96 protein-coding genes, 1 pseudogene and 1 riboswitch (2 of these 98 only partly in view) are annotated in these 115,343 nt (G+C 71.1%); of the genes and pseudogenes, 24 read left to right on the top strand and 73 right to left on the bottom strand.

Annotated elements, in window-relative coordinates; translation table 11 throughout:
• A protein-coding gene (locus DEI89_RS06065) for a pyridoxal phosphate-dependent aminotransferase (RefSeq protein WP_110903138.1) crosses the window boundary here: on the bottom strand, window positions 1-917 show its 5' portion. Its footprint begins 250 nt before the window's first position; 917 of the gene's 1,167 nt are visible here — the first part of the coding sequence; the start codon lies at window positions 915-917; the stop codon falls past the left edge of the window.
• A gap of 203 nt (window positions 918-1,120) precedes the next feature.
• Here DEI89_RS06065 and rpsT point away from each other — a divergent pair, with 203 nt between their 5' ends.
• Window positions 1,121-1,381 carry a 30S ribosomal protein S20 gene (rpsT, locus tag DEI89_RS06060; RefSeq protein WP_110903137.1) on the top strand — a complete coding sequence of 87 codons (261 nt, stop codon included), beginning with the start codon at window positions 1,121-1,123 and terminating at the stop codon, window positions 1,379-1,381.
• Between the two features lie 339 nt (window positions 1,382-1,720).
• Here the strand turns inward: rpsT and holA are convergent, their stop codons facing one another.
• The 13 genes and pseudogenes from holA to DEI89_RS17595 form a co-directional block, all read right to left on the bottom strand.
• A complete protein-coding gene (gene holA, locus DEI89_RS06055) occupies window positions 1,721-2,740 on the bottom strand; it encodes a DNA polymerase III subunit delta (protein WP_110903136.1) in 1,020 nt (339 codons plus the stop codon).
• Between the two features lie 716 nt (window positions 2,741-3,456).
• A pseudogene (locus DEI89_RS18305) lies at window positions 3,457-4,515 on the bottom strand (ComEC/Rec2 family competence protein); the annotation flags it as partial.
• Between the two features lie 764 nt (window positions 4,516-5,279).
• The gene (locus tag DEI89_RS06035) at window positions 5,280-5,999 is read right to left on the bottom strand and encodes a ComEA family DNA-binding protein (protein WP_110903134.1); all 720 of its coding nucleotides are present in this window, start codon (window positions 5,997-5,999) and stop codon (window positions 5,280-5,282) included.
• Between the two features lie 240 nt (window positions 6,000-6,239).
• Window positions 6,240-8,786, bottom strand: coding sequence for a leucine--tRNA ligase (gene leuS / locus DEI89_RS06025; RefSeq protein WP_110903208.1), 2,547 nt, complete (start codon window positions 8,784-8,786; stop codon window positions 6,240-6,242).
• Between the two features lie 50 nt (window positions 8,787-8,836).
• Complete coding sequence (gene cydC / locus DEI89_RS06020) at window positions 8,837-10,567, bottom strand: thiol reductant ABC exporter subunit CydC (RefSeq protein ID WP_110903133.1); 1,731 nt, start codon at window positions 10,565-10,567, stop codon at window positions 8,837-8,839.
• Window positions 10,564-12,243, bottom strand: coding sequence for a thiol reductant ABC exporter subunit CydD (gene cydD, locus DEI89_RS06015; RefSeq protein ID WP_110903132.1), 1,680 nt, complete (start codon window positions 12,241-12,243; stop codon window positions 10,564-10,566). Before cydD ends, cydC begins: the two co-directional genes overlap by 4 nt.
• A 13-nt stretch (window positions 12,244-12,256) precedes the next feature.
• Window positions 12,257-13,261 (bottom strand): cytochrome d ubiquinol oxidase subunit II, encoded by a 1,005-nt coding sequence (gene cydB, locus DEI89_RS06010; RefSeq protein ID WP_110903131.1) that lies wholly within the window; start codon window positions 13,259-13,261, stop codon window positions 12,257-12,259.
• A gap of 18 nt (window positions 13,262-13,279) precedes the next feature.
• On the bottom strand, window positions 13,280-14,692 hold the full coding sequence (locus DEI89_RS06005) for a cytochrome ubiquinol oxidase subunit I (RefSeq protein ID WP_110903130.1): 1,413 nt from the start codon (window positions 14,690-14,692) through the stop codon (window positions 13,280-13,282).
• A gap of 207 nt (window positions 14,693-14,899) precedes the next feature.
• Window positions 14,900-15,823: an ABC transporter substrate-binding protein gene (locus DEI89_RS06000; protein WP_110903129.1), complete on the bottom strand. Its 924-nt coding sequence runs from the start codon at window positions 15,821-15,823 to the stop codon at window positions 14,900-14,902.
• Window positions 15,820-16,548: an ABC transporter permease gene (locus tag DEI89_RS05995; RefSeq protein WP_110903128.1), complete on the bottom strand. Its 729-nt coding sequence runs from the start codon at window positions 16,546-16,548 to the stop codon at window positions 15,820-15,822. Before DEI89_RS05995 ends, DEI89_RS06000 begins: the two co-directional genes overlap by 4 nt.
• A complete protein-coding gene (locus tag DEI89_RS05990; protein WP_110903127.1) occupies window positions 16,545-17,261 on the bottom strand; it encodes an ABC transporter permease in 717 nt (238 codons plus the stop codon). The genes DEI89_RS05995 and DEI89_RS05990 overlap by 4 nt, the downstream gene beginning before the upstream one ends.
• A complete protein-coding gene (locus DEI89_RS05985) occupies window positions 17,258-18,163 on the bottom strand; it encodes an ABC transporter ATP-binding protein (RefSeq protein ID WP_110903126.1) in 906 nt (301 codons plus the stop codon). The genes DEI89_RS05990 and DEI89_RS05985 overlap by 4 nt, the downstream gene beginning before the upstream one ends.
• A 179-nt stretch (window positions 18,164-18,342) precedes the next feature.
• The gene (locus tag DEI89_RS17595) at window positions 18,343-18,990 is read right to left on the bottom strand and encodes a TetR/AcrR family transcriptional regulator (protein ID WP_181421522.1); all 648 of its coding nucleotides are present in this window, start codon (window positions 18,988-18,990) and stop codon (window positions 18,343-18,345) included.
• A 211-nt stretch (window positions 18,991-19,201) separates the two neighbouring features.
• Here DEI89_RS17595 and DEI89_RS05975 point away from each other — a divergent pair, with 211 nt between their 5' ends.
• Window positions 19,202-20,284 (top strand): App1 family protein, encoded by a 1,083-nt coding sequence (locus DEI89_RS05975; RefSeq protein ID WP_375334559.1) that lies wholly within the window; start codon window positions 19,202-19,204, stop codon window positions 20,282-20,284.
• Between the two features lie 70 nt (window positions 20,285-20,354).
• On the top strand, window positions 20,355-22,280 hold the full coding sequence (locus DEI89_RS05970) for a glycoside hydrolase family 15 protein (RefSeq protein WP_258366253.1): 1,926 nt from the start codon (window positions 20,355-20,357) through the stop codon (window positions 22,278-22,280).
• Between the two features lie 104 nt (window positions 22,281-22,384).
• On the opposite strand, the gene DEI89_RS05965 is transcribed toward DEI89_RS05970, so the two are convergent.
• The 6 genes from DEI89_RS05965 to DEI89_RS05940 form a co-directional block, all read right to left on the bottom strand.
• Complete coding sequence (locus tag DEI89_RS05965) at window positions 22,385-23,758, bottom strand: glucose-6-phosphate dehydrogenase (protein ID WP_110903123.1); 1,374 nt, start codon at window positions 23,756-23,758, stop codon at window positions 22,385-22,387.
• 226 nt (window positions 23,759-23,984) lie between these two features.
• On the bottom strand, window positions 23,985-24,401 hold the full coding sequence (locus DEI89_RS05960) for a cytochrome c oxidase subunit 4 (RefSeq protein ID WP_110903122.1): 417 nt from the start codon (window positions 24,399-24,401) through the stop codon (window positions 23,985-23,987).
• Between the two features lie 5 nt (window positions 24,402-24,406).
• Entirely contained in the window at window positions 24,407-26,146 is a 1,740-nt protein-coding gene (ctaD, locus tag DEI89_RS05955) for a cytochrome c oxidase subunit I (protein ID WP_181421521.1), read from the bottom strand.
• A gap of 12 nt (window positions 26,147-26,158) precedes the next feature.
• Complete coding sequence (coxB, locus tag DEI89_RS05950; protein WP_110903121.1) at window positions 26,159-27,061, bottom strand: cytochrome c oxidase subunit II; 903 nt, start codon at window positions 27,059-27,061, stop codon at window positions 26,159-26,161.
• 358 nt (window positions 27,062-27,419) lie between these two features.
• Window positions 27,420-27,788 (bottom strand): iron-sulfur cluster assembly accessory protein, encoded by a 369-nt coding sequence (locus DEI89_RS05945; RefSeq protein ID WP_110903120.1) that lies wholly within the window; start codon window positions 27,786-27,788, stop codon window positions 27,420-27,422.
• Window positions 27,789-27,892: 104 nt separating this feature from the next.
• On the bottom strand, window positions 27,893-29,371 hold the full coding sequence (locus DEI89_RS05940) for a dipeptidase (protein ID WP_110903119.1): 1,479 nt from the start codon (window positions 29,369-29,371) through the stop codon (window positions 27,893-27,895).
• A gap of 51 nt (window positions 29,372-29,422) precedes the next feature.
• On the opposite strand from DEI89_RS05940, the gene DEI89_RS05935 reads away from it, so the two are divergent.
• Window positions 29,423-29,998, top strand: a complete 576-nt coding sequence (locus DEI89_RS05935; protein WP_258366248.1) for a DUF3043 domain-containing protein — start codon at window positions 29,423-29,425, stop codon at window positions 29,996-29,998.
• 212 nt (window positions 29,999-30,210) lie between these two features.
• On the opposite strand, the gene DEI89_RS05930 is transcribed toward DEI89_RS05935, so the two are convergent.
• Genes DEI89_RS05930 through hisD form a run of 3 tightly spaced genes read right to left on the bottom strand, consistent with a single transcriptional unit; the run spans window position 30,211 to window position 33,086 of the window.
• On the bottom strand, window positions 30,211-31,278 hold the full coding sequence (locus tag DEI89_RS05930; protein ID WP_375334560.1) for a quinone-dependent dihydroorotate dehydrogenase: 1,068 nt from the start codon (window positions 31,276-31,278) through the stop codon (window positions 30,211-30,213).
• Window positions 31,275-31,766, bottom strand: coding sequence for a transcriptional regulator NrdR (nrdR, locus tag DEI89_RS05925; RefSeq protein ID WP_110903118.1), 492 nt, complete (start codon window positions 31,764-31,766; stop codon window positions 31,275-31,277). The genes DEI89_RS05930 and nrdR overlap by 4 nt, the downstream gene beginning before the upstream one ends.
• Before the next feature lie 12 nt (window positions 31,767-31,778).
• A complete protein-coding gene (gene hisD / locus DEI89_RS05920; protein WP_110903117.1) occupies window positions 31,779-33,086 on the bottom strand; it encodes a histidinol dehydrogenase in 1,308 nt (435 codons plus the stop codon).
• An 80-nt stretch (window positions 33,087-33,166) separates the two neighbouring features.
• Here hisD and DEI89_RS05915 point away from each other — a divergent pair, with 80 nt between their 5' ends.
• From DEI89_RS05915 to DEI89_RS05900, 5 genes are all read left to right on the top strand, one after another.
• Window positions 33,167-34,537, top strand: coding sequence for a hypothetical protein (locus tag DEI89_RS05915; protein WP_110903116.1), 1,371 nt, complete (start codon window positions 33,167-33,169; stop codon window positions 34,535-34,537).
• A complete protein-coding gene (locus tag DEI89_RS05910; protein WP_110903115.1) occupies window positions 34,534-35,973 on the top strand; it encodes a glycosyltransferase family 2 protein in 1,440 nt (479 codons plus the stop codon). The genes DEI89_RS05915 and DEI89_RS05910 overlap by 4 nt, the downstream gene beginning before the upstream one ends.
• Complete coding sequence (locus tag DEI89_RS05905) at window positions 35,973-38,546, top strand: glycosyltransferase (RefSeq protein WP_110903114.1); 2,574 nt, start codon at window positions 35,973-35,975, stop codon at window positions 38,544-38,546. The genes DEI89_RS05910 and DEI89_RS05905 overlap by 1 nt, the downstream gene beginning before the upstream one ends.
• A 78-nt stretch (window positions 38,547-38,624) precedes the next feature.
• Window positions 38,625-38,780: a hypothetical protein gene (locus DEI89_RS17590; protein ID WP_181421520.1), complete on the top strand. Its 156-nt coding sequence runs from the start codon at window positions 38,625-38,627 to the stop codon at window positions 38,778-38,780.
• A 22-nt stretch (window positions 38,781-38,802) separates the two neighbouring features.
• Window positions 38,803-39,873, top strand: coding sequence for a glycosyltransferase (locus tag DEI89_RS05900; RefSeq protein WP_110903113.1), 1,071 nt, complete (start codon window positions 38,803-38,805; stop codon window positions 39,871-39,873).
• On the opposite strand, the gene DEI89_RS05895 is transcribed toward DEI89_RS05900, so the two are convergent.
• Entirely contained in the window at window positions 39,859-40,398 is a 540-nt protein-coding gene (locus DEI89_RS05895; RefSeq protein WP_258366252.1) for an SGNH/GDSL hydrolase family protein, read from the bottom strand. The two genes, DEI89_RS05900 and DEI89_RS05895, sit on opposite strands and share 15 nt — an antisense overlap.
• A 186-nt stretch (window positions 40,399-40,584) precedes the next feature.
• Entirely contained in the window at window positions 40,585-42,246 is a 1,662-nt protein-coding gene (locus tag DEI89_RS05890) for a glycosyltransferase family 2 protein (RefSeq protein ID WP_181421518.1), read from the bottom strand.
• A 114-nt stretch (window positions 42,247-42,360) separates the two neighbouring features.
• Here DEI89_RS05890 and DEI89_RS05885 point away from each other — a divergent pair, with 114 nt between their 5' ends.
• Window positions 42,361-43,470 carry an acyltransferase gene (locus DEI89_RS05885; protein ID WP_110903110.1) on the top strand — a complete coding sequence of 370 codons (1,110 nt, stop codon included), beginning with the start codon at window positions 42,361-42,363 and terminating at the stop codon, window positions 43,468-43,470.
• 75 nt (window positions 43,471-43,545) lie between these two features.
• Here the strand turns inward: DEI89_RS05885 and DEI89_RS05880 are convergent, their stop codons facing one another.
• Genes DEI89_RS05880 through DEI89_RS05870 form a run of 3 tightly spaced genes read right to left on the bottom strand, consistent with a single transcriptional unit; the run spans window position 43,546 to window position 47,793 of the window.
• Window positions 43,546-46,191 carry a CDP-glycerol glycerophosphotransferase family protein gene (locus tag DEI89_RS05880; RefSeq protein ID WP_110903109.1) on the bottom strand — a complete coding sequence of 882 codons (2,646 nt, stop codon included), beginning with the start codon at window positions 46,189-46,191 and terminating at the stop codon, window positions 43,546-43,548.
• Window positions 46,192-46,246: 55 nt separating this feature from the next.
• Window positions 46,247-46,975 (bottom strand): ABC transporter ATP-binding protein, encoded by a 729-nt coding sequence (locus DEI89_RS05875; protein ID WP_110903108.1) that lies wholly within the window; start codon window positions 46,973-46,975, stop codon window positions 46,247-46,249.
• A complete protein-coding gene (locus DEI89_RS05870) occupies window positions 46,972-47,793 on the bottom strand; it encodes an ABC transporter permease (protein WP_110903107.1) in 822 nt (273 codons plus the stop codon). The genes DEI89_RS05875 and DEI89_RS05870 overlap by 4 nt, the downstream gene beginning before the upstream one ends.
• Before the next feature lie 176 nt (window positions 47,794-47,969).
• On the opposite strand from DEI89_RS05870, the gene DEI89_RS05865 reads away from it, so the two are divergent.
• Window positions 47,970-49,340, top strand: coding sequence for a glycosyltransferase family 4 protein (locus tag DEI89_RS05865; RefSeq protein WP_110903106.1), 1,371 nt, complete (start codon window positions 47,970-47,972; stop codon window positions 49,338-49,340).
• Window positions 49,337-50,794 carry a glycosyltransferase family 2 protein gene (locus tag DEI89_RS05860; protein ID WP_110903105.1) on the top strand — a complete coding sequence of 486 codons (1,458 nt, stop codon included), beginning with the start codon at window positions 49,337-49,339 and terminating at the stop codon, window positions 50,792-50,794. Before DEI89_RS05865 ends, DEI89_RS05860 begins: the two co-directional genes overlap by 4 nt.
• A 114-nt stretch (window positions 50,795-50,908) precedes the next feature.
• Here the strand turns inward: DEI89_RS05860 and dnaE are convergent, their stop codons facing one another.
• The 21 genes from dnaE to DEI89_RS05755 all read right to left on the bottom strand — a co-directional run bounded on the left by dnaE (window position 50,909) and on the right by DEI89_RS05755 (window position 75,856).
• The gene (gene dnaE, locus DEI89_RS05855; RefSeq protein WP_375334561.1) at window positions 50,909-54,391 is read right to left on the bottom strand and encodes a DNA polymerase III subunit alpha; all 3,483 of its coding nucleotides are present in this window, start codon (window positions 54,389-54,391) and stop codon (window positions 50,909-50,911) included.
• A 165-nt stretch (window positions 54,392-54,556) separates the two neighbouring features.
• Window positions 54,557-55,480: an RluA family pseudouridine synthase gene (locus DEI89_RS05850; protein ID WP_110903103.1), complete on the bottom strand. Its 924-nt coding sequence runs from the start codon at window positions 55,478-55,480 to the stop codon at window positions 54,557-54,559.
• Between the two features lie 24 nt (window positions 55,481-55,504).
• On the bottom strand, window positions 55,505-56,194 hold the full coding sequence (gene lspA, locus DEI89_RS05845; RefSeq protein ID WP_181421516.1) for a signal peptidase II: 690 nt from the start codon (window positions 56,192-56,194) through the stop codon (window positions 55,505-55,507).
• 2 nt (window positions 56,195-56,196) lie between these two features.
• Window positions 56,197-56,877, bottom strand: coding sequence for a DivIVA domain-containing protein (locus DEI89_RS05840; protein WP_110903101.1), 681 nt, complete (start codon window positions 56,875-56,877; stop codon window positions 56,197-56,199).
• A gap of 216 nt (window positions 56,878-57,093) precedes the next feature.
• A complete protein-coding gene (locus DEI89_RS05835) occupies window positions 57,094-57,390 on the bottom strand; it encodes a YggT family protein (RefSeq protein WP_258366247.1) in 297 nt (98 codons plus the stop codon).
• Between the two features lie 118 nt (window positions 57,391-57,508).
• Window positions 57,509-58,093, bottom strand: a complete 585-nt coding sequence (locus DEI89_RS05830; protein ID WP_110903100.1) for a cell division protein SepF — start codon at window positions 58,091-58,093, stop codon at window positions 57,509-57,511.
• Window positions 58,094-58,135: 42 nt separating this feature from the next.
• Window positions 58,136-58,837, bottom strand: coding sequence for a YggS family pyridoxal phosphate-dependent enzyme (locus DEI89_RS05825; protein ID WP_181421515.1), 702 nt, complete (start codon window positions 58,835-58,837; stop codon window positions 58,136-58,138).
• 115 nt (window positions 58,838-58,952) lie between these two features.
• Window positions 58,953-60,119 (bottom strand): cell division protein FtsZ, encoded by a 1,167-nt coding sequence (gene ftsZ / locus DEI89_RS05820; RefSeq protein ID WP_110903099.1) that lies wholly within the window; start codon window positions 60,117-60,119, stop codon window positions 58,953-58,955.
• A gap of 177 nt (window positions 60,120-60,296) precedes the next feature.
• A complete protein-coding gene (locus DEI89_RS05815) occupies window positions 60,297-61,577 on the bottom strand; it encodes an FtsQ-type POTRA domain-containing protein (protein WP_110903098.1) in 1,281 nt (426 codons plus the stop codon).
• Window positions 61,574-63,004, bottom strand: coding sequence for a UDP-N-acetylmuramate--L-alanine ligase (murC, locus tag DEI89_RS05810; protein ID WP_110903097.1), 1,431 nt, complete (start codon window positions 63,002-63,004; stop codon window positions 61,574-61,576). Before murC ends, DEI89_RS05815 begins: the two co-directional genes overlap by 4 nt.
• A complete protein-coding gene (gene murG, locus DEI89_RS05805; protein WP_110903096.1) occupies window positions 63,001-64,113 on the bottom strand; it encodes an undecaprenyldiphospho-muramoylpentapeptide beta-N-acetylglucosaminyltransferase in 1,113 nt (370 codons plus the stop codon). Before murG ends, murC begins: the two co-directional genes overlap by 4 nt.
• Entirely contained in the window at window positions 64,110-65,429 is a 1,320-nt protein-coding gene (gene ftsW / locus DEI89_RS05800; protein ID WP_110903095.1) for a putative lipid II flippase FtsW, read from the bottom strand. Before ftsW ends, murG begins: the two co-directional genes overlap by 4 nt.
• Window positions 65,392-66,921, bottom strand: coding sequence for a UDP-N-acetylmuramoyl-L-alanine--D-glutamate ligase (gene murD / locus DEI89_RS05795; protein WP_110903094.1), 1,530 nt, complete (start codon window positions 66,919-66,921; stop codon window positions 65,392-65,394). Before murD ends, ftsW begins: the two co-directional genes overlap by 38 nt.
• Window positions 66,918-68,021 carry a phospho-N-acetylmuramoyl-pentapeptide-transferase gene (gene mraY / locus DEI89_RS05790; RefSeq protein ID WP_110903093.1) on the bottom strand — a complete coding sequence of 368 codons (1,104 nt, stop codon included), beginning with the start codon at window positions 68,019-68,021 and terminating at the stop codon, window positions 66,918-66,920. Before mraY ends, murD begins: the two co-directional genes overlap by 4 nt.
• Entirely contained in the window at window positions 68,018-69,484 is a 1,467-nt protein-coding gene (gene murF, locus DEI89_RS05785; protein ID WP_110903092.1) for a UDP-N-acetylmuramoyl-tripeptide--D-alanyl-D-alanine ligase, read from the bottom strand. The genes mraY and murF overlap by 4 nt, the downstream gene beginning before the upstream one ends.
• On the bottom strand, window positions 69,481-71,103 hold the full coding sequence (locus tag DEI89_RS05780; RefSeq protein WP_110903201.1) for a Mur ligase family protein: 1,623 nt from the start codon (window positions 71,101-71,103) through the stop codon (window positions 69,481-69,483). Before DEI89_RS05780 ends, murF begins: the two co-directional genes overlap by 4 nt.
• A 35-nt stretch (window positions 71,104-71,138) precedes the next feature.
• Window positions 71,139-72,908: a penicillin-binding protein 2 gene (locus tag DEI89_RS05775; protein WP_110903091.1), complete on the bottom strand. Its 1,770-nt coding sequence runs from the start codon at window positions 72,906-72,908 to the stop codon at window positions 71,139-71,141.
• A 34-nt stretch (window positions 72,909-72,942) separates the two neighbouring features.
• A complete protein-coding gene (locus DEI89_RS05770; protein WP_110903090.1) occupies window positions 72,943-73,623 on the bottom strand; it encodes a hypothetical protein in 681 nt (226 codons plus the stop codon).
• Window position 73,624: 1 nt separating this feature from the next.
• Complete coding sequence (rsmH, locus tag DEI89_RS05765; protein ID WP_110903089.1) at window positions 73,625-74,578, bottom strand: 16S rRNA (cytosine(1402)-N(4))-methyltransferase RsmH; 954 nt, start codon at window positions 74,576-74,578, stop codon at window positions 73,625-73,627.
• A 104-nt stretch (window positions 74,579-74,682) separates the two neighbouring features.
• Window positions 74,683-75,114 carry a division/cell wall cluster transcriptional repressor MraZ gene (mraZ, locus tag DEI89_RS05760; RefSeq protein WP_110903088.1) on the bottom strand — a complete coding sequence of 144 codons (432 nt, stop codon included), beginning with the start codon at window positions 75,112-75,114 and terminating at the stop codon, window positions 74,683-74,685.
• 343 nt (window positions 75,115-75,457) lie between these two features.
• Window positions 75,458-75,856, bottom strand: coding sequence for a DUF3040 domain-containing protein (locus DEI89_RS05755; protein WP_110903087.1), 399 nt, complete (start codon window positions 75,854-75,856; stop codon window positions 75,458-75,460).
• A gap of 84 nt (window positions 75,857-75,940) precedes the next feature.
• On the opposite strand from DEI89_RS05755, the gene DEI89_RS05750 reads away from it, so the two are divergent.
• Complete coding sequence (locus DEI89_RS05750) at window positions 75,941-77,059, top strand: polyprenyl synthetase family protein (protein ID WP_110903086.1); 1,119 nt, start codon at window positions 75,941-75,943, stop codon at window positions 77,057-77,059.
• An 84-nt stretch (window positions 77,060-77,143) separates the two neighbouring features.
• On the opposite strand, the gene DEI89_RS05745 is transcribed toward DEI89_RS05750, so the two are convergent.
• Window positions 77,144-77,500, bottom strand: a complete 357-nt coding sequence (locus DEI89_RS05745; protein WP_258366246.1) for an Rv2175c family DNA-binding protein — start codon at window positions 77,498-77,500, stop codon at window positions 77,144-77,146.
• A 254-nt stretch (window positions 77,501-77,754) separates the two neighbouring features.
• Between DEI89_RS05745 and DEI89_RS05740 the strand changes: the two genes are divergently transcribed.
• Together DEI89_RS05740 and pknB are read left to right on the top strand one after the other, a co-directional pair.
• A complete protein-coding gene (locus DEI89_RS05740; RefSeq protein ID WP_258366492.1) occupies window positions 77,755-78,993 on the top strand; it encodes a LysM peptidoglycan-binding domain-containing protein in 1,239 nt (412 codons plus the stop codon).
• Window positions 78,994-79,097: 104 nt separating this feature from the next.
• Window positions 79,098-81,137, top strand: a complete 2,040-nt coding sequence (gene pknB, locus DEI89_RS05735; protein ID WP_110903199.1) for a Stk1 family PASTA domain-containing Ser/Thr kinase — start codon at window positions 79,098-79,100, stop codon at window positions 81,135-81,137.
• A gap of 88 nt (window positions 81,138-81,225) precedes the next feature.
• On the opposite strand, the gene DEI89_RS05730 is transcribed toward pknB, so the two are convergent.
• The 3 genes from DEI89_RS05730 to DEI89_RS05720 all read right to left on the bottom strand — a co-directional run bounded on the left by DEI89_RS05730 (window position 81,226) and on the right by DEI89_RS05720 (window position 84,397).
• Window positions 81,226-82,572, bottom strand: coding sequence for a class II 3-deoxy-7-phosphoheptulonate synthase (locus DEI89_RS05730; RefSeq protein ID WP_110903198.1), 1,347 nt, complete (start codon window positions 82,570-82,572; stop codon window positions 81,226-81,228).
• A 121-nt stretch (window positions 82,573-82,693) separates the two neighbouring features.
• Window positions 82,694-83,419, bottom strand: coding sequence for a 1-acyl-sn-glycerol-3-phosphate acyltransferase (locus tag DEI89_RS05725; RefSeq protein ID WP_110903197.1), 726 nt, complete (start codon window positions 83,417-83,419; stop codon window positions 82,694-82,696).
• 24 nt (window positions 83,420-83,443) lie between these two features.
• Window positions 83,444-84,397 (bottom strand): ROK family glucokinase, encoded by a 954-nt coding sequence (locus tag DEI89_RS05720; protein WP_110903196.1) that lies wholly within the window; start codon window positions 84,395-84,397, stop codon window positions 83,444-83,446.
• A gap of 122 nt (window positions 84,398-84,519) precedes the next feature.
• Here DEI89_RS05720 and DEI89_RS05715 point away from each other — a divergent pair, with 122 nt between their 5' ends.
• Window positions 84,520-86,424, top strand: a complete 1,905-nt coding sequence (locus DEI89_RS05715; protein ID WP_258368779.1) for a long-chain fatty acid--CoA ligase — start codon at window positions 84,520-84,522, stop codon at window positions 86,422-86,424.
• A 120-nt stretch (window positions 86,425-86,544) separates the two neighbouring features.
• Here DEI89_RS05715 and DEI89_RS18030 read toward each other — a convergent pair whose 3' ends face one another.
• The 4 genes from DEI89_RS18030 to DEI89_RS05700 form a co-directional block, all read right to left on the bottom strand.
• Window positions 86,545-86,676, bottom strand: a complete 132-nt coding sequence (locus tag DEI89_RS18030; protein WP_258366243.1) for a hypothetical protein — start codon at window positions 86,674-86,676, stop codon at window positions 86,545-86,547.
• Between the two features lie 155 nt (window positions 86,677-86,831).
• Window positions 86,832-88,751 carry a hypothetical protein gene (locus DEI89_RS05710; protein WP_110903083.1) on the bottom strand — a complete coding sequence of 640 codons (1,920 nt, stop codon included), beginning with the start codon at window positions 88,749-88,751 and terminating at the stop codon, window positions 86,832-86,834.
• A gap of 212 nt (window positions 88,752-88,963) precedes the next feature.
• Window positions 88,964-89,458 (bottom strand): peptide deformylase, encoded by a 495-nt coding sequence (def, locus tag DEI89_RS05705; protein ID WP_110903082.1) that lies wholly within the window; start codon window positions 89,456-89,458, stop codon window positions 88,964-88,966.
• Window position 89,459: 1 nt separating this feature from the next.
• Window positions 89,460-92,870: a pyruvate carboxylase gene (locus DEI89_RS05700; RefSeq protein ID WP_110903081.1), complete on the bottom strand. Its 3,411-nt coding sequence runs from the start codon at window positions 92,868-92,870 to the stop codon at window positions 89,460-89,462.
• Window positions 92,871-92,930: 60 nt separating this feature from the next.
• Between DEI89_RS05700 and DEI89_RS05695 the strand changes: the two genes are divergently transcribed.
• The gene (locus tag DEI89_RS05695) at window positions 92,931-93,749 is read left to right on the top strand and encodes a ParA family protein (RefSeq protein ID WP_110903195.1); all 819 of its coding nucleotides are present in this window, start codon (window positions 92,931-92,933) and stop codon (window positions 93,747-93,749) included.
• 323 nt (window positions 93,750-94,072) lie between these two features.
• Here DEI89_RS05695 and DEI89_RS05690 read toward each other — a convergent pair whose 3' ends face one another.
• From DEI89_RS05690 to DEI89_RS05660, 7 genes are all read right to left on the bottom strand, one after another.
• Window positions 94,073-94,633 carry a MerR family transcriptional regulator gene (locus tag DEI89_RS05690; RefSeq protein WP_110825505.1) on the bottom strand — a complete coding sequence of 187 codons (561 nt, stop codon included), beginning with the start codon at window positions 94,631-94,633 and terminating at the stop codon, window positions 94,073-94,075.
• Between the two features lie 184 nt (window positions 94,634-94,817).
• Window positions 94,818-95,522: a MerR family transcriptional regulator gene (locus DEI89_RS05685; RefSeq protein ID WP_110903080.1), complete on the bottom strand. Its 705-nt coding sequence runs from the start codon at window positions 95,520-95,522 to the stop codon at window positions 94,818-94,820.
• Window positions 95,522-95,992, bottom strand: coding sequence for an FHA domain-containing protein (locus DEI89_RS05680; RefSeq protein ID WP_110903079.1), 471 nt, complete (start codon window positions 95,990-95,992; stop codon window positions 95,522-95,524). The genes DEI89_RS05685 and DEI89_RS05680 overlap by 1 nt, the downstream gene beginning before the upstream one ends.
• A gap of 115 nt (window positions 95,993-96,107) precedes the next feature.
• The gene (locus DEI89_RS05675) at window positions 96,108-97,691 is read right to left on the bottom strand and encodes a chitinase (RefSeq protein ID WP_110903078.1); all 1,584 of its coding nucleotides are present in this window, start codon (window positions 97,689-97,691) and stop codon (window positions 96,108-96,110) included.
• 2 nt (window positions 97,692-97,693) lie between these two features.
• Window positions 97,694-100,093, bottom strand: coding sequence for a glycosyltransferase family 2 protein (locus DEI89_RS05670; protein ID WP_110903077.1), 2,400 nt, complete (start codon window positions 100,091-100,093; stop codon window positions 97,694-97,696).
• Window positions 100,094-100,365: 272 nt separating this feature from the next.
• Complete coding sequence (locus DEI89_RS05665) at window positions 100,366-101,373, bottom strand: iron chelate uptake ABC transporter family permease subunit (protein ID WP_258366494.1); 1,008 nt, start codon at window positions 101,371-101,373, stop codon at window positions 100,366-100,368.
• On the bottom strand, window positions 101,370-102,404 hold the full coding sequence (locus DEI89_RS05660) for an iron ABC transporter permease (RefSeq protein ID WP_110903076.1): 1,035 nt from the start codon (window positions 102,402-102,404) through the stop codon (window positions 101,370-101,372). The genes DEI89_RS05665 and DEI89_RS05660 overlap by 4 nt, the downstream gene beginning before the upstream one ends.
• Window positions 102,405-102,594: 190 nt before the next feature.
• Here DEI89_RS05660 and DEI89_RS05655 point away from each other — a divergent pair, with 190 nt between their 5' ends.
• On the top strand, window positions 102,595-104,187 hold the full coding sequence (locus DEI89_RS05655; RefSeq protein ID WP_110903075.1) for a S1C family serine protease: 1,593 nt from the start codon (window positions 102,595-102,597) through the stop codon (window positions 104,185-104,187).
• A gap of 91 nt (window positions 104,188-104,278) precedes the next feature.
• Here DEI89_RS05655 and DEI89_RS05650 read toward each other — a convergent pair whose 3' ends face one another.
• Window positions 104,279-105,451, bottom strand: a complete 1,173-nt coding sequence (locus tag DEI89_RS05650) for a hypothetical protein (RefSeq protein WP_110903074.1) — start codon at window positions 105,449-105,451, stop codon at window positions 104,279-104,281.
• Window positions 105,452-105,511: 60 nt separating this feature from the next.
• The gene (locus DEI89_RS05645) at window positions 105,512-105,811 is read right to left on the bottom strand and encodes a hypothetical protein (RefSeq protein WP_258366241.1); all 300 of its coding nucleotides are present in this window, start codon (window positions 105,809-105,811) and stop codon (window positions 105,512-105,514) included.
• 53 nt (window positions 105,812-105,864) lie between these two features.
• Between DEI89_RS05645 and DEI89_RS05640 the strand changes: the two genes are divergently transcribed.
• Entirely contained in the window at window positions 105,865-106,227 is a 363-nt protein-coding gene (locus DEI89_RS05640) for an RNA-binding S4 domain-containing protein (RefSeq protein ID WP_110903073.1), read from the top strand.
• Between the two features lie 46 nt (window positions 106,228-106,273).
• On the opposite strand, the gene DEI89_RS05635 is transcribed toward DEI89_RS05640, so the two are convergent.
• The 3 genes from DEI89_RS05635 to DEI89_RS05625 form a co-directional block, all read right to left on the bottom strand.
• Window positions 106,274-107,224, bottom strand: a complete 951-nt coding sequence (locus DEI89_RS05635; protein ID WP_110903072.1) for a DnaJ domain-containing protein — start codon at window positions 107,222-107,224, stop codon at window positions 106,274-106,276.
• 98 nt (window positions 107,225-107,322) lie between these two features.
• Window positions 107,323-108,069 carry a phosphotransferase enzyme family protein gene (locus DEI89_RS05630; protein ID WP_110903071.1) on the bottom strand — a complete coding sequence of 249 codons (747 nt, stop codon included), beginning with the start codon at window positions 108,067-108,069 and terminating at the stop codon, window positions 107,323-107,325.
• A 128-nt stretch (window positions 108,070-108,197) separates the two neighbouring features.
• On the bottom strand, window positions 108,198-109,145 hold the full coding sequence (locus DEI89_RS05625) for an NUDIX domain-containing protein (protein ID WP_110903070.1): 948 nt from the start codon (window positions 109,143-109,145) through the stop codon (window positions 108,198-108,200).
• 67 nt (window positions 109,146-109,212) lie between these two features.
• Window positions 109,213-109,309: riboswitch (TPP riboswitch) on the top strand.
• On the opposite strand from DEI89_RS05625, the gene thiM reads away from it, so the two are divergent.
• The 3 genes from thiM (at window position 109,298) to thiD (ending at window position 112,349) form a co-directional block, all read left to right on the top strand.
• Window positions 109,298-110,167 (top strand): hydroxyethylthiazole kinase, encoded by an 870-nt coding sequence (gene thiM / locus DEI89_RS05620; protein ID WP_110903069.1) that lies wholly within the window; start codon window positions 109,298-109,300, stop codon window positions 110,165-110,167. It overlaps the preceding riboswitch by 12 nt.
• Window positions 110,167-110,832 carry a thiamine phosphate synthase gene (gene thiE, locus DEI89_RS05615; protein ID WP_110903068.1) on the top strand — a complete coding sequence of 222 codons (666 nt, stop codon included), beginning with the start codon at window positions 110,167-110,169 and terminating at the stop codon, window positions 110,830-110,832. The genes thiM and thiE overlap by 1 nt, the downstream gene beginning before the upstream one ends.
• Window positions 110,829-112,349, top strand: coding sequence for a bifunctional hydroxymethylpyrimidine kinase/phosphomethylpyrimidine kinase (thiD, locus tag DEI89_RS05610; RefSeq protein WP_258366240.1), 1,521 nt, complete (start codon window positions 110,829-110,831; stop codon window positions 112,347-112,349). Before thiE ends, thiD begins: the two co-directional genes overlap by 4 nt.
• Before the next feature lie 44 nt (window positions 112,350-112,393).
• Here the strand turns inward: thiD and DEI89_RS05605 are convergent, their stop codons facing one another.
• The 4 genes from DEI89_RS05605 to DEI89_RS05590 all read right to left on the bottom strand — a co-directional run bounded on the left by DEI89_RS05605 (window position 112,394) and on the right by DEI89_RS05590 (window position 114,385).
• Window positions 112,394-112,933, bottom strand: a complete 540-nt coding sequence (locus DEI89_RS05605) for a metallophosphoesterase (protein WP_110903066.1) — start codon at window positions 112,931-112,933, stop codon at window positions 112,394-112,396.
• Window positions 112,934-112,943: 10 nt separating this feature from the next.
• Window positions 112,944-113,420: a MarR family winged helix-turn-helix transcriptional regulator gene (locus DEI89_RS05600; protein WP_110903065.1), complete on the bottom strand. Its 477-nt coding sequence runs from the start codon at window positions 113,418-113,420 to the stop codon at window positions 112,944-112,946.
• Window positions 113,421-113,607: 187 nt separating this feature from the next.
• Window positions 113,608-114,069: a VOC family protein gene (locus tag DEI89_RS05595; RefSeq protein WP_110903064.1), complete on the bottom strand. Its 462-nt coding sequence runs from the start codon at window positions 114,067-114,069 to the stop codon at window positions 113,608-113,610.
• A 19-nt stretch (window positions 114,070-114,088) separates the two neighbouring features.
• Entirely contained in the window at window positions 114,089-114,385 is a 297-nt protein-coding gene (locus tag DEI89_RS05590) for a GNAT family N-acetyltransferase (RefSeq protein WP_110903063.1), read from the bottom strand.
• Window positions 114,386-114,501: 116 nt separating this feature from the next.
• Here DEI89_RS05590 and DEI89_RS05585 point away from each other — a divergent pair, with 116 nt between their 5' ends.
• Window positions 114,502-115,149, top strand: a complete 648-nt coding sequence (locus DEI89_RS05585; RefSeq protein ID WP_110903062.1) for an NADPH-dependent F420 reductase — start codon at window positions 114,502-114,504, stop codon at window positions 115,147-115,149.
• A 104-nt stretch (window positions 115,150-115,253) separates the two neighbouring features.
• A protein-coding gene (locus DEI89_RS05580) for a hypothetical protein (RefSeq protein WP_146236688.1) crosses the window boundary here: on the top strand, window positions 115,254-115,343 show its 5' portion. 1,614 nt of this gene lie beyond the right edge of the window; the window shows 90 of its 1,704 coding nt (coding positions 1-90); the start codon lies at window positions 115,254-115,256; its stop codon lies beyond the right edge, outside the window.

Genomic DNA, 115,343 nt, shown 5'->3' with positions numbered 1-115,343 from the left:
ATGCCGGCGGCGTCCAGGACCCCCGTCGCGATCTCGAGGTTCTCGCGGTAGTGCTCGCGGGCGTCCTGCACCGACGAGTGGTCGCCGACGATCGCCGCGAGGGCCGCCCACTGGTCGGGCTCCGCGACACAGCTGATGATCGACTCCTGGACGGTCCGCATCGTCGGGCCGAGGCCCTTGGGCGTGACGAGGTAGCCGACCCGCACGCCGGTCATCGCGTACGTCTTGCTCAGCGAGAACGCCGAGAAGACGCGGTCGTCCTCGTCGAGGGACGCCAGGCTCAGGTGCCGTGTGCCGTAGGTGAAGTACTCGTAGACCTCGTCGCTGATCACCCAGAGGTCGTGGCGCTTCGCCAGCGCCAACAGGTCACGCAGCGTCTGCTCGCCGAAGACGGTGCCGAGCGGGTTGGACGGGGAGTTCACGATGATGGCGCGCGTGCGGTCGGTGATCCGCGCCTCCAATGCGGCGAGGTCGGGCTCGAACCCGTGCGCCGGCGACAGCTGGTACGGCACCGGGTCCGCGCCGATGATGTGGGCGTTCATCGTGAAGGTCGTGTAGCCGGGGTCCGGTACCAGGACCTCGTCACCGGGCGAGAGCACGAGCGTCATCGCCGTGAACAGCGCCTGCGTCGCACCGACGGTGACCCAGACCTGCTCGAGGTCGACGTCCATCCGGTTCTCGCGGCGGAGCTTGTCCTGGATCGCCTGCCGCAGCTGCGGGATGCCGCCGTTGGGCCCGTAGTCGGTGCGGTCCTCGGCCCACGCACGACGTGCGGCGTCACCGATGTGCTTGGCGACGGGGACGTCCGGCTCACCGATCACGAGCATCGTCACGTCGTCGAGGAGGGCCGCCTGCTCGAACACCCGGCGGATGCCCGACGGTGGGACGGTGTCGATGCGGGGTGCGACGGACGGCATGTCGACACCGTATCCGCTCGGGATCGCGCGCCCGTCTCGTCGCCACACGACCCGTGTCGGGCTTTGGTCCGGACGGGTCGACCTGGTAACGTCAGTCGCTGGCTTACGCGTTCCGTCGCCCACGGGTGGAACGCGATGCGACGAAGGGCCCCTCTACCCGGGATCGCAACCACCCGTCCGAGACGAAACCAGGAGCAACACGCATGGCGAACATCAAGTCGCAGCTCAAGCGCATCAAGACCAACCAGAAGGCCACCGACCGCAACAAGGCGTACAAGTCGGAGCTCAAGACGTACATCCGTCACACCAACGAGGCGATCGCCACGGGCGACAAGGACAAGGCCGTTGCCGCCCTGTCGCTCGCGTCGAAGAAGCTCGACAAGGCCGTGAGCAAGGGTGTCATCCACAAGAACCAGGCCGCGAACCGCAAGTCGGCCATCGCGAAGAAGGTCTCCGCGCTCTGATCTGAGCGTCTGACCGTCTCGAAGGCCCTGCACCGTTCGGTGCGGGGCCTTCGTCGTTCCCGGGTGCGGGGCCGGGGCAGGCCGCGTGCGGGGCCGCGGCCGGTGCCGCGGGTCGGCGCGGCGGGTCGGTGCCGTTCAGCTGCGCCCAACAGCAACCGTTCCGAACCGCGGGATGCTGCGGTTCGATCCGGACCCGGTTGGGCGGAGCCGATCGGAACCACGGGCGCGGCCGGACACTGGCCGGGCACCGGACGGGCACCGGACGGGCGTCATCGCGCACGCCGGCAGCGGAGCGTCCCCAGCAGCGGCTCCGCCGACGGCCGGGAGGCCCGGTGCCGGTCAGCGCTCCTCGCCGCGTCGTGCGATGGTGCGGACCATCACCTCGAGCGCGAAGTGGGCGTCGCGGGACCCGCCCTTCACCGCGGCGTCGGCGGCCGCGATGCTCGTGATCGCGTTCGCGAGGCCTGCTTCGCTCCAGCCGGCGACGTCCCGCTGGGCACGCTGGACCTGCCACGGCGCCATGCCGAGCGCCGAGGCCGCCTGCCCGCTCGACCCGCGGAAGGAGCTGACCTTCGCCATCGTGCGGATCTTGCTCGCGAACGCGGCGACGATCGGTACGGGCGCCTCTCCCGTTGCCAGCGCGTGCCGGAGTTCGACGATCGCCGGTGCGGACCGGCCGGCCAGGGCGATGTCGGCGACCTTGAACGCGTTCGTCTCGACCCGGCCGCCGTAGTACTTGTCGACGGTCCGGTCGGTGATCTCCGCGGCCTCGTCGGCCAGGAGCTGTCGGCAGGCGGCGGCGAGTTCGGCGAGGTCGTCCGCGAACGCGGCCACCAGGGTCCGGACGGCGGAGGGTGCGATCTTCCGCCGTGCAGCACGGAACTCGGCGTTGACGAAGTCGATCCGGTCGGTGTCGCGCTTGATCTCGTCGCACTGCACCTCGATGCCGCCGCCGACCCCGCTGCGGATCGTGTCGAGGAGCTTCTTGCCCCGGACTCCACCACCGTGCTGGAGCACCAGGGTGACGTCGTCGGCCGGGTTCTGCAGGTACGAGATCGTCTCGGTGATGAAGGCGTCGGTGCACTTCTCGACGTTCGTGACACGGACCAGTCGGGGTTCACCGAAGAGGGACGGGCTCGCCAGCGTCGACAGCAGCCCGGGGGCGTACTGGTCCGCCTCGAGGTCGTGCACCTCGAGCGCCGGGTCCTCGCCGACGAGCAGGTCGCGGAGCATGCCGATCGCCCGCTCCGCCAGGAACGTCTCGGCACCGGTGACCAGGACGACCGGGGCCGGGCGGATCGCCGACCACGGGATCTGGTCGATCTTCGCTGCGGCGCGCGCGGGCTTCTTGGCGGGCATGCGGGTCCTTCCGGTGGTGCTGGGCGACGACGACGTCCGGGCCCGTGCATCGGCGGCGCAGTGCCGGTCGGCGTCGCACCGATCCTACGGGCGGCAGCCGACGCCCCGGCGTCGCGCTCGGTCCACACCGCGACCGGTGCCCGGCTCTGGGCACCGGAGTCCCCACCCGCCTCCGCGCCCGCATCGTCGCTCTCACCGCGCACCACGACCGTCCCCGACCGGTCCGTGCGGTACGCCACCGTCCCGGCGGCGGCGAGCATCCGCAGGGCGCTCGGTGTCGGGTGCCCGTAGTCGTTGTCCGCGCCGACCCCGATGAGGCCGACCCGGGCTGCGAGCTGCCGGTAGAGCTCCGGGTCCTGGTCCGCGGACCCGTGGTGCGCGACCTTCACGACGTCCACGGGCGTCAGCGTCTCCGGCGGCGCGGTCCGCAGCAGCCGACGCTGCGCGTCCTCGCCCAGGTCGCCGAGGAGCACCGCGCTGACGCAACCCGGGCAGGGTCGCTCCCGTGCAGGATCGACCCGGAGGACGATGCTCGCGGCGTTGCCCGCACGCTCCTCGCCGTCCGGCGGCCACAGCACCCGCCAGCGGAGGTCCCCGAGCAGGCCGCTGGTCCGATCGGCTGCCCGCCGGACCGCCACCCCCGCGCTCCGGAGGTCCCGGACCACCCGGTCGTCCGCGGGCCGGCCGACCGGACCGACCAGGGCGGTCTCCACCCGTGTCGCGACCGAGGCCACGGCGCCGACGTGGTCGCGGTCGAAGTGGGTCAGGACGAGCAGGTCGATCCGGTCGACGCCGAGGAGGGCCAGACAGGAGACCAGACGCTCGGCATCGTCCCCGGTGTCGACGAGCGCCGTGCGTCCACCGCTCCGGAGCAGGGTGGCGTCGCCCTGCCCGACGTCGCACATCGCGACGGTCCATCCGGTCGGGACACTGCCCCGGACGAGGACCGCGGGCACCGCGACCGACCCGACTCCCCCGACGAGCACGAGCACGGCCACTCCGAGCGCCACCCGACGCAGGCGTCGGCGAACGAGCACCCCGACCGCGAGGGCTGCGCTCACGACCCCGGCGGCGATGACCCCGCCCGCCCCGGACGGCCACGGTGCCGAGGCGGTCGGCAGGCCGGCGGCCCCGTGTGCGATGAGTCCGATCCCGGCAGCGGGCACCCAACCGACGGTCGCGAGAAGCCCGGCGCCCACCGGCCACACCGGCGCGAGCAGGCACGCGGCGAGACCGACGACGGTGGCGACCGGTGCCAGGACCTCGGCGAGCAGGTTCGCCGGCACCGCGTACGTCGGCAGGGCGGCGGAGAGCGGGATCGTGACCGGCCAGCAGGCGACCTGCGCGGCGACCGGCACCGCGACCGCGGTCGCGACGGGCCTCCCGACCCGCCGCGCGAGCAGGTCGGTCACGGGCGCAGCGAGGACCACGATCCCGGTGGTCGCGAGCACCGACAGCGCGAAGGCGAACGAGCGGGCCGCCCACGGGTCGACGACGAGCATGCCGACGGCGGCGAGGGCGATCAGCGGTACGCCGCGCACCGGCCGTCCGGTCAGGTGCACGACGAGGACCACGATCGCCATCACGGTCGCGCGGGTGATCGACGGGTCCGGACGGACGAGGACGACGAACCCGAGCAGCACGACCACGGCCACGGCGGCACGCAGCGCCCGTGGGGCCCCGATCGCCCGTCCGAGCAGCACCACGAGGCCGACGAGGACCGCACAGTTCGACCCGGAGACCGCGGTCAGGTGGGTCAGCGCCGAGGTCTCCATCGCCTGCTCCGTCTCGGCGTCGAGCCCGGAGCGGTCCCCGATCGCCAGCCCGCGGAGGAGCGCCGCACCCGGCTCCGGCAGGTCGGCGGTGACGTCGACGAACGCCGCCCGTGCGACTGCACTGGCGCCGAGCAGCCCGGTCGGACCCGCCTGCGGCGTGACGGCTCCGCGGGCGAAGAGCACGACGCTGGTCGGCGATCCGGGGTCCTCGACCAGCAGCTGTCCGCGGACGACGACGACCGATCCGGCCGACAGCACGGTCCGCCGCGGTTCGTCGGGGGCCGGTACGAGCCGGACCGGCACGCGCAGGCCGTCCTGACGGGAGGCTCGCACCACGACCGCCTCGAGCGTCCCGATCACGGACCGGTCGGCGGGGGCGAGGTCGCGATCCAACCGGACACGGGCCTCCAGGCTGTGGCCGGCCGTCTGCCGCACGATCGACGGGGCCCGGTGCACCTGCCCGGCTGTGACCGCTGCGGCCGTCAGGGCGACCAGCAGGGCCGTCGTCAGCACCAGTGCCGCGATCGCCCGGACGAGGACGGACACCCCGCGCCAGAGGAGCACGCCGAGCGACGCCAGACCGAGGACGACCGCGCCGACGGCCACCCCGCCGGCGAGTCGGGGGACGCCGACGAGCACCGCGACGACGATCCACGTCACCGCGACCGGTCCAGCGAGCCGGAGGTCGACCAGCGACGCCCGCAGCGCGCTGCCGTGCGCCGCGCCGGACGCGCTCCGAGCGGGAGCCGACAGCACCGGGCCGCTCACACCCGCACCCGGTCCTGCAGCTCGGCGAAGCGGCCCTCGCCGATGCCGCTGACTTCGAGCAGGTCCTCGACCGAGCGGAACCCGCCGTGCTCGTCGCGCCAGGAGAGGATCCGCTCCGCCAGCGCCGGCCCGATGCCGGGGAGCGTCTCGAGCGCGGCGGCGTCTGCGGTGTTGAGGTCCACGACGTCCGGCACGGCCCCCGCACCGCTGCCCGCACCCGACGAGCCCGTGGTCCCGGAGGCCGAGCCACCGGGACCAGCACCCGCTCCCGCGGGCAGCTCGGCCGGGACGTCCGTCTCGCCGACGCGGGGCACGTACAGCCGCTCGCCGTCGACGACCGGCCGCGCCAGGTTCAGCCGCGACAGGTCGGCGTCCGCCACCGCTCCCCCGGCTGCGACCAGCGCATCCGCGACACGGGCGTCGGCGCCCACCGTGACGACCCCCGGGTGCTCGACCGCCCCGACGACGTAGAGCACTGCGGTCGCCGGCACCGCGGACGCAGTGGGAGCAGCGGTCGACGACGGGACGGGCACGGCCGCCGACGGCTCCGGGACACCGACCGTCGGCGCCCCCGACACGACCGCGACGCCGGACCCCGACTCCTCGCCCCCGCGACCGCCGCCCCACCACCCGGCGACGACGACCCCGAGCGCGAGCACCGCCACGACGCCCACCAGCAGGAGGGCGGCACGGGGTGACAGCGTGAACCGGGACATGTCCCGAGACGCTACGGAGCCCGGTCTGTCGACCGGGCCCCACGCAGACCACCTGTGGACGGAGCCCGCGCGCCGCCCCCTGTGGAGGGACCGGCCCCGGAGGGACCGGCCCCGGAGGGACCGGCCCCGGAGGGACCGGCCCCGGAGGGACCGGCCCCGGAGGGATCGGCCCCGGAGGGATCGGCCCCGGAGGGATCGGCCCCGGACGGACCAGGTCCGGAGGACCCGGCCCCGGAGCAACTAGCCCTTGATGGCGATGTTGACGAGCTTCGGTGCCCGGACGATGACCTTCACGATCTCGCGGTCGCCGATGTACCGCTGCACCGCCGCCGACGACCGGGCGAGCTGCTCGAGTTCGTCGGCCTCGATCGACTTCGACACCTCGAACGAGTCCCGCACCTTGCCGTTGACCTGCACGACCGCGGTCAGCGTCTCCTGCACGAGCAGCGTCGGGTCAGCCTTCCGCCAGCCGAACGTGGCGACCGACGAGTCGTAGCCGAGCGTCTGCCACATCTCCTCGCCGGTGTACGGCGCGAAGACGCTGAGCCCGAGGGCGATCGTCTCCGCGGCCTCACGCACGGCGGGGTCCGCGGCACCGGGTCCGCTGTCGATCGCCTTGCGGGTCACGTTCACCAGGTCCATGAGTCGTGCGATCACGACGTTGAACTTGAACGACTCCATCAGCCCCGGAGCGTCCGCCAGGAAGCGGTGCGTGGCCTGTCGGACGCCGCGGTCACCGGTGGACCAGACGGCGTCGGGCGTCGAGGTGACGTCGACGGCGATGCGGTACGCGCGTGCCAGGAAGCGTGCGGAGGCCGCGGGCGAGACGTCCTCCCAGTTGATGTCGTCCTCGGGCGGGCCGGCGAAGCCCATCACCAGGCGGATCGCGTCGACGCCGTGCGCGTCGAGCTCGTCACCGAGCGAGACGCCGCCCTTCGACTTCGACATCTTCGAGCCGCCGGAGAGCACCATGCCCTGGTTGAGCAGCGCCGAGAACGGTTCGGTGAAGTCGAGGTAGCCGAGGTCGAACAGCACCTTCGTGACGAAGCGCGCGTAGAGCAGGTGCAGGATCGCGTGCTCGACACCGCCGATGTACTGGTCGACCGGCGCCCACTTGTTGACGAGTGCCGGGTCGAACGCCTGCGTCTCGTCCTGCGGGGACAGGAAGCGCAGGAAGTACCAGGACGAGTCGACGAACGTGTCCATGGTGTCCGGGTCGCGGCGGGCCGGGCTGCCGTCGACCGGGTTCGGCACGTTCACCCACTCCGTCGCACCACCGAGGGGCGAGGTGCCCTTCGGCTTGAGGTCGAGGCCCTCGGTGTCGGGCAGGACCACGGGGAGCTGGTCCTCGGGCACCGGGTACTGGGTGCCGTCCTCGCCGTGGATGATCGGGATCGGGGTGCCCCAGAAACGCTGTCGCGAGATGAGCCAGTCGCGCAGGCGGTAGGTCTTGGCGGCACGACCGGTGCCGCGCTCCTCGAGCAGGCTGATCGCCGCGGTGATGGCGTGCTGCTTGCTCATCCCGTCGAGCGAACCGGAGTTGATCATCCGCCCCTGTCCGGTGAGGGCTTCGCCGGTGGTCGTCGGGTCGATCGAGGGCAGTTCGGTCTCGTCGGTGATCACGGGGATCGCACCGGTGACCGGCTGGTTCGTGTCGACGACGACCTTCACCGGCAGGTCGAAGGCCCGGGCGAAGTCCAGGTCGCGCTGGTCGTGCGCGGGCACGGCCATCACGGCGCCGTGCCCGTAGTCGGCGAGGACGTAGTCGGCAGCCCACAGCGGCAGGCGCTCCCCGGTCAGCGGGTGGATCGCCGAACGGCCGAGCGGGACGCCGGTCTTCGGGCGGTCGGCGTTCTGCCGGTCGATGTCCGAGGCCTTCTGCGTGGCGACCAGGTAGTCCTGGAACGCGGCGCGGGTGGCATCGTCGACGGACGGGTCGGCGACGAGCTCGGCGGCCAGGTCGGAGTCCGGTGCGACGACCAGGAAGGTCACGCCGTGGATGGTGTCCGGGCGCGTGGTGAACACGGTGACGGGCTCGTCACGGCCCTCGATGACGAAGTCGACGTCAGCACCGACCGAGCGGCCGATCCAGTTGCGCTGCATCGCGATGACCTTCGACGGCCATCGGCCCTCGAGCTGGTTGAGGTCGTCGAGCAGCCGGTCCGCGTAGTCCGTGATCTTGAAGTACCACTGCGTCAGCTTCTTCTTGACGACGACGGCGCCGGAGCGGTCCGAGGTGCCGTCGGGCAGGACCTGCTCGTTGGCCAGGACGGTCTGGTCCACCGGGTCCCAGTTGACCCAGCTGTCCTTCCGGTACGCCAGCCCCTTCTCGTACATCTTCAGGAACAGCCACTGGTTCCACTTGTAGTACTCGGGGTCGGAGGTGTGGATCTCGGTCGACCAGTCGAACGACGGCGCGTAGCGCTTGAAGGACGCCTTCTGCTGCGCGATGTTCGCGTAGGTCCAGTCCTTCGGGTCGACGCCGCGCTTGATGGCGGCGTTCTCGGCGGGCAGGCCGAACGAGTCCCAGCCGATCGGGTGCAGCACGTTGAAGCCCTGCTGGCGCCAGTAGCGCGCGACGAAGTCCCCGAGCGCCCAGTTCTCGGCGTGCCCCATGTGCAGGTCGCCGGAGGGGTAGGGGAACATCTCGAGGATGTACTTGCGCGGGCGCTTGTCGTCGGGGTCGGCGGTGAAGAGGCCGAGCTCTTCCCACCGCGCCTGCCACTTCTGCTGGATGCGCCGGAAGTCGTAGGCGTGCGGGTCCTCGACGTGCTGCTCGATGGTCACGGTCGTCAACGATACAAGCCGTCAGGACCGTCTCGCGTCCGTGCGCCGGGTCACCGCGTGAGCAGGCGTCCGTCCCGCATCCGCAGGGTCCGGTCGACGAGGTCGGCCGGCACCGGTACGTGCGACACGACGAGCAGGGAGCGTCCGGCCGCGCGGGCGGTCGTCACGAGGTCGCGCAGCACGTCGTCACCGAGGTCGGGGTCGATGTCGGCGGTCGGCTCGTCGAGCACCAGGACCGGGAACTCGTGCAGGAGGGCCCGCGCCAGGGCCAACCGGTGGGCCTGGCCCCCGGACACGAGCGAACCGCGCTCCCCCACGGCGGCGCCGAGTCCTCCACGACGCCGGATCCAGTCCCCCAGTCCGACCCGGACGAGCACGGCGAGCAGTTCGTCGTCGGTCGCGGTCTCCCGCGCGAAGAGCAGGTTCTGCCGGACCGACTGGTCGAAGACGAACGGGTCCTGCTCGATCAGACCGATGCGGGCGCGGACCGCGTCGGGGTGCATCGTCCGTACGTCCGTCCCGTCCAGGGTGACGCTGCCGGTGTGGTCGACGAACCGGACGAGGGCGTCCACCAGCGTCGACTTGCCGGCGCCGCTCGGCCCGCTGAGCACGACGACCTCGCCCGGGTGCAGGTCGAACGAGACCCCGTCGACCGCGGGGGTCTGCGCGCCCGGCCAGCGGACGGACAGGTCACGGACCCGGACGGTGACGGCGGCCGGCGCCACGAGGGCCTCCGGGCTGGCGGCGTCCTCGGGTTCGGGCACCAGTCCGACCGGCAGCTCCGCGGGGACGACCCGTTCGACGCGGTATGCGGCGGCCCGGACCCGACGGAGTGTGAGGACGGCGAGCGGGACACCACCGACGACCTCGAACAGCGCGAGCGGGACGAACACCGCCAGTGCCCAGAGCGGGCCGTCCAGGGCACCACGGACGACTGCCGGCGCGCCCACGGCCAGCGTCCCGATGACCGCAGCCCCGCCGACCAGGCCGACGAGCGCGCCGACGAGTGACTCGACGGCGCCGCGGCGGCGGACGGCCCGCGTGACGCGGTGGTCGAGCCGCGCGATGTGGGTGAGTCGTTCCTCCAGCGTGCCGTAGGCCACGAACACGTCGAGCGTCCGGACGGTGTCGAGCACCAGGTCCGCGACGCGTCCGCGGTCGGCGGCGGTCACCGCGTCGGAGCGGCGGGCGACCGCGGCGGTCACGACGGTCCCGACCAGGGCTGCCGTGCCGAGGGCCGACAGCAGCACGAGGGCGGCTGGCAGGGACACGAACGCGACGGCGACGACCGAGAGGAACGCGGTGACGCCGGCCGAGACGAGCGGCCCGACCACCCGGATCGGCAGGTCCTGCAGCCGGTCGGTGTCGGTGACGAGCCGCGTCATGAGGTCGCCGCGCCCGGTCGATCCGAGCCCGGCGGGAGCGACGGAGGCGAGCCGACGGTACATCTCGGTCCGGACGACGGCGAGCTGGCGGAACGACGCGTCGTGTCCGGCGAGCCGGTCCACGTAGCGGAACACCGCGCGCCCGAGGGCGAAGGCGCGGACGCCGACCATGACGAGCGTCAGGTAGAGGATCGGCGGGTGCTCGGCGGCTCGCGTGATCAGGTACCCGCTGGCGGCGAGCAGGGCCACTCCGCAGAGCGCGCTGAGCACGCCCGCGGCGACGGCCTTCGCCCAACCCCGCCCACGGGGCAGGGCGAGTCGGAGGACGGACCGGGTGCGGGCCTCCCGGCCGTCGGGGCGGCTCACGCGGGTGCTGCTCGCGCGGGTGCTGCTCATGCGGACACCTCCTGTGGCGACCGCTGCGACGAGACCGTGACGGATCCGGAGGCGCGGATCGCGACGACGACGTCGGCAGCGGCCACGACGGCGGGTCGGTGGCTCGCGACGACGACGACCGCCCCCGCGTCCGCCAGTCGGCGGAGGGCGGCGACGACCTGCGCCTCGGACTCCGCGTCGAGGGCCGACGTCGGCTCGTCGAGGAGCACCAGCGGCGTCTCGAGCCGCGCCGCACGGTACAGCCCGCGCGCGACGGCGACACGCTGCGCCTGCCCGCCGGACAGCCCGGACCCGCCACTGCCGACCGGGAGGCCCGGCTCGACTCCCAGCCCCACCGCACCGAGCGCGGTCCGCACGTCCGCCGTGTCCGGCTGGGCGCTGAGGGCGACGTTCTCGGCGACCGTGCCGCGCACCAGTCGCGGACGCTGGTCGACCCAGGTGGTGCGGTCGAGGACCGGCAGGTCGGCACGCCCGGGCACCGTGACCGTGCCGTCGGCGGGGAGGACCCCGCGGATCGCGGCGATCAGGCTGGACTTGCCGGAGCCGCTCGGGCCGGAGAGGGCGACGACGGTCCCGGTCGGGGCGGTGAGGTCGACCGGGCCGACGACCGTGTCGGAGCGGTGCACGGTGAGCCCGGCGAGCACCAGGGCCGGCGCCGGGACGTCCACCCCGGCGGCGGCGACGGTGTCCGGCGCAGCTGGTACCGGGACGTCGGGGTCGTCGAGCACGTCGAGGACGGCCTGGGACGCCTGCACCCCGTCCTGGGCCGCGTGGAAGTCGGCGCCGACCTGCCGGAGCGGGGCGAACGCCTCCGGGGCGAGGACCAGGACGAACATCGCCGCGCCGAGGCCGAGCGAGCCGTCGACCAGCCGGATCCCGATCGACACCGCGACGAGCGCGACGGACAGGCTCGCAGCCAGCTCGAGGGCGAAGCCGCTGACGAAGGACAGCCGCAGCACACCGATGGTGCCCTGGCGGTACTCGTCCGTGACCTGCCCGATGCGGCCGACCTGGCGGCGGGCACGACCGAACACCTTGAGGGTCGCGAGCCCCTCGACGGCCTCGGTGAACGCCCCACCGAGCCGGGCGAGCGCGTCGGCCTGCCGCTGCTGCAGCGACCGGGTGGCCAAACCGATGAGGGCCATGAACACCGGGATGACGGGCATCGCGCAGACGATGACGACAGCACTCGTCAGGTCGCCGAAGCCGATCGCGACGAGCAGCAGCGGGGTGGCGACGGCGGTGAGCGCGAGCTGCGGCAGGTACCGGCCGAAGTAAGCGTCCAGCGCGTCGAGCCCGGGGCCGAGCGTGGCGGCGAAACCGGCGCTCGACCGGCCGGCGAGCCACCCGGGGCCCCGGTCGGCCGCGCGCCGGAGCACGGAGGCGCGGAGTTCGCTCTTCACGCGGGCACCGGCGCGGGCGGCGAGGTCGTCGGTCGCCCAGGCCGCGACCGCGCGGAGCAGGAACGCGCCGCCGAGCAGGGCGAGCGTGCCGGCGAACGTCGCGGGGACGGCACCGGCGGGGACCGCGTCGACGACCTGGGTCACCGCGGCCGCGATCCCCCAGGCGATCGCGATGGTCGCGATGGTGCGTACCGCGCCGGTGCCGGCGGCGGCCACGACGAAGCCGCGCGCCGTCCGGGACAGACGGAGCAGGCGGGGATCGAGCGGCTTCACACGTGCCTCCTGCTCAGTGCGCGGCTTGCGCGACGGTGGCGCGCGAGACCCGCTTGCGGAAGACCCAGTACGTCCACGCCTGGTAGGCCAGCACGAGCGGGATGCAGACCAGGGCGACCCAGCTCATGACCGTCAGCGTGTACGTGCCGGACGAGGCGTTGGCGACGGTCAGGCTGTTCGCCGGGTCGTTCGTGGCGGGCATCACGTCCGGGAACACCGCGGTGAACATCGCCAGGACGACCGCCGCGATGGTGACGGCCATCAGGGTGAAGGCGCGACCCTCCCGACCGCGTGCGGCACAGAGGACCGCGACGACCAGGGCCACGGCACCGACGGCCGACAGCACGAGCGACGTCGGGGAGGACCGGACGAGCGCCATCGTGACCAGGAACACGGCGGCGACCACGATCGTGACCACTCCGGCCCGCTTCGCCAGGCGCATCGCCCGCTCGCGCATCTCACCCTCGGTCTTCAGTGCCACGAACACGACGCCGTGGGTGAAGAAGACCAGCAGGGTGGTGGCACCGGCGAGCAGTGCGAACGGGTTGAGCAGGTCGAACAGCGTGCCGGTGTAGTTGTGTCCGGAGTCCATCGGGATCCCCCGGACGACGTTGCCGAACGCGACGCCCCAGAGGAACGACGGCACCGCGCTGCCGACCACGATCATCAGGTCGAACCGGCGCTTCCATGCCCGGTGCTTGTCCTGGTGCCGGTACTCGAACGACACCCCGCGCAGGATCAGTGCGGCGAGGATGAGCAGCAGTGCCAGGTAGAAGCCGGAGAACATCGTCGCGTACCACTCGGGGAAGGCGGCGAACAGGCAGGCTCCCGCCACGATCACCCAGGTCTCGTTGAGGTCCCAGACCGGGCCGATGGTGTTGATGAGCACACGGCGGTCGGTGTCGTCCCTGCCGAGGAACGGCAGGGACATGCCGACGCCGAAGTCGAACCCGTCGAGCACGAAGTACCCGACGAAGAAGAGTCCGACGATCGCGAACCACAGAACGGGCAGGTCCATCTCAGGCAGCTTCCATCTCTAGTAGACCGTCACTTCGTGCTTGACCTCGCCGCTCTCCGCGTCGACCTCGGCCGGGGCGGCCGGGCCCTCCTGGGCGACCTTCTTGATCAGTCGGAACTCGACCACCGCGAGGGATCCGTAGATGAGGGTGAACACGACGAGCGAGACGAGGACTTCGAGGCCCGTCACGTTCGGGGAGACGCCGTCGGCCGTCTTGAGCAGGCCGAACACGAGCCAGGGCTGGCGGCCCATCTCGGTGAAGACCCAGCCGACGACCATCGCGGCCATCGGCAGCGGCACGGCCCAGATCGCGATGCGCCAGACCCACCGCTGCTGCGGGAAGCGGCCCTTGCGCGTCAGCCAGAGTCCGGCGAGCGAGACCATCACGGCGCCGACCCCGAGGGCGATCATCCAGCGGAAGGACCAGTAGGTCACCCAGATGATCGGCTTGTAGTCGCCCGGCCCGTAGACCTGCGTGTACTGCGCCTGCAGGTCGTTGATGCCCTCGACCGTGCCGGAGAAGGTGTGCGTCGACAGGAAGGACAGCAGGTACGGCACCCGGATCGAGAAGAGTTCGGTGACACCGTCGGGCGTGCCGAGCGTGAAGATCGAGAACGAGGCGTCCTTGCCGGTCGCGGTGTTGTACAGCGCCTCGGCCGCGGCCATCTTCATCGGCTGCGTGTCGACCATGGTGAGACCGAGCTGGTCACCGGTGAGGACCGTGAGGGCGCCGGCCGCGACCATCGTCCAGAGGCCGAACTTCAGCGCCGGCATCATCGTCTCGAGGTTCTGGTTGCGCGCCAGGTGGTACGCGGCGACCGAGATGATCACGCCGGCGGCGACCATGAAGCACGCGAAGACCGTGTGCGGGAAGGCGGCGAGGGCGACCTTGTTGCCGAGGACGGCCCAGATGTCGGTGAGTTCGGCGCGACCCTTCGCCTCGTTGATCGCGTAGCCCACGGGGTGCTGCATGAACGCGTTCGCGGCGATGATGAAGTACGCCGACATGATCGTGCCTGCGCTGACGCACCAGATGCTCGCCAGGTGCAGCTTCTGGGGAAGGCGGTCCCAGCCGAAGATCCAGACGCCGATGAACGCCGCCTCGAAGAAGAACGCCAGGATGCCCTCGAGCGCGAGCGGGGCGCCGAAGACGTCGCCGACGAAGCGCGAGTAGTCCGACCAGTTCATGCCGAACTGGAACTCCTGCACGATGCCGGTGACGACCCCCATCGCGAAGTTGATGAGGAAGATCCGTCCGAAGAACCGCGTCAGCTGCAGGTAGTGCGCACGACCGGTCCGGACCCAGGCGGTCTGGAACACCGCGACGACGACGGCCATGCCGATCGTCAGCGGGACGAAGAGGAAGTGGTAGATCGTCGTCAGACCGAACTGCCACCGCGACAGCAGGAGCGGGTCCAGGAGGTCGTTCATGCTTCGACGGTACTGTCGAGCGTCCCGGTTCGACAAGTTGTAGAGGGGCCTCCTGCACGAACGTGCACAGCCGGTGCACGGCACAACCGTGCGGAACATGTGTCACGCACGGCTGACCCCGGAACGCCGACAGGCGCCGGGCTCGATGCCCGACGCCTGTCGGCGAGATCCCCGCGCAACGACGCGGGGACCGGGTGTCCGTGGGACCTAGAGCAGCCCCTCGTCGGTCAGGAAGTCCTTCGCGATGGTCGAGGCCTTCTCCTTGTCGACGGTGCTCTTGGTGTTGAGCTCGATGAGCGCCTCGGTCGTCAGGACCTTGCTCACCTCGTCGATGTCGGCCGCCGCCTTGTCGTCGACCTTGCTCGAGACCACCGGGGTGACGTTCTGCGGAACGATCAGGTTCTTCGGGTCCTCGAGCGTCACGAAGTCGTTCGCCTTGATGCTCGGGTCGGCGGTGTAGATGTCCGCGAGCTGCACGGTGCCGTCCTTCAGCGCCTTGACCGTCAGGGCCCCGCCGGAGTCCTCGATCGCCTTGGACTGGACCGTCACGCCGTAGACCGACTTCAGACCCTTCGGACCGTACGGGCGGGTCTGGTTCTCCGAGTTCGCGCCGACGGTCAGGGTGCCCTTGACCTTCGACAGGTCGGCGAGGCTCGTCACGTCGTTCTCCTCGGAGAACTCCTTCGTGACGGTGTAGCTGTCCTGGTCGGTGGCCTCGGCGGCGTCCAGGGCACGGAGCCCCTTCGGCAGGGAGCTCTTCAGGCCGGCCGTGATCTCGGACTCGGACTTCGCGGTCGAGTCCTTGTCGAAGTACTGCAGCAGGTTGCCGCCGTACTCGGGCATGACGTCGATCGCGCCCTTCTCGAGCTGCGGGAGGTAGACCTCGCGCTGCCCGATGTTGAAGTTCCGCTTCACCTGGAAGCCGTCCTTCTCGAGGACCTGGGCGTAGAGCTCGGCGATGATCTCGTTCGAGTAGTACTGCTGCGACCCGACGACGATCGTCTTCGAGTCCGAGGACGAGCTGGAGCCGCTGTCGAGCGGGCTGCTGGAGGAGCAGCCGGCGAGGGCGGCGGCCACGCCGACGGCGACCGCGGCGGCGATGCCGGCGCGGAGCTTGGGTGCTGTGATCACGAGGGGGTTCCTTCCGGGATGGGGGTGTGGGGCCGCTCACGCGATCCCGAGCGTCGCCGCGTCGGGCGGTCGGCGATGCCCGCGGGCACCACCGCCCGCTGGAGCACGGAGAAGACGATCTCGAACGCGATCGCGAGTGCGATCACGAGGATGGAGGCGCCGAGCATCATGGCGTAGTCCTGGGTCTTGAGCCCGAGGAACACGTACCCGCCGAGCCCACCCGATCCGACGTAGGCGGCGAGGGTCGCGGTGGCGACGACCTGGAGCACGGCGGCGCGGACACCGCCGACCAACAGCGGCAGTCCGAGCGGGATCTCGACCTTGGTCAGGATCTGCCACCCGGTCATGCCCTGCGCGCGGGCAGCGTCGACGGTGACCGGTTCGACGGACTCGATGCCGGCGTACGCACCGGCGAGCACCGACGGGATCGCGAGCACGACGAGTGCGAACAGCGGCGCCTGCAGGTTCGCGCCGAGCAGGAGGCCCACCAGGGTGAGCACACCGAGCGTCGGCAGGGCGCGGATGCCGCCGGAGAGGGCGATCGCGAAGCCCCGTGCCTTGCCGGTGTGGCCGATCGCGTAGCCGATCGGGATCGCGATCACCGACGCGATGACGACGGCGAGCAGCGAGATCCAGACGTGTTCCCACAGTCGCTCGGAGACACCGTCGGGACCGGCGTAGTTCGCCGGGTCGAAGACCCAGCCGAAGGCCTGTCCGATGATCATGCCGTGAGCTCCGCAGACTGGAGCACACGGCGGGCCGCACGCTTCGAGGGCGCCGATGGACGCGTCCACGGCATCACGATCCGACCGAGCAGCACGAGCAACCCGTCGGTCGCGAACGCCAGGACGAGGACCATCACGACACCCGCGACGATCTCCTCCGGGATGTTCCGGCCGATGCCGTCGGTGAAGAGCGATCCGAGGCTCTGGACACCGAGCACCGCACCGACCGTGGTCAGCGAGATCGTGGACACCGAGACGACCCGGAGGCCCGCGAGCAGCACCGGACCGGAGAGCGGCAGGTCGACGCGGAAGAACCGCTGCGCTCCGGAGTACCCCATCGCGGTCGCCGCCGACGTGGTGGCCGGGTCGACCGAACCGAGGCCGTCCACGGTGGACCGGACCATGAGGGCGAGGCCGTAGAGCGTCAGGCCGATGACGATGTTCACGGGGTCCTGCAGCCCGGTGCCGATGAGGCCCGGCAGCGCGATGAACAGCGGCAGCGACGGGACGGCGTAGAGCAGCCCGGCGAACGTGACGATGCCTCCGCCTACCCCGCTGCTGAGCCGGCGTGCGCCGGGTCGCCGGAGTCGGACGACGAGCCACCCGATCGGGATCGACAGCAGGAAGGCGATGATGATCGGCGGGATCGCGATCGCCAGGTGCGCGACCGTGTCGTCCCCGATCGTGTCGAGGTTCGACAGCACCCACTTCACCGCGTGCTCCCACCCTGCGCCGCAGCACCCGGGACGCTGGGCGTCCCGGCCTCGGAGCGGACAGCGGCAGCGGCGTCGACGACGCCAACGGGGCTGGTGAGGACGCCGGCGGCACGGCCGTCACCGTCCACGACGACCGGACCGGTCGGGGTCTGCTCGACCCGGAGGGACCGGCGGCCCCGTCTGACGCCGATGAAGTTCGCGACGAAGTCGTCCGCCGGCGCGGACAGGATCTCCGCCGGCGTCCCCTGCTGGGCGATCTCGCCGCCCTTCTTCAGGATGACGACCTGGTCGCCGAGTTTGAAGGCCTCGTCGATGTCGTGCGTCACGAACACGACCGTCTTGCCCAGCTCACGCTGCAGCCGGATCAGTTCGTCCTGCAGGTCGTTGCGGACGAGCGGGTCGACGGCGCCGAACGGCTCGTCCATGAGCAGGATGTTCGGGTCGACCGCGAGACCGCGAGCGACGCCGACCCGCTGCTGTTGCCCGCCGGACAGCTGCGACGGGTAACGATCGGCGAGCGACCGGTCGAGGCCGACCGTGTCCATCAGCTCGAGCGCGCGCTTCCGCGCGTCGGCCTTCGAGACGCCGGTGAGCAACGGCACCGTCGCGATGTTGTCCGCGACCCTGCGGTGCGGCAGCAGACCGGCGTTCTGCATGACGTAGCCGATCCGACGGCGGAGCTGCACCGGGTCGACGCCCGCGATGTCCTCACCGTCGATCTCGACGGACCCCGAGGTCGGGTCGATCATCCTGTTGATCATCCGGAGGAGCGTGGTCTTGCCACAACCGCTCGAGCCGACGAACACCGTCGTGGTCCGCGAGGGGATCACGAGGTCGAACGACTCGACAGCGTTCGTGCCGTCCGGGTAGGTCTTGCGCACCGAGCGGAACTCGATCATGGGTGCCCTTCTTGGTGGAGGTAGCCCGACTCCGGACGACAGTACAGGGCGGAGCCCATAGCGGTTCGGTCGTGACGGCGCATGACGCCTGGCGGACATCGACCCCAGGTCCGCGCACTTCGGACACGAACGCCCGCCCCTCCGCGACGGAGGGACGGGCGTCCGAGGTGGGTCAGCGGTCAGGAGGCCCCGATCACCGACTCCAGGTACGGCCGGCTCATCGCGCGGTACGCCGCGATCAGCTCGGTGTCCGGGTTCTCGCGGTCCACGTGCGCACGGGCGAGGACCGCGTGCGCGGACTCGGCCAGCACGACCCAGGCCCGGTTGATCGCCTCGGACTGAGGCAGGTCGAAGCGCTCGCGCATCACGGTGCCGACGGCTCCGCCGAGTGCGGCGAGTCGGTCGGCGTCCTCGTCACCGGACGTGGTGTCGATGTCGGCGAAGCGGATCGCCCGGAAGCCGGGCTCGGTGCGGTACATCTCCGCGGTCATGTCGACGAGCGCGTCGCAGCCCTCCTGCCACGTCGTGGCGCCGGAGGCATCGAGCGTCTCGACGAACCGGGCGGCGAGGCGCTGCGTGCACCGGACGGCCAGGGCCTCGACCACGGCGATCCGGTCCGGGAAGTACCGGTAGACCGTGCCGATCGACGCACCGGCACGCTCGGCGACCATGGCCGTCGTGAGCCGCTCGAAGCCGATCTCGTCGATGACCGCGGCCGCCGCGTCGAGCAGACCTGCGAGGCGCGCCGAGCTGCGGGCCTGGACCGGCTCGTTCCTGAGCAGTGATGATCCCCCCGGCAGTGCGTTCGAAACCTCGGTGACGAGCACGTGAACTCCTTCTCGCGGTGACCGCGGGCTGACTGACTGAGACGGCAACTCTCGCAGACGCCGCCTTGGTCTTGGCTGCGATTCCCCGGGTGTCGGGTCCATGACCCCGTTGCGGGACCACCCCGCATGGGATGATGGTGCGATGCCCGAGTCGACGCCTCCGGACCCTGCCGCGCCCCGGGCAACCACCCCGCAGCGGGACGCACGGTCAGTGGAACGCGAGCACGACCGCCGCGAACAGTCGCCCTGGGGCATCCAGCAGTGGGAGACCGCGATCCCGGAGCCGATCCTGCACCGGGCCGCCCGCATCGAGGACGCCGTGCAGGAGTACCGCGAACAGCACGCCCGGAAGCGCGGCCAGGTCCCGACCGTCATCCCGTACACGGGCTACGGCGCCCCGGGGTGGGTTCGCGTGCTCTGCCGGGTGCTGCTGACCCGCCGCGGCCTGGCGTCCGACGTCTCGTACACGGGCGTCCGCGGGTGGCGCAGCTTCACGAGCGTGGCCGTCGACCACGCCGAGGTCACCATCTCGGCCGGCGGCAGCACGCACACCGTCCAGAGCGACCGCGGTGGTGTGGTCGACGCGATCGTCCCGATCGACCTCGAGCCGGGCTGGCAGACGATCCGACTGTCCGCCGGCGGCATGCGCGACGTGGACGCCGACGTCTTCGTGGTGCATCCGGACACCCGCTTCGGCCTGCTGTCGGACATCGACGACACCGTGATGGTGACGAGCCTCCCCCGCCCGATGCTCGCCGCCTGGAACTCGTTCGTGCTCACCGAACACGCCCGCCGTCCCGTGCCGGGGATGTCGGTCCTCTACGAACGGATCCTCGCGCAGCACCCGGGCGCGGCGACCGTGTACCTCTCCACCGGTGCGTGGAACGTGGCGCCGACCCTGCAGCGCTTCCTGACCCGGAACATGTACCCGTCCGGCACCCTGCTGCTCACGGACTGGGGCCCGACCCACGACCGCTTCTTCCGGAGCGGACAGCAGCACAAGCAGGACAACCTGCGGCGCCTCGCGCGGGACTTCCCGGACATCCAGTGGCTGCTCGTCGGTGACGACGGACAGCACGACGAGCACCTCTACGGCGAGTTCGCCCGCGAGCACCCCGAGAACGTCGCCGCGGTCGCGATCCGACAGCTGTCGACGAGCGAGGCCGTCCTCGCCGGTGGTCGATCGCGCGCCCAGGAGCGCACCCGGGACTCCACCGTGCCGTGGGTCTACGCCCCGGACGGCGCCGGCCTCTGGACCGAGCTCGGACGCGTCGGGATCGCCGACCTCGACTGACCCGGGCTCTCGACCGACCCGGGCTGCTGTCGGCTGTCGGCCGCGCCGCCGAAGTCATGCCGGGAGCGATCTGAACGCACCTTCAGCGCAGCCGCGTCCGGGGTGCGGGTGGTTCGATCAGGGCATGGCTCAGCGCATCGAGGACCACGCCCTCATCGGGGACTGTCACACGGCCGCACTCGTCACCCGGGACGGTGACGTCGACTGGGCGTGCCTGCCCCGCTTCGACAGTGCGTCGACGTTCGCGGCACTGCTCGGCGACGAGCACGACGGTCAGTGGTCGCTCCGCCCCGCCGACCCCGACGCGACCCCGGTCCGCCGACACGACGGCGACTCCCTCGTGCTCTCGACCGTGTGGACCACCACGACCGGCGTCGTCGAGGTCACCGACTTCATGCCGGTCGACGCGCACCGGGCCACCATCGTCCGGCGGGTCCGCGGGCTCACCGGGACGGTCGAGATGCGCCAGGTCCTGCGCATCCGCTTCGGCTACGGGGACGTCCTGCCCTGGATCCGTCAGGTGGGCAACGACGACGAACCGGTCCTCGTCGCGACCGCCGGTCCGGACGCCGTCGTCGTCCGGGGCCCGCGCTTCCGGGCGGACGACCACCGGCACACCGCCACCACGACCATCGCGGACGGCGACGTCCTCGACACCGTCCTCACCTGGTACCCCTCCCACCGTGAGCCCCCGGAGCCGTTCGACGTCGGCGCCGCCCTGCACCACACCCGCGACTGGTGGCACGACTGGACCTCCCGCACCCGTGCCGAGGGCAGGTACGCGTCCGCCGTCCGCAGCTCGCTGATGTACCTGCGCGCCATGACCCACGCCGAGACCGGGGGTGTCGTGGCGGCCGCGACCACGAGCCTCCCGGAGGACCCCGGCGGTGAACGCAACTGGGACTACCGCTTCGTGTGGCTGCGTGACGCGTCGATGGCGCTCGCGTCCCTGATCGCCCACGGGTACCGCGACGAGGCGTCACACTGGCGGGCGTGGCTGCTCCGCGCGATCGCGGGTGACCCCGACGACGTGCAGATCATGTACGGCATCGCCGGCGAACGGGACCTGCCGGAACGGACGCTCGACCACCTGGCCGGGTACGCGGACTCGAAGCCGGTGCGGGTCGGCAACGGCGCGTACACGCAGTACCAGGGCGACGTGTTCGGAGAGGTCCTGGCAGCGCTGCACGACGCCCGCGAGCTCGGCGTCGAGGAGAGCGGCGCCTCGTGGTCCCTGCAGCGTGCGCTCCTCAGCCACGTCGAGGAGCACTGGCAGGAGCCCGACAACGGCATCTGGGAGATGCGCGGACCGCGGCGACACTTCACCCACTCACGCGCGATGATCTGGGCCGCGTTCGACCGCGGGGTCGCCGCGTGCGAGGAATTCGGCCTCGAGGGGCCCGTCGAGCGCTGGCGGACCCTGCGCGACCAGGTGCGCGCGGAGATCGAGGAACACGGATGGAACGCCGAGCGCGGCGCCTACCGGCAGCACTACGACACCGACGAGGTCGACGCGAGCCTGCTCGTCCTGCCACAGATCGGCTACTGCAAGCCGGACGACCCGCGGATGCTCGGCACGGTCGCGGCCATCGAGCAGGACCTCCGCGTCGGCGACGACGGGCTCCTGCTCCGGTACCGGACGTCCTCCGGCTTCGACGGTCTCAGCGGCGCGGAACACCCGTTCCTGGCCTGCTCGTTCTGGCTCGTCGAGCAGTACGCCGGGTCCGGTCGGATCGCGGACGCCGAACGACTCATGGACGTCCTGGTCGGCTTCGCGAACGACGTCGGCATGCTGTCGGAGGAGATCGACGTCGCGACCGGACACCACATCGGCAACACCCCGCAGGCGCTCTCGCACCTGACCCTCGTGACCGCGGCCGATGCGATCGCACGTGCACGGGGAGCGGCCGCCGGCCACCGGACGCGGTCGGCGCAGCGCGACGGCGGGACGTGGAGCGTCACCGGCGCGGGCGAGCGGGCCGGACGGCCGGCCTGACACGACCGGGCCCACCGTTGGACTCTGCCGACGGTGCGCCCGCACGGACGGGAGGCCCGGTGCCAGCTGGCACCGGGCCTCCCGTCATGCGGTTCTCGCGTCGGTCAGGAGGAGCTGACCCACTCGGCAGGGCCGCGCGAACCGGCGCGGTACTCCTCGAGCGGGACTGCTCCGGACTTCCATGCGGAGACGACCGGCTCGACGATCTCCCAGCAGCGCTCCGCGACGTCGCCGCGGATGGACAGCAGCGGGTCGTCGTGGAAGATGCCGTTCAGCACCTCACCGTAGGGGGTGAGCTCGCCGTCGTCGAACGAGGACGACAGGGTGACCTGCCCCATCTCGAACGGGTTGCCGCCGCCGTTGGCCGAGACCGACAGCTCGATCTCGTCCGGGTTGAGGACGATGCGCAGCGTGTCGGCCTTCGGCCGCCCGGTCAGACCGGAGGGCAGGCGCGTCACGGGCTTGAAGGTGATGAGCACCTCTTTCCGGCTGGCGCCGAGCGCCTTGCCGGAGCGGAGGGTGAAGGGGACGCCGGCCCAGCGGGCGGTGTCGACCTCGACCTCGATCTCGGCCAGCGTCTCGGTCCCGCGCGACGGGTCGACCCCGTCCTCCTGCTGGTACGACGGCAGTTCCTTGCCGTCGATCGTGCCGGCTGTGTAGACCGCGCGGCGGGAGGCGATGGTCGCGTCGTCGCCCTTGAGGCGGGTCGAGCGGAGGACCCGGGCGAGCGAGGAGCGGAACTCGACGGAATCGATCGCCGCCGGGGCGTCCATCGTGACGAGCGCCAGGATCTGGAGCAGGTGCGACTGGATCATGTCGACCAGGGCGCCGGCCTCGTCGTAGTACTGCGCGCGGTTCTCGAGGCCCAGGGTCTCGTCGTAGAAGACGTCGACCTTCTCGATGTTGTCGGCGTTCCAGATCGGCTCGAACAGGCGGTTCGCGAAGCGCAGACCGATGATGTTGAGGACCGTCGTGCGGCCGAGGAAGTGGTCGGTGCGGTGCACGCGCTCCTCGGGGACGAGCTCGAGGACCGTCTTGTTGAGTGCCTCGGCACTGGCGACGTCGGTGCCGAAGGGCTTCTCGAACGCCAGCGTCGTGCCCTCGGGGAGCTCGACGTGCTGCAGCGCCTCGCAGATGTCGGAGGCGATCTGCGGCGGCAGCGCGAAGTACAGGATCGGCTCGGCCTCGGCCGCGTCGAGCAGGGCCTTCAGGTGTTCCGGGTCGGTGGGGTCGCCCTGGATGAACTTCGTCGACCCGATGGTCGCGTCGACCTCCGGGCCGGCCACGTCCTGCGACGCGAACGACTTCGTGACGACGTCCTTCCACTGCTCCTCGCTGCGGGCGCTGCGGCCCGTGCCGATGAGCTGGACCGGGACGGAACGGCCGCTCTGCAGGAAGGTGCCGAGACCCGGCAGGAGGAGGCGGGAGGCGAGGTCGCCGGTCGCGCCGAAGATGATGAGCGTGCGCTTGTCAGTCACCGGAGGTGACTCCTTTCGCTTGTGGACGGTCCGCAGGACCTGCGGCCGCGGTCATGCGGTCCTCAGGAGCCAAGGTCCATCGTGCCCGGGAGATTCCCGGGCCGTTCCAGATGGTGGTCGGACGTGTTCTTGTTCGGTGCGTGCATCCGGTGGCGGCGGTCCGCCTGCCCCGGACGCAGTTCGGGCGGCACCGAGATGGTGCCGCCCGAAGCGTGTGTGGCGTGGGTCAGTGCCCGAAGTTGCCGCGGTAGTACTCGTAGACCCAGCCGACGAGCGTGATCGCGACGAGCACGAGTCCGATCGGCACGATCCAGAGGCCGGCGGCGACCCCGAGGAACACGAGCGCGATCGCTGCCGCGAGGAACAGCGGCCACCACGACCACGGGCTGAAGTGCCCGAGCTCGGCGTCGCCGTCCTCGATGTTGGCGTCCTGGCGGTCCTCCGGCAGCACCCCGCCCTGGGCCGACATGACGCGACCCAGGTAGAAGGCGATGAAGGCGGACATGATGCCGGTCAGACCGATCGACAGGGTGCCGACCCACTCGACCGAGCCGTAGTAGATCATCGACCAGATCGTGTACGCGGCGTCCGCGAGCACGAAGAAGACGAACAGGATCCAGAACAGATTGGTGTTGGCGCGCATGGTGGCTACTTCACCTCGCCCTTCGCGGCGTCGTAGGTCGGAGCGTCAGGTGCGTCCTTCGCCGGGCCCACGCCGACCGGCACGCCGGCCTCGGGGTGGTTCAGGTCGAACGCCGGGGACTCGGAACGGATCCGCGGGATCGAGGTGAAGTTGTGACGCGGCGGCGGGCAGGAGGTCGCCCACTCGAGCGAGCGGCCGTAGCCCCACGGGTCGTTGACGGCCACCTTCGGAGCGTTCCGCGCGGTGACGTAGACGTTGAAGATGAACGGCAGGAACGAGATGCCGAGGATCATCGAGCCGATCGTCGACACCTGGTTCATCCAGGTGAAGCCGTCGTTCGGCAGGTAGGTCGCGTACCGACGGGGCATGCCCACGACGCCCAGCCAGTGCTGGATGAGGAACGTGGTGTGGAACCCGACGAACAGCAGCCAGAAGTGGATCTTGCCGAGGCGCTCGTTCAGCATCTTGCCGGTGAACTTCGGCCACCAGAAGTAGAAGCCGGAGAACATCGCGAACACGACGGTGCCGAAGACCACGTAGTGGAAGTGCGCCACGACGAAGTACGTGTCGGACACGTGGAAGTCGAGCGGCGGGGACGCCAGGATCACGCCGGTGAGACCACCGAAGGTGAACGTCACGAGGAACCCGATGGCCCAGAGGATCGGCGTCTCGAACGTCACCGAACCGCGCCACATGGTGCCGACCCAGTTGAAGATCTTCACGCCGGTCGGGACCGCGATGAGCATCGTCATCAGCGAGAACCACGGCAGGAGGACGCCACCGGTGACGTACATGTGGTGCGCCCACACCGTGACCGAGAGGGCCGCGATGGTGATGGTCGCGTAGACCAGGGTCTTGTAGCCGAAGATCGGCTTGCGGCTGAACACCGGGAAGACCTCGGACACGATGCCGAAGAACGGCAGCGCGATGATGTAGACCTCGGGGTGGCCGAAGAACCAGAACAGGTGCTGCCAGAGCAGGGCACCGCCGTTGGCCGGGTTGAAGATCTGGGCGTCGAAGACACGGTCGAGACCGAGGCCGAACAGCGCGGCGGCGAGGACCGGGAAGGCCATCAGCACGAGGAGGCTCGTGACGAGCACGTTCCACGTGAAGATCGACATGCGGAACATCGTCATGCCCGGGGCACGCATCGTGATGATCGTGGTGATGAAGTTGACCGCACCGAGGATCGTCGAGAAGCCCGTCATGCCGAGCCCGAAGACCCACAGAGTCCCGCCGAGCCCTGGTGTGAACGTCGTGTCACTCAGTGGCGCGTAGGCGAACCACCCGAACGAGGCTGCACCCTGCGGGGTGAGGAAGCCACCGACGGCGATCGCGCTGCCGAAGAAGTACATCCAGAAGGCCAGGCCGTTCAGACGCGGGAACGCGACGTCCGGTGCACCGATCTGGAGCGGCATGATCGCGTTCGCGAAGCCGGAGAACAGCGGCGTCGCGAACATCAGCAGCATGATCGTGCCGTGCATCGTGAAGAGCTGGTTGTACTGCTCCTTGGTCGCGACGACCTGGAGCCCCGGCTCGAACAGCTGCGCGCGGATGACGAGCGCCATGATGCCGGCCAGCAGGAAGTAGAGGAACGAGGTGATCAGGTACATGTACCCGATCGTCTTGTGGTCGGTGGACGTCGCCCACCGAACGATGATGTTGCCCTTGCGGCCGACCTTCGACGCCTGGAAGTCCGGCGTCGAAGGCCTGGTGGTCGCCTGGCCGACGAATGACGTTGTCATTGAGACGCGCCCTTACTTCTTCTCGCTGGACGCCTCGGCAGGCGCCTCGTTGTTCGGCTGGTTCGTGTTGGTGTCGTACTCGTTGCCGAGCAGACCGACCTTGCCCTGGTCCTTGAGGGACGAGAGGTAGTCGTCGTACTTCGCCTGCGACACGACCTTCACCTGGAAGAGCATGAGGGAGTGGTACTCACCGCAGAGCTCGGCGCACTTGCCCTGGTAGGTGCCTTCCTTCTCCGGGATGAAGTACTCGTAGTTCGTACGACCCGGCAGCATGTCCTTCTTGTAGAGGAAGTCGATGACCCAGAAGGAGTGGTTGACGTCGCGAGAGCTGAGCTCGATCTCGACCTTCTTGCCCACCGGCAGGTACAGCGTCGGGAGGAGCGACTCGTCGATGGCGCCGCCACCGTTCTCCTCTTCCTGGGCCTGGATGCCCTGGTAGTAGACGCTTTCCTTCGGGTTGTCCTTGTTGATGTAGTTAAAGTCCCAGCCCCAGCGCTTGCCGTACACGTGCACGGTGGCATCGGGCTGCGCGAACGGCTTCTCGATCGCTTCCTGGTCCTTCGCGGTGAAGGCGAAGAAGCCGAGGACGAGGATCAGCGGCACGATCGTGTAGAAGATCTCGAGCGGCATGTTGTACCGCATCTGCACCGGCAGGCCGGTCTGGCCCTTCCGGCGGCGGTACACGATCGCGGCCCAGATGATCAGGCCCCAGACGATCAGACCCACGGCCAACAGGACGATCCAGCTCGTCGTCCACAGGCCGACGATGCGGCTCGTGTGGTTGGTGACGTCCTTCGTCTGCTCCGTGCCCGGGAGCCATCCGTTCATCTGCTGCTGCGTGCAGCCAGCCAGTGCGATGACCAGACCGACGGCCACCGGCACGGCCGCCCAACGTATACGGCGATTCGAACGCACTGTTACCTCTCGGAAAGACGTGGCCCGGGAACCGGTCGTCGTGCGACCGGCGCCGACGGTGACCCCGTCGACGAGCACCGAGGTCAGCCGCAGGGCTGACGCGTGGGTGACTCCCAGCTTGGTTGGAACACTCCTAGCCTACTCGCAGCCATCGACACCGAGCGCACAACCGACACGCGTTGTGGACGGAAACGGCGCTGCGAGGGGCGGTTTCCCCTGGTCATCTGCGTCGGCGGTGATGTCCGTGACGATCGAGATGCGGGAACGCGAACGGGGAGCGGCCGTCTCGGCCGCTCCCCGTTCGCGTGTCGTCGCTCCCCCGCGTGTTCCGCGGCCCAGCGACCAGCCCGTCCGGTGATCAGTGGAAGCTGTCACCACACGCGCAGGAGCCCTGCGCGTTCGGGTTGTCGATCGTGAAGCCCTGCTTCTGGATCGTGTCTTCGAAGTCGATCGTGGCGCCGTCGAGGTACGGGACGCTCATCTTGTCGACGACCACTTCCACCCCGTCGAACTCGGCCGTGGCGTCACCGTCGAGGAGTCGCTCGTCGAAGTAGAGCTGGTAGATGAGACCCGAGCAGCCGCCGGGCTGGACGGCGAGGCGGAGGCGCAGGTCGTCGCGGCCTTCCTGCTCGAGCAGGCTGGCGACCTTCGCCGAGGCCGCGTCGCTCAGCAGCACACCGTGCGACTTGGCGTCGGTCGCTGCTTCGGTCGTGATGGTGTCGCTCATCGACGTCTCCCTTGCTGGCGGTGTCGTTCACCGGCCGTCGCGTCGATTCTAAGCACGTGCACCGACGAGCGGGGTCCCGATCCAGGACCTGTGGAGGACGGGGGTCACCCGCGACCCTGCAGCCGTGCCAGGAGGATCGCCTCCGAGACGATCGCGCGGTGCAGCACGCCGAGGTGCTGGGACTCGTTCGGGCTGTGCGCCCGCGTGTCGGGGTCCTCGACACCGGTGACCAGGATCTGGGCCTCGGGGAACTCCGCCGCCAGGTCCGACACGAACGGGATCGACCCACCGATGCCCTGCTCCACCGGGGCCGCGCCCCAGCCCTCGGACATGGCCGTGCGGGCCTCCTGGACGGCCCAGCCGGTCGCGTCGACCAGGAACCCGTCGCCGGCGTCGACCTCGGTGATCTCCATGCGGGCACCGAAGGGGACGTGCGCACGCAGGTGGGCCTCCACCGCGGCGAAGGCCTCCGTCGCGGCCTGGCCCGGGGCGACGCGGACCGACACACGCGCCGCGACCGTCGGGATCAGCGTGTTCGAGGCGTTCGCGACGCTCGGGACGTCGAGGCCCGTCACCGTGATCGACGGCTGGAACCACATCCGCGACAGCACCGGACCGCTGCCCACGGGCTGGGCACCGTCGACCAGGGCGGCCTCGGTCGCGAAGTCCGACTCGGACCGCTCGGGCACCGGGGCGTCGTGCGCCGTCAGACCGGACACGGCGACCGCGCCGTCGTCGTCGTGCAGCGAGGCCAGCAGGCGCACCATCGGCATCATCGCGTCCGGGGCGGCGCCGCCGTACATGCCGCTGTGGCTGGCGTGCTCGAGCGTCGTCACGGTGAGCTTGAACGTCGTGTTGCCACGGAGCGACACCGTGATCGCCGGCACCTCGGTCGACCAGTTGTCACTGTCGGCCACGACGATGACGTCCGCGGCCAGGTGCTCGCGCTGCTCGCGCAGGAAGGTGCGGAACGAGCGGGAGCCGAACTCCTCCTCCCCCTCGATGAACAGCACGATGCCGACGTCCAGGTCCTCGCCGAACTGGGCGTGCACGGCCCGGAGTGCGGCGACGTGGGTCATCACGCCGGCCTTGTCGTCCGAGGCACCGCGCCCGTAGAGCCGGTCGCCGCGCAGGGTCGGCTCGAACGGCGGCGTCTCCCACAGCGCGTCGTCGCCCTGGGGCTGCACGTCGTGGTGGGCGTAGAGCATCACCGTCGCCTTGCCGTTCCGGGCCGGCCGCACCGCCAGGACCGCCGGCTGCCCGAGCTCGACGGACTCGTCGCCCGGTGCCACCGTGTCCGCGTCGGCGGGCGTGTCGCCCCCGACCGCGGAGCGCACGATCCGGACCTCGTCGAACACCTGGGTCGAGCGCACCAGCTCGGCCACGGCCTCCGCGTTCCGGCGCACGTGCGCCGGGTCGAACGCCGACCACGACACCGACGGGATGCGCACGAGTGCGGACAGGTCGGCGATCGTGGCGGGCAGCGCGCCGTGCACGTGCTCGCGCAGCGCCGCCAGCAGAACGGGGTCGGTCGCGGGCGCCTGGGGCCCCGCTGCGGAGGTGTGCTTCTCGGTGTCGGTCATGGCCGGTAATCTAGAGGACGTCCAGCACGCAGAGCGCCGTTAGGAACGACCGTGGCGAAGGCAACCCCCAAGACCAACGTGACCGTGAACCCGGCCGACGACGAGCTCGTCGCGCACGGCAAGGGTCGCCCCACGCCCTCGCGCCGCGAACGTGAAGCCGCCAACAAGCGCCCGATCGTCGGCAACAGCCCGGCGGACAAGAAGGCCGCTCGCTCGCGTCTGAACGGTGATCGCGAACGTGCCCGCGTCGGCATGGCGAACGGCGAAGAGCGCTACCTGCCGGCCAAGGACCGCGGCGAGCAGCGCCGGTTCATCCGCAACTACATCGACGCCCGCTGGAACGTGGGCGAGGTCATGATGCCGGTGCTCATCCTGTTCCTGCTCGTCGGGTTCCTCGCGGCGCAGACCGCTGCTGCCTCGTACTCCCTGCTGTTCGTCTGGGCGTTCGTGCTGCTGTTCGTCCTCGACTGCGCCGTGCTGTGGTTCGCGCTGCGCCGGAAGTTCGCCGCGACCGGGCAGGAGTTCCAGCGTGGGAACTTCCTCTACATCCTGACCCGTGCGTGGCAGCTCCGGTTCCTCCGCCTGCCGAAGCCGCAGGTCAAGCGCGGGCAGTACCCGACGCTCTGACCTCGTTCCGTTCGAGCGCCGCAGCGCCGTCGACCTCCGGGTCGGCGGCGCTGCGTCGTGTGGGGCCGGCGGTGCGGCCCGGCCTCCCGGCCGAGACGCCGCCGAGTGCGTGAGACGCCGCCGAAATCCGCGGCGTCTCACGCGGAAGGCGGCGTCTCGCCGAGACGCCGGCGCCGCGACGCGCCGCACGAAGCCACTTGCCAGGCGCGGCCTCAGCGTCGCCGCAGGCGCTTCCGCCGCAACCGGTTGATGCGCATCGCCCAGGTCGGCCCCTCGTAGAGGAACGCCGTGTAGCCCTGCACCAGCGTGGCACCGGCGGCGATCCGGGCCTGGACGTCGGCCTCGGAGGTGACGCCACCGACCGCGATGACGCAGAACCCGGCGGGCACCGCAGCGCGCACGCGACGCAGGACCTCGAGGGAGCGGGCACCGAGCGGCGCTCCGGAGAGTCCCCCGGTACCCATCGCCTGCACGTCCGCATCGGGCGTGGTGAGGCCCGTGCGCTCGATCGTCGTGTTCGTCGCGATGACCCCGGACAGCCCGAGCTCGACCGCGAGTCCGGCGATGGCGTCGATCTGCTCGTCGGTCAGGTCCGGGGCGATCTTCACCAGGACCGGCGTCCGGCCGGCGGCGTCGTGCACCGCGGCGAGCAGCGGTCGGAGTTGGTCGAGTTCCTGCAGGCCGCGGAGGCCCGGGGTGTTCGGCGAGCTGACGTTGACGGCCAAGTAGTCGGCGAAGGGGGCGAGCAGCCGCGCGGACTCGAGGTAGTCCTCGACCGCGTCGTCGACGGAGACGACGCGGCTCTTGCCGATGTTGACGCCGATCACCGGTCGGCCCGGGTTGCGGCGCGCACGCTCGAGTCGGCCGGCGGCCTTGACGGCACCGTGGTTGTTGAACCCCATCCGGTTGATCAGCGCCCGGTCCGGGATGAGTCGGAACAGCCGGGGTCGTTCATTGCCCGGCTGGGGGCGCGCCGTGATGGTGCCGACCTCGACGTGCCCGAAGCCCAGGACGCCGAGTCCGGCGATACCACGGGCGTCCTTGTCGAACCCGGCGGCCAGACCGAAGCGGGACGGGAAGTGGATCCCCATCGTGGTGATGCCGTCCTCGGCGGAGGGCCTGGCGTACCGCTCCACGGCACCACCGATGACGGGCACGTGCGGGAGGAGCCGGATGACGCTGAACGCCAGGTGGTGCGCGCGCTCGGGGTCCATCTTTGCGAAGACGTTCCGGAAGACCATCCCGTACCCGGCGCGGACGAGGGACTCCAGGCCGCTCACGCGCTGGCGCCGTCCGCGGGACGATCCGCACCGGACGCGCTGTGGTGGTCGATGCGCAGCTGGCCGATGGCGTCCTCGAAGTCCTCGAGGGAGTCGAACGCCTGGTAGACGCTGGCGTACCGCAGGTAGGCGACCTCGTCGAGTTCGCGCAGCGGGCCGAGGATCGCCAGACCGATGTCGTTCGCCTCGATCTGGCTCGCGCCGGAGGACCGGACGATCTCCTCCACACGCTGCGCGAGCACCGCGAGGTCCGAGTCGGTGACGGGTCGACCCTGGCAGGCCTTCCGCACGCCCGAGATGATCTTCTCGCGGCTGAAGGGCTCGAGGACACCGTTGCGCTTCACCACGTTCAGTGAGGCGGTCTCGGTGGTCGAGAACCGTCGTCCGCAGTTCGGGCACTGGCGGCGTCGGCGGATGGAGGTTCCGTCGTCGCTCGTCCGGGAGTCGACGACGCGGGAGTCCGGGTGGCGGCAGAAGGGGCAGAACATGGCGCCCTCAGGTTAGCGGTTCGTGCGCTCGGACACGGCGGCACCGTGCGCCGGCAGCTGCTCTTCGCTCGAGAGCGCGACGATGTGCGGCGCGACCTCGGCCAGGGCGGCCGCCGTGTACCGGATCACCTGCTGCGGGCGCAGGAAGGTCGATGCGGACAGCCCGGCCCCGAAGCGCGCCTGGCCGCCGGTCGGCAGGACGTGGTTCGACCCGGCGAGGTAGTCGCCCAGGCTGACGGGGGTGTCCGGTCCGACGAACACCGCACCGGCGGCGTCGATGTCGGCGAGCACCGCGTCGTCGTCCGCTGTCTGGATCTCGAGGTGCTCCGGCCCGTAGGCGTTGCTCACGGTCGCGGCGTCGGTGAGCGAGTCGACCAGGACGATCGCCGACTGCGGTCCGTCCAGGGCGGTCTGGAGGCGCGCAGCCGTCCCGAGCACCGCCGTCCGTTCCGGGATCGCTGCCTCCACCGCGTCGGCGAACGCGGACGACGTCGTCACGAGGACGCTGCCGGCCTGCTCGTCGTGCTCGGCCTGGCTGATGAGGTCTGCTGCGACGTTCCCGGCGTCGGCGGTGTCGTCGGCGATGACGAGGATCTCCGAGGCGCCGGCTTCGGAGTCGATGCCGACGATGCCGCGCACGAGGCGCTTGGCGGCTGCGACGTAGTTGTTGCCCGGACCGGTCACCAGGTCGACGGGCTCGAGGCCGATCTCCGACACGCCGTGGGCCAGCGCCCCGATCGCGCCGGCGCCGCCCATCGCGTAGACCTCCTGCACGCCGAGGAGCCCCGCCGCAGCGAGGATCGTCGGGTGCACCGCGCCGCCGTGGTCGCGCTGCGGCGGGGACACGAGCGCGATCGACCCGACACCGGCGACCTGGGCGGGCACGACGTTCATGACGACGCTCGAGGGGTAGACCGCCTTGCCACCGGGCACGTAGAGCCCGACACGACGCATCGGCTGCCAGCGCTGGTGGACCTCCGCACCGTCCGCGAGGGTGGTCACCGACGGCGACGGCACCTGCGCGGCACTCGCGGCGCGGACGCGGCGGATCGCCTCGTCGAGCGCGGCGCGGAGCTCGGGGGTGAGTCCGGCGACGGCGGCGTCGATCTCGGCGGCCGGCACCCGGACGTGCTCGGGTGCTCCCCCGTCGAACCGTTCGGCCTGCTCCCGGAGCGCGTCGGCACCGCGGTCGCGGACGTCGTCGACGAGCACCCGTGCGGCGTCCACCGCATGCCCGACGTCGCCTGCGGCACGCGGCATGAGTCGGAGGAGTTCGGCACGGCCGGGGAGCCCGCCACGGAGGTCGATTCGCTGCATCATGAGGGCTCCGAGTCTAGTGATCCGGCCATGACCGGGCCGGATCCCCGGGCGGCGGGACCGTCCCGGTAACGTGAGCGTCGATGAACTTCGAGAAGGCCCGTCGGCTCGTCGCCGACCTGGTCCGTGTGAACGAGCGCTACGCCCGCGACGGGCACTACCGCAACGACGTCCGGGAACGGCTCGGGCGGACCGCCTCCCGGATCGACGTCGGCGTCGCCCGCCGCGAGCGCGACCGCGCTCCCCGCGCGGCTCGCCCGTACGAGGGGCTGGTCGAGACGAGCCTGGCCCTGGCCGGCATCCGCACCGCCGCCCGCGAGCCCGAGGTCGTGCTCGTCGTCGACGAGTTGCGCGACGGGGCTGCCTTCGCCGGCGTGCAGACCGCCCTCGCCGTCGCGATCGCGCTCGGGGACCGCCTGGGCCGGCGCGTCCGGGTCGTCATGGTCCGCTGGACGACGCCGGGCAACAGCGTCGCAGCGGCCGAGGCCCTCGTCGCCGACCGCTTCCCCGACACCCGGGTCGACGGACGCCCGGGTGTGCGCGTCGTCCGCCGCGAGGACGTGCTCGACACGGTGTTCGGGACGCAGGACATCTGGCTGGCCACGCACTGGAAGACGGCGCACCCGCTCGACGTCGCCGCGACGGCGGGTGTCGTCGCCCGCGAACGGGTCGTGTACCTCGTGCAGGACTACGAGCCGGGCTTCAGCGCGTGGTCCACCGACTACGCCGTCGCCGCGTCGACCTACCGTGCCGGCTTCCGGATGCTCGTGAACTCGGAGCCCCTGCGTCGGTACCTGGCGGACGTCGAGGGTATCGACATCGCCTCGGCCGCGACGTTCGCGCCGCACCTGGACGTCGAGCTGCTGGAACGGGTCGCCGCCGCCCGACGCCCGGTCGCCGAGGACGGCGGGGTCGTCCGCGTCCTCTTCTACGGGCGACCGAGCAAGCACCGCAACCTCTTCCGCCTCGGCGTGGCCGCGCTCCGGATCGCCGTGCAGGAGCTGGCTCCGGACGGCATCCGGGTCGAGTTCCACTCCGCCGGTGAACAGCACTCGGACGTCGAGCTCGACGGGGGCGCCGGTGACGTCAAGCTGGTCTCGCACGGCACGATGCCGTGGGATGACTACTTCCGGTTCATCGCCTCCACCGGGGTGGTGCTCTCGCTGCAGCACAGCCCGCACCCGAGCCACCCGCCGTTCGACGGCGCGATCTCCGGGGCACGGGTCGTGACCAACGAGTTCCGGGGCACGCGCGCCGGGCTGCACCCGAACCTCCAGGCCGTCCCCACCGACGCCCGCTCGCTCGGCCTCGCGGTGGCCGACGCCGTCCGGCGGGTCGCCGCGGACGGGCCGACCGGGTTCGTCCCGCTCGCCGACGGCGCCCTCGGCGGGCCGCTGGACGCCGCCGTCGACGCGCTCGGCGCCGCACTCGAGACCGAGGAGGAGAACCGATGACCCGCACCACCCTCGTCGTCGTCCCCGTGTACGGCGACCTCGAGTCGCTGCTGCGCTGCGTGGACGGGCTGCTCGAGCACCTCGACACCACGGTGCACCGGGTGCTCCTCGTGAACGACTGCGGCCCGGACGCGGACGCCATCGAGCGCGCCCTGCTGGACGGCATCGGCGAGCGCCCCGGGTTCCGGTACGAGCGCAACGACCGGAACCTGGGCTTCGTCGGGACGTGCAACCGTGCCGTCACCGAGCTCGACACCGGCGGTGACGCCGTCCTGTTGCTCAACAGCGACGCGGTGCCGACCGCCGGGTTCCTCGACGCCATGCTCGCGGTCCTCGACGAGGACCGCACCGGTGTCGTGACGGCCCGCAGTGACAACGCCACGATCGCGAGCATCCCGTACCGCCTGGCGAACCGTGGCGCGGCCCGGACCGAAGCCCGGACGCGTGCCGTCTGGGGTGCCCTCGCCCCGCTGCTGCCGGTGTCCCAGGTGATGCCCGTCGCGATGGGCTTCTGCTTCCTGACCCGTCGCGAGCTCGTCGCGGAGCACGGGCTCTTCGACGAGGCCTTCGCCCCCGGTTACGGGGAGGAGAACGACTACTGCCTGCGCATCGCGGAGCACGGCTGGCTCGCCAAGATCGCGAACCGGGCGCTCGTCCTGCACGCCGGCGGCAAGAGCTTCTCCGGCAACCGCAACGCCCTCCGTGCGGCACACCAGCGCGAGCTGGAACGGCGGTACCCCTTCCTGCCGGACGCGGTCGCCGCGTACCAGCGACACGGCATGACCGCGACGGAGCGGTTCGCCGACGCGCTCGTGCCGAGCGGTTCGACGCCACGCCTCGCGGTCGACCTGCGGCACGTCGCGGACGCCGGGGCACTGGTCCGCGACGTCGACGCGGCCTTCGGGGACGGTTTCGCCCTGGAGGCACGGCTCCCCGCCGGCACGACGGCTCCCGCCACGTGGACCGTCACCACGGACCCTCCGTCGGCCGACGACCTCGTCGCCGTCGCCGTGCTCGTGGACCCGACGCCGGCCGAGGTCGTCGCCGCGAACCGTCGCGCGCTGCACCTCGTCGTCGTCCGGTCCGCTCCCCCGGCGCTCCCGTGGTCCTCGCGGCGACACCGGACCGGTGCCGACACCGTCGCGGCCGTCGTCGACCGGTTCGCCGAGGTCGTCGCTCCCGGCGGGCTCGCCGGGGCGCGGGCGGGCCTCGACGCCCGGATCGCCGCTCCGCTCGCGGACCGTTCGGCGGTGCTCGAGGAACGGTGGTCGGCCCTGCTGCCCCTCGACGTCACCGCCGCCGACGTCGTCGCGGACAGCGCCTCCGACGAGGTCGGACGACTGCGCCGCGAGCTCGACGACCTGCGCGGCAGCCGGTCGTTCCGCACCGGCCAGGCGATCGCCAAGGTCGCCTCGCGTCTGCCGGGTCGCCGCTGATGGCCGACCGTGGGGGCATCGGCCGGGTCGCACGGCGGTTCGCCCGGCAGCTGCGGGGCCCCGAGAAGCCCCTGACCGTCGCCGACCGACTCGACCGCTGGGCACGACGCATCGCCGAGTTCGGCGTGCTCGACCGCGAGTACCTCGAGGCGCAGACGGGACGGACCTTCGCGACCGACGAGGAAGCGACCGCCTTCTACGTCCACAACGACGGGCAGCGGGGTCTGTCGCTCAGCCCGCTCATCGAGCACGAGTGGATGCGCGAGCACCAGCCGGCACCCGCGATGTCCTGGTACGACGCGCTGCACCAGGAGGGACCGGAGCTCTTCCAGACCGGACCGCTCTTCGACGCCGGCGTGTACGCCGCCTCGGTGCCGGCGCCGCACCGCCCGGCGTCCACCCTCGATGCACTGCGTCAGTTCCTGCGGAACGCGACGGACGCGACCGCGCTCCCCGTGCCTCCCGGCCGTCGTGGCCCGGCACCGACCTGGGGAGCCGCACGCGCCGCCGCGCTGCAGGGTGCCCGCGACTTCGCCGCCGCCCAGCACCGGACGCGCCGTCGCTACCGGTCGTCCTGGGACGGGCCCGAGACGCTCGACCTGTCGGCGCGCTACCCGCGCGGGAACGCCCGACGCGACGCCGAGCAGCCGCTCGTCTCCGTCGTGCTGCCGGTGTACCGACGGGCCGACGTCGTCGGCGCAGCGATCGCCTCGGTCCTCGCCCAGGAGCACACCGCCTGGGAGCTCCTGGTCGTCGACGACGGGTCGGGCGACGACACCGTCGACGTCGTCCGCGCCCGTGCCGCCGGCGATGCGCGCATCCGGCTGCTGGAGCGGGAGAACGGCGGAGCCGCCGCGGCACGGAACACCGGACTGGCCGCCGCGTCCGGCTCGTTCATCGCCTTCCTCGACGCCGACAACACCTGGCGACCGCAGCACCTCAGCGCCGCCCTCGCGGCCCTGCTCGAGGGCGACGCGCCCGGCGTGTACACGGGGCTCCGGATGACCGGGGCGAACAACGCCGATGACGCCACCGCCCCGGTCGAGACCTTCCGCGGCGAGGACGGCACCCGCGAAGACCTGCTCGCCGGCAACTTCATCGACCTCAACGCCCTGGTGGTGCGTCGTGACGTCGCCGACGCCGTCGGCCCCTTCGACGAGGACCTGCGCCGCTGGATCGACTGGGAGTGGCTGCTCCGCATCGCAGCACACGCCGCCGTCCCCGAGTACGTCCCGGTGATCGGGGTGGACTACGACAACGTCCGCGACCCCCGCCGTGTCTCGTCGGGCCAGCCAGCCTCGTGGCAGGAGGTCGCGCTCGCGCGGCACCGCATCGACTGGGACGCCCTCGCCACGGCCGCCCCCGACCGGGCGCGCGACCGGGTGTCGGTCGTGATGCCGGTCTTCCGCGACTGGACGATGACCCGGCGGGCCGTCGACACCGTGCTCGGCGCCGCCGACCACGACGGCGACGACGTCGAGGTGGTGGTCGTCGACAACGGCTCACCGCGCTCGGTCTCCGCCGTCCTCGACGCCTGGTTCCGCGGCGACCCGCGGGTGGTGCTCCAGCGGGAGGACCGGAACCGCAACTTCGCGCTCGGCAGCGACCTCGGACTCGCACGCACCACCGGCGCGACCGTCGTGATGCTCAACAACGACACCGAGGTGACACCCGGCTGGCTCCGACCCCTCGTCGCGGCGCTCGACGACCCGACGGTCCTCGGTGTCCAACCGCTCCTCGTCTACCCGGACGGTGTCGTGCAGGCCGCCGGCACCGTCTTCGGCGGCGACAAGGTCCTGCCGTGGCACTTCCTCGCCGACCACCCGCGGTACGACGCGGACCGTGCGTTCCGGACCCCGGCCTCCCGGCGGTTCACGGCGATCACCGCGGCGGCCGCGGCCTTCCGGGCCGACGACCTGATCCGCTGGCACGGCTTCGACCCCGTCTACGCGAACGGGCTGGAGGACGTGGACCTGTGTCTGCGCGCCCTCGCCACCGCCGAGCCGGGGGCCGCGTTCGTCGTCGAACCGGCCTCGGTCGTCGTCCACCACGAGAGCCGGACACCGGGACGGGACGACGCGCGGATCGAGAACCGCCGCGTGTTCGACGAGCGGTGGCGCGGGCGCTACCCGGACGCCGATGCGGCCGACCGGTACGAGGGCGCCGGGCTCCGGTACCTCGGAGTCGAGCCGGGCCTACCCAAGGGACACGCCGTGATGGTGCGGTCGTCGCGGCCGGTCGTCGTCCGCGAGGCGGGCGCCACGGGCCTCCGGGTCGCGCTGAAGCACGACGGGACCCGACCCGCGGACGTGACCGCGCTCGTCGGTGCGCTGGAGAGCGCGGGACATGCCGTGCAGGTCGACATGCCGACGTCCTGGTACCGGGAGGCCAGCGGACTCGACGACGTGACCGTGCTCGTCGCCGGGAGCGATTCGTCCTGGGTACCGCAGCCGGGGGCTCGCAACGCCGTGTGGCTCGCCGCGGGGCAGCGTGTGGCGGACGGGGACTTCGCGGTCGTCGTGGCGGGATCCAGCGCGGAGGCGGTCGTCACGGCACTGTCACCCGTCCCCTGAACGCGGGCTTGTCAGACGTTCACCGCGTTCCGAGGACTCTGATGTCTCCCGTTCACCTCGGGCGCGCATCATCGAAGCATGTCGCTCCTCTCCGATGTGATCCGGTCGAACTCCACGACCCAGTGCGTCGTCTGCGGTGCGGTCATCAGCAAGCGCGATGCACTCGGCCTCGACGGACTGGCGTTCTGCTCGGTCCTGCACGAAGCCGAACACATCGTCGCCACGCTCGACTGACCGTCGCCCGTAGGATCGGGCGGTGTCCGATCGCCAGCTCGCGGTGTTCCCCGCCTACCGCGACAACCCCTACCTGAACCTCATGCTGCTCGCGCCCCGCGCGCGGAGGTGGCACGTCCTCGAGAGCCTCCGGCTCGAGGTGCTCGAGCAGCACCTCGGCCGACTCGGCGCCGGCGACGTCTTCCACATGCACTGGACCGCGCCGATCGCGCAGCGTGCCGACGACGACCTCGACGCAGCACGGGTCCGGCTCGACCGCTTCCGCTCCGCAGTCGACGCGGCGCGCGAACGTGGCACCCGGCTCGTCTGGACCGTGCACAACATCCTGCCCCACGACGCCCGGCACCTCGACCTCGAAGTCGAGCTGGATCGGTACCTGGCCGAGGTCGCCGACGCCGTGCACGTGATGAACGTCGCGACCGCTGCGGCGGTGGCACCGCACTACTCGCTCGACCCGGCTCGAGTCGTGCACATCCCGCACCCGAGCTACCAGGGCGTCTACCCGAGTTCGATGACGCGGGACGACGCTCGCGCGTCGTTCGGCCTCGGCCCCGACGACCACGCCGTCCTGGCGTTCGGGCAGATGCGCCCCTACAAGGGCCTCGACGTGCTGGTCGACGCCGTCCGACGCCTGCCCGCCGACCAGCGCCCCGTGCTGCTGCTCGCAGGCCGGACGTCGGACGAGGATCGGGTCGAGATCGACCGGCTCCTCGGCGACGACCTCCGCGCCGTCCGCGAGCACGACCACGTCGACGACGTCGACGTCCAGCGATGGTTTCGCGCGGCGGACGTCGCCGTGCTCCCCTACCGGCGCGTGCTCAACTCCGGCAGCCTGCACCTGGCGGCGTCGTTCGGCGTCCCCGCGGTGCTGCCGGACGAGGCGCACCTGCGGGCGGAGTTCGGGGACGAGGGGTGGATCCGGTGGTTCGACACGGGTGATGCGGCGGGGTCGCTGGCTGCGTTGCTCCGTGAGCCCGGTGTCAGTTCCGAGGGAACTGCGGAGTTCAGCCAGCGGCTGGCGCCGTTCGCACGGTCAAGGCGGTACGCGGAGTTGCTCGACGACGTCTGCGCTGCTGCTTCAGCCTCGCGCTGACAACATCGGCCGGATCTGCAGGATGATCCGGCGGAAGGACTCCCCGAGGACAGCGTATTGTTCGGGGCCCGCGGGGTGCATGCCGTCCACACTGAATCCCTCGACCCAGTCATCACCATCGCGGGCACCACGCCACGGGTCAGCCCACATCCAACCGTGGTCCTCCGTGAAGGCCCGGAGGGCGGTGTTGTAAGCGAGAGCGGCGGGCTCATGCGTCCGGTACGGCGGGATCGCCGACACGAGCACCGCCCCCGGCCGGATCGTCGATGCAATCTGGTCGTAGTAGGTCGCTTCCTCGGCCATCGTCTTCCCTGTCCGCACGGCGTTCGTTCCCGCCAGGATCACGAGGACGTCGACACCGGCGATGGGTTGCACTGCCGACGCCATCTGGCCGGGAAGAGCACCCGAGCGAGCCCATCCGCCGACGAACTCGATCCCGTCGCCTTCGGCGTACGTCATCCAAGACTCGTCGTCCAGTCCGTTCCCGAGGAACAGCGATCGCCCAGCGCTGAGTGAATCGCCCACGACGGCGACTCGCAGCGGCTCAGCCCGGGCCCGGTCCGCGGCCCGCGGTTCGGCTTGCGGCGGGTCGAACACCGGAAGAACGTCACCGGCCAGGAGCAATGTCACGAGGACGACGAAGGCGGAGCCGAAAGTCAGGAAACGCCGCACGTGACCATTGTGGGACACGCAGCTGACCAGTGCGCCACGTCACCTGAGTTTGCGACCCGCCCGTGCGAGTAAGGATGCGAGACCTCGGCGACGAGGAATGCGTCGATCCACGAGGAATCGCCAGCCGTTCTTCCGGTCGGCGAGCGGTTGTATCGGGAATGCCTCCCCGATCGGCGGAAGCGGCATGCGTCCGGTCACGACCGGGAACTCGACCTCGATTCCGGCGGCCCCGACGCCGACGGTCCAGCGGCCGCTTCCCAGCCGCCCGGCCTCGATCGTCGCACGCCACGAACCGGATGTCGTCATCACGGGTACGGAGAGTTCCTCCGGACCGGCTTGGAGCACGAGTGAGAATTGTGGGACCGCTCGATCAGCCGGTAGGTCGCCGCCCACTTCCAACCCGGTCTCGGTGGGCGTGGCGTACCGCACGGTGAGTGGCACGAAGTGTCGGAGACCTGACACCGCTGCGACGGTCTCGACGTCTCCTCGGGCGACTGCGTCCGCCATGGCCGATAGGAGACCTGGTTCCGTGCGGGCGGACGGTAGTGTCCGAAGCTCTTGCACGGCTTGTTCGAGCCAATTTCGCGGTACTGCGTCGGCATCGTTCACGAGAGTCGACATCAGGCCCTGTTCCACCAACGAGCCGAGCGTCGTGTGTGGGGATGCATCGTTCCGGAGCGTCAACAGCGCGCTGCGCCAGGCATCAAGGCGACGGAGTCCGTCCCCGGACTGGACCGCGATGACGAACTCACTGGCCGCGCTCCATTGTCCGGAGAGGACGAGATCCCACAGCAGCCGCCGGGCGGGAGCTGCCTTCGCCAGGGCGGTGCCCGGCAGGGCCTGGACGAGTCCCGTCAAAGCGGCGTCCACCGCCGCGATGTCGACGTCAGACGGGCCAGATGCGACGAAGCGGGCGAGATGTGCCCAGCCGTCCGCGTCGAACACCATCTCGGCGTGTTGCTGCCTGACCGCCGGTCGATTCTCCACGAGTCGCGCACAGGCGAGTTCCTGCTCCAGGTAGAGAACCGTCGCGTGAGCGTCCGCGTTCTGGGAGATGGACGAACCGTCGCTTCGATCCCGGTACAAGTACACCTGATCGGGCACGACGTCTACACGACTCGCGTTCACGAATGCCCGCGTCATCGGTTCGATGTCGTCCACGCTTGCGATCTCGGGGAAGCACAGCCCGACTCGGTCCCAGAACGTTCGCCGGATCATGCGGTTCCAGCAAGCCCGGCCGGTGAGGAGCGCGGTTGCGTCGTCAGGCAACACAGCAGTACGCAGGCCGTCGAACGCTTGCCACCGTGCCGTCGGGCTCCACGTCGCCGTTGGCGAGAACTTCAGGTGGTCCCCGATCACCATGTCCGAGCCACTCGCGTCCAGCGCATCGAGCATCACCTGGTACGCACCATCGGGAACGATGTCGTCCGAGTCGGCGAACACCAGGTACTCGCCCGACGCAGCAGCGATCCCTTCGTTCCGCGCAGCTCCGGCAGAGGTGGCATCAGACTGCACGAGGCGGACGCGGCTGTCGGCGGCGGCGAACTGCGTCACCAGCTCCGCTGTGCCGTCAGTTGAACCGTTGTCAACGACGAGGACCTCGCAATCGACGATGCCTTGCGCGAGCACGCTCTCGAGCAGTTCGCCCACCCAGGGCGCGGCGTCACGACTGGGGACGACGACCGACAGCTTCTTGTTCACACCACTCCTCGATGACTCGCGTGGAACCCCGCCCAACCTTAGGATGTGCTGGGTCTTGGGTCTGCCGAGCACCGCGCACTCGTCCGAACTCTGCAGCAAAGGCGCAACTCGTCGATGGTCGAACTCCAAGCCGCCACTGGGTCTCGAGTGGAGCGGTTCTCCCTGTTGGACGGGCTCCGCTTCGCCGCGGCTCTCGCGGTGGTCGCCTACCACTACCTGGCCTTCCCTGAACCGGGCCTCGGTGCGCCCGTCAGCAGCGTCGGCCCGGAGGTCTTCCGCTTCGCCAAGTACGGAGCCTTCGGAGTCGACCTCTTCTTCGTGATCAGTGGGTTCGTGATCCTGATGAGTGGACTCGGACGAAGCGCTGGTGCATTCGTCGCTTCCCGGATCAGTCGGCTCTACCCCGCTTACTGGCTCGGCGTGCTCTCGACGGCCGTCGTCGTGGCTGTTGCGGCGCCCGGGCACCCGGTCGACCTGCGGCAAGTCCTCGTCAACCTGACGATGCTGCACCCGGCTTTCGGCGTCGGGGACGTCGATCCCGTGTACTGGACCCTGTGGATCGAGCTGCACTTCTACGTCATCGTCGGCGTACTCCTGCTCTTCAAGCCCGCCCCCTCGGTCCTCCTCGCGTTCGCTCTCGCTTGGCCGGTCGTTGCCGCCCTTGCGCAGCTCACCGGTTCAGATCTCCTCGCCACGACGTTGATCGCACCACACGCACCGTTGTTCGCAGCCGGGATGGCCGTCTTCTGCATCTACAGGTACGGGTCGAACTCGATCGCGTGGCTGGTGCTCGCGTTCGACACCGCCTTCGCGGTCGCGGTCTCGACACCGAACATCGGCGCCAGCATCGCGCGGAACACCGACTCATCGATGTCCTCGACGGCCGAGACCGTCATGGGGTTGGCTTGCGTGGGCGTGGTGGTTCTGGTCACACTCACTCCGCTGAGTCGCGTCAGCGGGCGCTGGCTCACCACGCTCGGCGCGCTGACGTACCCGCTCTACCTCCTGCACCAGAACATCGGGGTCCTGATGATCCACGCGATGGAGCCAGTCGAGGGAAGGTGGGCAGCCACGGGGGTCACCACCGTTCTCCTCTGCGGAGTGGCATACGTCGTGAGCCGCTACGTCGAGCGACCGGTGGGCCGGGCCCTACGGCGTCGACTCGAAGGAGACCTCGGTGCCCTGGCCGGCGCCACACGACGGCGCTCACGACGAGCGGCCTGAGGATGGCGTCCGTCCCGCTCGCCGACTGCGATCGACGGGCGGGTCAGGCGAGCACCCGTCCGATGACTCGACGTTTCAGTCGCCGAGCGCACGCATCGCGTCGACGACGCGCTCGCTGGAGCGCCCGTCACGTGTCGTGAACGTCTCAGCCGTGCGCTGGCGGTACTCGACGGGCGACTCGTACGCCTCGTTGCTGAGGTGGGTGAGGGCATCGATGACATCGTCCACGCCTCGGACGACAGGTCCGAAGCCGTGAGCGTCGTAATCGAAGTACCCCGGGCGTCCGACGTGCTGCCCGTCGAAGAACGCCTCCTTGTCGAACTGGAAGTACGCGAGTGGGATGTCCAGGAAAGCGGCGTCGAAAGCGAGTGACGAGTAATCCGTGACGAACGCCGCCGTCCGGGCCAGGACGTCCTGCACCCCGTCCTTGGAGAAGTCGAGGAGACGGACATGATCGGGCAGATCGAACTCGGCGAGGTACACGCGCATGTTGGGGTGCGGCATGAACGCGAGGGTCTTCCCGGACTCGCGGGCGAGTGCCTCGAGCCGAGGAGATCCGAGGAGCGCCCGGTACTGCTCTGCGTACTCACTGTTCCGGAAATTCGCGAGCTTCTTCCGCTCGTTCGAGCCTTCCACGCGTTCCCCGAGCAGGTTCTGCCGCCAAGTCGGCATCACCAGGATGATGTCCCGGTCCGCCGCCCCCACCGCCCGCCGTTTCGCGAGCAAGCTGTCGTGCCGAGGGAGTCCGGTCAGTGCGACCTCGTGGGATGAGAACGAGTAAGGCCCCGGTCCGGCGATCGCCCGGTACTCCGCCGGGGTCGTCGTGACGAGTACGTCGATCTGCTTCCAGCTCAGCCACCGAGAGAGGTCGTTGTGGATGACGCCGTGCTGCAGGAAGGTGTACTTGAAGCGTGAACGTCCGTACCGGCGCTGCGGAAGCGGCTGCGTCACGTAGACGTCGGCATGAGACGACGCCAGGTGATCGGCGTGCAACATCAGGAGCTTCCACTCCCACGTGCCGTGCGCGACGAGCCGGAACCCCTCCCGTTCCAGGCGGTCCCAGTCGTTCGAGTCCCTCTTGAGGACGAACCACGCGTTGATCTCCGGCCGGTTCTCACGCACCCATCGGTACAGGTGCTCCGCGTTGTCGTTCGCGTCCGTGTCGCGGTCCATGAACGCCCAGGCGTGGAGGTACTTCCTCCGAGTCGATCGGCTCCGAAGGGCGAACTCGAGCGCCTCGTCGTACAGGTTCGTCTTGCCGACGGCGACCCGGGCACGACGCAGGCTGGCGCGGGCTCGACCCTTCGCATGAGCGAGGAGCCCGTCTTCATCAGGAGCGTACCGCGCGCTCACATGCCTCCGCTGGCGCATGATGAGCGGGTTGATCTGGCGATTCGACAACCCCTCGGGATGCCCGAGGTCGTCGCCGCGCGCGACGCGCATCATGACTCCGTCGAGGATGATCTTGGTCCGGAGTCCCCGAGCGAGCCAGATGTGACGCTCCCGGATGAGCACACGACCGTAGAACTCGTAGTCGCGCACAGTCTCATGCTGCGCACTTGCCTCGACTCCGTCCACTTCGAAGTGTTCCGTCGGCAGATTCCCGGAGAACCAGTACGAGATCTTGACCAGCTGTCGACCTTCGTCGACCCCGGACAAGCGGACGTAGTCGTGTCGGATCGGAGCGGGCTCGTAGCCTCGGCGGAACGCCTCGCGGACGGGGAAGTCGACCCACATGAGGTCGAAACTGCGGATGGCGTCGTCATCGAGCAGGGAGCGGATGCGCTGTGCGAGTTCATGGAACCGCGGGAGCACTTCCACTGGCGCGCTCGCCGAGAGCGATTGCACGGCGAGTTGTTCCTTGTAGTACCAGAACAAGTCGTACAGCACGGTGTTCTGCAGCCACCGTGGGATGGAACCGAGCTGTGCTTGAGCTGTTTCGAGCGCGTCCAGGTAGCCGTACTCGAGGACGTTCGTGTACTTCTCGCGCAGACGGAAGCTCTTCTCGATGAGGGACGTCCCGTCGCCCCTCACTCGGTAGAGGTACTTCGCGGACGCCATGAGTCCCATGTGGTTGCTCTTGGTGGCCAACATGTACTTCGCGATGAAGTGACCGTCCTCGAAGTTCGGGCGCACCCGGTCGTCGAACCGAAGGCCGTGTTCGCGGACGAACTCCGTCCGCATGAACGAGCTGTTCACGCTGAGCTGGATGATCGGATCGGCGTGGAGGTTGACGATCCGAGACCCGAGGCCGAACTTGCGCCGCTGGGGATGGTTGTCCCGGATCTCACCATCCTCCATCAACCGCATCTGGTGAGCAGCGAGCAGGTTCACGGGGTCCTCCCGCTGAGCATCGCCGTAGAGGCCGATGAACTTCGCGACCTCGCTGAAGTAGTCCGGCTCCAGGACGTCGTCCGGATCGGTGAACGTCACCCATTCGCCGCGGACCCGCTCCAGACCAGTGTTCCGGGCCTCGGCGACCCAGGCGTTCGGCTGCGTGAGTACCTCGACGTGGCCAGGACGGCTGGCGGCCCACTCATGCAGCACCGCGAGGCCGTTGTCGGTCGAGCCGTCGTCGACCAGGATCAGCTGGACGTTCTCGACGCCGAACGTCTGGGTCTCGAGAGAACGGAGGAACGCCGGCAGGTACCGCTCGACGTTGTACACCGCGACGACCGCGCTGATCAGGAACTCATGATTCTCGCTCTGCCCTGCGGACATCGAGGTACCTCCATTGGTCGGGCGTGGTGGCACGCCGCCGATCTCGTGGATCGGGTCAGACAGTTTCGTTGTAAGCGGCCACGACGTCCTCCGTCTTGCCGATCTGCTGGAGCTCGCCCTCGTTCAGCCAGGCGACCTCGTCGCACATGTCCTTCACGGTCGCCATCGAGTGGGAGACGAGGATGACCGTGCGGCCCTCTGCCTTCATCTCCTTGAACTTCGTGCGGCACCGCTTCTGGAACGTCGCGTCCCCGACCGCCAGGACCTCGTCGACGACCAGGACGTCCGGCGTGACGGCGACGGCGACGGAGAACCCGAGTCGGACGTACATGCCCGAGGAGTAGTTCTTCACCGGCTGGTCGATGAAGTGGCCGACGCCCGAGAACGACACGATCTCGTCGAACTTCCGCGTCACTTCCTTCCGGCTCATCCCGAGGATCGAACCGTTGAGGAAGACGTTCTCCCGGCCGGAGAGCTCCGGGTGGAAGCCGGAGCCGACCTCGAGCAGCGACGCCTGCTTGCCGCGGGCGGTGATCGAGCCCTCCTCCGGCCACAGGATCTTCGCCAGGCACTTCAGCAGGGTCGACTTGCCGGACCCGTTCTTGCCGATGAGGCCGAAGGTCGTGCCCTGCGGCACTTCGAACGAGACGTCCTTGAGTGCCCAGAAGTCCTCGTGCACGGACTTCTTGCCACGCATGACCATGCTCTTCAGCGAGTCGTTCCGCTCGTGGTACATCCGGAAGCGCTTGGAGACGTTCTCGACGGTGACAGCAGCATCGTTCACAGGAGTTCGGCCAACTTCTTCTCGTTGCGGGAGAAGACGACGTAGCCGATCGCGAGCGAGACGCACCCGGCGAGTGCGCACGCGACCAGGTCGCCCCATTCCGGCAGTCGGTTGTCGTACATGAGGTTGCGGAAGACCTCGGAGAACCGCTCGATCGGGTTGAGCTTGTAGACCGTGATGATCCACGGGTGCCCGGCCTTGTCCGCAGCGTTCTGGACGAGCGACAGGGGGTAGATGATCGGCGACAGGTACATCCACATCTGCAGGCCGATGCCCACCAGGTGCTGCATGTCGCGGAAGTGGACGTTGACGATCGAGAGGATGAGTCCGATCCCGGCGGAGAACATGGCGAGGAAGACCATGGTCAGGGCGATGACGGGCAGGAACACGAACCACTTCGATCCGAAGACCGCCAGTGCGATGAGCAGGACGCCCATCTCGACGAGCCACGTGAACCCGAATGAACCGACGGCTGCGAGCGGCAGCGTCATCCGCGGGAAGTAGACCTTCTTGATGAGCGAGCCGTTCGCGACGATCGACGTCATCCCGGCGTTGATCACGTTGCGGGCGAAGATCCACGGGAGCAGTCCGCACATGAGCCAGAGCGGGTAGATCTGCAGACCGCTCGGGTCCCCGACCTCGAGCCGTGCCCGGAAGATGAACGAGTACACGATCGTGTAGATCAGCATCGTCGCGAGCGGGTTGATCAATGACCACAGCTGCCCGAAGACGGTGCGCCGGTACTTGCCCTTGACCTCGCGTGCGGTGAGGTTGGCCAGCAGTTCGCGCGACGCCATCAGGTCGTTGAAGTACGTCATGCTTCGGTTGCTGACTCCTCCGGGGCGCAACGGAGCGCTCCTGGTGCAGGTTCGGGGACGAGACATTCTCGCACAGTGCCGCAGACAGACCCGATCGGGCACGGATCGCAATGCCGGCGGAACGGCGATCTGATGGATTCCTGAAGAACTGTCGGTGAATCCAGTAGTGTCGACAGGTGCTCGTCAGCTTCGCCAACCACTCCACCGCGCCGGTGAACCTCGGCGGCGCAGAGCGGTCCCTCCTCCGTTTCGTCGAGGACTGGGCGGCGACCGACCCCGACTTCACCCCGCACTTCGTCACGAAGGCACCCCGCGGCAAGTTCATCGAGGCGCTCGACGAACGCGGCTGGCAGTACGACGCCTTCCGGTACCGCGGGTGGGCCGTGCCGAGCCCGCAACCGGCCCCCGCGGCCGAACGTGCCGCGTTCGCGACCGTCGACTACGCGGCGGTGAGCGCGATCATCCGCCACTACGAGCGTCAGCGACCGGACCTGGTCGTCACCAACACCCTGGTCGCGCCGTGGGCCTCCTTCGCCGCCGCCGTGCTCGGGATCCCCCAGGCCTGGTTCGTCCGCGAGTACGGCGACCTCGACCACGGTCTGCACTTCCAGACCGGACGGGCCGCGACCCTCGGCGACATCGGCCTGCTCGCCGGCGCGGTCGTGACGAACTCCGGCGCCATGCGTGACCACCTGGCCCGCTACATGCCCGCAGAGGAGATCTCGATCGCGTACCCGTCGGTCGACGTCGCCCGGCTCGACGCCACGCGCGCTGCCGAGCCGTCCGTGCAGCCGTTCCCCCAGGCCGACCCGGGCCTCCGCATCGTCGTCGTCGGCCGCGTGGAGCCATCGAAGGGCCAGCACCGGGTGATCGAGGCGCTCGGCCTGCTCCGTGACCGCGACATCACCGCGAGCGTCTGCTTCGTCGGCAGTTGGAAGCAGCCCGGCGAGGACCAGCGATTGACGGCACGCGCGCGCGAACTCGGCGTCGCCGACCACGTCGTCTTCACCGGCGAGCAGAACGCGCCGGCCCCCTACATCGACGCAGCTGACGTGTGCGTGACGGCGTCGACGATCGAGGCCTTCGGTCGGACCACGGCCGAGTACATGGCCCTCGGCAAGCCCGTGATCGCGACACGGGAGGGCGGGAGCGCCGAGCTCGTCGACCCCGGCGTCACCGGCGCCCTGTTCGATGCTGACGACACCGCCGGGCTGGCCGCGGCACTGGCCGACTACGCGTCGGACCCCGCCACGGCCAGGAGGCACGGTGCGGCTGCCCCGGACCGGCTCGCCGCCGTCACGGGCTCCGGACACGACAACGCCGCCGCGATCGCCCGGCTCACCGCCCTGGTGGGCACGGAGGGCTACCGGCTCCCCCAGGTGGCCCGCTACTGGTTCGAGTTGCCCGCTGCGTACTCGTCCCTCGGCGCGACGAGCGCCCGTGCTGCCGCTGGCCTGCTGGCCTCCCGCCTCCGGAGCCGCTCCGGCGCCGTCGGTCGACTGCTGTCCCGACCGGCCGCGGTGGTGCGCAGGGTGACCGGCCGATGAGCGAGCACCGCCGACCGGTGACGATCGTCGTCCCGGTCTACGACGACCTGCCCGGCCTCGAACGCTGCATCGAGGCCCTGCTCGACACGGTCGACTTCGAGCGCGACCGTGTGCTGCTCGCGAACGACGTCGGACCGAACGTCGACGCCGTCGAACGACGCCTGCTGGAGCTCGTCGGCGACCACCCCGGCTTCGAGTACGTCCGGAACGAAGCGAACCTGGGCTTCGTCGGGAACTGCAACCGCGCCGTCCTGGAACTCGACCGGACCGGCAACGACGTGCTGCTCCTCAACAGTGACACCGTGCCGATGCCCGGCTTCCTCGACGAGATGACCGCCGTCCTCGGCTCGGACGACACGATCGGCGTCGTCTGCGCTCGGAGCGACAACGCGACGATCGCGTCCTACCCGTTCGCCCGCCGCAACCCCCGGTCGACGATCGCTCCACGGCGGACCCGCGAGCTCCACGGCCGGACGAAGTACCTCCTGCCCCGCTTCACCGTCGCCCCCGTGGCGATGGGGTTCTGCTTCCTCATCCGTCGGGAGATGGTCGACCGGTTCGGGCTCTTCGACGAGGTGTTCTCCCCCGGCTACGGCGAGGAGAACGACTTCTGTCTCCGCATCAACGAGCACGGCTTCACCGCGGTGCTCGCCAACCGAGCACTCGTCCTGCACGCCGGGTCGACGAGCTTCAGCGGCGACCGAGGACCGTCGCTCCGACTCGAACACGAGCGGATCCTGCTCGAGCGGTACCCGTTCTACGCCGGCGCCCTCGCACTGTTCCTGGCGCGGTACCGTGACGCCGTGGACGTCTTCGCCGACACGTTCCTGCCCGACGACGACGTCGTCCGCGTCGCGCTGCACGTCCCCCTGGACCTCTCCGACGAGGTGCTCGCACGCGTCCGCGCGGTGCTCGCCGCCGCCCCCGACCACGTGGTCGTCACCGTGGTCGTGTCGTCGAAGCAGATCCGTCGAGCACGTCAGGAACTCCCCGGCGTGGCGATCGCGGTCGGCGGTCGACCCCGCCAGGTGTTCGACATCGCCGTGGCCCTCGGCGCGCTGACGACGTTCGCTCAGCTCTCAGCGCTGAACGCGAATGCGCCACGGTGGCTCCTCGTCGACCCGGTGGCCCAGGACGCCCGGTGGGCGCATGCGGTCGAGAACCACCGTGCCTCGGCCCTCGACCGGCTGCTGCGCCGCTACGAGAACCGCAGCACCGCCTGGACCGGTGCCGCGGACCTGGTGCGTCTCGTCGAGGTGGTCGCCGAGACCGAGATCGACCCTTCCGCCCTGCGCGCGCGCTGGCAGGCGGTGACCGACATCGCGGAGGCCACGGGCTTGCTGGTGCACCGTTCCACGGTGTCGTTCCGCCGCCTCACGGCGCTCTCCCTCGGCGCACGCAACCCACGGATCGTGGCGCGTCTCCGCGCCGTCACCGGCCGGCGGGGAGCCTGAGGCAGGCTCCCCACCGCGACACCTGACGCGGAGACCCCCCGGAGGCACGCCACGACGTGACGGGAGGCCCGTGGCGAACCCGCCACGGGCCTCCCGTCACGTCCGTCCCCGGCGCTACACCAGGCAGCGCGGCCCGAGCAGGCTCTTCAGCTCCCCGAACAGGTCCGGCGTCAGGTTCACCGGGAAGGGCAGCTCGAAGGTCCGGGCCACGTCGTCCTTGAGGAGCTTCAACCGCACCTCGGTGTCGCCCTGGTGTCGTCCGAGGACTGCGGCCAGTTCGGTCACCGTCCGGGTGGTCGCCTGCCGCTCGGGCAGGGACAGGGTCAGCGGCCCCGATCCCATCGCGTCGCCGACGTTCGGCTGGAACATGCTCACCGCGTGCAGCGCCTTGCCGTCGTCGCGGACGTTGACCCGGCCGCGCAGGACGACGATCGAGTCCGGCACGAGTGACGGCCCGAACTCCTGGTAGGTCTTGCCCAGGAACATGACGCCGATCTGCCCGCCGAAGTCCTCGATGTCGACGATGCCGTACGGGTTGCCGCTGGTCTTCGCCACCCGGTGCTGCACGCTGGTCAGCAGTCCGGCGACGGTGACCGTCTCACCTTCGATGGAGTCGTCGGCGACGAGCAGGTCCGCGATGGTGACCGACTGGTGCTTGGCGAGCTCGATCTCGAGCCCGGCCAGCGGGTGGTCGGAGACGTAGAGCCCGAGCATGTCCCGCTCGAACGCCAGCTTGTCGCGCTTGGACCACTCGGGTCGCTCCGGGACCTGCGACACCGTGAGGGATGCCGGGTGCTCCTCGGCGACCTCGGCGAACAGCGAGTCGAAGTCGAAGCCGACGTTGCCGTGGAGCTCGTCGCGCTTGACCTTCACCGCGGCTTCGACCGCGCCCTCGTGGATCTCGACCAGGGCCCGGCGGCTGTCCCCGAACCCGTCGAAAGCACCGGCCTTGATGAGGGACTCGACGGTCCGCTTGTTCGCGGACGAGATCGGGATCTTCCGGAGGAAGTCGTGGAAGGACTCGAACGCACCCTTCTCCTGGCGGGCGGCGACGATGTCGTCGACGACGTTGAAGCCGACGTTCCGGATCGCGCCCATGCCGAAGCGGATGTCGTCGCCGACGGCGGCGAAGAACCCGATGGACTCGTTGACGTCCGGCGGCATGACCTTGATGCCCATCCGGCGGCACTCGTTGAGGTACAGCGCGAGCTTGTCGCGGGCGTCGCCGACGCTGGTGAGCAGGGCGGCCATGTACTCGGCCGGGTAGTGGGCCTTCAGGTACGCGGTCCAGAACGAGACCACGCCGTACGCGGCAGAGTGCGCCTTGTTGAACGCGTAGTCCGAGAACGGCAGCAGGATGTCCCACAGCGTCTTGATCGCCGCTTCGCCGTAGCCATTGTCGATCATGCCCTGGTGGAAGCCCGCGTACTGCTTGTCCAGCTCGGACTTCTTCTTCTTGCCCATGGCGCGGCGCAGGATGTCCGCCTGGCCGAGCGAGAAGCCGGCGACCTTCTGCGCGATCGCCATCACCTGCTCCTGGTAGATGATCAGGCCGTAGGTGCCGCCGAGGATCTCCGCGAGCGGTTCTTCGAGCTCGGGGTGGATCGGGGTGATCGCCTGCTCACCGTTCTTGCGGAGCGCGTAGTTGGTGTGCGAGTTCGCACCCATGGGCCCCGGGCGGTACAGCGCGATGAGTGCGGAGATGTCCTCGAAGTTGTCCGGCTTCATCAGGCGGAGGAGGCCGCGCATGGGCCCGCCGTCGAGCTGGAAGACACCGAGGGTGTCGCCGCGCTGCAGGAGCGCGTACGCCTCGGGGTCCTCGAGCCCCATGTGCTCGAGGTCCAGGTCGATGCCGCGGTTGGTCTTGATGTTGTCGAGGGCGTCGCTGATGATCGTGAGGTTGCGGAGCCCCAGGAAGTCCATCTTGATCAGGCCGAGCGACTCCGCTGCCGGGTAGTCGAACTGCGTGACGATCTGGCCGTCCTGCTCCCGCTTCATGATCGGGATGATGTCGATCAGCGGGTCGCTCGACATGATGACGCCGGCGGCGTGGACGCCCCACTGGCGCTTCAGCCCCTCGAGGCCGAGCGCCGTGTCGAAGACGGTCTTGGCCTCCGGGTCGGTCTCGACGACGGTGCGGACGTCGACGGCTTCCTTGTAGCGCGGGTGGTCCTTGTCGAAGATCCCGGTGAGCGGGATGTCCTTGCCCATCACGGGTGGCGGCATCGCCTTGGTGAGCTTCTCGCCCATGCCGAACGGGAAGCCGAGGACGCGCGAGGAGTCCTTCAGCGCCTGCTTGGCCTTGATCGTGCCGTACGTGACGATCTGCGCGACGCGTTCCGACCCGTACTTCTCGGTGACGTACTTGATCGCCTCACCGCGGCGCCGGTCGTCGAAGTCGACGTCGAAGTCGGGCATCGAGACCCGGTCCGGGTTGAGGAAGCGCTCGAAGATCAACCCGTGTCGGATCGGGTCGAGGTCGGTGATGCGCATGGCGTACGCGACCATCGAGCCGGCGCCGGAACCACGGCCGGGTCCGACGCGGATGCCGTTGTTCTTCGACCAGTTGATGAAGTCCGCGACGACCAGGAAGTAGCCCGGGAACCCCATCTGGTTGATGATGCCGACCTCGTAGTCAGCGCGCTCCTGGACCTCGGCCGGGATGCCGCCGGGGTAGCGGTACTCCAGCCCCTTCGCCACCTCCTTCTCGAACCACGAGTGCTCGGTCTCGCCCTCGGGCACCGGGAACTTCGGCATGTAGTTCGCCGAGGTGTCGAACTCGACGTTGCACCGCTCGGCGATGAGCAGCGTGTTGTCGCAGGCCTCGAGGTTGTCGCGGAAGACGTGCCGCATCTGCGCCGGGGTCTTGAGGTAGAACTCGTCGGCGTCGAACTTGAAGCGGTTCGGGTCGTTCAGCGTCGACCCGGACTGCACGCAGAGCAGCGCGGCGTGCGACGTGGCGTCGTGGGCGTGCGTGTAGTGCAGGTCGTTCGTGCCCACGAGTGGGATGTCCAGGTCCTTGGCGAGCCGGATCAGGTCGCTCATGATGCGACGTTCGATCTCGAGCCCGTGGTCCATGACCTCGGCGAAGTAGTTCTCCTTGCCGAAGATGTCCCGGTAGTCGGCCGCAGCCTGGACGGCTTCGTCGTACTGCCCGAGGCGCAGCCGGGTCTGGATCTCTCCCGAGGGGCAGCCCGTCGTCGCGATGATGCCCTGGTGGTACTCCTGCAGCAGCTCGATGTCCATGCGCGGCTTGAAGTAGTAGCCCTCGAGCGACGCCTTCGACGACAGCCGGAACAGGTTGTGCATGCCGGTCGTGTTCTCGGCGAACATCGTCATGTGCGTGTAGGAACCGGCACCGGACACGTCGTCGCCACCGCCGTCACCCCAGCGCACACGGGTCTTGTCGCTCCGGTGGGTCCGCGGAGTGATGTACGCCTCTGTCCCGATGATCGGTTTGACCCCGCCGGCCTTCGCGGTCTTCCAGAACTCGAAGGCGCCGAACATGTTGCCGTGATCCGTCACCGCCACGGCCGGCATGCCCTGCGCGGCGGTCTCCGCCACGAGGTCCGAGAGCCTGGCGGCACCGTCGAGCATCGAGTACTCGCTGTGCACGTGCAGGTGGACGAAGGAGTCGGAATCCGACACGGAACCTCCGGTTCGTACGGTCTGCGGTGGGGTGTGGACAGCCTAACCGCGACCGACGACGATCCCGAGCGTGTCGCAGCGCGGCCCGGCGTGGCCGCTCGTCGTACCCGTTCCTCAGGCCGCGCGGATGCGGTCGAGCGCCAGCTGCAGGTCGTCCGGGTACGACGCCTGGAACTCGACCCACTCCCCCGTGCGCGGGTGCGCGAAGCCGAGGCGGATCGCGTCGAGCCACTGCCGCGTGAGCCCGAGCTCCTCCGCGAGCACCGGGTCGGCGCCGTACGTCGTGTCGCCGACCAGTGGGTGCCGGGTCGCCGCCATGTGCACACGGATCTGGTGCGTGCGGCCGGTCTCGAGGTGGACCTCGAGCAGCGTCGCGGACCGGAACGCCTCGAGGGTCGCGTAGTGCGTGACGCTCGGCTTGCCGTCCGCGGTGACCGCGAACTTCCAGTCGCTCGAGGGGTGCCGCCCGATGGGGGCGTCGATCGTGCCGGAGGTGGGGTCCGGGTGTCCCTGCGCGAGCGCGTGGTAGACCTTCTCGACCGTGCGCTCCTTGAACGCCCGCTTCAGGTGCGTGTACGCCAGCTCGGTCTTCGCCACGACCATCAACCCGGAGGTGCCGACGTCGAGTCGGTGCACGATGCCGGCGCGTTCGGCGGCGCCGGACGTCGCGATCGTGAAGCCGGCGGCGGCGAGGCCTCCGGGCACGGTCGGCCCGTCCCAGCCGGGCGAGGGGTGTGCGGCGACACCGACGGGCTTGTCGACGACGACGATGTCCTCGTCGTCGTGCACGACCGTCATGCCGGGGACCTCCACCGGGATGATCCGCGGGGCTTCCTTCGGGGTCCACTCGACCTCGAGCCACGCGTCGGCGTGCAGGCGGTCGGACTTCTCGGCGACGACGCCGTCGACCCGCACCCCGCCCGCCGCGACGACGTCGGCCGCGAAGGAGCGACTGAAACCGAGGAGCTTGGCGATGGCGGCGTCGACACGCTCACCGGCGAGCCCGTCCGGGACGGGCAGCTGACGCTGCTCGCTCACGTCGCGTCGCTCATGTCGCGTTGCTCACGTCGCGTCGTGGCCGAGCGGGCCGTCAGCGGACGGTCGGGAGGCGCGGCTGGCGCCCGGAGCGTCGGACGCGGCCCCCGACTCGGGAGCCGCAGCGCCGGACCCCGTCGCGGCGGAGCCCGCAACGTCGGTCGCAGAAGCCTCGGTCATCGCGCGCTGCTGCTTCTCGGAGACGGCCCGCGTCCCGTCCAGGTTCACCCCGAGGATCACGAGCAGCACGAAGACGACCATGCTCACGCAGATGAACGAATCGGCCACGTTGTAGATCGCCGGCATCATCCACGGTGTCGAGATGAAGTCGACGACGTGGCCGCGCCCGAAGCCGGGTTCACGGAACAGCCGGTCGGACAGGTTGCCGAGCGCCCCGCCGAGGAGCATGCCGAGCACGATGGCCCACCACATCGACCGGATACGTCGGGCGTAGACGACGATCGCGACGACGACCGCGGCGGAGATCAGCGAGAAGACCCACGTCATGTTGACAGCGAAGGAGAACGCCGCACCGGGGTTCCGCACAGAAAGGAACTGCAGCGCGTTGCCGAGCACGGGGACGACGACGCCCTCGGGCAGGTTCGCCACGACGAGTGCCTTGGTGACCTGGTCGAGCGTCACCACCACGACAGCGGCGAAGGCCAGTGCCGCGATCGCGCGTGCACTGACCTTCGCTCGTGGGACGGGTCGGTCCAACGTCAGTTGCCGAAGCCCTGCGCCGAGGCCGGGGCCGGCGCGAAGCCGGACTGCTCGGTGCCGGCAGACGAGTCGAGCTCGGAGAGCTGGCTCTGGATGTAGCTCTTGAGCTGCGCACGGTAGTCGCGCTCGAACGTGCGGAGCTCGTCGATCTTGCCCTCGAGCTGCGTGCGCTCCTGGTCGAGCACCGCGACGCGCTGGCGGTTCTGGTTCTCGGTGTCGGCGAGGACCTGGCGCTGCTTTGCCTCGGCTTCGGACACGAGGCGGGCGGCCTGGGCCTGGCCCTCGGCGATGAGCGCATCGCGCTTCTCGACGCCCTCGCGGACGTGCTCCTCGTGGAGACGACGGGCGAGGGTCAGGAGGTTCGTGGTGCCCTCGGTGTCCTCGTCCGGGTTCACCGTGGTGACCGGGGCGGCAGCGGCGACCGGTGCGGGCTCCGGAGCGGCGGCGACCGGGGCCGGCTCGGGCGTCTGGGTCGGAGCGGGCTCGTCGTCCTTGGCGAGCGACGGAGCGGATCCGGCCGACTCGAGGCGCTGACGCAGCTCCTCGTTCTCCTGGTTCAGGCGACGCAGCTCGGCCACGATCTCGTCGAGGAAGTCGTCGACCTCGTCCTGGTCGTAGCCCTCGCGGAACTTGGTCGGCTGGAACCGCTTGTTGACTACGTCTTCCGGCGTCAAAGCCATTGCCGTCACCTCAATAGAACTGCTGAACGTGTGGAACCGGGGGCCCTGCTGGACCGTCCGTGCTGAACGTACCAGCCGGGGTCCCGGTGCGGATGTCCCGCCAGGGCAGGACATCGATCCCGACCACCGTACACCGAGGGCGGCTCCGAACCGTGTCGGCTGCCCGCGTGGCGCGTGTCGCGACCCTGCCGGCCGGATCCCTCGACGGGGTCGGGATCAGATGAAGCGCAGTGCCAGGGACTGCACGACGACCCGCAGGATGATCACGACGAGCATCACGATCGTCCATCCGAAGTCGAGTGCGACGGGTCCGAGCCGGAGCGGCGGCAGGACACGACGTACCGCCTTGATGGGCGGGTCGGTGACCGTGTAGACGAACTCCGCCACGACCAGCAGCGCACGCTGCGGCCGCCATGAACGGTTGAACGACTGCACGATGTCGAGGATGAATCGCCCCCACATCACGTAGAAGTACAGCGTGAGGAGTAAGGAGAGGATCGTGAAGATGAACACGGTTCGGCTCGCTCGTCTCGTGTGACCGGGGCCGGGAGGCACCGGTCACGGGGCGGGTGGGCCTGGGTGCCGAGCGGTCATCCGGGAGCCGGTCGGGCACCCGTACCGCGCGGGCGGCTCAGGACTGGGCGAAGAAGTTCGCCTCGATGTCGGACTCTACCTCAGCAGGCTCACCGCTCACTGCGATGTGCGCGGGGGAGAGCAGGAAGACCTTGTTCGTGACGCGCTCGATCTTGCCGTAGAGGCCGAGCGACAGGCCGCTGGCGAAGTCGATCATCCGGCGGGCGTCACCCTCGGTCATCTGCGAGAGGTTGATGATGACGGGGATGCCGTCACGGAAGCTCTCGGCGATGGACTGGGCGTCCTTGTACTCGCGCGGGTGGACGGTGAGGATCTCGTTCATTTCCTGGACCGGGGTCGCCTTCTGTGCGGTCGTGTGCGATCGGCGGAGCGGGGTGACCTGCGCGCCGCGCTGGGAGGTGTGCTGGGGCTTCGCGGGTGCGGCGGCCGGGGCGGCAGCTGCGGGAGCGGCGGCGGCCGGGGCGGCAGCGGGCGTCGCGGCGGCCGGGGCCTCCTGCTGCGCTGCCGCGGCCGGGGCCTGCTGGCGCGCCTGCGTGGGCGCGGCCTGCTGCTCGTCCTCGTAGTCGAGTTCCTCGTCGGCGAGGCCGAGGTAGACCATCGTCTTCTTCAGCGGGTTGGCCATGGTTCCTCCGGGGGTCGTGCTCGTTGTTGCCCTGCGACGAGGCTATGGTGCGGCGGGGCGATTCCCGGTGATTGCGGTCCCGATCCGCAGGTGTGTCGCGCCCTCGGCGATCGCGTCGGCGTAGTCGCCGCTCATGCCGGCGGACATGTCCGTCGCCGCGGGGTCGAGCAGGCGCACGCGCTCGGAGATCGCGCGGAGCCGGGCGAAGGCCGCGCGGGGCTCCTCGTCGAGCGGCGCCACCGCCATCACACCGCGGAGGCGCAGGGTCCCGGTGGCCAGGACCCGCTCGGCCAGCGCGTCGACGTCGTCCGGTGCGACCCCGCCACGACCGGGGTCGTCGGTCAGGTTGACCTGCACGAACCCGTCGAGCACGCGGGGGTCCGGCTCTGTCTCGGTCGGGGCGAAGGCGTCCACGACGCTCGCTCGGTCGAGGGACTGCACCACGTGGGCGTACCGGCGGGCCTGCCGGGCCTTCTTCGACTGCAGTTGTCCGACGAAGTGCCAGGTCAGGCCGAGGTCCTCGAGTTCCGCGGCCTTGGCCTGCGCCTCCTGGTGGCGGTTCTCCCCCACGTCCGTGACGCCGAGCACGGCGAGCTGCCGGACCAGGGCGGCCGGGTGGTACTTCGTGACGACGACGAGCGTCAGCTCGTCGACGGAGCGGCCGGCGGCGCGAGCCGCGTCGCCGATGCCCTCCCGGACGGACGCCAGCCGAGCCTCCAGTCCGGTGTCGGACGCTGCGGACACAGGCCGAGCCTCCAGTCCGGTGTCGGACGCTGCGGACACAGGCCGAGCCTCCGGTCCGGTGTCGGACGGGAGGCTCGGCTCACGCTGGTCGGCGTCACTCACGTGCGCGGACGGCTCACTTCAGGAAGTCGGGGACGTCGAGTTCGTCGTCGTCGTCGAAGGCCGGGTCGGCGGCGCGCTGCGCCGGCGGCTCGTGCTCCTGCGACGCCCAGGACGGGGTCGAGTGCCCGGAGTCCTCGATGCGGTTGGACGAGCCGGTGGTGACGGGCACGGTGGCGCCGGCGTCCGGGTCGACGTAGCTCGAGCGACGTTCCTGGTGCTGCTGCTGCGACGGCTCGCCACCGTCGAAGCCCGCGGCGATGACGGTGACGCGCACCTCGTCGCCCAGGGTGTCGTCGATGACCGCACCGAAGATGATGTTCGCTTCGGGGTGCACGGCTTCCTGCACCAGGCGGGCCGCGTCGTTGATCTCGAAGATGCCGAGGTTCGAGCCGCCCTGGATCGAGAGCAGCACGCCGTGTGCACCGTCGATCGAGGCTTCGAGCAGCGGCGACGCGACGGCGAGTTCGGCCGCCTTGATCGCGCGGTCGGCACCCCTCGAGGAACCGATGCCCATGAGCGCCGAGCCGGCACCCTGCATGACGCTCTTCACGTCGGCGAAGTCGAGGTTGATCAGGCCCGGCGTCGTGATGAGGTCCGTGATGCCCTGGACACCGGCGAGGAGCACCTGGTCGGCCGTGGCGAAGGCCTCGACCATGGAGATGCCGCGGTCGGAGATCTCGAGCAGGCGGTCGTTCGGCACGACGATGAGCGTGTCGACCTCGTCCTTGAGGCTCGCGACGCCGTTCTCGGCCTGCGACTGACGACGCTTGCCCTCGAAGCCGAAGGGCTTCGTGACGACGCCGATGGTCAGGGCACCGATCGACTTCGCGATGCGCGCGACGACCGGGGCACCACCGGTCCCGGTGCCACCACCTTCACCGGCGGTGACGAAGACCATGTCGGCGCCGGCGAGGGCTTCCTCGATCTCCTCGGCGTGGTCCTCGGCGGCACGTCGGCCCACCTCGGGGTCGGCGCCGGCGCCGAGACCGCGGGTGATCTCGCGACCCACGTCGAGCTTGACGTCGGCGTCACTGAGGAGCAGCGCCTGCGCGTCGGTGTTGATGGCGATGAACTCGACGCCGCGGAGGCCGAGTTCGATCATGCGGTTGACGGCGTTGACACCGCCGCCGCCGACACCGACCACCTTGATGACGGCGAGGTAGTTGTGGTTCGTGGTCACGTCTGTCCGGCCTCCGGTCAAAACCCTCAACCTGTGCTTGAAGTTCAGAGTTCTAGCTGCTACGAATGGTGCTGGCCCCGACGCTACGGGTGCCGTCCTGCTGCTGACGACCCGCCACGCCGCGTGTCGCCGATCACGGCGCAGATCGTGTCGCCGCCGCGCCCGAGCAGCGCGCGGTCACCCCTGCGGTCGGATGATGCCGTTGTCCGGCGCGGACACGTCGTACTCGACCTTCGAGCCCTTGTCACGTGCCACGTGGTCCTGCACCAGGGCGGCCAAGAGCGTCGCCTTCGCCGCCGACTCGTCCGGGCTCCCCCACACCACGCTCGACCCGTCGCTCATCGTGAGCGTCACGTCGTCCGACGTCGACGCCGCGATGCCGGACACCTGGTCGCGCACACTGGCGGGCATCGCCAGCACGACCTCGGTCATCGTGCGGAACACCGTGCTGCCGAGCGCCGCCCGACTGATGTCCGCCACCGGCATGCCGTCCGGCCGCTTCGTCGTCGACTGCACGACGATGCCGGCCGGGTCGACCAGGTCGAACGTCTTCCCGGACTGCACCGCGACGACCGGGGTCCGCTCGGTGACCGTGACGACCAGGGTGTGCGGCGGCTCCTCCTCGGTCACGTAGCTCTCGATCAGCGGGAAGCCCGCGATGCGCTGCTGCACCTCGTCGAGGTCGATGCGGGCGAGTGGCGTGCCGATCTGACCCGACAGTGCCGCACGGACCTGCGCGGCATCGACCCGGTCGGTGCCCTTCACCTCGATGGTCTGCAACGCCATCAACGGCGAGAACACCGCGACGAGGATCGACACCACGAGGACGACGACGACACCGCCCGCCGTGATCCACGCCGCGCGTCGGTGCCGGGAGCGGCGGGTGAACCGACGGACCTCGGCGCGCTCGAGCAGTCGGCGACGCTTGCGGGCGACACGGGCCTCGCGAGCGGTCTCGGCAGCGCGGACGCGGGCACCGATCGGGGTCTCGTGCGGCACGTGGGTGGACACCGGGGCGTCGATCACGTCGGTGCGGGTACCGGCACCCGGACGGGAGGAACGACCCGGCTCCGTCACGTCGGCACCCGTCGCGGCGGCACCCGGCGTGCCGACGGGCGCGGCATCGTGTCCGGTCAGGCGTCGGTTGAGCGGCACCGGAGCGGTCAGGCGGTCGTCCGGCGTGTGGTCGTCCGCCGTCAGGTCGACCGCCGGGAGGTCCGGCAGCAGCGCGTCGAGCCGGTCGGGGTGGACGTCCGACCTGGGGGTGGACGCGGCCACGTCGTCGCGGGGAACCGGTGTGCGCGAGGCACGCCGGGCCTCCCGGGCGCCGCTCAGCGCCGACCGGAAGCCGCCGCCGCGAGCCGGACGTCCGCCCCCGGCCACGCCGTCACGACCGTCCGGGCCGGTGGACCGCTCGTCGGCCCCGCCCCGGTCGTCGAAGCCCTCGGGGCGCTTCACCGGCCTGCGGCTCCGGCGTCGTCGGAGGTCTGCAGGGCCGTCAGGACCTGCGGGATGATCCGGTACACGTCACCGCAGCTCAGGGTCATGATGATGTCGCCCTCCCGGGCGACCGCAGCCGCACGGGCCGAGGCCTCGGACCAGTCGGGCAGGTAGTCGACGCGGGCCTGGTCGGCGAAGCGCTCCTGCACCAGGGCGCCGGTGACGCCGGGCTCCGGGTCCTCGCGCGCGCCGTAGACGTCGAGCACCACCGTGTGGTCGGCCAGTTCCTCGTAGACCTTCGCGAAGTCGGCTGCCATCAACCGCGTCCGCGAGTACAGGTGCGGCTGGTGGATCGCGATGATCCGGCCCGCGCCGACCACGTCACGGGCGGCGTGCAGGGCCGCGGCGACCTCGGTCGGGTGGTGGGCGTAGTCGTCGTACACCGAGACGCCGCGCTCGACGCCGTGCAGCTCGAACCTGCGCTCGGTGCCACCGAACGCCTCGATGCCACGGACCGCGTCGGCCGGCTCGACACCGAGCCCGACGAGCACCGCGAAGGCGCCGACGGCGTTGACGGCGTTGTGCCGACCGGGTACACGGAGGGCGATGTGGTGGGTCGCGCCGCCCCAGCGGAGATCGACCGTCACCCCGGCCCCCTCGGTCACGCGCTCGATGCGGACGTCGGCTCCCTCGGCCTCGCCGAAGGTGACGATCTCCGGAGCGTCGGGACGGGCACGGATGCCCTCGGTGACACGGACCGCGCCGGCGTCGTCACTCGAGACGACGACACGTTCGCGGGCCTTCGCGGCGAACTCGACGAACGCGTCGATGAAGGCCTGCTCGCTGCCGTAGTGGTCCAGGTGGTCGGGGTCGACGTTCGTGATGAGCGCGATCGCGACGTCGTAGAGCAGGAACGAGCCGTCGGACTCGTCCGCCTCGACGACGAACAGCTCGCTGCTGCCCGGTGCCGAACTCGTGCCGAGCGACTGGATGACGCCGCCGTTGACGAAGCTCGGGTCCAGGCCCAGCTCGACGAGCGCGGTGACGACCATGCCCGTCGAGGTGGTCTTGCCGTGCGCACCCGCGACCGCGACCAGGCGGTGCTCGGAGATCAGCGCGGCCAGGGCCTGCGACCGGTGCAGCACCGGCAGCCCGCGCCGTTGCGCCTCGAGGAGCTCGGGGTTGTCCGGCCACAGCGCACTGGTGACGACGATCGTGTCGGCGTCACCGACGTTCGCGGCGTCGTGCCCGATCCGGACCTCGGCACCGAGCTCGCGCATCCGGCCGGTCGTCGCGGTCTCGCGGGAGTCGCTACCGGTGACGCGGTGACCGGCGGCCAGGAACATCCGCGCGATGCCGCTCATGCCGGACCCGCCGATGCCGACGAAGTGCACCGTGCCCAGGTCGTCGGGGATCGGCTGGGTGAGGTCCGGCTTGATGGTCATGCTTCCTCCGTGGTGCTGCTGGTGCGGCGCCGCCTGCTGGTGCGGGCGGCGCTGAGGACGAGTTCCGTCATCCGGTCGGCTCCGTCGCGGTGTCCGACACTGCCGGAGCGGACGGCCATGTCCGCGATGCCGGCACGGTCCTCCAGGATCGTCAGCAGCTGCAACGTGATCCAGTCCGGCGTGAATTCCTGGTCGGCCACGAGCACCGCTCCCCCGGCGGCGACCACGTCGCGGGCGTTGTACCGCTGCTCGCCGTTGCCGACCGGGTACGGCACCAGGACGCTCGGCAGTCCGACCGCGGTGAGCTCACAGACCATGCCGGCACCGGAGCGCGAGACGACGAAGTCCGCCGCGGCGTACGCCAGGTCCATCCGGTCGCAGTACGGCAGCACGTGGTACCCGTCCAGGTCGCTCGGGCCGATGTCCGACGCGGCACCGACGACGTGCAGGATCTGCCAGCCCGCACCGAGGATCGTCGCCGCAGCCTGGTTGACGGTGCGGTTGATGCTCCGCGCACCCGACGAGCCACCCGTGACGAGCAGCACCGGGCGGTCCGGGTCGAGGCCGAACTCGGCGAAGCCCGCCGCACGCTCGGCGCGACGGTCGAGCCGCTCGATCTCCCGGCGCAGGGGCATGCCGACGACGCGGGAGTGCGGCAGCCTGGTGTTCGAGAAGGTCACACCGACGTGGCTCGTCAGGACGGCGGCCATCCGGTTCGCCAGCCCCGGCTTGGCGTTCTGCTCGTGCACGACGATCGGCGTGCCGGTCCGCTTCGCCGCGACGTACGCCGGTGCCGCCGCGTACCCACCGACGCCGAGCACGACGGCGATCTCGCGCTCGCGGATGATCTGTTCGGTGCGCCGCACCGCCGACCAGAAGGCACCCGGGAACCGCAGCGCGGCGCCGTTCACCTTCCGCGGGAACGGCAGCCGCGGGATCGTCACGAGTTCGTACCCGCGCATCGGCACGAGCCGGAACTCGAGCCCCTCGGCGGTGCCGAGGACCAGGACCTCGTCCTCCGGGGACCGCTGGGTCAGTCGGTCGGCGACCGCGAGCAGCGGGTTCACGTGGCCAGCGGTCCCGCCGCCGGCGAAGAGGAAGCGGCTCACCGCAGGGCTCCGTTCCGTGTCCCGGGTTCCGGGACGGTGGTGCCGCGCACACTGCCACCGGAGCGGCTGGGCAGGTCACGGGCGAAGGACAGCACGACTCCGATGGCGACGAGCGTCATGATGAGCGCCGACCCACCGGCTGAGATGAGTGGGAGCGGCACACCGAGCACCGGCAGGAGCCCCAGCACGACCGCGATGTTGACGAGCGCCTGCCCGATCACCCAGGCGAGGACGCCGCCGGTGACGGTGCGGACGAAGGGGTCCGGGGACAGGCGGATGACCCGGATCATGCCGATCGCCAGGACGACGAACAGGGCCAGCACGACGACCGCGCCGATCAGCCCGAGTTCCTCGCCGACGATCGCGAAGATGTAGTCGTTGTCCGCCTCGGGCAACCACGACCACTTGAGCTTCGAGTTGCCGAGACCGACGCCGAACACCCCGCCGGACGCCAGCGCCCACATGCCGTGGACGGGCTGCCAGCAGAGGTCCTGCGCCTGGTTCGAGTCGGTGCAGCCGGAGAGCCACGCGCTGATGCGGGACTGCCGCGAGCTGGAGGCCATGGTCACGACCGGCAGCATGACCGCGATCGCCGCGACCCCCACCGCGAGGTGCCGCAGGCGGACACCACCGACGAACAGGCTGCCGAAGACCAGGATCATCATGATCATGGCCGTGCCCTGGTCGCCGCCGACCAGGACGAGCCCGATCGAGACGGCGGTCGCGAGCCCGACGGGGATGAAGACCTCACGCCAGTCGTGCAGCTTCTCGCGCTTGCGGAACAGCACCGCGCCGATGCCGAGCACCAGGGCGAGCTTGAGGATCTCGGACGGCTGGGCGGTGAACCCGCCGATGCCGATCCAGTTCCGGTTGCCCTGCACCGAGATGCCGATCGGGCTGAACACCAGCAGCTGCAGGACGAGCCCGGCAAGGAGGATGCGCATCGCCCAGCGGCGCCAGAACTCGGCGGAGAGCCGACTGACCACGAGCATCAACGGCACGCCGATGAGCGCGTACAGGCCCTGCTTCGCGAAGGCGCCGAAGAAGCCGTGCTTGTAGCGGTACTCCTCCACGCTCGACGACGACAGGACCATCACGACGCCGAAGACGACGAGGAAGAGCGTGACGCCGAGGATCGTGTAGAACGTGGTGGACTCGGCCACGAAGACGTTCTTGACGGCCACGACCGCGCCGTTCGAGCGACGGCGGGCGCCGTCCACCCCGGAACTCACACGGGCGCCGGCTGCGGCTCCCGCTGCTCCGGCACGGGCTCGGGCACTACGGCCGTTCGTCGGCAGATCCGTCGGTGTCGCCATCGGCGTCGCCTCCCAGGTGCTCGTGGACCGCTGCCGCGAAACGTTCGCCCCGGTCGGCGTAGGAACCGAACTGGTCGAAGGACGCGGCGGCCGGGGCGAGGAGGACCGTGTCGCCCGGCCTCGCGACCGATGCGGCATGCCGGACCGCCTCGGGCATGACCTGTCCAGTGTCCAGCGCTTCCACCTGCAGCACCGGGACCGTCGGCGCGTGTCGTGCGAATGCCTCCAGGACGGGGGCCCGGTCGGTGCCGATCACGACGACGCCTCGGACCCCGGGCCCGAAGCGCTCCACCAGGCCGTCGATGTCGACGCCCTTGAAGAGCCCGCCGACGATCCACACCACGGAGTCGAACGCCGACAGCGAGGCGGTTGCGGCATGCGGGTTCGTCGCCTTCGAGTCGTCGACCCAGGCGATGCCGTCGGCGGTGGCGACGGACTCGGTGCGGTGGTGGTCCGCGCGGAAGGCCTGGACGGCGGAGCGGATCGCGCTCGGCGGGACGGACCCGGCGCGGGCGAGCGCCGCGGCGGCCAGCACGTTGGCGGTCATGTGCGGGCTGTCGAGCCCGGCGGTCTCGAGGTCCGCGACGGTCGCGAGCTCGAGCGCGCTGTTCCGGCGGTCCTCGGTGAAGGCGCGGTCGCAGAGCACGTCCTCGACGACCCCGACGTCACCGGGGGCCGGCACGCCGAGCGAGAAGCCGACCGCGCGGCAGCCCTCGACGACGTCGGCGTCCTCCACCATGCGGCGGGTCACGTCGTCGGCGGTGTTGTAGACGCAGGCCATCACCGTGCGCTCGTAGACCTTCGCCTTCGCCGCGCGGTAGGCCTCGGCCGACCCGTGCCACTCCAGGTGGTCGTCGGCGATGTTGAGGCACGCCGAGGCGAGCGGCACGACGGCACCGGGGCCCTCGGAGGCCATCGAGTGCAGCTGGTGGCTGGACAGCTCGACGACGAGGACGTCGAAGCCCTCCGGGTCGCGGACCACGTCGAGCACCGGGACGCCGATGTTGCCGCAGGCCACGGCGCGCAGTCCGGTGGCGGCGTACATCGCCGTGGTCAGCTGCGTGGTGGTGGTCTTGCCGTTCGTCCCGGTGATCGTCACCCACGGAGCGGCGACCGGGCCCTTCACGACCTTGTCGCGGACACGCCAGGCGAGCTCGATGTCGCCCCAGACCGCGCCGTGCTCGTGTGCCCATACGACGGTGGGGTTGCGCGGCGGCAGGCCCGGCGACACGACGACCAGGTCGGGTGCCTGCTCGACGAGTTCCGCGGGCACCGTGTCGAGCGGCGTCTGCACGAAGCGCGCGCCGATGACGTCCAGCAGTTCGACGCTGTCGGCGGGGGCGTCGGTCGAGTAGACGACGACGTCGCTGCCGAGCTCGGCGAGGGTGTCCGCCACCGAGAACCCGGTGGCACCGAGGCCGAGCACGGCGACCCGCAGCCCCTTCCAGCCCTCGGAGTGCCAGCTGTCGAGACCGTTCAGGCGTTCGCTCATTGGACTCGTGCGATCCATTCCAGGTAGAACAGTCCGACCCCGGCCGCGACGCAGAGCCCCGCGATGATCCAGAACCGGACGACGACGGTGACCTCGGCCCAGCCCTTGAGCTCGAAGTGGTGGTGCAGGGGGCTCATCCGGAAGATGCGCTTGCCGTGCGTGATCTTGAAGTACGCCCGCTGCAGGATGACCGAGCCGGTGACGATGAAGAACAGGCCGCCGATCAGGATGAGCAGCAGCTCGGTGCGGCTGAGGATCGCCAGGCCGGCCAGCGCGCCGCCGAGCCCGAGGGAGCCGGTGTCGCCGAGGAAGATCTGCGCCGGCGACGTGTTGTACCAGAGGAAGCCGATCAGGCCACCGCAGACCGCGGCCGCGACGACCGCCAGGTCGAGCGGATCCGTGACGGTGTAGCAGGCGTGCTTCGTGCTCTCGTCGATCCGGGCGCCGCCACAGATCTGGTTCGACTGCCAGAACCCGATGATGACGTAGGACCCGATCGCCAGGATGCTCGATCCGGTCGCCAGGCCGTCGAGCCCGTCGGCGACGTTGACGCCGTTCGAGGTCGACACCGTGAGCAGCACGATCCACGCCAGGAACAGGATCGTGCCGATGACCGTGCCGAGGGCCATGAAGTCGAGCCACGGGACGTCCCGGATCGCCGAGATCATGGTCGATGCCGGCGGCTTGCCGCTGTCCGCCGGGACGACGAGCGCGATGGTGGCGAAGACCACACCGACGATGACCTGTCCGAGCACCTTCGCCCAGCCGCCGAGCCCGAGACTCCGCTGGCGGCGGACCTTGAGGAAGTCGTCGACGAAGCCGACGACACCGAGCCCGACCATGAGGAACAGGACGAGCAGCCCGGACAGCGTCAGCGGGTCCCGACCGACCAGGTGTCCGACGAAGTAGCCGAGCACCGCGCCGAGGATCAGGACGATGCCGCCCATGGTGGCGGTGCCACGCTTCGTGTGGTGCGACTGCGGACCGTCGTCACGGATGAACTGCCCCCACCCGAGTCGGTGGAACAGCTTGATGAACAGCGGCGTGAGCAGCAGTGTGAACACCAGCGACACAGCGCCGGCGACGAGGAGCGCGATCATTCGGGGACACCTCCGAGGCGGTCGCCGAGGAACCGCAGCCCGGCCGACTTCGAGGACTTGACCAGGACGACGTCACCCGGACGCACGAGTTCCTGGAGGGCACGGACGGCGTCGTCGACGTCCTCGATGAACACGGACTCGCCGTCCCACGATCCCTCGAGGGTGGCGGCCTGGTGGATGGGCATGGCACCGCGGCCGACGACCACGAGCTGTCCGATGCCGAGGCGCACGACGAGTCGACCGATCGTGTCGTGCTCCTCCACCGAGAACTCCCCGAGCTCGGCCATCTCGCCGAGGACGGCGACGGTGCGCTCCCCCGGTCGGACGACCTGCGCGAGCGTCCGCAGTGCGGCGGCGGTCGAGTCGGGTGAGGCGTTGTAGGCGTCGTTGATGACGGTGACCCCGTCCGGGCCCTGCAGCAACTCCATGCGCCAGCGCTCGGCACGCGTCATCGACGCGAGGGCCTCGGCACCGTCGGCGAGCGGCACACCCCAGAGGTGCGCCACCGTCAGGGCGGCGGCCGCGTTCATCGCGTGGTGCTCGCCGAGGATGGCGAGGCGGACGTCGACGGTCTCGAGGACGTCGGACGGGCCTCCCGTCACGTCGTCGGGTGTCGGCGCGGTGTCACCGACGGGAGGCGCGGTGAGCGTGAAGCGGGTGCCCTCGCGGTCCGTGGTGACACCGCTGATGCGGTAGTCCGCCGCGGCGGACGTGCCGAAGCCGACCACGCGGGCGTCCGTGCGCTCGCGCATCCGCGCCACGCGGTCGTCGTCGACGTTGAGGAGTGCGGTCGCGGTGGCCGGGAGGTCGGTGACCATCTCGGACTTGGCGCGCTCGGTGGCCTCGATCCCGCCGAACTCGCCGGCGTGGGCGAGACCGACCTTCAGCACGACACCGACGTCCGGCTCGGCGATGCGGACGAGCTTCGCGATGTGGCCGATGCCGCTCGCGCCCATCTCGACGACCAGGAACCGGGTGTCCGTCGTGATGCGGAGCATCGAGACCGGGGCGCCGACGTGGTTGTTGAACGAGCCCTCCGGCGCGACGGTCTCACCGGCGCGGGACAGGATCGTGCGGAGCATGTTCTTCGTGCTCGTCTTGCCGTTCGAGCCGGTGATGCCGACCACGCGGAGTGACCCGCCGGCGCGGACGCGCGCGACGACCTCGTGCGCCAGGGCGGCCAGTGCGGCGTACCCGTCGGCGACGACGATCTGTGCGGTGGCGGAGTCGGCGGGCAGGTCGACGGCACGCTCGGTGACCACCAGTGCGGCACCGGCGGCGGCGGCGGACGGCACGAAGCGGTGTCCGTCCGTCTCCTCGCCGAGCAGGGCGAAGAAGACGCTGCCGGGGGCGACGAGCCGCGAGTCCGTCTCCACCGAGCCGTCGACGGTGGAGTCGGCGGCACCGTGGACGAGCTCGCCGTCGACCGCGGCGGCGATCTCGGCGAGGGTCAGCGCGATCATCGGGCGTCCTCCGCCGGGCCGGAGTTCGGTTCCCAGCCGGCTTCGCGGAGTGCGGCGCGGGCTTCGTCACGCGCCGAGTACGGCGTCCGCACGCCCTGGATGTCACGGTAGTCCTGGTGGCCGGGGCCAGCCCAGAGGATCGAGTCCCCCTCGCCGACCAGGGCCACCGCGGCGCGGATGGCGGCCTCGGGCGGGCTCACCTCGTGGATCTCGTGCTCCGGGTACGCGGCGCGGGCGGCATCGACCAGGGTCTTCCGGATCGACGCGGCGTCCTCGAACCGCGGGTGGTGGTCGGTGACGACGAGGATGTCGGACCCCTCGGCGGCCACCCGGGCCATGTCCGCACGCTTCGTCGTGTCGCGGTCGCCGTCGGCGCCGAACAGCATGACGACCTTGCCGGGCGTGAACTGGCGCACCGCGGCGAGGGTGTTGAGGAAGGCGTCCGGACTGTGCCCGAAGTCGACGTAGACGCTCGGGCCGGAGTTGCCGGAGACGCGCTCCGTGCGACCGGGCAGGTAGCACTCGATGGCGCTGACGACGGTGCCGTCCCGCTCGTCGGCGTAGGTGCGGTGGTTGGTCTCGAGCGCGTGCGCGATCGCCCCGAGCTCGAACCCGCCCTCGACGAGCATGACGATGGCGAGGGCGGCGTTGGCCGCCATGTGCCACCCGATCAGCGGGACGCGGGTGATCAGCTCGCGGCCCTCCGGTCCGGTCAGGCGGAACTCGGTGTACGCGGCGTGGGCCTCGACGATGTCGACGTGCCACTCGGCCTCGACCTCGGGGTGCACGGTGATGGTGGTCACCGGGATCCGGCAGTCCTGGACGACGCGGTGGCCCCAGTCGGTGTCGAGCGAGACGACACCGCGCCGGCCGTGCTCGGGCTGGAACAGCGGCAGCTTCGCCTGGAAGTACTCCTCCATGTCGGCGTAGTCGTCGAGGTGGTCGTGGCTGAGGTTCGTGAACGCCACGACGTCGAAGACGATGCCGTCGACGCGGTGCCGGCTGAGGGCCTGGGCGCTGACCTCGACGGCCACGGCGCGGACCTCGCTCTCGCGCATCCGGGCGAGGAGCGCGTGCATCTCGCTGGCCTCGGGCGTGGTGAGACGGCTGGTGACGCTGAGCGAACCGATGTGGCGCTCGGCGGTCGAGCTCAGACCGGTGACCAGGCCGAGCTGCCTGAGGATGCCTTCGAGGATGTACGAGGTGCTCGTCTTGCCGTTCGTCCCGGTGACGGCGAAGAGCTGCGGGAGCTCGGCCTCGTCCGGGTTCGTGCGGTACACCCACGCGGAGACGTCCCCGAGCGCTGCCCGGGGGTCGTCGACGACCAGGACCGGCAGGCCGGACGGCTCGGCGACCGCCACGCCGTCGGCATCGGTCAGCACCGCGACAGCACCGCGCTCGGCGGCGTCAGCGGCGAACTCTGCGCCGTGGCGGTTCGCGCCGTGGACGCCGACGAACAGGTCACCGGGCTGCACCTCGGCGGCACTGAGGGTGACGCCGGTCGTCTCGACGCCGTCGAGCGACCCGACGACCCGGAGCCCGAAGGCGTTCGCGAGTTCGGCGACCGGCCGCGGGGTCGGGTGTTCGGGCCGGAGGACCGGGGGGATCCGTGCTGACAAGTGCTCCTTCTTCCTCACCACGTGGACGGGTCGGCCTACCAGGTCGACGGGTAGGTCCGTGCCTGGGTCGTGGAGGGGGCGACTCGGTACTTCTCGAGCACCTGGGACATGAGTGTGCGGAACGCCGGAGCCGCTCCGCTCGACCACTTGGTGGTCTGCGGCTTCGTGAACGTCACCGTGACAACATACTGGGGGTCTTCGGCGGGGGCCATTCCGGCCACCGAGATGATGCGATCCGCGCCGTAGCCCTTCGCACCGTCGGCGACCTCGGCCGTTCCGGTCTTCGCGGCGATGTTGTAGCCCGAGATCGGCTTCATGCCGACCAGGGTGCCGCCGGTCACGACGCTCTGCAGCATGTCGACCGTCTGGGTCGCCGCGGCGGCCGACACGACACGCTTGCTCTGCACGTCGGGCGCGTCGATGGTCGTGCCGTCCTCGGTCTGGCAGCCCTTCACCATGTGCAGCGGGATCCGCACACCCTGGTTCGCGAGCGTCTGGTAGACGCTCGAGACCTGCATGGCCGTGGTCGAGATGCCCTGGCCGAACATCGAGTTGATGTCGGTCTGCTTGTCCCACTGCGGGCTCGCGCCGTAGTCCATCGTCGGCTGGCCCGGGTAGTCGATCGCCGGCTCGGGCTCGAACAGGCCGAACTCGCGCATCACGTCGTAGCGCTGCTGCGTCGTCAGCTTCGAGCCGAGCTCCGTGATGCCCACGTTCGAGGAGTCCCGGAGGATGCCGGTGAGCGTGAGGTTCTCGGTGGGGTGGAACTCGGAGTCGTGGATGGTGCCGCCCCAGGGGAACGTCCGCGAGTACGGCACGACGGCCTGGGTCGTCGGGCTCGCCAGCCCCTTGTCGATGAGGGCGGCGGCGATCGCGGCCTTGATCGTCGACCCGGGCTCGTAGGCGGCGGTCAGGGCGCGGGAGCCGTAGGCGCCCGGGTCCTTCGTCGCGTCGACGTCGTTCGGGTCGACCGTCGGGTAGTCGGCGACGGCCAGGACCTCGCCGGTCTTCGCGTTCACCACGGTGGCGGTGGCGGACTCGGCCCTGAGCTGCTGCGCGGCGTCGGCGATGTCCTGCGACGCCATGTACTGCAGGTCGCTGTCGATCGTGGTGACGAGCGTGCCGCCGTCCTTCGCGCGCTTCTGCGTCACGGTGCTGCCCGGCAGCTGCACGCCGTCCTCACCGCGCTCGTACGTCTCGGAGCCGTTCGTGCCGGCCAGGCACTTCTGGTACGCCAGCTCGAGGCCGGCCTGGGCACCGTCGGTCCCCATGAAGCCGGTCACGTTGCCGGTGGCGGCCCCGGTCGGGTAGGACCGTGCGGCCTGCTGCTCCGGGTAGAGCCACGGCACCTGGAGGGCGCGGACGGCCTCGTAGTGCGCGACGTCGATCCCCTTGACCAGGTAGGCGAAGTCGGACTTCGGGTCGGCCGCGATGTTCGCCTGCATCGTGGCGACCTCACCGCCGGAGGCCTTCGCGATCGCGCTGAGCGCCTGGTCGACCGAGATCTCCTTGACGCGGGTCCCGCCGAGCTTGCCGTCGAAGGCCTTCACCAGTCGCGGCGACGTCGTGATGTTGTACCGGACCACGCTCTCGGCCAGGGCCGTGCCGTCGCGGTCGACGATCGTGCCGCGGGTGCCGTAGAGGGTCACCGGGATGCTGCGCTTCGACTCGGCGGCCTTCGACAGCTCGTCGGCCTGCACGACCTGTATGTCGACCAGTCGGACCACGAACACCGCGACGAGCGCGATCACGGCGATCATCACGACGCTGTAGCGCAGTCGTCGGTTGCGGAGCGTCTTCGTCACGAGCGGCCTTCCCGGGGTGGTGCTGAGCCCTCGGTCACCGGGTCGTGGGTGCCTGGAGCTGGTTCGCGTCGGACTCTACGGAGGACTTGGTCGAACCCTGGTCCGACGCGCTGGACGCCCCGGCCTTCCCAGTGTCGGCGGGGGCCGTCGCAGCCACCGCACCAGCGGCCGGAGCAGTCGTGCTGTTCTCCTTGCTCGTCGCGGTGTCGCCCTGCTTCGCGGCGAGCGGCACGTCGCCGAGCAGGGAGTTCGGGACCTGGTTCGCGGTGTTGCCGGTCGCCTCTTCCGGTGTCGCCGGCGTCGGCGTGCCGTAGACGGTGCCGGTCTTCGGGTCGAGGTACACCGGCGTCGAGTTCGCGATCATGCCGAGGGCCTGCGCGTTGCGGGCCAGGTTCTGCGGCGACTCGAGCACCTTGAGCCCCTCGGACAGGGACGCCTGGGTCCGCGTGAGCCCGGTCTGCTCGGTCTTCAACGAGCTGAGTGTGTAGGCACCCTGGCTGAGCCCCATGCTGATGCCGAGCTGGGCCAGGAGCAGCAGCCCGAGCGCGGCGATCGCGACGATGGCGTAGGCCACCCGCGGTCGGGCACGGCGCTGCGCCTTGGTCGGGGTGACCTCGACGAGCTCCGGGCGCTTCCGCTCGGGTCGGACGTGGTCCGGACGCGGCGCGCGCGACGGGGCGACGGCAGGGTCGACGAGTGCGAGGTTCGTGCTCATGTCACTTCCGGATCCGCTCGGCCGCGCGCAGGCGCACGGGGGTAGCTCGGGGGTTGGCGGCGCGCTCGGCCTCGTCGGCCTGCTCGGCGCCCTTGACGACCAGGGCGAAGGTCGGTGCGTGCTCGGGGAGCTCCACCGGCAGGTCCGCCGGGGCGCTGGAGGTGGTCCGTTCGACGAGGGCGCGCTTCACGATGCGGTCCTCGAGCGACTGGTAGGACTCGACGACCAGGCGGCCGCCGACCCGGATGCGGTCGAGCGCGGCGGGGATCGCCCGCTCGAGGACGCTGAGTTCGGTGTTGACCTCGATCCGGAGCGCCTGGAACACCCGCTTCGCCGGGTGCCCCTGCCGCTGGATCGCGACCGGGGTGGCGTCGTGCAGCACCTGGACGAGGTCGCCGGACATCGTGAACGGGCGCTCGGCCCGGCGTTCGACGATCGCCTTCGCGTACCGGCCGGCGAGCTTCTCCTCGCCGTAGCGCTGGAAGATCCGGCGCAGCTCGCGCTCGTCGTAGTCGGCGAGGACCTCGGCGGCGGTGATGCCCTGCGTCCGGTCCATGCGCATGTCGAGCGGGGCGTCCTGGCTGTAGGCGAAGCCGCGCTCGGCACGGTCGAGCTGCAGCGACGAGACGCCGAGGTCGAAGAGCACACCGTCGACCGCGTCGATGCCGAGGCCGTCGAGCGCCTCCGGCAGTTCGTCGTACACGGTGTGCACGAGGCGCACGCGGTCGCCGAAGCGGGCGAGCCGCTCCCCCGCGATGCCGAGGGCGTCCGTGTCGCGGTCGAGCCCGACGAGCGTGAGCTCCGGGAAGCGCTCGAGCAGGCCCGCCGAGTGCCCGCCCATGCCGAGCGTCGCGTCGACGACGACCTTGCCCGGGCCGTCGAGCGTCGGCGTGAAGAGGTCGACGATCCGCTCGAGCATCACGGGGGTGTGCGGGAACTTCTCCGGTGCTGCCATGTGCGCCCCTGGACTCCTGGGCCGTGGGTCCGGATCCCCATCCATGCGACCTGACACCGGGGAAGGTGTGTCAGGGCGGACGGCTGGGAGTCTCGATCCACGGATCAGAAGATCCCCGGGATCACCTCCTCGTCGTTCTCGGCGAAGGCCTCTTCGGTCTCCGCGTAGTAGGCCTCCCACGCGCTGGTCGACCAGATCTCGGCGCGGTCACCGCTGCCGATGACCGTCAGGTCCCGCTCGAGCCCCGCGTACTCGCGGAGGTTCTGCGGGATCGTGACGCGGTTCTGCTTGTCGGGTTGTTCGGCGCTCGCTCCGGAGAGGAACAGGCGCATGTAGTCACGGGTCCGCTTCGACGTCATCGGCGCCTGGCGGATCCGCTCGTGGAGTTCCTCGAAGGTCCTGGCGCTGAAGACGACCACGCACCGTTCCTGGCCGCGGGTCATGACGAGACCGCCGGAGAGTTCGTCCCGGAACTTGGCGGGCAGGATCACGCGACCCTTCTCGTCGAGCTTCGGGGCATGGGTACCGAGCAGCACTCGGGGCCTCCCCTCAGCTCCACCGGTCTTCGTCTCGCCCCACGCTACTCCACTTCCCTCCACTTCGCTGCTCTCGCGCCCCACTCTCAGGCTCCGACACCCCTACTGGGGGCGCCCGCGCGCGGCTGCACCCCGCCCGATCCGCGCAACCACGCGCCTCCCGTCCGAGTGGAGCGCAGTGGAGGGATCCGGGCGCACAGAACACCGGTGTTCGTCCAACACGCCGCGTCATGCGGCGGCGTCGAAGACGAACACCGGTGTTGCGCAGCCAGCAAGGTCTGCGGGGGCACGGAAAAACGGGGCCGGCCTGGGAAGGCCGACCCCGTGGAGGGATGTGGAGGAGCTAGTCCTGCTGGTTGCGCTTGTCCCAGCGCTCGTTCATCCGGTCGATGAAGGAGCCGCCGGAGGATCCGCGAGCCGGTCGCGCTCCGGTCCGGGCGGAGCGCGCGGACGCGGCACGCGCTGGACGGGCCGTCGGGGTCCGACCACCCGGGCGGAGGGCGAAGAGCACCCCGGCCAACATCACGACGAAACCGAGCACACCGATCAGGGGCTGCTTGATGACGAGCCCGAGGACGATCACACCGACGCCGACGAGGCCGATCAGGACACCGATCGTGATCGCGGTGTACGTCGGACGGCCCTGGCGGCGGGTGACGCGCGCCACGAAGTCGGAGTCGTTCTGGTAGAGGCTCCGCTCCATCTCTTCGAGGAGGCGCTGCTCTTGCTCCGAGAGTGGCATCTTGGTTCCCTCTGGTTCCTGGGATCGACGCGGTGGAAGGGGTGGATCGATCTTACGACCGGACCACCCACTAAGGTAAGGACCGTGGCTGAGAGTACGCGATTAGTGGACCTCGTCTCGGCGCGGATCGATCGGGCTCTCGACGAGCAGCGCGACCGCCTCGCGGCGATCAGTCCCGACCTGGTCTCCTTCGACACGTTCGCCCGGGACCTGCTGTCCGGGGGGAAGCGCTTCCGGGCACTGTTCTGCTACTGGGGTTGGCAGTCCGTGGCGGGCCGTTCGGGCTCGTTCGACCCGCTGTCGGAAGGCGCCCGACAGACCACGGCCGAGGCGATCGTCACCGCCGCCGCCGCGCTCGAGGTCTTCCACGCCGCAGCACTGGTGCACGACGACATCATGGACCGTTCGGACACCCGTCGCGGGCGTCCGGCAGCGCACCGCCGTTTCGAGTCGCAGCACGCCGACTCCGGCTGGGTGGGCGACCGCGCGCTCTACGGCACGAACGCCGCACTGCTCCTCGGCGACATGCTGCTCTCACTCAGCGACTCCCTCTTCGACGAGGCCCTCGCGCTGCTCGACCCGGTGCGCGCGCGGATCGTCCGCCAGGAGTTCCACACGATGCGGCTCGACGTGACCGCGGGTCAGTACCTCGACATCCACGAGGAGACCGCCTGGCCGACGGTCGACGACGCCGAACAGCTCGTCCGGGCGCAGCGGGTGATCGTCTTCAAGTCCGCGAAGTACTCGGTCGAGGCACCGCTGCTCATCGGCGCGCTCATCGCGGGCGCCAGCGAGAGCCAGCTCGACGGCCTCCGGTCGTTCGGACTCCCCCTCGGCGTGGCGTACCAGCTGCGCGACGACATGCTCGGCGTGTTCGGAGACCCCGAGGTCACGGGCAAGCCCGCCGGTGACGACCTCCGCGAGGGCAAGCGCACCGTGCTCGTCGCGACCGCCCGCAAGTCCCTCCCGGTCGGCGCGCGCCAGCTGCTCGACGAGCTGCTCGGCGACCCGGACCTCGACGACGACCAGGTGCAGATGCTCCGTGCGACCCTCACCGACTCGGGTGCGGTCAGTGCGGTCGAACGTTCCATCGAGCGGCACGTCCAGCGGGCGAAGGCCGCGCTCGACGCGTCGCCGCTGACGCCGTCGGCGCGCGAACAGCTCGCGTCGCTCGCGGACACGGTCAGCCGCCGCTCCGCCTGATCGGGCGCGACCCCGGACGGACGGGAGGCCCGACACCAGCTGGTGTCGAACCTCCCGTCCGTCGGTCGGTCGCGTCGGCCGGTGCTACAGCAGCGACTGCGCGGCGCGCCGAACCTCGGCCTTGCGGTTCGCCCGGAGCGCGGCGATCGGCGTCGTCCCCATCGCGTCGTCCTCGGTGAGCATCCACCGGACGGCCTCGTCGTCGGTGAGCCCGTTGTCGCCGAGGACGATCAGGGTGCCGCGCAGCGAGGGCAGAGGTTCGGTGTCGTCGAGGAACTCGCTCGGGACGCGGAGGACGCCGTCCACGCGGGCGGGCAGCAGGGTCCGTTCCTCGAACAGGCGATGGACGCGGCCGGGGCTCACCCCCAGGAGGTCGACCAGGTCGGGCACGGTCAACCAGCGTTCGGACAGGGCGTCGTCTCCGGGAAGGGCAGCACTCACGGGTCCCATCGTGCCAGAGCCGGGCGGACCCGCGCAGCACCTTGGCGCGCGAGCCCGTGGAGCACGCCCGATCCGGCTCGATTGAGTCACATCAGTCACGGAAGTCACACCAGTCACGAGCACAACTTCCGGCGCTCTGGTTGACTTGGGAATCACAGCATGTCAGCGTGTGGTCACCTGGGTGTGCCGTGTGTGTGCACACGGCCGACAGACCAACCCCGTACCGACGACGTGCGCCAGACAGGAGAACGACCGTGGACAGGGACACGACCCCCGACGAGGCAGCCCGACGCCTCCGATCGTCGCGCTTCGCGACGATGCCGATCGTCCTCGCCGGCACGATCGCGGTGACGGCCGGCCTGACCGGACCGATCGCCCACCTCGAGCAGCGCCACGACGACGAGTCCGGCCGCCGACACGTCGACGAGGACCGGGACCTCGGTTCCGGGCCGGTCTTCGCCACCGCGGTCGCCCGCCAGCAGAAGCCGGTGGTCAGCACCGTCGCCGCCACGCGCTCCGCGGCCCCCACGACCTACACCGTGCGCCAGGGGGACACCGTCTCCGGCATCGCCGCACGGTACGGCCTGTCGGCGCAGGAGATCCTGGTCCGCAACGGCCTCGGCTGGAACACGATCATCCACGCCGGACAGACCCTCCGGCTCGCCTCGACCCCGGTCGGCGGAGCGGTCACGTCGACCGCCACGACCGCGAGCTACCACGTCAAGCAGGGCGACACCGTCTCCGGCATCGCGGCGAAGGTCGGCGTCTCGACCGCCGCGCTCCTCACCGCCAACGAGCTCTCGCAGCGCAGCGTGATCTACCCCGGTCAGTCCCTGCGCGTCCCGGCCGGACGGTCGAGTGCCACGAAGACCGCCACCACCGCCGGGCCGTCGGCACCCAGTGGCGCGCCCACCACGACCGCCACCGTGCGTCGCGCCGGCTCGGTCACCATCGGCAACGGCGACACCATCGTCTCGGTCGCCACCACGCACGGGGTCTCGGTCTCGTCGCTCCTCGCGGCGAACGGCCTGACCTACACGAGCACGATCTACGCCGGCAGCACGCTCGTCCTGCCCTCGAGCGGCCCGTCGCTCTCCACCGAGCAGCGCACGAACGCCGCCACCATCGTCCGCGTCGGCCGCTCACTCGGCGTCTCGGACCGGGGCCTCGTCATCGCGCTGGCCACCGCGATGCAGGAGTCGAACCTCCGGAACCTCGCACACGGCGACCGGGACTCCGTCGGCCTGTTCCAGCAGCGTCCGAGCCAGGGCTGGGGCACGCCGGGCCAGCTCCAGGACACCGTGTACGCGTCCGAGCTCTTCTTCGGCGGCTCGCGCAACCCGAACCCCGGCGTCACCGCCGGTCTGCTCGACATCCCGGGCTGGTCGTCGATGAGCGTGACCGAGGCGGCGCAGGCCGTCCAGCGGTCCGCGTACCCGAAGGCCTACGCCCAGTGGGAGCAGTCGGCCCACGCCTGGCTCCGCTCGCTCTGACCTCCGGTCGATCCGCAGCGCCGGGTCATCCCTCCGGTCGAGATCGTGTAACGACCGGTGCGCCGGTGCCGGTCCTCCCCGTCCGGATTCGTAGAATGCCGCAGATGACCACGAACGCCGCCACGGACCCGATGATCGGTCGCATGATCGATCAGCGGTACCGCGTCCGCTCCCGCATCGCGCGCGGCGGCATGGCGACGGTGTACCTGGCGACCGACGTCCGGCTGGAGCGCCGGGTCGCGGTGAAGATCATGCACGGGCACCTGGCGGACGACCAGGCGTTCCGGGAGCGCTTCATCCAGGAGGCCCGCTCCGCCGCCCGCCTGTCCCACCCGAACCTCGTCGGCGTCTACGACCAGGGCGCCGAGGACGACTGCGTCTACATCGTCATGGAGTACATCCCGGGCATCACGCTCCGGGACCTGCTGCACGAACACCGCGCGCTGACGCCCGAGCAGGCGACGGACATCCTCCGCGCCGTGCTCGCCGGCCTGGCCTCGGCCCACCGCGCCGGCATCGTGCACCGCGACCTCAAGCCGGAGAACGTCCTGCTCGCCGACGACGGGCGCATCAAGCTCGGCGACTTCGGGCTGGCCCGGGCCACCACCGCGAACACCGCGACCGGCGCCGCACTGCTCGGCACGATCGCGTACCTCTCCCCCGAGCTCGTCACCCGCGGCGCCGCCGACTCGCGCAGCGACATCTACGCGCTCGGCATCATGCTCTACGAGATGCTCACCGGCGAGCAGCCCTACAAGGGCGAGCAGCCGATGCAGATCGCGTACCAGCACGCGAACGACACGGTCCCCGCGCCGAGCGCGGCACGGCCGGGTGTCCCCGCCGAGCTCGACGACCTCGTCCTGTGGGCCACCGCCCGGGACCCGCGCGACCGTCCCCTCGACGCCCGCGAGATGCTCGACCACATGGCCGGCGCACAGCAGCGCGCGACCGGGCAGTACCGGACCGCCGTGCTCCGCCCCGAGAACGCGACCGCGATCCTCCCGTCCGGTGGCAGTCCCGGAGCCGCGGCCTTCGGGGACGACGTCGAGGACGCCAGCGAGCACGACACCACGGTCCTGGACCGTCGGGGCACGCAGGAGACGCCGTCGCGCCCCCGCAACCGCAACACACCCGGGCCGCGCCGCACCGGCGCGGTGACCGCGACCCTGTCGCCGGCCGGACAGCGCCTGGCCGACAAGTCCGCCAAGCGGCGGAGGCGCGGCTGGATCGCCCTGGTCATCGTGCTCGTCCTGGCCGTCGTCGGTGCCGGGATCGCCGCCTGGTACGGCCCCGGGCCGGGCGGCAACGTCCGGATCCCCGCCGTCGCGGGCAAGACCGTCTCGCAGGTCCGCCAGGCACTCGTGTCGAACGGTCTCCGTTCCGCCGAGGCCACCACGAGCCGTCCCGACCTGCAGGTGGCCGCCGGCCTGGTCACCGCGACCCAGCCGCCCGCCGACCGCGAGGTCCGGAAGGGCACCGCGATCCGCATCGTCGTGTCGAGCGGCCCGCGGATGATCAGCCTGCCGACGATCGTCGGGCAGTCCGTCTCCACCGCCCGCGCGGCGCTCGACGACGACTTCGACCTCCAGGACCCGCAGTACCGGTTCTCCGCCGATGTCCCCACCGACACCGTGATCGCCGCGACCGGACGTGACAGCTCGGGCGCGGTCGACCTCACCACCGTCGAACAGTACCCGGAGCGCGGCCCGGTCACGCTCACCGTCTCGCTCGGCGCGGTCCCGGACGTCGCCGGCGAGACCGTCGCCGACGCGACCGCCACGCTGCAGGGCGTCGGCCTGGTGCTCGGCAGTCAGACACAGCAGTTCAGCGAGACGGCACCGGCCGGCCAGGTCATCTCCGCCGCCCCCGCCGACGACCCTGTCGTCAAGGGCACGGCCATCGACGTCGTCGTGTCGAAGGGGCCCGCGCCGATCACGATGCCGAGGGACCTCGAGGGGAAGACCATCGACGAGGCGACCGCGACCCTGCAGGCTCTCGGGCTGAAGGTCAGCTACCCGGACTGCACGAACATCCTCTGCGGGTTCTACGACTGGAAGAGCAAGCTGCCGGTCACGACCACGAACCCGGGCGCCGGGGCCACGGTCCACAAGGGCGACACGATCGCCCTCTCCTACGACCAGTAGGGCCCGCTGCGCGTCACGGCCCGACGACGGACGGGAGGCCCGACACCGGACCGGTGTCGGGCCTCCCGTCCTGCAGGCGGTCCAGCGGTCAACTGCGGGTGACCGACGGGTGCGAGCGGAGCTCCTCGGCCACCAGGAAGGCGAGCTCGAGGGACTGCATGTGGTTCAGCCGCGGGTCGCAGAGCGACTCGTAGCGGGTGGCCAGGGTGGCCTCGTCGATGTGCTCCGAGCCGCCGAGGCACTCGGTGACGTCGTCGCCCGTGAGCTCGACGTGCATGCCGCCCGGGTACGTGCCGACCGCGCGGTGGACCTCGAAGAAGCCGAGGACCTCGTCCACGACGTCGTCGAAACGGCGCGTCTTGTAGCCGTTCGGGGTCGTCAGGCCGTTGCCGTGCATCGGGTCCGTGACCCACAACGGGGTGGCGTCCATGCCCTTCACCGCTTCGAGCAGCTTGGGCAGCTCGTCGCGGATCTTGCCGGCTCCCATACGCGTGATGAAGGTGAGGCGGCCCGGCTCGCGCTCGGGGTCGAGCTTCTCGATGAGGGCTTCCATGTCGGCGACCGTCGTGGTCGGGCCGAGCTTCACGCCGATCGGGTTCCGCACGCGGGACAGGAAGTCGACGTGGGCGCCGTCGAGGTCACGCGTGCGCTCCCCGATCCAGATGAAGTGGCCGGACGTGTCGTAGGGCTGGCCGGAGCGCGAGTCGATCCGGGTCATCGGGCGCTCGTAGTCCATGAGCAGGCCCTCGTGCGAGGCGTAGAACTCGACGTGCTTGAGCGCTTCGAAGTCGGCACCGCAGGCGGCCATGAACTGGATCGCGCGGTCGATCTCGGCGGCCAGGTTCTCGTAGCGGGCGTTCGCCGGGTTGGCGGCGAAGCCCTTGTTCCACGAGTGCACCTGCCGCAGGTCCGCGAAGCCGCCCTGGGTGAACGCGCGCACCAGGTTCAGGGTCGACGCGGCCGTGTGGTACCCCTGCACCAGTCGACGCGGGTCCGCCTGGCGGGACTCCGGCGTGAAGTCGTAGCCGTTGACGATGTCACCGCGGTACGCCGGCAGCGTGACGTCCCCGCGGGTCTCGAGGTCGCTCGAGCGGGGCTTGGCGAACTGGCCCGCCATCCGGCCCATCTTGATGACCGGCGTCGACGCACCGTAGGTGAGGACGACCGCCATCTGCAGGATCGTCTTGACGCGGTCGCGGATCGAGTCGGCGGTGGCACCGGCGAAGGTCTCGGCGCAGTCACCCCCCTGCAGCAGGAACGCCCGTCCGGACGCCGCGGCGGCCAGGCGGTCGCGGAGCTGGTCCACTTCCCCCGCGAAGACGAGCGGCGGCAGCGTGGCGATCTCGGCCGAGGCGGCTTCGGCGGCCGCGGGGTCCGGCCACGTCGGCTGCTGCTTGATCGGGAGCGTGCGCCAGTGGTCGAGGCCCGCGATCAGGTCCGGATCCTGCAGGGTGAGGGAGTCGATCGACTCGGACAAGGCTGCACCTCGGTGTTCTGGTTCGCGCACGGCCGTCGGCGGGCCGACGGCGTCCCGACGGATGCGGGACCGTCCGAGCCTACCGTCCGGCGGTGGTGCGACGCTCGCGCATGACGCTCTCGCGGGCCGTGGTGGCCCGCTCCTTGACGCTCGTCGCGTAGACGTCCTCGTACTCCTGCCGGCTCAGCCCGCGGAGCTCGTGCATGATCTCGTCCGTGACGCTCCGCAGGATGAAGCGGTCGGTCTCCAGGCCCTCGAAGCGCGAGAAGTCGAGCGGCTTGCCGAAGACGACGCCGACCCGCTTGAACTTCGGGAACTTCTGGCCGATCTGCTGGACCTCGCGCGTGCCGACCATGGCGACGGGGACCACCACGACCCGGCCCTCCAGGACCATCCGAGCGATGCCGGTGCGGCCACGGTAGAGCTTGCCGTCCGGGCTGCGGGTGCCCTCGGGGTAGATGCCGAGCTGCTCGCCGCGGGCCAGGACCTGCAGGCCGGTGCGGAGCGAGGCCTCGGACGCCTTGCCGCCGGAGCGGTCGATCGGCAGCTGTCCGATCGCGTTGAAGAACGTCTTCGTCGCCCAGCCCTTGAGGCCACGCCCGGTGAAGTAGTCGCTCTTCGCCAGGAACGACATCCGGCGGTCGAGCACGGCCGGCAGGATCACCGAGTCGATGAACGACACGTGGTTCGACGCGAAGATGACCGGGCCGGAGGCCGGGACGTTCTCACGTCCGATCACCCACGGCCGGAACAGGGTCAGGATGAGCGGGCCGAGCACGAAGTTCTTCAGCAGCCAGTAGAGCATCATCGACTCCGTCGGGTGGGGGTGTCAGGCCGTTCGGGCGTGGATGCGGGCGAGGTCGGCGGCACCGACGACGCCGGCGTCGTTGACGAGCTCGGCGATCACGAAGTCCGGCTCCGGGTGGTAGCCCCGGGCCGGCAGGTTGTTGAGGTACGCCTGCTTGATCGGTTCGAGCAGCCGGTCCCCCGCGCTCGCGACACCGCCGCCGAAGACGAACAGCTGCGGGTCGAGCACGGCCGACAGCGACGCGCAGGCCTCGCCGAGGTGTCGGCCGAGACGCCGGAGGGCCGCGAGGGCACCCGGGTCGTCGGCGAGGATGAGCTCCCCCACGACGGCGCCGTCGAGGTGCCCGCCGTTGGCGTCACGCGCTTCGGCCAGGGCGACACCGATGCCGCCGGCGTCCGCGACGTCGTTCGCCATCCGCTGCAGGGCGCGGCCGGAGCCGTACTGCTCGATGCAGCCGCGGGCACCGCAGCCGCAGGGCAGGCCGTTCGGGACGATCCGCAGGTGGCCGATCTCGCCGCCGGTGCCGAAGCCACCGCGGAACAGCCGGTCCTCCGTCACGATCGCGCCGCCGACACCCGTGCCGATGGTGAGCATGGTCATGTCGGACACGAGCCGTCCGGCGCCGAAGCGGAACTCCGCCCATCCGGCGGCGTTCGCGTCGTTGTCGACGGTGATGTGCAGGTCGCCCAGACGCTCCTGGAGCTTCTGGCGCAGCGGCTCGTTCCGCCAGCGGATGTTCGGCGTGTAGTACACGATCGACTGCGAGGCGTCGATGAAGCCCGGGGCCGCGACCCCCACCGCACCGACCTGGTGCTGGAGTCTGAGGCGCTCGACCATCGACACGACGTCGTCGAGCATGGCAACCGGGTCCGCAGCGTTCGTGGCGACGCGGTCCTCGGCGAGGATCTCGCCGAGCTCCGTGACGACCGCTCCCGCGATCTTGGTGCCCCCGATGTCGATTCCGATGGCATGCACGAACACGGAGCCTACCGGTTCGGCGGCGACTCACCGAACGTCCCGGCAGGCGTCCTATGCTGAGCGCGAGCCGTCTCGAAGATGAGCGGACTCACATCGAACGGGACAACGAGGGAGTTGCCGTGACCGATCAGCGTGCCGACCGCACGACGTCCACCAGCACGGGCGGATCGCCCGCCGCGCACGAGGCAGTACCGGCCGGTGACACCGGCCCGGTCGCCCCCGACCACGGCTCCGCCGCCCGCCTGCTGTCCGACCGCGCACGGCTGACCCCCGCGCGACCGATCCTGGCCGAGCGCACCGGCGACACGTGGACCGGCATCGCCGCCGCGGACGTCCTGGCCCGGGTCCGCGCCATCGCGAAGGGCTTCGTCGCCGCCGGTCTGCAGCCCGGGGCGCACGTCGCGATCCTCTCCCGCACGCGCATGGAGTGGACACTCGTCGACTTCGCGGTGTGGACCGCGGGCCTGGTGTCCGTGCCCGTCTACGAGACGAGCTCCCCGGACCAGATCCGCCACATCCTGTCGGATTCCGAGTCCGTGGCGATCGTCGTCGAGAAAGAGGAGCACGCGCGCCGCGTCGCCGGCATCGCGCCCGAGCTGCCCCACCTCGGGCAGCACTGGACCATCGACGGCGGTGGCCTGGACGACCTGGCTCGCCTCGGTGAGGAGATCGCCGACGACGAGCTCGACGCCCGCACCGCCGCCGTCTCCGGCCGCGACGACGCCACCATCATCTACACCTCGGGCACCACAGGCCGGCCGAAGGGGTGCGTGCTGCGCCACGACAACTTCACCGCCACGGTGGAGGGCTCGACCGAGGCGATGTCCGAGATCGTCGCCGGGGACGCCTCCACGCTGTTGTTCATCCCGATGGCCCACGTCTTCGCACGGTTCATCGCCGCGATGTCGGTCTCGGCGGGCGTCCTGGTCGGCCACGAGCCGGACACGAAGGACCTCATGCGGGCGGTCTCCACCTTCAAGCCGACGTTCCTGCTGGCGGTCCCCCGGGTGTTCGAGAAGATCTACAACTCGGCCGAGCAGAAGGCCGACCTCGGCGGCAAGGGCCGCGTCTTCCGCGCCGCCGCCGCCACCGCCGTCGCGCACTCCGAGGCCGTGGCCGCCGGACGGGTCCCGCTCGGGCTCGCCCTGCGTTTCCGCCTGTTCGACCGGCTCGTCTACAGCAAGCTCCGGGACGCGATCGGCGGCCGAGTCCGGTACGCCATCAGCGGCTCGGCGCCGCTCTCCCCCCGACTGTCGCACTTCTTCCGCTCGATCGGTGTGCAGATCCTCGAGGGCTACGGGCTCACCGAGACGACCGCCCCCGCGACGGTGAACCGGGCGACCGAGCTCCGGATCGGGTCGGTCGGCCGGGCACTCCCGGGCGTCGAGGTCCGGATCGCGGACGACCAGGAGATCCTGATCCGCGGCGTCGACGTCTTCGACCGCTACTGGCAGAACCCGGAGGCCACCGCCGCCGCCTTCCGCGACGGCTGGTTCCGCACCGGCGACCTCGGTCGGCTGGACGGCGACGGGATCCTGTCCGTCACCGGCCGCGCCAAGGAGCTCATCGTCACCGCGAGCGGCAAGAACGTCGCGCCGGCCCCGCTCGAGGACGCGATCCGCGAGCACCCGATCGTCGGGCAGGTCATCGTCGTCGGTGAGGGCAAGCCGTTCGTCGCCGCGCTCGTCACGCTGGACCGCGAGATGCTCCCCGGCTGGTGCGAGGCACGCGGCATCACCCCGCCGCTCAGCCCGCAGCAGGCGGCACACGACGAGCGGGTGCAGCAGGCCGTCCAGGAGGCCGTGGACACCGCGAACGGACGGGTGTCCCGTGCCGAGTCGGTCCGGTCCTTCTCGGTCGTCGACGCGGACCTGACCGAGGCCTCCGGACACCTGACGCCGAAGCTCACGATCAAGCGTTCGGTCGTCCTCCGGGACTTCGCCGCGGACATCGAGTACATCTACTCGGGCTCGAAGGTGCAGACCACGGCGACGCCGGTGGTGCAGTCGCGACGGCGGCACTGAGCGCCCGGCACCGGCCGGACCGCCTGGAGGCCCGCCACCCGTCCGTCGGACGGGTGGCGGGCCTCCAGTGCGTGGCCGGTGTGGCCGGTGGCTGACTGACCGACGTCGCGGTCGGGCCGATCAGGCCTGCGGGGCCTCGGGAGCGTCGATCGGGTCGAGGACCGCGGTCGATGCGGTGCTCGTCGAGACCTGCTCGGGGCGGCGGTTGGTGCGGGTGCGGTGCGAGCTGAGCTCGTCGTTCTGGGGTGCCATCGTGCTCGTCCTGGGAGAGTGGGAACCGCCGGCGGGTGACCGACTGCGGAACACCGTACCTCGCGATGAGGACAGTGCGACAATCCCGCGTCCGGGTGTCACGTTCCGTCCCCCGAGGGCGTCCCCCGGTGCGACGACCGGAGGACGCGACGAGGTCAGCGGACGGTGACCGACCGACAGCCGAGCAGCGGGTTCGTCGACCCGGCGCCGACGTTGATCCCGTAGGCGCAGACGTCGTGCGTGCCCGCCGACAGCCGGACCGTCGTGGAGTACCCGGACGCGGCCGGAGCGGCGGGGTGTGCCCGGACGACGTCCGGACGGGCGAGCGACGTGGACACCCGTCCGAGGCTCTTCGTCCCGGTCTTCCCGTCGTAGAGGGCGACCGCGAGCGGGTTGCGCGTGTCCGGGTCGTACGCCCAGCCCGTGACGGTGACGCCACCGCTGCCGGCGGTCGCGGAGTCGAGGCGGCCGACGGGGTCGTGCGAGCGGTCCACCGAGGCCACCGGACCGGCCTTCATGACGACCGGCGCGCCGGCGGTCTCGTTGTCCGAACTGCCGTCCGGGTGCCGCAGCGTGACCTGCACGGCGTACTTGCCGGCGGGCATCGAGCCGAGTCGGAACGGCACCGAGTTCGCCCCCTTCGTCACGGCGACACCGGTGGCGATGCGCTGCCATGCCCCGCTGCCGGTGCGCACCGTGACGTCCGCGGTGCTGCCCGCCACCCAGGCGTTGTCGTGGAAGGTCACCGTGGTGGACCCGGTCGCCGCAGGGTCCGCGCGCAGGTGCACGGACTTCAGGTGCCACACGGCTTTGCCCGGGTCCTCGTTCGGGTCGAAGCGGAGGCCGGTGATCGTCTGTCCGGCCCACCCGGCCTTCGGGGTGAGGGCGTCCTCGTCCAGCGGGTTCTGTGCCGTCAGGTCGACGCTCGTCTCGGCGGCGTTGCCGTTCGAGTAGGTCAGGAGGTCGTTGCCGATCTGCGGTGTGCCCGTCCCCGCGACGTTCCAGATCGCCCGGGCCATCTTGCCGCCGCCGGCCGAACCGGACAGGTCGAACGGTCCGTCGTACCGCATGTCCCACTGCAGGTAGTGGTAGGTGCTCCCCGCCATCCGCGAGACCGGCAGGTGGACCTGCGGGTCGTTCTGGTGCGGGCCGGCGTTCCGGGCGGTGATGCCCCGACTGTCGCGGGACAGAACGGTGGTGTTCGAGTACTTGACGTGCGAGGTCGCCGTCGCCGAGGTGAAGTTCCAGGGGCGACCGGTGGTGGCCGTCGCGTAGTCCTGCCCCTGCGTGGGGTTCGGGGTGTCCACGACGAGCTGGGGTCGCGGGGTCACGGTGTAGCCGGGGTAGGTCCCCGCGGGCATGCCGGCGTGAGGGTGGGAGGCGTCCGGTGCCGCGTGCAGCCGCACCCAGTCGATGCTCGCCTGCTTGCCGGTGTCGCCGGCGTTCCCGGGGAGGACCACCGGGTCGAGGCGGAAGACCACCTTCTTGCCGGACCGCCACGGCACCTTCGCGAGCAGGGTCGACTGCTTCGCGAGGTCGAACGTGTAGACGTGCGGGCCCTGCACGACCGGGAAGGTGAAACCGCCGCCACACGCTGCGGTCTGCTCGCGGCAGGTGAACCAGTACACCGCGCCGATGCGCTTCGTCAGCGGCTGGTCCATCGAGAAGGTCAACCGCGAGTACCGTGCCGGGTCGACCGGCTGACGAGCGCCGTCCCGGCCGGTCGCCAGGCTGCCCGAGATCGAGTGCACCAGGAACAGCTGGTCCCCCGGCGTCAGTCCCACCTTGAGTGCACCGCCGGACACCGTCGCGGGGGTGCCCGAGAAGTCGGTGTTGAAGTCCGCTGCGCTGGTGAAGTCCCAGGCGTCGCCGAACGCGTCGCTGGCGTAGTCGGCCGCCTCGGACTCCGTGGTCGCCGCGCTCGCCCGCACCGGCGCACCGACCACCGCGCCGAGGGTCAGACCGACCGCGACCGCGATCGCCGTGGCGACGGCCGCGGTTCGTCGCTGTCCCGGTGCTCGTGGCACCCCGGGTGCTCGTGGCGCCGGCCGCTGGATGGAGGTGTCGTCGTGCATGTGATGTCCCCTGCCTGGTCGTCCGGCACCCGGTGACCGGGCGAACCGGGTGGACAGACGACGCGGCCGTTCCGACCCCCGGTTCGGGGTCGGCACGTCGGGAGCGCACGAGGTCGTCGAGCGGAGCCTACGACGCGGTCCGCGGCAGCGGAAGACGGACGGTCCACGGCGCGCAGTCGTACGGTCCTGCGAGCCGCAGGACGTCGTGCGTCCTAGTGGAACCAGTCCTGTGCACGGATGTCCCGGAGCGCCTGCCGACGGGTCTCCGGGTCGAGGGTCATCACGTAGACGGTGCCGTCCAGGTGGTCGCACTCGTGCTGCAGGGCCTCGGCCATCAGTCCGGTCCCCTCGAGCTCCACCGGCTCGCCGTCGAGGTCCACCCCCCGGACCTTGGCGTACGGGAAGCGCTTCGTCGGGTAGGCCAGGCCGGGCACGGACAGGCAGCCCTCGTCCATGAGCTCGGGCTCGCCGGAGGTCTCGACGACCTCGGGGTTGAGGACGTACCCGACCTCCCCGTCGACGTTGTACGAGAAGGCACGGAGCCCGACGCCGATCTGCGGAGCCGCGACGCCGGCGCGGCCGGGCTCCTGGACGGTGTCGATGAGGTCCTGCACGAGTTCGCGGATGCCGTCGGACCCGATGCGGACCGGGTCGGCGGGCGAACGGAGGACGGGGTCGCCGAACAGGCGGATGGGACGGACGGTCACGTTACTGCAGCACCACCAGGAGGTCGCCGGCGTCCACCTGCTGGGTCACCGGGATCGCGAGACGGCCGACGGTCCCCGCGACGGGTGCCGTGATGGCCGCTTCCATCTTCATCGCCTCGATGCTCGCCACGGCCTGACCGGCCTCGACGACGTCACCGACGGCGACCTTGAGCGTCACGACCCCGGCGAACGGGGCGGCGACGTGCTTCGGGTCGGACCGGTCCGCCTTCTCGGCGGCCTTGGTCTCGACGACGACCGAGCGGTCGCGCACGGCCACCGGCCGCAGCTGCCCGTTCATGGTCGTCATGACGGTCCGGATGCCCCGCGCGTCGACCTCGCCGATCGCCTCGAGCCCGACGAGCAGGTTCACGCCCCTGCCGAGCGGCACGACGTGCTCCTCGCCTGCCCGGAGGCCGTAGAGGTAGTCCACGGTGGGGACGACCGACAGGTCGCCGAACTCGTCGCGGACCTGTTGGAACTGCCGGGTCGGCTGCTCGAACAGCAGACGGTTCAGGGCCTGCTGCCGCACGGTCCCCGGGGTGTCGAGCGCGGCACGCTCGTGCTCCGGCACCGGCGTCACGGCGATCCGGACGTCACGGCCGGCCAGGACCTTCGAGCGGAACGGCTCCGGCCAGCCACCGGGCAGGTCGCCGAGCTCCCCCGCCATGAACCCGATCACGGAGTCGGGCACGTCGTACTTCTCGGGGTGCTGCTCGAAGTCCGCCGGGTCGGCGTCGACGGCGGCGAGCTGCAGGGCGAGGTCGCCGACGACCTTCGACGACGGGGTGACCTTGGGCGGGCGTCCGAGGATCCGGTTCGCCTCGGCGTACCAGTCCTCGACCTGCTCGAACCGGTCGCCGAGCCCGAGCGCGATGGCCTGCTGGCGGAGGTTCGACAGCTGCCCGCCGGGGATCTCGTGCTTGTAGACGCGGCCGGTCGGCCCGGCGAGCCCGGACTCGAACGGTGCGTAGACGCGGCGGACCGCTTCCCAGTAGGGCTCGAGGTCGCCGACGGCACCGAGGTCGATGCCGGTGTCCCGCTCGGTGTGCGCGAGCGCTGCCACCAGGGCGGACATGCTCGGCTGGCTGGTCGTGCCCGCCATCGGCGCCGCCGCGACGTCGACCGCATCCGCGCCGGCACGGGAGGCCGCGAGGAGCGTCGCGAGCTGCCCGCCCGCGGTGTCGTGGGTGTGCACGTGCACTGGCTGGTCGAACCGTTCGCGCAACGCGGCGACGAGCTTCTCGGCCGCCCCTGCGCGGAGGAGACCCGCCATGTCCTTGATCCCGATGACGTGCGCACCGGCGTCGACCATCTGCTCAGCGAGCCGCAGGTAGTAGTCGAGCGTGTAGAGGTCCTCGGCCGGGTCGAGGAGGTCGCCGGTGTAGCAGAGCGCCGCTTCCGCGACGGCCGTGCCGGTGGCGAGCACGGCCTCCAGGGCGGGACGCAGCTGACTCACGTCGTTCAGTGCGTCGAAGACCCGGAACACGTCGACGCCGGTGACGGCGGCCTCGGCCACGAACGCGTCCGTCACCTCGGTCGGGTACGGCGTGTAGCCGACCGTGTTGCGGCCGCGCAGCAGCATCTGGATCGGGAGGTTCGGCATCGCCTGGCGCAGCGACGTCAGGCGTTCCCACGGGTCCTCGCCGAGGAACCGGAGGGCGACGTCGTAGGTCGCTCCGCCCCAGGCCTCGACGCTGAGCAGCTGCGGGGTGAGCCGGGCGACGTACGGGGCCACCGCGACGAGGTCCTTCGTGCGGACCCGGGTGGCGAGGAGCGACTGGTGCGCGTCCCGCATCGTGGTCTCGGTGACGGCCAGGGCGGTCTGTGCGCGGAGCGAACGAGCCCACTCGGCCGGTCCGACGCGGAGCAGCAGGTCGCGCTGCCCCTCGGGGAGCGGCGCGGTGAGGTCGGCCGCCGGCAGCTTCAGCGCCGGGTCGACCACGTGCACGGCCGGCGAGCCGTTCGGCTTGTTCACCGTGACGTCCGCGAGCCAGTTGAGCACCTTCGTGCCGCGGTCCTTCGACACGTGGCCGTCGAAGAGCTGCGGACGCTCGCCGATGAACGCCGTGGAGACGTCACCGCGGGCGAAGTCCGGGTCCTCCAGGACGGCCTGCAGGAACGGGATGTTCGTGCTGACGCCGCGGATCCGGAACTCGGCGAGGGCACGACGCGCGCGGGCGACTGCCGCCGGGAAGTCCCGACCGCGGCACGTCATCTTCGCGAGCATCGAGTCGAAGTGCGGGCTGATCTGGGCACCCGTGGCCACCGTGCCGCCGTCCAGGCGGACGCCGGCACCGCCCGGGCTGCGGTAGGTGGTGATGCGGCCGGTGTCGGGCCGGAAGCCCTGCGTCGGGTCCTCGGTCGTGATGCGCGTCTGCAGCGCCGCACCGTGCACCGACACCGTGTCCTGCGACAGGCCGAGGTCGGCGAGGGTCTCTCCCGCGGCGATGCGCATCTGCGACTGGACGAGGTCGACGTCGGTGACCTCTTCCGTCACGGTGTGCTCGACCTGGATGCGCGGGTTCATCTCGATGAAGACGTGCTGGCCGGCCCGCTCGCCCACGGTGTCGAGCAGGAACTCGACCGTGCCGGCGTTGACGTACCCGATCGACCGGGCGAAGGCCACGGCGTCCCGGTGCAGTGCCGCGGCGACGGCGGGGTCGAGGTTCGGCGCCGGGGCGATCTCGACGACCTTCTGGTTGCGGCGCTGCACCGAGCAGTCCCGCTCGAACAGGTGGATCGTGCCGGCGTCGGTGCCGGTGGCGTCCGCCAGGATCTGGACCTCGATGTGGCGCGGCCGCAGCACCGCCATCTCGAGGAACATCGTCGGGTCACCGAACGCACTGTCGGCTTCGCGCATGGCCTCTTCGAGCGCCGGCCGGAGCTCGGCGGCGGTCTCGACGCGGCGCATGCCACGACCACCACCACCGGCGACGGCCTTCGCGAACACCGGGAACCCGATCGCTTCGGCGCCCGCGACGAGTTCGTCGACGTCGCGACTGGCCGGGGTGCTCGCGAGCACCGGGACGCCCGCGGCGATGGCGTGCTCCTTCGCGGTCACCTTGTTGCCGGCCATCTCGAGTACGTGCTCGCCCGGGCCGATGAAGGTGATGCCGGCCGCGGCGGCCGCGGCGGCGAGCTCCGGGTTCTCGGACAGGAACCCGTAGCCCGGGTAGATCGCGTCCGCCCCTGACTCGCGGGCCACCCGGATGATCTCCGAGACGTCCAGGTACGCGCGGACCGGGTGGCCGCGTTCGCCGATCAGGTAGGCCTCGTCGGCCTTCAACCGGTGCAGGGAGTTGCGGTCTTCGTACGGGTAGACCGCCACGGTCCGGGCACCGAGCTCGTACGCTGCGCGGAAGGCCCGGATGGCGATCTCGCCACGGTTCGCGACCAGGATCTTGGTGAACACGAGGTCCCTTTCAGCCCGGGTTGAGGTCTCACAACCTTACTGGCGGTAACGTTGCTCATCGTGCATGTACTCAGCGTGAGCTCCCTCAAGGGCGGTGTCGGCAAGACGACGGTGACGCTCGGCCTGACGTCAGCGGCGTTCGCCAGGGGTCTGCGCACCCTCGTGGTGGACCTCGACCCCCAGTCGGACGTCTCCACGGGCCTCGACATCGACCTGACCGGTCACCTCAACGTGGCCGACGTCCTCGAGAACCCGAAGGAGAAGATCGTCCGCCAGGCCATCGCGCCGTCCGGCTGGACGAAGGGTTCCCAGGGCAAGATCGATGTCATGGTCGGGTCGCCCTCGGCCATCAACTTCGACGGGCCACACCCGTCGATCCGCGACATCTGGAAGCTGGAGGAGGCGCTGGCGAACGTCGAGGCCGACTACGACCTCGTCCTCATCGACTGCGCCCCGTCCTTGAACGCGCTGACCCGCACCGCGTGGGCCGCTTCCGACCGGGTCTCCGTCGTCACCGAGCCCGGACTGTTCTCCGTCGCCGCCGCTGACCGGGCCCTCCGCGCGATCGAGGAGATCCGTCGTGGTCTCTCGCCGCGCCTCCAGCCCCTGGGCATCATCGTGAACCGCGCTCGGGTGCAGTCGCTCGAGCACCAGTTCCGCATCAAGGAGCTCCGCGACATGTTCGGGCCGCTCGTGCTCTCGCCGCAGCTGCCGGAGCGCACGTCGCTCCAGCAGGCGCAGGGTGCGGCGAAGCCCCTGCACGTCTGGCCGGGCGAGTCCGCGCAGGAGATGGCACGGAACTTCGACCAGCTGCTCGAGCGGATCATGCGCACGGGCAAGATCGGGCCGTACGCGGACGGCGCGGGCGCGATCGCCTGACGTTCGTCCGTCGCTCGGAGGGTCGCCCCCGGGCGGCCCTTCGTCGTTCCCGGGGGTCCCCGGCGGTGCCACCTGCTGGGGTGGTGGCCGGTGTCGGCCGCGCTCACCTGCCGACCGGACGGGACCAACGCGGTCCTCCGCGCCTCCCGAGGTCGCGCAACACGCCGCGTGACCGCTGCCGACGTCGCACGAACTGTCGGCCCGCGGCCGTGGAGGCGGCAGAACACGCGACCTCGCCGAGCACACGCGGGACGGGAGGGGCGGGGCGCGGCAGTCAGGCGGGCGTCGGAACCGGGATGGTCACGACACGACAGCCGGGACGGTCAGGACGCGCGGGTGGCCCGGCGGGCGGCGAGCTCGTCGCTCGGGTCCTCCGCCGGGGTGGCGTCGAGCTCCACCAGGGAGGACTCGACCTCGCGCAGGACCTTGCCCACGGCGATGCCGAAGACACCCTGTCCGCGAGAGACCAGGTCGATGACCTCGTCGTCCGAGGTGCACAGGTACACCGAGGCGCCGTCGGACATCAGGGTCGTCTGCGCCAGGTCGCTCACGCCGGCTTCGCGGAGCTGGTTGACGGCGGTGCGGATCTGCTGCAGGGAGATCCCGGTGTCGAGCAGGCGCTTGACGAGCTTGAGGACGAGGATGTCGCGGAAGCCGTAGAGCCGCTGCGACCCCGAGCCGGCAGCGCCGCGGATCGTGGGCTGCACGAGTTCGGTGCGGGCCCAGTAGTCGAGCTGTCGGTAGCTGATGCCAGCGGCCTTCGCAGCGACGGTGCCGCGGTAGCCGTTCTGCTCGTCGTGCTCGGGCAGGCCGTCGGTGAAGAGCAGCCCGAGGTCGTACCGCGTCATGTCAGACGGGGTACCGGGGACATCGTTCCCACTCATCAGCTTGCCTTCCACGACGATCGAGCTCCCACCCGAAGCTTCAACAGCGGGTTGAGAGTTGTTCCGAGGTCCACGGTAGCGAGTCGGGCGGCGTGGAAGCGGGACATCCGCACCGGCGCGTCCGGCGTGTCGAGGATATGCCCCGGCACCGACCGCCGTCGAGGGTCCGACCCGCCCGGACCGCTCACGAGTCGAGCCGACCGATGGCCGCACGGATGAGTGACGAGCGGATGACCTCGAGGTGTCCGGCGATCTCCCGGGCGAGTTCGAGCGCCTTCGCACGGGACGTGGCGTCACCACGACGGGACACCGGCATGAGCGCGGACTCGATGAGACCGACCTCGCGCTCAGCGGTGCTGCGGAAGGTGCGGAGGTGCCGGGGCTCGATGCCGGAGCGCTGCAGCTCGACGAGGGCCTTCAGCACACCGACCGAGTCCTCGCCGTAGGTGTCGGACGCCGGGATGAGCGAGGCGGACACCGCGTCGCCCACGAGCATCGGCGACGCTCCGGCAGCACGCTGCAGTTCGTCGCGGGAGTACCGGCGCTCGCGCCCGAGCATCGACGGCCGCGGCACGTCGCCACCACCCGGGAGGGTCGGTTCGCGTCCGGCGTCGAGGTCGGCCAGGTAGTCCTTGATGACCTTGAGCGGCAGGTAGTGGTCACGCTGCAGCCCGAGCACGATGCGCAGCCGGTCGACGTCGGTCGACGAGAACTTCCGGTAGCCGCTCTGGGTGCGCACCGGCGTGACGAGTTCGCGCTCCTCGAGGAAGCGCAGCTTGGAGCTCGACAGGTCGGGGAACTCCGGCTTCAGGCGGGCGAGGACCTGCCCGATCGTGAGCAGGTCCGGCGCCGGGGACACCGCCCGCGCCGCAGCGGAGCGGGGTGCCACTACGCGTTCGCCAGGCGCGCCAGGTCGACCCGGGAGGCGTAGAACGTCAGCCGGAACTTGCCGACCTGGACTTCGGAGCCGTCGACGAGCAGTGCTTCGTCGATGCGGACACCGTCGAAGTACGTCCCGTTCAGGGAACCGAGGTCCTTCACGCTGAACGACGTCCCGCGACGGACGAAGTCGGCGTGCTTGCGCGACACCGTCACGTCATCGAGGAAGATGCTCGCGTCGGGGTGTCGGCCGGCCGTCGTGACGTCGGAGTCGAGGAGGAACCGCGCACCGACGTTCGGGCCGCGACGGACGACGAGCAACGCCGAACCCGACGGCAGCGCCGAGATCGCGTCGCGTTCTTCCGCTGTGACTCCGGCCTCGGGCGTGAGCGCCGCAGCGTTCTCCATGCTGAAGGTCAGCGTGGTGTCGACCAGCCGCTGTTCCGGACGTCCCGGCTGCGGGACCACTGGATCTGGCATCGTGGACCTCCTCCTCTTGGTCGCCCAGCGTATCGGAAACGAGCGCGTCAGCGAGAGCCCCGTCCCCAGGGGACACGGGAGGCTCCCCACCGGCCGGTGGGGAGCCTCCCGTCCGTCAACCGGCGGACCCTGCCCGGGCGACCTTCCCGGACCCCGCGTCGTGCAGGATCTCCTGGACCTCGGAGTCCTTGAGGCGGGTCCAGGGCGAGCCGTCGGGGTCGCTGGTCGAGGCCTCCGGGCTGTCGCCGGTGTTCCACCACTTCGCCTGGTACGGCGTGCCGTCGAACAGGACCCGGTCGCCGGTGTCGTAGGTCGTGGTGCCCGACCACGCCGGGTACGTCCCGGTCGGCAGGCTCACGGGCGCGACCGGCTTCTCACCCGGCAGCACCGGGCCGACGAGCTGCCACGGCGTCTCGTACGAGCTGAGCACGGCGTCGTCGGGCAGGTCGCCGGAGGTCCACCACTTGGCCTCGTAGACGTTGTGGTGCCAGACGGTCTTCGTGCCCTCGAGGTAGGCCGACTCCTTGTCCCACACCGGGTAGGGGCTGGTCGACGGGTCGTCGGACGGCTGCGTGGTGGAGGACGGCTCGGCCTTCGTGACGTCGCCCGACGCCGCGACGATGCCGCCGCTGAAGCCCTTGCCGAGCACGTCGGCGAACAGCTTGCCGTCCTGGTCGACCCCCGAGCACGAGTTCGACACGGTGGACAGGTTCACGTAGTTCGAGCCGCAGGTGGTGTCGCGGTTGAGGGACCACATCGACATCCGGCCGAGCCCCTGCTGCCGTGCCCAGGCGTTCAGCTTCGTCGCGTCGGCGAGCGTGACGGCCTCGTCCGGCACGTCGTTCTGCCCGATCATCGGCGTCGCCCCGGTCTTGTGCCAGAGGGTGCGGTCGCCGAGCGGGGTCCCGGCGCGGGTGTAGAGGATGCCGAGCTGGCGGTGGACCTGCTGCAGGGTCTCGACGGACGCGGAGTACATGCTCTGGCTGGAGCCCTTGCCGTCGCCGTAGTCCATCGTCATCGCGTTCACGCCCGCCAGGTCGACCCCGGCGTGGAGGAACTGCGCGACGGCCTTCGTGCCGTCGGCGGTGAGGCCACCGGGCGCTGCCGGCAGGGTGAGCCAAACGGCGAGCGGATGACCGGCGTGACGACGCTGCGCCTGCAGGTCCGCGACCGCCTGGGCCCGGCGCTTGCCGGCTGCCGTCTTCGTGAGGTCGTCGCTCTCGATGTCGAAGTCGACTGTGGAGACGTCGTACCGCTTGACGACGCTCCCGTAGGCGGACACGAGCTTGTGCTGGTCCGTGCACGTCGATGCGAGCTCGTCGTTGGCCAGACCGCCGAACGAGACACCGACGGCGCCCTTCTGCTGCTCCAGTCGAGCGATGCGGCGGTCCAGGTCGAGCTGGTCCCCTGCTTCCTCGAGCCCGTAGGCCGCGCCCCAGGTCGGGGTGCAGGCCTCGTCGTGGCCCGCGACGACGAAGGACAGCATGACGTCGCGGCCCTTCGCGGACTTGACGTCCTCGAACGGGAACGTCGGGGTGACGGTGACGTCCGTGTAGGCGGCGAACCAGGGCTCCACCGTCTCGGATGCCTGGGCGCTCTGCCACCGGTCGACGCCGGCGTACCCGCCGACGGCGACCGCGAGGGCGACCACGGTGGCCAGGGCGACCCGGACCGGGGAGAGTCGTCGTGTGGTGCTCATGGTCAGGCCGCCGTCTTCTCGTCGTGCTGCACGGTGAGGCCGTGCCGGGTGCCGGCGGTGCCGGTCCCGAGGTGGTCGGTCCCCAGGTGCTCGGGGATGGTGGTGCCGCGCTGGCCGAAGTAGAGCACGGAGCGCCAGTCTTCGGTGGCGGGTGCCGCCTCCGGGACGAGACCGCGACGGACCGCCTTCGCGGAGGCGCGCTCGTCCTTCCGGGCGGCGCGGCGTGCGGCGCGGGCGGACGGGTCGTAGAACATCCACTTCGTCGCCCAGATGAAGACGTCGACGACGGAGTTCCACAGGCCGATGTAGGCGACGATCGCGTACATCGCGAGCAGGGCGTTGAACGCGGCGAACACCGCGTTGCCCCAGTTCTGCGCGCCGAAGTCCCGCACGAACGTGAACACCGAGAACGCGACCATCGCGTACGGAGCCAGGACGTACAGCGCGGGTGATGCCGTCCGGTCGCGGACCTTGGGCGTGCGGGCGAACGGGATCTTCTTCGCGGTGAGGGCCTGCTGCACGCTCTTCAGCACACCGGCGACGTTCACCGGCATGAGGATCAGGTTGAACCCGTAGATGCGCAGGATGTCGGTCCGCTTGTACCCGCAGTAGCGCAGGTCGCTCGCGAAGAGCCAGAAGTACGGCAGGGCGGCGAGCAGCACCATCGGGCTGAGCAGTCGGGAGTCGTACGGGTACGCCAGCAGGAAGATGAGGCCGAGCGACCCCCAGGCGATCGACGCCATGTAGTTGACGCGGAGCGCCATCTCGACCACGCTGACGCGCTCACCGCGGGCCCGGCGCTCGCGCACCTGGCGGATGTACTTCGGCAGGATGAGCAGGCCGCCGTTCGCCCAGCGTCGCCGCTGCACGATCAGGGAGCCGAAGTCCGGCGGGGTGGCGCTGTAGGACAGGCGCTCCGGGTAGTTGACGAGGGTCCAGCCGTGCATGCCCAGGTCGACGCTCGACTCGGTGTCCTCGATGACGGTGCGGTCCTGCACGTACCGCTTCACCTCGAAGCCGCCGACGGTCTCGGTCTCCTCGATGTCGCGGAGCGCCCGGGTGCGGATGACCGCGTTCGCGCCGACCCAGAAGGTGGCGCCGTACTTCGACATGCCCTGGTGCAGGATGTGCTGGATGTCGGTCGTCGCACCGGCGAGGCGCTCGATGCGGGTCGCGGCACCGCGGAAGGACGAGTACGGCGTCTGGGTGACGGCGACGCGCTCGTTCTCCGGCTGCTCGAGGAAGTGGACCAGGCGGAGGCAGTAGTCGCGGAGCAGCACCGAGTCGGCGTCGAGCGTCAGCACGTAGTCGGACGCGGGCACGACCAGGTCGGCGTCGGCCGGGTCGGTGACGGTGCGCAGGACGGTGCCGGACGCGGTCTCCTCGTGGCGGTAGGCGCTGCCGAGCAGGCCGATGTACGAGTTCAGGTTCATCGCCTTGTTCGCCTCGTGCGAGAGGTTCGCGGAGCGCTTCCGCTCGAAGGTGGTGAGCTCGGCGGTGAAGGTCCAGGCCAGGCGACGCTGCAGCTCGACCGCGCGGGCCGAGGTGACGTCGGTGGACTCGGCGTCCCCGGCGTCGATGATCGCGGCGTCGAGCGCCTCGGCCGTCAGGCGGAACTCGTCCGCCAGGCCGACGAGGACCTGGTCGGTGAAGAAGTGGTCGACGTGGTCGGCGACGCCGTGCTCGCGGGCGTGGCGGCGGAGCCAGGCGTCTGCCCAGCGGTGGTGCGCGACCAGGGTGCGCACGGCCTCCACGGAAGCCTGCGGGGCGTTGGCGGCCTCGACCTCGGCGGAGAGCAGGGCTTCCTGGAACCGGCGGGACGGCGCGGCGAGCTGCCTCTGGATGGTGTCGGCGACGGCGCGGGTGCGCTCGAGCTTCGCGGCGGTCTCCGGGTCGGTCGGGAACGGCGAGTCGTCGACGAGCAGCACGATGCGGAGGTTCGGGTACTCCTGCAGTGCGGCGGACCACAGCGTGGTCGCGACGACCTCGGGCTCCTCGGCGTAGCTCGGCACGAGGACGGTGAGCGGCGACTCGTGCCCCTCGGCGAAGTGCCGGTCGAGCTCGGCGCGCGGGACGCGGACGTGGGTGGCGAAACGCTCGAGTGCCCCCTGGCGGGCGACCAGGTGCATCAGGGCCGAGAAGGTCAGGAAGGTGACGACGACGGTGTACGAGATCGCCTCGGTCGTGAACCGGAAGCTCTCGGTGCCGGAGTCCAGGAACTGGCGGATCACCGTGTAGACGACGTAGGCCAGCCAGAACGCGATCGTCAGGATGATGGCGACCCGGCCGGAGACGAGCTTCCGGTCGGAGGGGCGGGCGTGGATCGTGTCGAGCGGCTGGGTCCGCCGCTCGGCACCCCACTGGCGGCGGCGCATCGGGGCGTCGTCGAGCTGTTCGGGCATGCTGTCCTTCGTTCGTACCGGACCAGCAGCCGTCGGGTGTGGGCGCTGTCGGGAGTCCGGTGGTCGCCGATGACGGTACGGCGACGGCTGTCGAGGTGCGGACCCTCGGACGGGGGGTTCCGGGCACCTCGTGCGGGATCCCGCAAGCCTGCGCGCGGACCCGCATCGACCCCGCGTCCGGGGGTGGCGCGGCGAGTCCGACCGACGCCTGGAGACGACCTGGAGGCGCGGTGCACGTCGGTCACCCGCCCCCGCCCGGCGGTGGGCGGGCTTCAGCGCCCGCGGGCGAGCAACCAGAGCAGGTAGGGCGCTCCGACGAGTCCGGTGACCACACCGACCGGCAGGGTCACGCCCGGCAGCGCGAACTGCGCCACCAGGTCGGACCCGAGGGTGACGACGGCACCGACGGCCGCGGCCGGGCCGAGGGCGATGCGCCCGCCGCCGACGAGCCGCCGGGCGATGGGTGCCGCCATCAGCGCGACGAACGAGACCGGTCCGGCGGTGGCGACGGCACCGGCGGTGAGGAGCACCGCGGTGAGCAGGAGCAGCACCTTCGCCCGGTCCGGTCGGAGTCCGAGGGAGGCCGCGACGTCGTCCCCGAGTGTCAGCACCGCGAGCCGCGGCGACTGCACGAGGGCGAGCGCCATGAGCACGATGAAGCCGACCAGGAGCGCGCCGACGACGGTGCGGTCGACGGCGTTGAGGCTGCCGGAGAGCCACAGGAGCGCAGTTCCGGCCTGCTGGACGCTGCCACTGGTGAGCAACCAGCCGGTCACGCTGATGGCCATCGCGCCGACGCCGACGCCGACGAGGACGACGCGGTTGCCGGTGATCCCCCGCCGCCAGGCCAACGCGGCGATGAGCACCGCGACGGCGACCGCGCCGACGAGCACCACACCGAAGAGCAGCACGCCGGAGGCACCGAACAGGACGATCGCCACGAGGCCGGAGGCGCTGGCCCCGGCGGTGATGCCGATGATGTCCGGGCTGGCGATCGGGTTGCGGACGACGCTCTGCACGATCGCCCCCGCCGCACCGAGACTGGCCCCGACGAGGACGGCCGCCAGGACGCGCGGCCCACGGAGTTGCCCGAGCACGAAGTCCGAGATCGTGTCGCCGTGCCCGACGAGGGCGCCGAGGACCTGCGCGGGCGAGAGCGGGATGTCGCCGACGCCGAGTCCGACCAGGACGAGGACGACGAGCGCGGCCACGGCGCCGACGAGGACGACGAGCTCCCGGCGGAGCGTGCCCCGCCGACGGTTCGCCACGGTGCCGCTCACAGTCCTCGCACCGCCCGGGACCGGACGAGTGCGATGAAGACCGGGGCGCCGATGAGCGCGGTGACGATGCCGACCTGCAGCTCCCCCGGGTACGCGACGACCCGGCCGATGACGTCGGCGACGAGCAGGAGCGCGGGGGCGACGACGGCGGACAGGAGGATCGTCCAGCGGTGGTCGGGCCCGGACAGTCGGCGGACGGCGTGCGGCACGGCGAGCCCGACGAAGGCGATGGGTCCGGCGGCGGCGACCGCGGAACCGGCGAGGAGCACGGTGACGACGGCGCCGACAGCCCGGACGAGCACGACGCGCTGTCCGAGCGACGCCGCGAGCTCGTCACCGAGCGCCAGGGTGTTGAGCGAGCGTCCGAGACCGACGGCGATGACGAGCCCCACGACGACCGGCGTCACGACGACGCCGGCCGTGCCGAGGTCCCCGCCGGCGAGGGCCCCGACCTGCCAGAAGCGGAGCTGGTCGAGCAGGCTGGCGTTGGTGACGAGCACCGCGGTCGTGACCGACGAGAGCGCGGCGGCGGTGACGGCTCCGGACAGGGCGAGCCCGACCGGGGTCAGCCCACCGCGGGCGACGGCCGCGATGCCGTACACGAGCAGTGCGGCCAGAGCAGCCCCGGCGAACGCGAAGGGCAGGTAGGTGGCGGTGCCGCTGATGCCGAACACCGCGATGCCGACGACGACCGCGAGCGCGGCGCCGGCGTTGACGCCGAGGATGCTCGGGTCGGCGAGCGGGTTGCGGGTGATCCCCTGCATGACGGCCCCGGCGACGCCGAGGGCAGCGCCGGCGAGCAGCCCGACGACGGTTCGGGGCACGCGGTTGCCGAGCACGATGAGTCCGATCTCGTCGTGTCGCCCCGGGTGGAGGAGCGTGTCGACGACGACACCGAGCGGGATCGGACGCGACCCGACGGCGACGCTCAGCGCGCAGGCGAGCGCGAGCACCACGACCGCGAGGACGGTGGCGAGCACCAGCCGGGACACGGGAGCGGGCGCGGGAGGCGCGACGGATCGGGATCGCATGGGAAGTGAGGCGAGCCTAACGGATGGCCCTCCCGCGGCGGGTCCGCGGGGCCGCGGTGCCACTGTTGGCAACCGTCGAGCAGCTGCTCGGCAGCACCATGGTCGGTTCATGGGGTCGTCATGGGATCGAGGCCTGTACTGACATCCATCGGCGGCCGACGGGGCCGCGAGGAACGACCGGAGAGCACCGATGAACGAGACCCCGAACCCCACCCCGGACGACGAGCGTCGCGAGCCGGGGCACGTCCAGCAGCCGGAGCACACCCCGCAGCAGGAGCAGCCTGCGTCGTGGGAGCAGCCGGCGTCGTGGGAGCCGCCGCACGCGGACCGGTCGGCCCTCCGCTCAGCCTTCGCCTTCGACGGCTCCGGTCCGTACCTGTACGGGCCCGACGGCTCCGGTCCGTACGCCTACTCCCCCGACGGCCGTGGCCCGTACCTCGTCGGCAGCCCGGCGCTGGGTGGGACGCAACAGCACGGCGGGCAGTACGCCGGGCAGTACGGGGGCGCGCAGCACGGCGCAGCGGACCCGGTGGCGCCGCATGGCTGGACCGGGGCGTTCGGCACGGCACCCGGCACGAACCGGCGCTCCCGGAAGCTGGCACTGGTGATCGGCTCGGGCATCACGGCGCTCGCGATCGTCGGCGCTGCCGGTGGCACCGCGCTCGGGCTGTCGTCGGTGCACACCACGACGACGTCCAGCCAGACCCAGGGCAGTTCCTCCCAGGGCACCACCACGACTCCGGAGAACGGCACGACCCCGGGTGACGGCAGCGGCACGAACGGCTTCACCGTCCCCGGCCAGGGGACCGACGGCTCGGGCACGGACGGCACCGGCAGCACCGGCAGCACGTCCGAGTCCGCAGCCACCCCGGCGACCGCCGCGCAGAAGAAGGGCGTCGTGACGATCGACACCGTGATCGGCTACGACCAGTCCCAGCAGGCCGCCGGCACCGGCATGGTCCTGACCTCAGACGGCACCGTCCTGACGAACAACCACGTCATCCAGGGCGCCACGTCGATCCGGGTCACCGACGAGACGACCGGCGAGCAGTACACCGCCGACGTCGTCGGGGCGGACGCGACGAACGACGTCGCGGTCCTCAAGTTGCGCGACGCCTCCGGGCTGTCCACCGTCACCCTCGACGACGACGGCGGCGCCTCGACCGGTGACGCGATCACCGACGTCGGCAACGCCGAGGGCACCGGTGACCTGGTGGCCGCCGAGGGGACCGTGACCGCCACCGACCAGGACATCCAGGTGCAGAGCGAGTCGGGCACCGGGACCGAGTCCCTGACCGGGCTCCTGCAGCTCGCCGCACAGGTCGTCTCAGGCGACTCCGGCGGGCCGGTCCTGGACAGTGAGGGCGAGGTCGTCGGCATGGCGACCGCAGCGTCCTCCGGGACCGCCGACGTCACCGGGTTCGCGATCCCGATCAGCACGGCGAAGTCGATCGCGGACAAGATCCTGGCGGGCGACTCCTCGGGCACGATCACGATCGGCCTGCCGGCGTTCCTCGGTGTGCAGATCAGCAGCACCGCGACCGGGACGACCAGCGGCGTGCCGATCGCCGGCACCGTCGAGGGCTCCGGGGCCGCGAGCGCCGGCCTGGCTGCGGGCGACACGATCACGAGTGTCGACGGCACCGCGGTCACGAGCTCGGACCAGCTGACGAAGCTCATCAGCGGGCACGACGTCGGCGACCGGGTCTCGGTCGGCTACACGACGAGCGACGGCACCGCGACGACCGCGACCGTCACCCTGACGGCCGGCCCCGCCGCCTGAGGGCACGAGGCCGTCGCCTCGTCCCCACCGCACGATGCCCGCGCCTCCCGGTGTGGGCATCGTGCTGTGCGGCCTGGTCGGGACGAGCCCGTCAGCCGAGCAGCGCGCGGACGAGGGTCCGGTGGACGTTCGCCGACGCCTCGGCCGTGAACGCCGTCGTCCCGCCCTCGGTCCGTCCCACGCGGGCGAAGCCGATCCCGGCCGCGGAGACGACGACGAGCGGCCGGGGTCGCCCCGGGCGCAGCAGCGCCGACACCGTCCACGGGGCCGACCAGAACGCGGCCAGGGTCGGGTCGGCCGACGCGACGGCGCGCGGCAGGTCGGGGGCGGACGGGCCACCGGCCAGACGTCGGTCGAGCAGGTCGCCGGGCAGGACCGCGGTGCGGAACGGCCAGGTCCACGTCGGGCGGATGCCGAGCCTCCCGGCCAGCAGTCCGACCACCCGTTCCGGTGGGACGGACGCGACCACGGACCGGCCGTCCGCTCCGGTGTCGACGACTGTGCCGGACCAGGCCTGGAGGCGCGTCACCCGCCCGTCGTCGTCGTGCTGGTCCAGCGTGGTCGGCTGCACCCCCTCGGCCCAGGGGGCGAGGACGGTCGCCGTCTCGGGCGGGACCGTGCCGAATCGGCCGACCAGGTCGGCGGCGACGAGTTCGCGGCCGCCGTCGGTGCGGAGGAGGGCGGGGTTCCAGCGCCGCCCGGCGAGGTTCTGCAGGGTCGAGACGGCCTCGGCACCGAGGGACGGGCCGGTGAGGGTGGAGCCGGCGAGCAGGACGGGCAGGGACTCGAGGGTGCGGGACTCACTGGCGGTGACCCGGTCGAGGACCCGGACGGAGTCGAGGACGGCGAAGACGGTGTCATCCGTCGCGGTCATCCGTGCGAGTGGCCGCTCGACCGTCAGGTCGACGCGGTGGCGGCCCGTGACCAGGAGCAGGTGCGCGCCGGCGACGTCACCCTCCTCATCGGGGCGGACGTACTCGACCAGACGCGCGGGCGCGCCGGCGGTGGTCCAGACGTCGCAGCCCACGAGGAGCAGCCCGTCGACCGAGCCCGGCAGCCGTTCGAGCAGCGAGGCGTTCTCGTCGCCGATCGCCCGGTCGCTCGGGCGGGAGCGGACGGTGAGGACGACGTCGTCGCCCCGGACGCGGAGGTCGGCACCGGCTGGCTCCTCGGTGCGCCAGCCGGTCGGACGGACGAAGCGGACACGGGCGGTGCGGTCCTCGGTCTGCCCGGCAGCGGCGGCGGGTGGGTCGGGGACGAGCATGCTGCGAGGCTACGTGCGCGCCCGTGGCCTGCGCTCAGCGGCTCGCCGGGGTGGCGCGGATCACCCGGTCGTCCGGCGGGGGCGCGGCGGTGGTGGCGGTGGGACGGGCTTCGCGGCGACGACATCGGTACGTCGGACCGTGACCGGACCGCGACGGGTGACGATGGTCACCGTCTCGGTGGTGCGTCCCGTCAGCTCGCCCAGGGCGTCACGGGCACCGTCCCCGTCGTGCGCGCGGACGACCAACCGGTCGCCGAGCGCTGCGGCGTCCAGCGCGGCGAGGGCCCGGGCACGCGCGATGTCGGCCTGCGACGAGGCGGCGGCCGGTGCACCGTCGAGGTCGGGTCGGGCGTCGGACATGCCTCGAGGGTACGGCCCGGGGTCCGCCCGACCGCCACGGCTAGGGTGGCCGGATGGACAAGGCCCGGGTGGACAGCTGGATCTGGGCGGTCCGGATCACCAAGACCCGGTCCGCTGCGACGACGGCGTGCAAGGCGGGCCACGTGAAGGTCAACGGCGAGCGGGCGAAGCCGTCCCAGCCCGTCGGACCCGGCGACGAGGTCCGCGTCCGGCAGGCCGGGTTCGACCGGATCGTCGTCGTGAAGAGCATCATCCTCAAGCGGGTGAGCGCGGCCGAGGCGGCGAAGCACCTCGAGGACAACACCCCGCCCCGCCTCCCCCGCGAGGAGGCCGGCTTCGTCCCGATCCGCGAACGAGGCGCCGGGCGGCCGAGCAAGCGGGAGCGCCGCGACCTCGAGAAGCTCCGCGGGTACTGACCGGCCCGACCGGCCAGGTACGCCGACGACCAGGTGCTCCGACGGATCAGACGAACCGGACGGTCTGCTGCAGGCGGTCCCGGATCGCGAAGACGTCGACCGAGCCGTCCGGCGACCAGTTGCCGGCGAGCACCTGCACGAGTGCACCCCGTCGGACGATGAGCGCCGTCGGCTTCCGGGGCGTTCCGATGAGTTCGACGTCCTCGTCCACCGCGGAGTCCGGCACGACGAGCAGCCGCCCGGTGAAGCGCACGCGGGTCTGCTTCTGCACGGCTCGGGCCGCGCGGACGAGCTCCTTGACCGGGCGCTCCCCGGGCTCGAGGGTCTCACCGACGACCTCACCGTGCTCGACCGCGACCGGGCCACCCCAGTCGATCGACTCGACGGCCCAGAGCCCGGTCGGGGTCAGGACGGCGTGGTCGAGCTTGCCCTCGGTGCCGGCGTCCAGGTCGTGCCACACCGTGACGCCGATGCCCATGTCGGCGATGATCGCGGCGGTCGCCTCTTCCGCCAGCGCCTCACCGAGCAGCCGCCGGACGGACCGCGGTGCCGAGCGGACGAGGGCGGGGTCGTAGGGGTCCTCGATCGGGTCGCCGAGTCCGACCCACTCGCGTTCGGCGGCCAGGAAGACCTCGCGTGACCGGCCGCCGGGGTGCCCGTGGGACCGGGCCCGCGGGCGGGAGTCGCGACGCGCTGTCGGGGGTGCGTAGTCGTCACGGCCGGATCCGCTCCTCCAGGCCGCCGAGCCGGACGGTGCCGACGACGGCGAGGACGAGCCGGAGTGGACCGCACCGGTGTCGTAGGCGCGGCGAGCCGCGGGGGTGCCGATCCGCTCCCAGGCGATCTGCACCCGGCGGAAGCGCTGCGGGTCGCCGCCCAGGTCGGGGTGGCTCTCGCGGGCCGCGCGGCGGTAGGCGCGGCGCAGGGTCTCGTCGTCGGCGGTCGCGGGGACGCCGAGGACTTCGTACGGGGTGGCGTCGGCCGGGCTGTCGGTCATGGCCGGAGGAACGCTACCCGACGCCGGGTCGGTGTCCGCCGCGAGCGGGCTGGGCGGGCGCTGAGCGGTGGCGCCGTTCCCGGCTCGGACCGACCGCGTCAGACCAGGGCGGCCGTGATCGCGTCCGTGTGCTCCTCGAGCCAGGCGACGTCGGCGCGGTAGAGCTCCGCGTGGCCGTGCGCCAGGTCGCTGACGAACTTCGGGTTGCCGGCGGCGGCCTCGGTCTCGATGGTCGTGACGAGGGACACCAGGCTCCCCGTCATCGTCTCGACGAGCACGCTCCGCGAGCGGGTGTCCAGGCCGTAGGCGCGGCAGAACTCGGCGGCGCGGGTCAGCCGGTCGGCGAACTCGGGCACGGGTGCCCCCTCGTCGGCGCTGCTGGTGAACGGGGCGAACCGGTAGACGGCACTCGCGACGTCCCACACGCGCGGGCCCGGGTGCGCGGTGTCGAAGTCGATCACGCCGACCGCCGCGATGCCGTCGTAGACGACGTTGTACGGGGCGAAGTCGCCGTGCACGATCGTCTCGACCGGCAGACGCCCGGCCTGCGACCACACGTCGGTCGTGTCGTCGCGCGGGAACGAGGCGGCGGCGTCGTGGAGCTGCCGGAGCAGGCGTGCGGTGGTGACGAGGGCGGCCTCGCTCGCGACGTCGGCGGTCCAGGGGTACTCGCCCGCCTCGCCCGGCACGAACGTCACGGTCTCGAGTTGCTCGCCGAGGGAGATCGGGGCGGGGGCCGCGACGAAGCCCCGCTCGTGCAGGTGTGTCAGCAAGCGGTGCACGGTGGGGGTCCACGGCCCGGCAGGCCGGTGCACCCGGTCGTCGGCCTTGGTGATCCGTTCCATGGGGAACCTCCTGAGCGTCGTCGTCGACGTGCTCGCCACTGTAGTGGCCGGAGCCCGCCCTCGGGCGGGTCGCCGGGCGACCATCCGATCGGCGCGCCACGAGCAACTCCGGCAGGCGCAGGCCGGACTCAGTCGGGCAGCAGCTCCCGCAGCCAGCCCGGGCCCCGCACGGCGGCGCCCAGCGCCTGTACCCGGTCCCGCAGTTCACGGTCAGCGGTCACGACGACGACGGGGGCGTCGCCGGCTGCGACGGCGGACTCGACCACGGCGACGACCGCGTCGTCACCGGACGCCGCCGCCCGCTCGATCGTCACCGGTGGGAGACCGGGCCGCGGGGCGGACGGTGCCGGGTCCGTGGTGGCACTGCGGGCCTCCCCCTCGAGCACGACGGTCCACCGGGGCCACCAGGCGGTCGACGGCAGGTCGAGCACGGACGCGGGGACGCCGACTGCGGCGAGCGCGCGGACCTGCTCGACGAGTCGGGCGGCGGCGCCGGCGCGGTCCTTCCACCAGCCGTCCGGCACGCTGCCGACGACGTTGGCGGCGTCGACGACGACGTGCGGGGTGCGGTCGAGCGTGGCGCGGAGGGCGGCCCAGGACCGGCCGAACCCGGGGTGCAGGTCGAGGGACTCGACGTCGGCGACGGGCACCCAGGACAGGGCGAGGCTCTCGCGGTCGGCCATCACCGGTTCGAATGGTCGGGAGGCCCGCCCCACGACGGTCGTGTACGTCCAGAAGCCGAGGTCGAGGACGGCGGTGTGACGGAGGTCCACGGCGTCGTCGGGGACACCGGCTTCCTCGGCTGACTCGCGGAGGGCGGCGGTGACGGGGTCCTCGTGCTGGTGGCGTGCCCCGCCGGGGATGCCCCAGGTGTCGCCGTGGTGGCTCCACTCGACGCGGTGCTGCAGGAGGACGCGGCCGTGTCCGTCGTCGACGAGCAGGCCGGCGGCGCCGAAGCGGCCCCAGGCCTTCGTGCCGTCCTCGCCGTGGGCCCAGGCGTCGCCGGGGTCGCGGGGGCCGGAGGGGGGTCCGGGCGGCGGTCCTGCCGGGGTCGCGGTCCGTCGTTCGTCGTCCACGTCTCCACCCTTCCACAAACGTCCGTCGGGTGACCCGGGACGACGGCGGGGATGCGTGTACGGTGTCGTCCGAGACACGGGGTGCCGCATCCGAGCGGCTGAGATCACACCCGTCGAACCTGCTCGAGCTCGTACTCGCGAAGGGATCGTCCATGGAGAACGCTGCGCCCACGACTGACTGGGCCCACCGCACCGCCGAACTGCTGGAGGCCGTCCGCACGCGGGCGCCGCTGGTGCAGTGCATCACGAACACGGTGGTGCAGAACGTCACCGCGAACGTGCTGCTCGCGCTGGGGGCGTCGGCCGCGATGGTCGACGTGCCGACCGAGGCGGGGCCGTTCGCCGGCGTCGCGGACGGGCTGCTCGTCAACACCGGCACCCCGCACGCCGAACCGCTGACCGCGTCGATCGAGGCCGCCGCCGCCGCGGTGGTCGCGGGGACGCCGTGGGTCCTCGACCCGGTGGCCGTCGGGTCGTTGCCGGTCCGGACCGCCCTGGCGCGGGACCTGCTCGCGCTCCGGCCGACGGTCCTCCGGGGGAACGCGTCGGAGGTGCTCGCGGTCCTCGGCGTGTCGGCCGGCGGTCGCGGGGTCGACAGCATCGTCGGGACGGAGGACGCCCGCGACGCTGCGCTGACCGCCGTCCGGGACGAGACGGTCGGGGCCGTCGCGGTGTCCGGGCCGGTCGACCTGCTGGTGGCGCCGACGGGGCTGGTGCGCGTGGCGAACGGGACGGAACTCCTCACCCGGATCACCGGCGGTGGGTGCGCCCTCGGCGCGGTCGTCGCGGCGTTCGCCGCGGTGGCTCCGGGACGTCCGCTCGACGCGGCCGTCGCGGCGACGGCGGTGCACACGATCGCGGCCGAGCTGGCGGCGCGGAAGGCCGGCGGCCCCGGTACCTTCCAGCCGCTGTTCCTCGACCGACTCGCCGCACTGACGCCGGAGGACGTCGTCCGGGAGGCCCGGATCACCGCCGACACGTCGGCTGCGGTCCCCGGTGACTCCGTCGGCGGTGCCGCCTGATGCCCGGCAGGGACGGATTCGGGGTCTACCTGGTGACCGACAGCGCCCTGGCTGCTCGGCACGGGCACGGGGTGCTCGGCGTGGTCCGGGCAGCGGTGGGCGCGGGACTCCGGATCGTGCAGGTGCGTGACAAGACCGCGTCGGCGCGGGACCTCCTGGCGCTGACGACCGCGGTGGCCGACGCCGTGGGCGACCGGGCCCTGGTGGTCGTGGACGACCGGCTCGACGTCGCCCTGGCCGCTCGGCATGCCGGGCACCGGGTCGCCGGCGTGCACCTCGGCCAGTCGGACGTCCCGGCGAGCGCCGCTCGTGCGCTGCTCGGCCCGGATGCCCACGTCGGTTTGACGGCGAACACGACACGGCACCTGGTGGAGGTCGCGACGATGCCCACGGGTTCGGTGGACCTGCTCGGGGTCGGCGTGGTGCACCCGACGAACACGAAGCCGGACCACCCGCCGGCGCTCGGGGTCGCCGGGTTCGGGCGGCTCGCGGCCATGACGACGGTGCCGTGCGTGGGCATCGGCGGGGTGACGCTGGACGACGTGGGGCCGCTCCGGCAGGCCGGCGCTGCGGGGGTCGCCGTCGTGTCGGGGATCTGCGCGGCACCCGATCCGGGCGCTGCCGCTGCGGCGTTCGTGGCCGCATGGGACGGAGCGGCACGGTGAGCGGTCAGACGCGCAGAGCGGTGTCCCCGCTGCCGCGGGTGCTGAGCATCGCCGGCACCGATCCGACGGGCGGTGCCGGGGTGCAGGCGGACCTCAAGTCGATCGCGGCCCAGGACGGGTACGGCATGGCGGTCGTCACGGCCCTGGTCGCGCAGAACACGCTCGGGGTCCGGTCGGTGCTCGTCCCCGACGCCGCGTTCCTCCGGCAGCAGCTCGACGCGGTGTCGGACGACGTCACCGTGGACGCGGTGAAGACCGGCATGCTCGGCACGGCCGCGGTGGTGCGGGTCGTCGTCGACTGGCTCCGCGAGCACCGACCGGCGTGGGTGGTCGTCGACCCGGTGATGGTGGCGACGAGCGGCGACCGCCTGCTCGACGCGGATGCGGAGTCGGCCATGACCGAGCTGTTCGCCCTGGCCGACCTGGTCACCCCGAACCGGGACGAGCTCCGGGTCCTCGCCCAGCTCGCCGATGCCCGGACGACCGAGGGGATCGAGGCCGCTCGCGCCGTCGCCCGACGGTGGGACGTCCGGGTGCTCGCGAAGGGCGGTCACGACGACGGTCCGTCCTCGGACGACGCACTGGTCTCCCCCGACGGCAGCGTCCGGGTCTTCCGCGGGCCGCGGGTCGCGACGACGAACACCCACGGCACCGGGTGCTCGCTGTCGAGTGCGGTCGCCACGCTCGTCGCCCGGCACGGCGACTGGGAGCTGGCGGTCGGGGCGGCCAAGACCTGGCTGACCGCGGCCCTCCGCGGCGCCGATGCCCTGCGGGTCGGACAGGGCCACGGACCGATCGACCACAACGCTCTCGTGCGCTCGGCACTCCCGACACCCCGGCTGACCGAGGCCTGGTGGACCGATGCGGCCGAGGTGCTCGACGAGACGCTGGACTGCCGGTTCCTCCGGGGCCTGGCCGACGGCACCCTCGACCCCGAGGTCTTCGCCGGCTACCTGGCGCAGGACGTGCACTACCTCCGGGCGTACGAGCAGCACCTCGCCGCGGTCGCCGCCGGGTCGACCGGGGACGCCGCCGCGTTCTGGACGACCGCCAGCGAGGGCTGCGCCGCGGAGGCCCGCGACCTGCACCACCGTCGACTCGCCGGGTCCCACGCCGACGACCCCGTGCACCCCGTGTGCGCCGGGTACATCGCGCACCTCGCCGACGCGGCACGGCAGAGCGCCGACTCCGGGGACGTCGCGGTGCTCGCTGCGGCGGTGCTCCCGTGCTTCCGGGTCTACGCCTGGGTCGGGGAACGGCTCGGCACGGCACCGGTCGGGCACCCGTTCGCGGACTGGATCACGGCCTACGGGGACCCCGGGTTCGCAGCGTCGAGCGCGCGGGCCACGGAGCTCGTCGAGGAGCTCGCCGGGCGGGCCGACCCCGCGCTGCGCGGGCGGATGGCGCGCGCCTTCCGGCAGTCGGTGGCGCAGGAGCTCGCCTTCTTCCGGATGCCGGAACAGCTGGGCCAGCCAGGACAGCCGGGCCAGCCAGAACAGCCGGGCGAGTCGGTCTGACGGAGGTGGGGCGGGCCTCCCGGTCGAGTGGTCGAGCGGCCGGGTCAGGACCCTCCCGGCGAGGCGACCAGTCGGATGCCGTCCGCGCCGGGGGCGCGGCGGACCAGGGTGACCCGGAGGTCCGATCCGTCGACCTCGCAGCGCATCCAGGTGTGGTCGGGCTGCCGGCGGCGGTCCGTCGGTGAGCCGGGGTTGAGCAGGCGCATCCCGTTCGGCGCGGTGGAGTCCCACGGGATGTGCGAGTGCCCGAACACCAGCACGTCGACGTCCGGGTGGTCCGTCTGGGCTCGACGCTCGCGACCGGTCGCCGCCCCGGTCTCGTGCACGACCGCGAACCGCAACGACTCGACGCGACGGGCGGCGACCAGGGGCAGGCGCTCCTCGAAGCCGAGGTCGTTGTTGCCACGGACCGCCAGCAGCTCGCGGGCTCGGGTCTCGAGCAGGTCGACGGTCGCCAGGTCCACCCAGTCACCGGCGTGCACGACCAGGTCGGCGGCGTCGATGTCCGCCCAGAGCTCGGGCGGGAGGTCCTTCGCCCGCTTGGGCAGGTGGGTGTCGGACAGCAGGACGAGCGAGGTGCTCACGGCGTCGCCGTCACTCGTCGGGTGCGCGGGCCGGCATCGGCAGAGCGACCTCGTCCGCGGCGCCGAGTCGTTCGAGCATGCCCGCGAGCAGGGCAACGTCGTCGTCGGACCAGTCGGCCAGGCGTTCGACCAGGGCGTCCCGGTGCAGTTGCACGGACCGGGCGAGCGCGAGGCGGCCGGCGTCGGTCGCCTCGAGCGGCTTGGCGTTGCCGGAACCGCCGTCGACCGTGCGGACGAGGCCCGCGACGAGCAGACCCGACAGCTGCCGGGAGATCGTCGACCGGTTCAGGCGCAGGTAGCGGGCGATGTCGATCGCCATGCACCCCGGGTGCTGCACGACGAAGTCGACGAGCGACTGGTCCACGATGCTGAGCACGTCGTCGGTGCCGCGCGCACGGACGCTCGCGCGGCGGGTGATGCGGGAGAGCTCGGTGTACGCCCGTCCGATGTCCGCTTCGCGGATCCCGGGGCCCCTCGGGTCGGCCATGGTGTTCCAGTCTGTCGTCCGGCGTCGGCCGGAGGTCGGTCGCCCCTGGTCAGGGCGCGGTGCTGCGCGACGGTCCCCGCATCGCTGACGCGGGTCCCTCCGCCGACGGTGTCGACCAACGATAACCGGGGGTCCACCGAAGAGGGGACATGTGACCGTCGTCGCACCACCTGCCCATGGTCGGGGCTCAGGCCGGAGCGCCCGCGGCCCGGAGTGCGGCGATGTCGAGCTTGACCATGCCCCGCATCGCCTCGTACACCCGGCCGGCAGCCGTGTGGTCGCCGCCGGCCGCCATCAACTCGCCCATCATGGACGGGGTGACCTGCCACGACAAGCCCCAGCGGTCGACCAACCAGCCGCATGCGACCGGGTGCCCGCCCTCGGCGATCAGGGCGTCCCAGATGCGGTCGAGCTCCTCCTGCGTGTCCACGTCGACCTGCAGCGAGAGCGCGTCGGTGAACGGGTGCCCGGGGCCGCCGTTCATCGCCCGGTACGGCTGCCCCATCAGGGTGAACTCGACCACGAGCACGGACCCGTCCGGCGCGCGCCCGATCCCGTCGATGCGCGAGTCGGGGAACAGCTCCGTGTAGTACTCGGTGGCGTGCTGGGCCTGGTCGTCGAACCAGAGGAAGGGGACGATGCGGGGCATGGCGGGTCTCTCGGTGGGGTCAGTCCGCGACGCCGCGGCTGAGGAGGTCGTTCTTGTCGGGGTGCTCGTCGAACCACTGGCTGACGAACCAGCACATCGGGACGATGCGCTTCGTCGACGTCGTCTCGACGTCGGACACGGCGTGCTCCACGAGCTCACCCGCGTACCCGTGACCGCGGTGCGCGGGCACCGTGTACGTGTGCGGGAAGGCGATCGCGTCACCGTTGACGCGGTAGTCCAGCACGCTCACGAGGGTCCCGTCGACGTACATGGCGTACCGGTCTCGGTCGGCCTCGTTCCGGAACTCGTGTGTCATGCCGCCATCCTGCACCGCCGCTCAGGGTCCGGTGTCACCGCACTCCGGGGAACGCCGGACACGCGCGGCGGAGCACACCGACGGAATGACCACCGGGTCACCGTGTTGCACGGAGCATGACCACCATCGGAATCATCGGAGCAGGCAACATCGGATCCCAGCTCGCACGCCTGGCCGTGCAGCACGGCCACCAGGTCGTGATCGCGAACTCGCGCGGGCCGGAGACCCTGACCGACCTCGTCAGCGAGCTCGGCGAGCACGCCACCGCCGGCACCCGCGAGGACGCCGCCACCCGGGGCGAGGTCGTCGTCGTCACCGTGCCGCTCGGCGCGATCGAGACGATCCCCGTCGCGCCGCTCGTCGGCAAGGTCGTCATCGACACGGACAACTACTACCCGCAGCGCGACGGCCAGATCGCGGCACTCGACGAGGAGACCACCACCACGGCCGAGATGCTGCAGGACCACCTCGTCGGTGCGCGCGTCGTCAAGGCCTTCAACCACATCGGCGCGGACCACCTCACCGAGCACGCCACCCCCGCCGGCACACCGGACCGTCGCGCCCTCGTCATCGCTGGTGACGACGACGCCGCCAAGCACACCGTCGCCGACCTGATCGACGAGTTCGGCTTCGACACCGTCGACGCCGGCCCGCTCGCCGAGGGATGGCGCATCCAGCGCGACACCCCGGGCTACGGCCCGCGCATGAACGCCGACGAGCTCCGCGAGGCACTCGCGAGCGCGAAGCGCTACCGCGACATGTGACGTCGACGCACCGCGCGCTCGACCCCCTCTGACTGGGGCTCTCGGCCGCTGTTCCTCCCGAGTAGAACAGACGATGGATCAATCCAGGGAGAGGAACAGCGGCCGTGGCGTCTCATCGCATGCCCGAGTCCGAGCGACCCCGCCGGGCGGTACCCGCATGGGTCACCGCTCCGCCGGAGGACGCCCGTCCTGCG

This window comes from Curtobacterium sp. MCBD17_030 (assembly GCF_003224255.1).
Taxonomy (GTDB): domain Bacteria; phylum Actinomycetota; class Actinomycetes; order Actinomycetales; family Microbacteriaceae; genus Curtobacterium.
This window is presented reverse-complemented; position numbering and strand designations above follow the sequence as displayed.

Bases quoted from the DNA above. Each gene is read 5' to 3' on its own strand.
- rpsT (WP_110903137.1), top strand. From the start codon at position 1,121: ATGGCGAACATCAAGTCGCAGCTCAAGCGCATCAAGACCAACCAGAAG.
- holA (WP_110903136.1), bottom strand. From the start codon at position 2,740: ATGCCCGCCAAGAAGCCCGCGCGCGCCGCAGCGAAGATCGACCAGATC.
- DEI89_RS06035 (WP_110903134.1), bottom strand. From the start codon at position 5,999: ATGTCCCGGTTCACGCTGTCACCCCGTGCCGCCCTCCTGCTGGTGGGC.
- cydC (WP_110903133.1), bottom strand. From the start codon at position 10,567: ATGAGCAGCACCCGCGCGAGCAGCACCCGCGTGAGCCGCCCCGACGGC.
- cydB (WP_110903131.1), bottom strand. From the start codon at position 13,261: ATGGACCTGCCCGTTCTGTGGTTCGCGATCGTCGGACTCTTCTTCGTC.
- DEI89_RS06005 (WP_110903130.1), bottom strand. From the start codon at position 14,692: ATGAACGACCTCCTGGACCCGCTCCTGCTGTCGCGGTGGCAGTTCGGT.
- DEI89_RS05995 (WP_110903128.1), bottom strand. From the start codon at position 16,548: ATGATCATCGGACAGGCCTTCGGCTGGGTCTTCGACCCGGCGAACTAC.
- DEI89_RS05985 (WP_110903126.1), bottom strand. From the start codon at position 18,163: ATGATCGAGTTCCGCTCGGTGCGCAAGACCTACCCGGACGGCACGAAC.
- DEI89_RS05960 (WP_110903122.1), bottom strand. From the start codon at position 24,401: ATGCGCGCCAACACCAATCTGTTCTGGATCCTGTTCGTCTTCTTCGTG.
- ctaD (WP_181421521.1), bottom strand. From the start codon at position 26,146: ATGACAACGTCATTCGTCGGCCAGGCGACCACCAGGCCTTCGACGCCG.
- DEI89_RS05945 (WP_110903120.1), bottom strand. From the start codon at position 27,788: ATGAGCGACACCATCACGACCGAAGCAGCGACCGACGCCAAGTCGCAC.
- DEI89_RS05940 (WP_110903119.1), bottom strand. From the start codon at position 29,371: ATGACCGACACCGAGAAGCACACCTCCGCAGCGGGGCCCCAGGCGCCC.
- nrdR (WP_110903118.1), bottom strand. From the start codon at position 31,766: ATGTTCTGCCCCTTCTGCCGCCACCCGGACTCCCGCGTCGTCGACTCC.
- hisD (WP_110903117.1), bottom strand. From the start codon at position 33,086: ATGATGCAGCGAATCGACCTCCGTGGCGGGCTCCCCGGCCGTGCCGAA.
- DEI89_RS05915 (WP_110903116.1), top strand. From the start codon at position 33,167: ATGAACTTCGAGAAGGCCCGTCGGCTCGTCGCCGACCTGGTCCGTGTG.
- DEI89_RS05910 (WP_110903115.1), top strand. From the start codon at position 34,534: ATGACCCGCACCACCCTCGTCGTCGTCCCCGTGTACGGCGACCTCGAG.
- DEI89_RS05905 (WP_110903114.1), top strand. From the start codon at position 35,973: ATGGCCGACCGTGGGGGCATCGGCCGGGTCGCACGGCGGTTCGCCCGG.
- DEI89_RS17590 (WP_181421520.1), top strand. From the start codon at position 38,625: ATGTCGCTCCTCTCCGATGTGATCCGGTCGAACTCCACGACCCAGTGC.
- DEI89_RS05885 (WP_110903110.1), top strand. From the start codon at position 42,361: ATGGTCGAACTCCAAGCCGCCACTGGGTCTCGAGTGGAGCGGTTCTCC.
- DEI89_RS05880 (WP_110903109.1), bottom strand. From the start codon at position 46,191: ATGTCCGCAGGGCAGAGCGAGAATCATGAGTTCCTGATCAGCGCGGTC.
- DEI89_RS05870 (WP_110903107.1), bottom strand. From the start codon at position 47,793: ATGACGTACTTCAACGACCTGATGGCGTCGCGCGAACTGCTGGCCAAC.
- DEI89_RS05860 (WP_110903105.1), top strand. From the start codon at position 49,337: ATGAGCGAGCACCGCCGACCGGTGACGATCGTCGTCCCGGTCTACGAC.
- dnaE (WP_375334561.1), bottom strand. From the start codon at position 54,391: ATGCTCGACGGTGCCGCCAGGCTCTCGGACCTCGTGGCGGAGACCGCC.
- DEI89_RS05840 (WP_110903101.1), bottom strand. From the start codon at position 56,877: ATGGCTTTGACGCCGGAAGACGTAGTCAACAAGCGGTTCCAGCCGACC.
- DEI89_RS05830 (WP_110903100.1), bottom strand. From the start codon at position 58,093: ATGGCCAACCCGCTGAAGAAGACGATGGTCTACCTCGGCCTCGCCGAC.
- murC (WP_110903097.1), bottom strand. From the start codon at position 63,004: ATGACCATCAAGCCGGACCTCACCCAGCCGATCCCCGACGACCTGGGC.
- ftsW (WP_110903095.1), bottom strand. From the start codon at position 65,429: ATGGCGACACCGACGGATCTGCCGACGAACGGCCGTAGTGCCCGAGCC.
- murD (WP_110903094.1), bottom strand. From the start codon at position 66,921: ATGAGCGAACGCCTGAACGGTCTCGACAGCTGGCACTCCGAGGGCTGG.
- mraY (WP_110903093.1), bottom strand. From the start codon at position 68,021: ATGATCGCGCTCCTCGTCGCCGGCGCTGTGTCGCTGGTGTTCACACTG.
- murF (WP_110903092.1), bottom strand. From the start codon at position 69,484: ATGATCGCGCTGACCCTCGCCGAGATCGCCGCCGCGGTCGACGGCGAG.
- DEI89_RS05770 (WP_110903090.1), bottom strand. From the start codon at position 73,623: ATGAGCACGAACCTCGCACTCGTCGACCCTGCCGTCGCCCCGTCGCGC.
- rsmH (WP_110903089.1), bottom strand. From the start codon at position 74,578: ATGGCAGCACCGGAGAAGTTCCCGCACACCCCCGTGATGCTCGAGCGG.
- DEI89_RS05755 (WP_110903087.1), bottom strand. From the start codon at position 75,856: ATGCCACTCTCGGAGCAAGAGCAGCGCCTCCTCGAAGAGATGGAGCGG.
- pknB (WP_110903199.1), top strand. From the start codon at position 79,098: ATGACCACGAACGCCGCCACGGACCCGATGATCGGTCGCATGATCGAT.
- DEI89_RS05725 (WP_110903197.1), bottom strand. From the start codon at position 83,419: ATGCTCTACTGGCTGCTGAAGAACTTCGTGCTCGGCCCGCTCATCCTG.
- DEI89_RS18030 (WP_258366243.1), bottom strand. From the start codon at position 86,676: ATGGCACCCCAGAACGACGAGCTCAGCTCGCACCGCACCCGCACCAAC.
- DEI89_RS05710 (WP_110903083.1), bottom strand. From the start codon at position 88,751: ATGCACGACGACACCTCCATCCAGCGGCCGGCGCCACGAGCACCCGGG.
- DEI89_RS05690 (WP_110825505.1), bottom strand. From the start codon at position 94,633: ATGAGTGGGAACGATGTCCCCGGTACCCCGTCTGACATGACGCGGTAC.
- DEI89_RS05680 (WP_110903079.1), bottom strand. From the start codon at position 95,992: ATGCCAGATCCAGTGGTCCCGCAGCCGGGACGTCCGGAACAGCGGCTG.
- DEI89_RS05675 (WP_110903078.1), bottom strand. From the start codon at position 97,691: ATGAGCACCACACGACGACTCTCCCCGGTCCGGGTCGCCCTGGCCACC.
- DEI89_RS05670 (WP_110903077.1), bottom strand. From the start codon at position 100,093: ATGCCCGAACAGCTCGACGACGCCCCGATGCGCCGCCGCCAGTGGGGT.
- DEI89_RS05660 (WP_110903076.1), bottom strand. From the start codon at position 102,404: ATGCGATCCCGATCCGTCGCGCCTCCCGCGCCCGCTCCCGTGTCCCGG.
- DEI89_RS05655 (WP_110903075.1), top strand. From the start codon at position 102,595: ATGAACGAGACCCCGAACCCCACCCCGGACGACGAGCGTCGCGAGCCG.
- DEI89_RS05650 (WP_110903074.1), bottom strand. From the start codon at position 105,451: ATGCTCGTCCCCGACCCACCCGCCGCCGCTGCCGGGCAGACCGAGGAC.
- DEI89_RS05645 (WP_258366241.1), bottom strand. From the start codon at position 105,811: ATGTCCGACGCCCGACCCGACCTCGACGGTGCACCGGCCGCCGCCTCG.
- DEI89_RS05640 (WP_110903073.1), top strand. From the start codon at position 105,865: ATGGACAAGGCCCGGGTGGACAGCTGGATCTGGGCGGTCCGGATCACC.
- DEI89_RS05635 (WP_110903072.1), bottom strand. From the start codon at position 107,224: ATGACCGACAGCCCGGCCGACGCCACCCCGTACGAAGTCCTCGGCGTC.
- DEI89_RS05630 (WP_110903071.1), bottom strand. From the start codon at position 108,069: ATGGAACGGATCACCAAGGCCGACGACCGGGTGCACCGGCCTGCCGGG.
- thiM (WP_110903069.1), top strand. From the start codon at position 109,298: ATGGAGAACGCTGCGCCCACGACTGACTGGGCCCACCGCACCGCCGAA.
- thiE (WP_110903068.1), top strand. From the start codon at position 110,167: ATGCCCGGCAGGGACGGATTCGGGGTCTACCTGGTGACCGACAGCGCC.
- DEI89_RS05600 (WP_110903065.1), bottom strand. From the start codon at position 113,420: ATGGCCGACCCGAGGGGCCCCGGGATCCGCGAAGCGGACATCGGACGG.
- DEI89_RS05595 (WP_110903064.1), bottom strand. From the start codon at position 114,069: ATGCCCCGCATCGTCCCCTTCCTCTGGTTCGACGACCAGGCCCAGCAC.
- DEI89_RS05590 (WP_110903063.1), bottom strand. From the start codon at position 114,385: ATGACACACGAGTTCCGGAACGAGGCCGACCGAGACCGGTACGCCATG.
- DEI89_RS05585 (WP_110903062.1), top strand. From the start codon at position 114,502: ATGACCACCATCGGAATCATCGGAGCAGGCAACATCGGATCCCAGCTC.